At 33.1% G+C, this 115,343-nt stretch carries 110 protein-coding genes, 2 tRNA genes and 1 riboswitch (1 of these 113 running past the window's edge); of the genes, 43 read left to right on the plus strand and 69 right to left on the minus strand.

Going from position 1 to position 115,343, the window contains the following annotated elements:
• The first annotated feature begins 178 nt into the window (after positions 1-178).
• Together E0I61_RS05560 and E0I61_RS05565 are read left to right on the plus strand one after the other, a co-directional pair.
• Positions 179-1,231 carry a DUF4917 family protein gene (locus E0I61_RS05560; RefSeq protein ID WP_126564142.1) on the plus strand — a complete coding sequence of 351 codons (1,053 nt, stop codon included), beginning with the start codon at positions 179-181 and terminating at the stop codon, positions 1,229-1,231.
• Positions 1,232-1,423: 192 nt separating this feature from the next.
• The gene (locus E0I61_RS05565) at positions 1,424-2,383 is read left to right on the plus strand and encodes a hypothetical protein (RefSeq protein WP_126564141.1); all 960 of its coding nucleotides are present in this window, start codon (positions 1,424-1,426) and stop codon (positions 2,381-2,383) included.
• A gap of 128 nt (positions 2,384-2,511) precedes the next feature.
• On the opposite strand, the gene E0I61_RS16525 is transcribed toward E0I61_RS05565, so the two are convergent.
• The 7 genes from E0I61_RS16525 to E0I61_RS05595 form a co-directional block, all read right to left on the minus strand.
• Positions 2,512-2,637: a hypothetical protein gene (locus tag E0I61_RS16525; RefSeq protein ID WP_262708568.1), complete on the minus strand. Its 126-nt coding sequence runs from the start codon at positions 2,635-2,637 to the stop codon at positions 2,512-2,514.
• Positions 2,638-2,876: 239 nt separating this feature from the next.
• The gene (locus E0I61_RS05570; RefSeq protein ID WP_394346061.1) at positions 2,877-3,155 is read right to left on the minus strand and encodes a tyrosine-type recombinase/integrase; all 279 of its coding nucleotides are present in this window, start codon (positions 3,153-3,155) and stop codon (positions 2,877-2,879) included.
• 190 nt (positions 3,156-3,345) lie between these two features.
• Positions 3,346-5,517: a TonB-dependent receptor family protein gene (locus E0I61_RS05575; RefSeq protein ID WP_132069982.1), complete on the minus strand. Its 2,172-nt coding sequence runs from the start codon at positions 5,515-5,517 to the stop codon at positions 3,346-3,348.
• Positions 5,518-5,542: 25 nt separating this feature from the next.
• Complete coding sequence (locus E0I61_RS05580) at positions 5,543-6,640, minus strand: cytochrome-c peroxidase (protein WP_132069984.1); 1,098 nt, start codon at positions 6,638-6,640, stop codon at positions 5,543-5,545.
• A 402-nt stretch (positions 6,641-7,042) separates the two neighbouring features.
• The gene (locus tag E0I61_RS05585) at positions 7,043-9,271 is read right to left on the minus strand and encodes a TonB-dependent receptor (RefSeq protein WP_132069986.1); all 2,229 of its coding nucleotides are present in this window, start codon (positions 9,269-9,271) and stop codon (positions 7,043-7,045) included.
• 60 nt (positions 9,272-9,331) lie between these two features.
• Entirely contained in the window at positions 9,332-9,670 is a 339-nt protein-coding gene (locus tag E0I61_RS05590) for a heavy-metal-associated domain-containing protein (RefSeq protein WP_132069988.1), read from the minus strand.
• A gap of 77 nt (positions 9,671-9,747) precedes the next feature.
• Positions 9,748-10,098, minus strand: coding sequence for a hypothetical protein (locus E0I61_RS05595; RefSeq protein WP_132069990.1), 351 nt, complete (start codon positions 10,096-10,098; stop codon positions 9,748-9,750).
• A 522-nt stretch (positions 10,099-10,620) separates the two neighbouring features.
• Here E0I61_RS05595 and E0I61_RS05600 point away from each other — a divergent pair.
• The 17 genes from E0I61_RS05600 (at position 10,621) to E0I61_RS05685 (ending at position 29,694) form a co-directional block, all read left to right on the plus strand.
• Entirely contained in the window at positions 10,621-11,712 is a 1,092-nt protein-coding gene (locus tag E0I61_RS05600; protein WP_132069992.1) for a phosphatase PAP2 family protein, read from the plus strand.
• 12 nt (positions 11,713-11,724) lie between these two features.
• Positions 11,725-12,501 carry a phosphatase PAP2 family protein gene (locus E0I61_RS05605; RefSeq protein WP_126564127.1) on the plus strand — a complete coding sequence of 259 codons (777 nt, stop codon included), beginning with the start codon at positions 11,725-11,727 and terminating at the stop codon, positions 12,499-12,501.
• Between the two features lie 8 nt (positions 12,502-12,509).
• The gene (locus E0I61_RS05610) at positions 12,510-14,696 is read left to right on the plus strand and encodes a TonB-dependent receptor (protein ID WP_132069994.1); all 2,187 of its coding nucleotides are present in this window, start codon (positions 12,510-12,512) and stop codon (positions 14,694-14,696) included.
• 8 nt (positions 14,697-14,704) lie between these two features.
• The gene (locus tag E0I61_RS05615) at positions 14,705-15,880 is read left to right on the plus strand and encodes an MFS transporter (protein ID WP_205728740.1); all 1,176 of its coding nucleotides are present in this window, start codon (positions 14,705-14,707) and stop codon (positions 15,878-15,880) included.
• A gap of 329 nt (positions 15,881-16,209) precedes the next feature.
• Positions 16,210-16,276: riboswitch (Fluoride riboswitch) on the plus strand.
• A gap of 30 nt (positions 16,277-16,306) precedes the next feature.
• Positions 16,307-17,617, plus strand: coding sequence for a voltage-gated chloride channel family protein (locus E0I61_RS05620; RefSeq protein WP_205728741.1), 1,311 nt, complete (start codon positions 16,307-16,309; stop codon positions 17,615-17,617).
• Positions 17,618-17,620: 3 nt separating this feature from the next.
• A complete protein-coding gene (locus E0I61_RS05625) occupies positions 17,621-17,953 on the plus strand; it encodes a hypothetical protein (RefSeq protein WP_132069998.1) in 333 nt (110 codons plus the stop codon).
• A 1-nt stretch (position 17,954) separates the two neighbouring features.
• A complete protein-coding gene (locus E0I61_RS05630) occupies positions 17,955-18,533 on the plus strand; it encodes a phosphatase PAP2 family protein (RefSeq protein ID WP_132070000.1) in 579 nt (192 codons plus the stop codon).
• 100 nt (positions 18,534-18,633) lie between these two features.
• Positions 18,634-18,804, plus strand: coding sequence for an MFS transporter (locus E0I61_RS05635; protein WP_165930181.1), 171 nt, complete (start codon positions 18,634-18,636; stop codon positions 18,802-18,804).
• Positions 18,805-19,184: 380 nt separating this feature from the next.
• Positions 19,185-19,550 carry a metal-sensing transcriptional repressor gene (locus E0I61_RS05645; protein ID WP_235832070.1) on the plus strand — a complete coding sequence of 122 codons (366 nt, stop codon included), beginning with the start codon at positions 19,185-19,187 and terminating at the stop codon, positions 19,548-19,550.
• A gap of 64 nt (positions 19,551-19,614) precedes the next feature.
• Positions 19,615-20,295 (plus strand): response regulator transcription factor, encoded by a 681-nt coding sequence (locus E0I61_RS05650; RefSeq protein ID WP_132070004.1) that lies wholly within the window; start codon positions 19,615-19,617, stop codon positions 20,293-20,295.
• Positions 20,292-21,578 carry a sensor histidine kinase gene (porY, locus tag E0I61_RS05655; protein WP_132070006.1) on the plus strand — a complete coding sequence of 429 codons (1,287 nt, stop codon included), beginning with the start codon at positions 20,292-20,294 and terminating at the stop codon, positions 21,576-21,578. Before E0I61_RS05650 ends, porY begins: the two co-directional genes overlap by 4 nt.
• A 15-nt stretch (positions 21,579-21,593) precedes the next feature.
• Positions 21,594-22,739 (plus strand): serine hydrolase domain-containing protein, encoded by a 1,146-nt coding sequence (locus E0I61_RS05660; protein WP_126740588.1) that lies wholly within the window; start codon positions 21,594-21,596, stop codon positions 22,737-22,739.
• 126 nt (positions 22,740-22,865) lie between these two features.
• Positions 22,866-23,282: a PepSY-like domain-containing protein gene (locus tag E0I61_RS05665; protein WP_126562561.1), complete on the plus strand. Its 417-nt coding sequence runs from the start codon at positions 22,866-22,868 to the stop codon at positions 23,280-23,282.
• A 151-nt stretch (positions 23,283-23,433) separates the two neighbouring features.
• Positions 23,434-24,456 (plus strand): YncE family protein, encoded by a 1,023-nt coding sequence (locus E0I61_RS05670; RefSeq protein WP_126740589.1) that lies wholly within the window; start codon positions 23,434-23,436, stop codon positions 24,454-24,456.
• 28 nt (positions 24,457-24,484) lie between these two features.
• Positions 24,485-25,720 (plus strand): TolC family protein, encoded by a 1,236-nt coding sequence (locus E0I61_RS05675; RefSeq protein WP_126740590.1) that lies wholly within the window; start codon positions 24,485-24,487, stop codon positions 25,718-25,720.
• A complete protein-coding gene (locus E0I61_RS05680; RefSeq protein ID WP_132070008.1) occupies positions 25,689-26,642 on the plus strand; it encodes an efflux RND transporter periplasmic adaptor subunit in 954 nt (317 codons plus the stop codon). The genes E0I61_RS05675 and E0I61_RS05680 overlap by 32 nt, the downstream gene beginning before the upstream one ends.
• A 1-nt stretch (position 26,643) precedes the next feature.
• Entirely contained in the window at positions 26,644-29,694 is a 3,051-nt protein-coding gene (locus E0I61_RS05685) for an efflux RND transporter permease subunit (RefSeq protein WP_132070010.1), read from the plus strand.
• Positions 29,695-29,901: 207 nt separating this feature from the next.
• Here E0I61_RS05685 and E0I61_RS16425 read toward each other — a convergent pair whose 3' ends face one another.
• From E0I61_RS16425 to E0I61_RS05760, 16 genes are all read right to left on the minus strand, one after another.
• Complete coding sequence (locus E0I61_RS16425) at positions 29,902-30,069, minus strand: hypothetical protein (protein ID WP_235832071.1); 168 nt, start codon at positions 30,067-30,069, stop codon at positions 29,902-29,904.
• A 35-nt stretch (positions 30,070-30,104) separates the two neighbouring features.
• A complete protein-coding gene (locus E0I61_RS16430) occupies positions 30,105-30,200 on the minus strand; it encodes a transposase (RefSeq protein WP_233588605.1) in 96 nt (31 codons plus the stop codon).
• Positions 30,201-30,342: 142 nt separating this feature from the next.
• Entirely contained in the window at positions 30,343-31,599 is a 1,257-nt protein-coding gene (locus E0I61_RS05695; protein WP_132070012.1) for a site-specific integrase, read from the minus strand.
• Positions 31,600-31,861: 262 nt separating this feature from the next.
• Positions 31,862-31,946 (minus strand) — tRNA-Ser (locus E0I61_RS05700).
• A gap of 167 nt (positions 31,947-32,113) precedes the next feature.
• Positions 32,114-33,247, minus strand: a complete 1,134-nt coding sequence (gene ribB, locus E0I61_RS05705) for a 3,4-dihydroxy-2-butanone-4-phosphate synthase (protein ID WP_131996629.1) — start codon at positions 33,245-33,247, stop codon at positions 32,114-32,116.
• 8 nt (positions 33,248-33,255) lie between these two features.
• The gene (locus tag E0I61_RS05710; protein WP_131996632.1) at positions 33,256-34,689 is read right to left on the minus strand and encodes an LptF/LptG family permease; all 1,434 of its coding nucleotides are present in this window, start codon (positions 34,687-34,689) and stop codon (positions 33,256-33,258) included.
• Positions 34,690-34,697: 8 nt separating this feature from the next.
• Entirely contained in the window at positions 34,698-35,387 is a 690-nt protein-coding gene (locus tag E0I61_RS05715) for a LolA family protein (RefSeq protein WP_132070014.1), read from the minus strand.
• A 4-nt stretch (positions 35,388-35,391) separates the two neighbouring features.
• The gene (locus E0I61_RS05720) at positions 35,392-37,839 is read right to left on the minus strand and encodes a DNA translocase FtsK (protein WP_132070016.1); all 2,448 of its coding nucleotides are present in this window, start codon (positions 37,837-37,839) and stop codon (positions 35,392-35,394) included.
• Between the two features lie 18 nt (positions 37,840-37,857).
• Positions 37,858-38,232, minus strand: a complete 375-nt coding sequence (locus E0I61_RS05725) for a diacylglycerol kinase family protein (protein WP_132070018.1) — start codon at positions 38,230-38,232, stop codon at positions 37,858-37,860.
• A gap of 9 nt (positions 38,233-38,241) precedes the next feature.
• Positions 38,242-38,739, minus strand: coding sequence for a thiol peroxidase (gene tpx, locus E0I61_RS05730; RefSeq protein WP_131996644.1), 498 nt, complete (start codon positions 38,737-38,739; stop codon positions 38,242-38,244).
• Positions 38,740-38,926: 187 nt separating this feature from the next.
• Positions 38,927-39,184: a DUF6952 family protein gene (locus tag E0I61_RS05735; protein WP_091172168.1), complete on the minus strand. Its 258-nt coding sequence runs from the start codon at positions 39,182-39,184 to the stop codon at positions 38,927-38,929.
• A gap of 132 nt (positions 39,185-39,316) precedes the next feature.
• Positions 39,317-39,625 (minus strand): thioredoxin family protein, encoded by a 309-nt coding sequence (locus tag E0I61_RS05740; RefSeq protein WP_132070020.1) that lies wholly within the window; start codon positions 39,623-39,625, stop codon positions 39,317-39,319.
• A gap of 121 nt (positions 39,626-39,746) precedes the next feature.
• The gene (locus E0I61_RS05745; RefSeq protein ID WP_131996647.1) at positions 39,747-40,385 is read right to left on the minus strand and encodes a peroxiredoxin; all 639 of its coding nucleotides are present in this window, start codon (positions 40,383-40,385) and stop codon (positions 39,747-39,749) included.
• Positions 40,386-40,526: 141 nt separating this feature from the next.
• Positions 40,527-42,137: a glycoside hydrolase family 3 protein gene (locus E0I61_RS05750; protein WP_132070022.1), complete on the minus strand. Its 1,611-nt coding sequence runs from the start codon at positions 42,135-42,137 to the stop codon at positions 40,527-40,529.
• Positions 42,138-42,162: 25 nt separating this feature from the next.
• Positions 42,163-43,485 carry an MFS transporter gene (locus E0I61_RS05755; RefSeq protein ID WP_132070024.1) on the minus strand — a complete coding sequence of 441 codons (1,323 nt, stop codon included), beginning with the start codon at positions 43,483-43,485 and terminating at the stop codon, positions 42,163-42,165.
• A 27-nt stretch (positions 43,486-43,512) separates the two neighbouring features.
• A complete protein-coding gene (locus E0I61_RS05760) occupies positions 43,513-45,045 on the minus strand; it encodes a glycoside hydrolase family 10 protein (protein WP_131996656.1) in 1,533 nt (510 codons plus the stop codon).
• 248 nt (positions 45,046-45,293) lie between these two features.
• On the opposite strand from E0I61_RS05760, the gene E0I61_RS05765 reads away from it, so the two are divergent.
• Together E0I61_RS05765 and E0I61_RS05770 are read left to right on the plus strand one after the other, a co-directional pair.
• Complete coding sequence (locus E0I61_RS05765; protein WP_132070026.1) at positions 45,294-48,209, plus strand: FAD-binding and (Fe-S)-binding domain-containing protein; 2,916 nt, start codon at positions 45,294-45,296, stop codon at positions 48,207-48,209.
• Between the two features lie 274 nt (positions 48,210-48,483).
• On the plus strand, positions 48,484-50,415 hold the full coding sequence (locus tag E0I61_RS05770; protein WP_132070028.1) for an amino acid permease: 1,932 nt from the start codon (positions 48,484-48,486) through the stop codon (positions 50,413-50,415).
• 198 nt (positions 50,416-50,613) lie between these two features.
• Here E0I61_RS05770 and E0I61_RS05775 read toward each other — a convergent pair whose 3' ends face one another.
• Both E0I61_RS05775 and E0I61_RS05780 read right to left on the minus strand, forming a co-directional pair.
• On the minus strand, positions 50,614-51,465 hold the full coding sequence (locus tag E0I61_RS05775) for an EamA family transporter (RefSeq protein WP_132070030.1): 852 nt from the start codon (positions 51,463-51,465) through the stop codon (positions 50,614-50,616).
• A gap of 93 nt (positions 51,466-51,558) precedes the next feature.
• Positions 51,559-51,632 (minus strand) — tRNA-Arg (locus E0I61_RS05780).
• A gap of 104 nt (positions 51,633-51,736) precedes the next feature.
• On the opposite strand from E0I61_RS05780, the gene E0I61_RS05785 reads away from it, so the two are divergent.
• Positions 51,737-52,249, plus strand: a complete 513-nt coding sequence (locus E0I61_RS05785; RefSeq protein ID WP_132070032.1) for an adenine phosphoribosyltransferase — start codon at positions 51,737-51,739, stop codon at positions 52,247-52,249.
• Here E0I61_RS05785 and E0I61_RS05790 read toward each other — a convergent pair.
• From E0I61_RS05790 to E0I61_RS05805, 4 genes are all read right to left on the minus strand, one after another.
• Positions 52,246-52,386, minus strand: a complete 141-nt coding sequence (locus E0I61_RS05790) for an SsrA-binding protein (RefSeq protein WP_091170625.1) — start codon at positions 52,384-52,386, stop codon at positions 52,246-52,248. The genes E0I61_RS05785 and E0I61_RS05790 overlap by 4 nt on opposite strands.
• A gap of 76 nt (positions 52,387-52,462) precedes the next feature.
• Positions 52,463-54,250: a M56 family metallopeptidase gene (locus E0I61_RS05795; RefSeq protein ID WP_132070034.1), complete on the minus strand. Its 1,788-nt coding sequence runs from the start codon at positions 54,248-54,250 to the stop codon at positions 52,463-52,465.
• 43 nt (positions 54,251-54,293) lie between these two features.
• On the minus strand, positions 54,294-54,662 hold the full coding sequence (locus E0I61_RS05800) for a BlaI/MecI/CopY family transcriptional regulator (protein WP_131994276.1): 369 nt from the start codon (positions 54,660-54,662) through the stop codon (positions 54,294-54,296).
• A 298-nt stretch (positions 54,663-54,960) separates the two neighbouring features.
• Positions 54,961-56,178, minus strand: a complete 1,218-nt coding sequence (locus tag E0I61_RS05805) for an MDR family MFS transporter (RefSeq protein WP_132070036.1) — start codon at positions 56,176-56,178, stop codon at positions 54,961-54,963.
• 96 nt (positions 56,179-56,274) lie between these two features.
• On the opposite strand from E0I61_RS05805, the gene E0I61_RS05810 reads away from it, so the two are divergent.
• The 5 genes from E0I61_RS05810 to E0I61_RS05830 all read left to right on the plus strand — a co-directional run bounded on the left by E0I61_RS05810 (position 56,275) and on the right by E0I61_RS05830 (position 59,906).
• Positions 56,275-56,877, plus strand: a complete 603-nt coding sequence (locus tag E0I61_RS05810) for a DUF1684 domain-containing protein (RefSeq protein WP_132070038.1) — start codon at positions 56,275-56,277, stop codon at positions 56,875-56,877.
• The gene (locus E0I61_RS05815; RefSeq protein WP_132070040.1) at positions 56,877-57,533 is read left to right on the plus strand and encodes a TatD family hydrolase; all 657 of its coding nucleotides are present in this window, start codon (positions 56,877-56,879) and stop codon (positions 57,531-57,533) included. The genes E0I61_RS05810 and E0I61_RS05815 overlap by 1 nt, the downstream gene beginning before the upstream one ends.
• Before the next feature lie 25 nt (positions 57,534-57,558).
• On the plus strand, positions 57,559-58,272 hold the full coding sequence (locus E0I61_RS05820) for a tRNA threonylcarbamoyladenosine dehydratase (RefSeq protein ID WP_131994264.1): 714 nt from the start codon (positions 57,559-57,561) through the stop codon (positions 58,270-58,272).
• 62 nt (positions 58,273-58,334) lie between these two features.
• A complete protein-coding gene (locus E0I61_RS05825; RefSeq protein WP_132070042.1) occupies positions 58,335-59,009 on the plus strand; it encodes an HAD family hydrolase in 675 nt (224 codons plus the stop codon).
• A gap of 51 nt (positions 59,010-59,060) precedes the next feature.
• Positions 59,061-59,906, plus strand: a complete 846-nt coding sequence (locus tag E0I61_RS05830) for a DUF2911 domain-containing protein (RefSeq protein WP_132070044.1) — start codon at positions 59,061-59,063, stop codon at positions 59,904-59,906.
• 325 nt (positions 59,907-60,231) lie between these two features.
• Here the strand turns inward: E0I61_RS05830 and E0I61_RS05835 are convergent, their stop codons facing one another.
• The 11 genes from E0I61_RS05835 to E0I61_RS05885 all read right to left on the minus strand — a co-directional run bounded on the left by E0I61_RS05835 (position 60,232) and on the right by E0I61_RS05885 (position 73,179).
• Complete coding sequence (locus E0I61_RS05835; protein ID WP_132070046.1) at positions 60,232-61,956, minus strand: sodium:solute symporter; 1,725 nt, start codon at positions 61,954-61,956, stop codon at positions 60,232-60,234.
• Between the two features lie 122 nt (positions 61,957-62,078).
• Complete coding sequence (locus tag E0I61_RS05840) at positions 62,079-64,610, minus strand: PIG-L family deacetylase (RefSeq protein ID WP_132070048.1); 2,532 nt, start codon at positions 64,608-64,610, stop codon at positions 62,079-62,081.
• Positions 64,611-64,751: 141 nt separating this feature from the next.
• Positions 64,752-65,297: a hypothetical protein gene (locus E0I61_RS05845; protein WP_132070050.1), complete on the minus strand. Its 546-nt coding sequence runs from the start codon at positions 65,295-65,297 to the stop codon at positions 64,752-64,754.
• A 181-nt stretch (positions 65,298-65,478) separates the two neighbouring features.
• Positions 65,479-65,961, minus strand: coding sequence for a hypothetical protein (locus tag E0I61_RS05850; RefSeq protein ID WP_131994246.1), 483 nt, complete (start codon positions 65,959-65,961; stop codon positions 65,479-65,481).
• A 534-nt stretch (positions 65,962-66,495) separates the two neighbouring features.
• Entirely contained in the window at positions 66,496-68,316 is a 1,821-nt protein-coding gene (locus E0I61_RS05855; RefSeq protein WP_132070052.1) for a BamA/TamA family outer membrane protein, read from the minus strand.
• 114 nt (positions 68,317-68,430) lie between these two features.
• A complete protein-coding gene (locus E0I61_RS05860; RefSeq protein ID WP_131994240.1) occupies positions 68,431-69,630 on the minus strand; it encodes an AI-2E family transporter in 1,200 nt (399 codons plus the stop codon).
• A gap of 190 nt (positions 69,631-69,820) precedes the next feature.
• Complete coding sequence (locus tag E0I61_RS05865) at positions 69,821-70,351, minus strand: mechanosensitive ion channel domain-containing protein (protein WP_131994338.1); 531 nt, start codon at positions 70,349-70,351, stop codon at positions 69,821-69,823.
• A gap of 13 nt (positions 70,352-70,364) precedes the next feature.
• On the minus strand, positions 70,365-70,949 hold the full coding sequence (locus tag E0I61_RS05870; RefSeq protein WP_132070054.1) for a Maf-like protein: 585 nt from the start codon (positions 70,947-70,949) through the stop codon (positions 70,365-70,367).
• Entirely contained in the window at positions 70,942-71,865 is a 924-nt protein-coding gene (locus E0I61_RS05875; protein WP_132070056.1) for a geranylgeranylglycerol-phosphate geranylgeranyltransferase, read from the minus strand. The genes E0I61_RS05870 and E0I61_RS05875 overlap by 8 nt, the downstream gene beginning before the upstream one ends.
• 29 nt (positions 71,866-71,894) lie before the next feature.
• Complete coding sequence (locus E0I61_RS05880) at positions 71,895-72,422, minus strand: KdsC family phosphatase (protein ID WP_131994231.1); 528 nt, start codon at positions 72,420-72,422, stop codon at positions 71,895-71,897.
• The gene (locus E0I61_RS05885; RefSeq protein ID WP_132070058.1) at positions 72,406-73,179 is read right to left on the minus strand and encodes a Rossmann-like and DUF2520 domain-containing protein; all 774 of its coding nucleotides are present in this window, start codon (positions 73,177-73,179) and stop codon (positions 72,406-72,408) included. Before E0I61_RS05885 ends, E0I61_RS05880 begins: the two co-directional genes overlap by 17 nt.
• Before the next feature lie 199 nt (positions 73,180-73,378).
• Between E0I61_RS05885 and ccsA the strand changes: the two genes are divergently transcribed.
• Complete coding sequence (gene ccsA, locus E0I61_RS05890; RefSeq protein WP_132070060.1) at positions 73,379-76,585, plus strand: cytochrome c biogenesis protein; 3,207 nt, start codon at positions 73,379-73,381, stop codon at positions 76,583-76,585.
• Positions 76,586-76,661: 76 nt separating this feature from the next.
• Here the strand turns inward: ccsA and E0I61_RS05895 are convergent, their stop codons facing one another.
• Both E0I61_RS05895 and E0I61_RS05900 read right to left on the minus strand, forming a co-directional pair.
• Positions 76,662-77,447, minus strand: a complete 786-nt coding sequence (locus E0I61_RS05895) for an anti-sigma factor (RefSeq protein ID WP_132070062.1) — start codon at positions 77,445-77,447, stop codon at positions 76,662-76,664.
• On the minus strand, positions 77,447-77,977 hold the full coding sequence (locus E0I61_RS05900; RefSeq protein WP_131994219.1) for an RNA polymerase sigma factor: 531 nt from the start codon (positions 77,975-77,977) through the stop codon (positions 77,447-77,449). The genes E0I61_RS05895 and E0I61_RS05900 overlap by 1 nt, the downstream gene beginning before the upstream one ends.
• Positions 77,978-78,206: 229 nt before the next feature.
• Here E0I61_RS05900 and E0I61_RS05905 point away from each other — a divergent pair, with 229 nt between their 5' ends.
• The 5 genes from E0I61_RS05905 to E0I61_RS05925 all read left to right on the plus strand — a co-directional run bounded on the left by E0I61_RS05905 (position 78,207) and on the right by E0I61_RS05925 (position 83,839).
• Positions 78,207-78,860, plus strand: coding sequence for a DUF4331 family protein (locus tag E0I61_RS05905; RefSeq protein ID WP_132070063.1), 654 nt, complete (start codon positions 78,207-78,209; stop codon positions 78,858-78,860).
• Positions 78,861-78,933: 73 nt separating this feature from the next.
• Positions 78,934-79,488, plus strand: a complete 555-nt coding sequence (locus E0I61_RS05910; RefSeq protein WP_131994213.1) for a DUF4331 family protein — start codon at positions 78,934-78,936, stop codon at positions 79,486-79,488.
• Positions 79,489-79,638: 150 nt separating this feature from the next.
• On the plus strand, positions 79,639-80,934 hold the full coding sequence (locus tag E0I61_RS05915; protein WP_132070065.1) for a tetratricopeptide repeat protein: 1,296 nt from the start codon (positions 79,639-79,641) through the stop codon (positions 80,932-80,934).
• A gap of 3 nt (positions 80,935-80,937) precedes the next feature.
• Positions 80,938-83,151, plus strand: coding sequence for a TonB-dependent receptor (locus E0I61_RS05920; protein WP_132070067.1), 2,214 nt, complete (start codon positions 80,938-80,940; stop codon positions 83,149-83,151).
• Between the two features lie 142 nt (positions 83,152-83,293).
• Positions 83,294-83,839: a glutathione peroxidase gene (locus E0I61_RS05925; RefSeq protein ID WP_131994204.1), complete on the plus strand. Its 546-nt coding sequence runs from the start codon at positions 83,294-83,296 to the stop codon at positions 83,837-83,839.
• A gap of 74 nt (positions 83,840-83,913) precedes the next feature.
• On the opposite strand, the gene E0I61_RS05930 is transcribed toward E0I61_RS05925, so the two are convergent.
• Both E0I61_RS05930 and E0I61_RS05935 read right to left on the minus strand, forming a co-directional pair.
• Positions 83,914-84,864, minus strand: a complete 951-nt coding sequence (locus E0I61_RS05930; protein WP_131994201.1) for a tRNA dihydrouridine synthase — start codon at positions 84,862-84,864, stop codon at positions 83,914-83,916.
• A 107-nt stretch (positions 84,865-84,971) separates the two neighbouring features.
• A complete protein-coding gene (locus tag E0I61_RS05935) occupies positions 84,972-85,469 on the minus strand; it encodes a GNAT family N-acetyltransferase (protein ID WP_131994198.1) in 498 nt (165 codons plus the stop codon).
• A gap of 94 nt (positions 85,470-85,563) precedes the next feature.
• On the opposite strand from E0I61_RS05935, the gene menD reads away from it, so the two are divergent.
• A complete protein-coding gene (gene menD / locus E0I61_RS05940) occupies positions 85,564-87,225 on the plus strand; it encodes a 2-succinyl-5-enolpyruvyl-6-hydroxy-3-cyclohexene-1-carboxylic-acid synthase (protein ID WP_132070069.1) in 1,662 nt (553 codons plus the stop codon).
• Positions 87,226-87,313: 88 nt separating this feature from the next.
• Positions 87,314-87,655 (plus strand): DUF2853 family protein, encoded by a 342-nt coding sequence (locus E0I61_RS05945; protein WP_132070071.1) that lies wholly within the window; start codon positions 87,314-87,316, stop codon positions 87,653-87,655.
• 78 nt (positions 87,656-87,733) lie between these two features.
• On the opposite strand, the gene E0I61_RS05950 is transcribed toward E0I61_RS05945, so the two are convergent.
• Complete coding sequence (locus E0I61_RS05950) at positions 87,734-89,086, minus strand: M20/M25/M40 family metallo-hydrolase (RefSeq protein WP_131994190.1); 1,353 nt, start codon at positions 89,084-89,086, stop codon at positions 87,734-87,736.
• Positions 89,087-89,461: 375 nt separating this feature from the next.
• Here E0I61_RS05950 and E0I61_RS05955 point away from each other — a divergent pair, with 375 nt between their 5' ends.
• On the plus strand, positions 89,462-90,316 hold the full coding sequence (locus E0I61_RS05955; protein WP_114754132.1) for a CvfB family protein: 855 nt from the start codon (positions 89,462-89,464) through the stop codon (positions 90,314-90,316).
• 347 nt (positions 90,317-90,663) lie between these two features.
• Here the strand turns inward: E0I61_RS05955 and E0I61_RS16530 are convergent, their stop codons facing one another.
• Positions 90,664-90,789: a hypothetical protein gene (locus E0I61_RS16530; protein WP_262708569.1), complete on the minus strand. Its 126-nt coding sequence runs from the start codon at positions 90,787-90,789 to the stop codon at positions 90,664-90,666.
• A gap of 257 nt (positions 90,790-91,046) precedes the next feature.
• On the opposite strand from E0I61_RS16530, the gene E0I61_RS05960 reads away from it, so the two are divergent.
• The 7 genes from E0I61_RS05960 to E0I61_RS05990 all read left to right on the plus strand — a co-directional run bounded on the left by E0I61_RS05960 (position 91,047) and on the right by E0I61_RS05990 (position 98,323).
• Positions 91,047-91,877 (plus strand): 1,4-dihydroxy-2-naphthoyl-CoA synthase, encoded by an 831-nt coding sequence (locus E0I61_RS05960; protein WP_132070073.1) that lies wholly within the window; start codon positions 91,047-91,049, stop codon positions 91,875-91,877.
• A gap of 110 nt (positions 91,878-91,987) precedes the next feature.
• Complete coding sequence (locus E0I61_RS05965) at positions 91,988-92,509, plus strand: PH domain-containing protein (RefSeq protein ID WP_132070075.1); 522 nt, start codon at positions 91,988-91,990, stop codon at positions 92,507-92,509.
• Positions 92,509-94,023, plus strand: a complete 1,515-nt coding sequence (locus E0I61_RS05970; RefSeq protein ID WP_132070077.1) for a PH domain-containing protein — start codon at positions 92,509-92,511, stop codon at positions 94,021-94,023. Before E0I61_RS05965 ends, E0I61_RS05970 begins: the two co-directional genes overlap by 1 nt.
• A 95-nt stretch (positions 94,024-94,118) precedes the next feature.
• Positions 94,119-95,069 (plus strand): 1,4-dihydroxy-2-naphthoate octaprenyltransferase, encoded by a 951-nt coding sequence (gene menA / locus E0I61_RS05975; RefSeq protein ID WP_132070079.1) that lies wholly within the window; start codon positions 94,119-94,121, stop codon positions 95,067-95,069.
• Between the two features lie 84 nt (positions 95,070-95,153).
• Complete coding sequence (locus E0I61_RS05980; RefSeq protein WP_132070081.1) at positions 95,154-95,831, plus strand: metal-dependent hydrolase; 678 nt, start codon at positions 95,154-95,156, stop codon at positions 95,829-95,831.
• 169 nt (positions 95,832-96,000) lie between these two features.
• On the plus strand, positions 96,001-97,206 hold the full coding sequence (locus E0I61_RS05985) for a tetratricopeptide repeat protein (RefSeq protein ID WP_132070083.1): 1,206 nt from the start codon (positions 96,001-96,003) through the stop codon (positions 97,204-97,206).
• A gap of 70 nt (positions 97,207-97,276) precedes the next feature.
• The gene (locus E0I61_RS05990; protein WP_132070085.1) at positions 97,277-98,323 is read left to right on the plus strand and encodes an o-succinylbenzoate synthase; all 1,047 of its coding nucleotides are present in this window, start codon (positions 97,277-97,279) and stop codon (positions 98,321-98,323) included.
• A 1-nt stretch (position 98,324) separates the two neighbouring features.
• Here E0I61_RS05990 and E0I61_RS05995 read toward each other — a convergent pair whose 3' ends face one another.
• The 23 genes from E0I61_RS05995 to E0I61_RS06105 form a co-directional block, all read right to left on the minus strand.
• Positions 98,325-99,413 carry an AI-2E family transporter gene (locus tag E0I61_RS05995; protein WP_131994165.1) on the minus strand — a complete coding sequence of 363 codons (1,089 nt, stop codon included), beginning with the start codon at positions 99,411-99,413 and terminating at the stop codon, positions 98,325-98,327.
• A 114-nt stretch (positions 99,414-99,527) separates the two neighbouring features.
• Positions 99,528-99,974, minus strand: coding sequence for a DUF1572 family protein (locus E0I61_RS06000; protein ID WP_132070087.1), 447 nt, complete (start codon positions 99,972-99,974; stop codon positions 99,528-99,530).
• Positions 99,964-100,443 carry a nuclear transport factor 2 family protein gene (locus E0I61_RS06005; protein WP_132070088.1) on the minus strand — a complete coding sequence of 160 codons (480 nt, stop codon included), beginning with the start codon at positions 100,441-100,443 and terminating at the stop codon, positions 99,964-99,966. The genes E0I61_RS06000 and E0I61_RS06005 overlap by 11 nt, the downstream gene beginning before the upstream one ends.
• 239 nt (positions 100,444-100,682) lie before the next feature.
• Positions 100,683-102,716 carry an OmpA family protein gene (locus E0I61_RS06010; protein ID WP_132070090.1) on the minus strand — a complete coding sequence of 678 codons (2,034 nt, stop codon included), beginning with the start codon at positions 102,714-102,716 and terminating at the stop codon, positions 100,683-100,685.
• 4 nt (positions 102,717-102,720) lie between these two features.
• Positions 102,721-104,412 carry an Ig-like domain-containing protein gene (locus tag E0I61_RS06015; RefSeq protein ID WP_132070092.1) on the minus strand — a complete coding sequence of 564 codons (1,692 nt, stop codon included), beginning with the start codon at positions 104,410-104,412 and terminating at the stop codon, positions 102,721-102,723.
• 396 nt (positions 104,413-104,808) lie between these two features.
• Entirely contained in the window at positions 104,809-105,690 is an 882-nt protein-coding gene (locus tag E0I61_RS06020) for a diguanylate cyclase (RefSeq protein ID WP_132070094.1), read from the minus strand.
• A 189-nt stretch (positions 105,691-105,879) separates the two neighbouring features.
• Positions 105,880-106,218 (minus strand): hypothetical protein, encoded by a 339-nt coding sequence (locus E0I61_RS06025; protein ID WP_131994150.1) that lies wholly within the window; start codon positions 106,216-106,218, stop codon positions 105,880-105,882.
• On the minus strand, positions 106,205-106,567 hold the full coding sequence (locus E0I61_RS06030) for a hypothetical protein (protein ID WP_132070096.1): 363 nt from the start codon (positions 106,565-106,567) through the stop codon (positions 106,205-106,207). The genes E0I61_RS06025 and E0I61_RS06030 overlap by 14 nt, the downstream gene beginning before the upstream one ends.
• 53 nt (positions 106,568-106,620) lie before the next feature.
• Positions 106,621-106,953: a YtxH domain-containing protein gene (locus E0I61_RS06035; protein WP_131994144.1), complete on the minus strand. Its 333-nt coding sequence runs from the start codon at positions 106,951-106,953 to the stop codon at positions 106,621-106,623.
• Between the two features lie 30 nt (positions 106,954-106,983).
• A complete protein-coding gene (locus tag E0I61_RS06040) occupies positions 106,984-107,136 on the minus strand; it encodes a lmo0937 family membrane protein (protein WP_131994141.1) in 153 nt (50 codons plus the stop codon).
• Between the two features lie 66 nt (positions 107,137-107,202).
• The gene (locus E0I61_RS06045) at positions 107,203-107,355 is read right to left on the minus strand and encodes a lmo0937 family membrane protein (protein WP_131994138.1); all 153 of its coding nucleotides are present in this window, start codon (positions 107,353-107,355) and stop codon (positions 107,203-107,205) included.
• A 132-nt stretch (positions 107,356-107,487) separates the two neighbouring features.
• Positions 107,488-108,123 carry a porin family protein gene (locus E0I61_RS06050; protein WP_132070098.1) on the minus strand — a complete coding sequence of 212 codons (636 nt, stop codon included), beginning with the start codon at positions 108,121-108,123 and terminating at the stop codon, positions 107,488-107,490.
• Positions 108,124-108,321: 198 nt separating this feature from the next.
• Positions 108,322-108,783, minus strand: a complete 462-nt coding sequence (locus tag E0I61_RS06055) for a sll1863 family stress response protein (protein WP_132070100.1) — start codon at positions 108,781-108,783, stop codon at positions 108,322-108,324.
• 62 nt (positions 108,784-108,845) lie between these two features.
• Positions 108,846-109,031, minus strand: a complete 186-nt coding sequence (locus E0I61_RS06060) for a CsbD family protein (protein ID WP_132070102.1) — start codon at positions 109,029-109,031, stop codon at positions 108,846-108,848.
• A gap of 199 nt (positions 109,032-109,230) precedes the next feature.
• Positions 109,231-109,446: a hypothetical protein gene (locus E0I61_RS06065; protein ID WP_131994126.1), complete on the minus strand. Its 216-nt coding sequence runs from the start codon at positions 109,444-109,446 to the stop codon at positions 109,231-109,233.
• Between the two features lie 172 nt (positions 109,447-109,618).
• Complete coding sequence (locus E0I61_RS06070) at positions 109,619-110,386, minus strand: DUF4382 domain-containing protein (protein WP_165930182.1); 768 nt, start codon at positions 110,384-110,386, stop codon at positions 109,619-109,621.
• A gap of 204 nt (positions 110,387-110,590) precedes the next feature.
• Positions 110,591-111,475, minus strand: a complete 885-nt coding sequence (locus E0I61_RS06075) for an MlaD family protein (RefSeq protein WP_131994120.1) — start codon at positions 111,473-111,475, stop codon at positions 110,591-110,593.
• 18 nt (positions 111,476-111,493) lie between these two features.
• A complete protein-coding gene (locus E0I61_RS06080) occupies positions 111,494-112,270 on the minus strand; it encodes an ABC transporter ATP-binding protein (RefSeq protein WP_131994117.1) in 777 nt (258 codons plus the stop codon).
• 1 nt (position 112,271) lies between these two features.
• A complete protein-coding gene (locus tag E0I61_RS06085; RefSeq protein WP_131994332.1) occupies positions 112,272-113,030 on the minus strand; it encodes an MlaE family ABC transporter permease in 759 nt (252 codons plus the stop codon).
• A gap of 104 nt (positions 113,031-113,134) precedes the next feature.
• Positions 113,135-113,590: a PA2169 family four-helix-bundle protein gene (locus tag E0I61_RS06090; protein ID WP_131994114.1), complete on the minus strand. Its 456-nt coding sequence runs from the start codon at positions 113,588-113,590 to the stop codon at positions 113,135-113,137.
• Between the two features lie 167 nt (positions 113,591-113,757).
• Positions 113,758-113,979, minus strand: a complete 222-nt coding sequence (locus tag E0I61_RS06095; RefSeq protein ID WP_131994111.1) for a YidH family protein — start codon at positions 113,977-113,979, stop codon at positions 113,758-113,760.
• Between the two features lie 44 nt (positions 113,980-114,023).
• On the minus strand, positions 114,024-114,407 hold the full coding sequence (locus E0I61_RS06100) for a hypothetical protein (RefSeq protein WP_131994108.1): 384 nt from the start codon (positions 114,405-114,407) through the stop codon (positions 114,024-114,026).
• A 353-nt stretch (positions 114,408-114,760) separates the two neighbouring features.
• Positions 114,761-115,343, minus strand: the final stretch of a protein-coding gene (locus E0I61_RS06105; protein WP_132070104.1) for an OmpA family protein. 791 nt of this gene lie beyond the right edge of the window; the window shows 583 of its 1,374 coding nt (coding positions 792-1,374); the start codon falls outside the window, past its right edge; it ends in the stop codon at positions 114,761-114,763.

Raw genomic sequence — 115,343 nt, forward strand, 5'->3', positions numbered from 1 at the left:
TTTAAGTCAAAATATCACTAAATGTGGGTATTGTAACAATAGTTAAAAATGATTTTATTTACGAACTAGAATATATAGCGTGAAATACGGTAAAACTTTAAAAAAAAGCTTTACCTGTTGATGTTATATAAAAGTTAGTATCCATTTTGCGAAAACGACAGAAAAACAGAGAAAATTTATGGAAGTAAAAGATTTAATGACCTATAAAGAAGTTATCGATTCGCTAAATGCAAAGAAACGACAAAAACATTTATTATTTGGTAATGGATTTAGTATTGCTTATGACCCAACTATATTTTCATATAATGCTTTAAGTAAGTTTATTGATGATATTGATAACGATCTTTTGAAAAAACTTTTTGAAGTAATAAATACAAAGAACTTTGAATTAGTAATGCAGCAATTAGATAATTTCATTGAAATTGCAAAAACGTTTAGTACAGACCAAAACTTAATTAAAAAAATAATTGAAGCTAATGAAATTTTAAAGACAAGCTTAATTGAAGCAGTTCAAAAACTTCATCCAGAACACGTTTTTAAAGTTCCCGAAGAAAAAAGCAAATGTTGTCATTTGTTCCTTAACGAATACCTTTCCAAAGAGGGTAAAGTTTTTTCTACAAATTATGACTTACTACCTTATTGGATTTTAATGCGTAATGAATCGAAATTTGCAATAGATGGATTTGGTAGAGAAGTTGAAAACCCTGATGAAGTATTGAGAAAACAAGACCCTATTTTTTCCGAACTTCAATGGGGTAAACATAAAAAAGAGCAAACTATTTTTTACCTTCACGGTGCATTATTAATATTTGACACAGGCATTGAAATTGAAAAAGAAACTTACGATATCGAACATTATCTATTACAAAAGATAAATGAAAGAATGGCTGATAAATCTTACCCAATTTTTGTCACAGCCGGAAGTGCTCAAGAAAAACTTAATCACATTTCTCACAATAAATATTTATCATACTGTTACGATGAATTAACTGAAATAGAAGGTTCTCTTGTCACTTTTGGCTTTAATTTTGGAGAATATGACACTCATATTATTGATGCCATTAACAAGGCTGCAAAACAAGGACAAAGAGCAGGAAACAAATTACACAGCGTTTATATTGGTGTTTATTCAGAAGAGAATCTTAACTATATAAAAGAAATTGAACACAAATTTAGATGTAAAGTAAACATTTACAACGCTGCAACAGTACCAATTTGGGAAGATAAGTAAAAACGGCTACTAACAGCTTTGAGCTAGCTGAATTTTAGTTGAATTATCGTTTCGCATCAAGTTTTCGTTAAGTAGGAAATTGAGCGGTTACGAATTTCCAGTCAACTTAAAGTGGCAAAACGTTAACTACAAGTTTACCGTAGATTACGAAAATTAAACAACTTAACATAAATACTTTTAAATTTATAATTAATGGATAAAGCAAGAATTAAGGATACTGATGAAATTGTTATGGCAGACACTATACTTGATCTTTATCCAAATTATAGTGAGCTAGAATTTGTATGTATTGATGAAATATGTTCTGTTCGTATGTCTCCAACTTGTATTAAAAAGACAGAACGTAAAAAACCACATTTTAAAAAATACAGAAATAGAGAACATATAGAAACCTGTGAATACGCCACTTTAAGTAAATTATACCAAAAAGGAGGAGATCAAAAATTAAATAAAATAGAAATTAATAAAATTGGTTACCCATCTGTTTTTATTTTAAATGATGATGAAGAAGATTTTAAAAAAATCACTAAAGCCAGACTTGATAGTAAAGACGAAGGAGTTTCTGGCCGTGGTAATGCAATTTCAAAAGTTTATGAATTTGATGATGAAAATGTCAAGTTTGATAGAAAAAATAGAGTTCAAAGTATTGATAGAATTGTAAATTGGTATTTAGGTTTTCCACACAATAGAGATGTTGAGATAGAAATAAATTCTATAAAAATCGCATATAGATACTTTTTCAAACAAATAAAATATTTCACAGATCCTATAAAATTGCAAAATGAGAGAATATTTTATGGTAAGCTTATATTATCAAAAACAAACAAAAATGTATTTGATAAATATACTGATTGCGTTTATTTTAATTTATTGGCTTATAAAGATGAATTCAAAAAAAAATCTAATTATTCTGTTAAAATTGATAAAAAGTTAATATCAAAACATAGTTTATCTAGGTTGAAAAATAAGTATGACAAATTATTTGACAAAGCATTTACGGAATTAGAAGAAGGAACAAACGAACCTAATTTCGGTCTGTATGTTTTCGTTTATGGGACGATTGACGAGAATAATGATACCATTATGAATGTCAAACAAAATCATATTACTTTTAGATATGATGAAGTTAGAAAAACAATTATTGAAGTTTAAAATAATTACTAAACAGTTTTATGAATATTTAATACATTGAAAATAGAACCTGTAGTAAACAGCTAGAGCTTTGTTGGGCTTGAAAAGTCAACAATGAAGCCTGTGTTGAACGGAAGCGCTTATAAGTTTTATTTCTCTGATTTGATCTCTTTTATCATACGCTCGAGTTTTTCTCGCTGTTGTTTTGCTTTTTCATCATATGCCTTTTGCCTTCTTTCGAACGTGGTTTGATTCAATTGGAGCTCTTTTTCCAAAGACAAAGTTTTATTATAACTATAAATCAAGAGAGCCAATAACAATGCAATACTGCAGAAATAAAAACGATATTCCAATAAAAAAAATTTTAGTGATTCAATTGTTTTTGTTAGCATGTTATAAGATTTAAAATGTTCTTTTTAAAAAATTTCCAGACTAAGATAAATGTACTACAAATTACCTGATTTGAACTATCTATTCTAAACTCGTTATGTGTTATATTAGGAAAGTAGAAATTCTAATTGGCATTTTTGATAATTTTATCATTGTTGCAGTTTAACATTTTGTTCCTTAAAATCATCATATCTTCACTAACTTTTTTATCCAATATCTTAGCATAGTGCTGTGTAGTTCTGATGTTTTTGTGTCCTAACATTTTGCTCACGCTTTCAATGGGAACACCATTTGTGAGTGTTACAGTCGTCGCAAAAGTATGTCGTGCAATATGGAAAGTTAATTCTTTTTCGATTTCACAAACAGACATACCGGCTTTATACAAGTATATGCACCACTTCACGGACGAGTTTTTAACGCACCTACCAAGTCAGAAAAGATAAAAATGAGCAAGTAAACGAAAGTTTCAAGACAACGAACTTTGGGGAAACATGGTACATCAAAGTATATCGATACCTTTTTTAAATAAAAAACACACATATCAAAAAAAAGAAATGCGTGTTTAAAAATTGAAATATAAGTACTTTTTTTTACTAAAATTTAGCTGTAAATCCAAGATAGAAACTTCGTCCCACGGCAGGTATAATGCCTGGCCCAGGATATTCATCAGTTCTACGAGTGAAATAGGATTTATCTGCTAAATTATTAGCGCCTAACTTGATTGCAAAATTATTTAATTTGTAGGAAGCACTCCAGTCCAAAACCGTGTAGGCAGGAATATAACCCGCAACCGGATCTTCGCTAGTCATGACATTGGAAGCATCTCCAAAAGCATCTCCAACATAATTATACTGTAAAGTTGTCGATAATTTACTAGTGCTAAAAATTAAACCTACACGGTTTATAATTTCGGCGGCAGCTTCGACTCTTTTTCCTTTAAATTCACCTGTTGTATATTTGGCATCTATATACGAAAAGGAATTGAAAATGCTTAAACCAAAATCGGATTGCGAATTAAAGTATTTTATAATATTAAACTCGATATAACTTTCGATTCCTTGGTGTACACTATTGGCAATATTTTTTCTAACAGAATAATAATCTCCTGTAATTGGATTGGTTGCTAATGTTACCCCGATACGGTTGTTGTACGCCATATAAAAAGCTCCAATATCAAAATTAAGGTAGTTTCTGATGGTTCCTCTGTAACCTATATCACTATTAAATCCTTTTGAATCTTTCAGGTTAGGGTCTATTTTTGAACTAGTTCCAAAAGGTTCTAATTGGCTGTAATCTATCGGACGGTATGCCTGAGAAATATTGGCATAGAGACTGGTGTTTTTTCCTGGTTTTAACTCCAATCCAAGTCCTGCTAATGCAAAAGTTCTATTTCTAACTTCATCTGTAAGCTGTATGTCGCCTTCTACTTCTTTATGTCCCTTGGCGGTACTTCTTAAATATTCAAATCGGAAACCGGGAGTGACGGTAAAATTTTTGGAAACTTTAAAAATATTTTCTACAAACGGAGCTAGATTAGTGGTGGTGAAATCTAAATCATATCCCCAATCGCCTGTTATGGATAAATCAAAATCACTATTTGTGGTTCCTTCTCCTCCTCCTTGGCGATTGAACCAAGCATAACTTTGACGAACACCGCCTGCAAAAGTTGACTTCTGATTCCCTAAAGAATAATTTTGTGAAAAACGTATTTCGGTTGTGGTATTGTTCATTTTTTCAATACCCACTTCTCTTGGTACATATGCTCCCGTTATTGGGTCTATATCATCTGTGGCTCCAGCTCCGCCGTCTTCATTTCTCCAAACCAACGAACGACCGCTAAATAAATAGGTAGATTTAACACTCAAAGTGCTGTTTTCCGTAGGCGTATAATTGGCATAAGCCGTAATTATATTCCAAGGGCTTTTTAGCCAGTTTCTTGCCCTTGTAGAAGTTTTTGGATTAGCATAAAATAAACTGTCGGTCAATCCACCTGGCATTTTTATTTTATTTCGAAGCAAAGAATATTCAACACCAAAATTTAATTTTTCAGAATGGTTGTATTGTATTTTTCCAAATCCAGAAACTTGCGATTGCTGACTGTTGGGTCTGTAGCCTTCCATATTTCGGTATTGTAAAAAGCCGTAGTAACTTATTTTTTTATAGTTTCCACCAACAGAATTAAAGGAATTAAACAACCCATAGCTTCCTATTGTTTGTGAAGTAATAAATTCAAATGGTTTGTTTTTTGGGGCATCTTTGGTGACATAATTGACTAAACCGCCAAATTGTGAACCAAATTGCAACGATGCAGCACCTCGAACCAATTCGATGCGATTGACAGCTTCCATTGGTGGAATGTAATACGATTCATTATAACCATAAATATCAGCACTGATGTTGTACCCATTCTGTCTGGTATTCATCTCTACACTTTGTGACGGATTAAGTCCACGTGTTGCAATTCCGTTGGCAGTAAACCCGCTACTCTCTGTTTCTACAATATTTAAACCCGGGATTCTTCCTAGTATTTGTCTGGTATTATTGACTGCTTTATTGGCATCGAGACTGTCAACAAGAATAATTTCACTTTTTTTACCAGCATAAATGATTCCGTCTTTACTATCGGGCAAGTGACCTATCCCATTTACGGTTTTAAAGCCTTTGACAATAACTTCTTTCAGCGAGTTTTCGGTATTTTCTTGTGCTTTTATGGTTTGTAATCCCGCTAAAGTAAGAAGGGTAAACATTATTTTATTGAAATTCATATTGTGGTTTTTGTAGTATTAAAAATTATTTTCGGTAATGATCGGTAAGCGTTCCAAGAAATGCTTCTAGTTGACTTTCTTCCTGGGCAGTCATCTTTAAATTACCTAATTCGTCTCTATTTACGTTTTCAAGTACTTCGGGAGTAGCAAATTCGTTTGGGTTTACATCTCGAACATTATAGAAATGGATGACTTCTTTTAAGGTTTTAAAGGATCCGTTATGAAAGTAGGGGGCTGAAATAGTAATGTTTCGTAAAGTTGGAACTCTAAATTTTCCGTTGTGCTCGGGTTGCGAAACAATAGCTCCAATACCCAGATCAATAAAGTTGGCTCCAGCAGGATTTACGGCTGTTGATTGGTTGTAAAATGGATTTTTTTCGTTTCTGGGCACTCCTATATTATCATAGCTAAAATCAGTAAACAAAATTTTTCCCGTTCTTTCGTCAGGTTCTAAAACGTGACATTGTGCACATTTTCCTTTTCCTTTAAAAACGGATAATCCTTTCTTTTCATCATCCGTAAATTTGATCAACTGTTTGTTGAAATAATCAAATTTTGAGGTAAAAGAATTCACTTCTTTTGATGTCTCAAAAGATGCTAATGCATCGGCGATGTAGGACATTAATTCTTCGTCGGTCTTTGCTACCCCGTATTCTTTTTCTATTTCGGAATAATAGGATGTCTTTTTTATTTTTGAAATAACATCTGCAATATCCGCATTGTTCATTTCTACTGGATTAATAAAAGGGTGCCTGAGTTGCTCTTGTAAATTTGGGGATCGTCCATCAAGAAATAATCCGCCAATATAGGTTTCATCCGTAGTATTATAGGTACGCTCCGGAGAAAAAACGTTGTAGGCTAAATTTGGAGAATTTCTATTTGCAAAAGCACCAGTTATGGCACCTTCAGATACATCTCTGAGCAAAGGATCACTAAAGCCAGTTTCTGGTGCGTGACAAGAAGCACAAGCTTGACCGATAGGATTGGAGAGGTTTTTATCGAAGAAAATTAATTTCCCGATTGCTATTTTATTACTAACAACAGGTACATATTCGAAATCATCAGCACAACTGGATAGCGTTATCATTACTACTAAGCCAATTAAAAAGTATTTTTTGCTCATTTATTTAGAATAGTTAAAAATAACGGTGCAAATATAAAATTCATTTCCGTTTTGACAAACTTATTTAGACTAAATATTAATAATATTTTAAATTAATTTTAACAGTTTTGAATTTCAATGTTTTACAAAAAAAAAAATTTTTTTTGGATAAGATTTTGTTTTGTTGTGCTGGACAAAAATATACAAAACCTATCGTTGCCGAAGATCCCTTTGTGCTGAATAGTTTAGCAGAAAGGCAATTATGCAAAACTCGACTTTTGCTTAAGCATATCTTTTTCAGGACAAAAGAAAGAGTAGAATATCTTATTCTTCTACTCTTCTAATGAAATCTAATTCTTTAAGGACTTTTTCAGTACCCTCTCAGTATGATAAGGCTTTTTTTGTTTAATTCAACGTTTTCGTTCATTCATTTGTAAGTTTGAAACGAATGCCAACATAAACCTCTCTTCCCCTTGTTGGCCCCCAAACAGATGAAGTGTCAAAGTATTGACCAAATGGGTCTTGCCAACTAATAATTGGTTGTTTCTGTCTGAAATCAAATACATTTTCACATCCTGTGTAAACTTCAATCTTTTTAAAAATATAAGTAAATTGAGCGTTTACCAAAGTATATGGTTGTGAAAAATCAGGTCGTTGAAATTCTACTGGATTTGATTGTGTGTCTGGTAATCGTTGTTCACCATACCAATGCACATTTACATCAAAATGGAATTTGTTTGTTAAGGGTTTATAACTGTAAGTCGTCAAAACTTTATGTGCAGGATTGAAAGGTAATAATTGTTTTGTTCCATCTATTTCTCTGTAAACATCTAAAAAGTTGTAGCCCACTTTAAATTCAAAGCGCTTCCAAATTTTAAAATAAAGCTCTGTTTGAAAAGCATTACTTATGCTTGTTCCAGTAAAGTTTTTAATGATTGCTTTTGTTGGGTCGGTGTCATAGTCAGGAAAAATTTGATTTTGAAAATCAGTTCTATAAAAATCTGCACTAATATAACCCGAAAGATTATTGCTTTCAAATTTTTGAGTAAAGTTAATTCCAAAATTTGTTGCTCTTTCTGGTCTTAATTGCTCTGCAAAAACGATGTCCCTTGAACTAACCAATAAGCCTATATTTTCACTGAATAAATTAACTGTTCTCCAGCCTGTTCCGATACTGGCACGAAAAATAGTTGTTGGCGTAACGTCATATTTCAATAAAGTTCTTGGAGTAAGAGCAAAGCCAAATTGGTTATGTTGGTCGCCACGAATACCAGCAATCCAAGTTAATTTACTATTTAAAAAACTCATTGAATTTTCAGCAAATACACCTGGAATATTCTCCACTTTATTGTAATTCCCTGCGTAAGTTCTTTGCAAAGATGTGTCAGTGAAAGCAATGTCTTCATTGAGATCTAAGAGACGGTAACTAATACCTGTTTTTAATGAATGCCTTTGGGAATAGACCAATTCATATTGCAGATTACCATAAAAATTTGTTTGCTGTGCGTTGTATTTTACCGTTCCAAAAAAAGATTTTTGGTCTTGATGAAATGAAGAAACAAATAAAGTTATTCTATGATTGTCATTAAATCGATAAACAGTTTTTGTCCAAATTTCAGGCTGATTAATATTAACCGTTTGCCCGTAAATAGAAGTGCTGCCTTGGTCGTTATCTGGATTATAGAATCTTTGACCTCCAATTCGTTTTTCATTCAAAAATCGTAAACCAACTCTACTGCTCCAGCCCCAGTCTTTGTCGTTTCCGTATTTCCATTTATTTGAAATCATATAGCGTGTCAATAGGGGTAAATCGAGAAAATTATCATTGTCACGGTCAATTTTATTTGCAGGTTGTACTGTATGAAATGCAGTAAGATTACTCCACTTGGCTTTTTTAAAAGCATAGTTGGCATTAAAATGTTTTTCTTCAAAATTATTCATATACACATTAAGCAATAATTTATCAGTGTTATCAGGATCTTTGGTTTCAACATTAATTTGTCCGCTTATGCTTTCATATCCTTGCAAAACGCTATTAGCACCTTTTGATACATAGATGTTGTCAACCAATGTTCCGGGTATTCCACTAATCCCATACGTGTATGACAAACCTTGTATCATTGGGAAACCGTCAATCAAAACTTGATTGTAAATGCCAGATAATCCCAAAATGCGAAGTTCTTTTGAGTTGGTAATTACATTGGTTGTTTGTGGTTGCACAGTCGTTTGTGTTTCAAAACAACCTGCTAAATCACAACAAGCAGCTTTACCCAATTCTTTTTGAGTAATGATTTCTGTTTTAATAGCAATCAAATTAGATAATGTACCCTTATCTCTGTTTTTTTTAATAACAACCTCATTTAATATGTTTTCGTTTTTCAACTTGAATACTACAAAGGTTTGATCGGTGATTTCAATTGTATCTGATACGTGACCTTCAAAACTTGCAATTAATTTTTTATTGCTGATGTCTTTGCTTGTAATTTCAAATTCTCCTTTGTCGGCTGTGGATGTTCCTGTTGTTTGGCCAAGCCAATATACATTTGCGCCAATAAGCGGTTCCTTTTTATCGTTGGTAACTTTTCCTAAAATGGTTTGAGCAAATAAACCACACGGGAACAGTAAACCAACAATGAAGATATATTTTTTCATTGTGATTTTTTTAAAATAAGGCAAGGTTTATTAGAAAATAAATCTTGCCATATTCTTTGTTTACTGTTTTATTTTGTATATTTTTTCTTCAGGATTCTCACAACTACCTGTATTTTCGATAGTTTTATGGATTTCAATTTCAGTAACTATTGCAGGGTTGAATGTTATTTGAAACGAAGATGTTGTTCCCATTTTGCCTGATTTGCAACTGCTAACGCCTTTCAGTTTTTCAACATTGGCAGCAATCATTTTCAAGTCCATAGAACAGGTAATTCCCTTTACTTTGATGGTAACCGTTTTTGAACTGTCGGTATTTTGTGTTATTTTTTGAGCAAACGCAATGCTTGTTGAGGTAATCAATACAATGAATACCAAAACTAATGATTTTATAAATTTCATTTTTTTTATTTTTAAATTGTTGACAATAAAGAAATATTGCTTCGAAGTTGTCGGAGCAAAAGTTCAATTTAATATTGTTAAACAATTTTAGGAGGTTGCCAAAAGTCAGGTGCGAATTGAGAAGTAAAAACTGATTGGTAAGTAAAATTTTGGTTAGTTGAAATTTCAGGTTTAGATATTTCAGTAAGTTGATTTTTAAAACATTGCAACACACAAGAACTGCAAACTTGAAAAGGATTACAAGATTTTCCCGAACGGTCGTCTTTTTGTTTTTGTTGGCTGGATGATTTTTCGTTGTCAGCAATCGATTTGCTTTGTCCGTCACAACAAGTTTGTTCATTGTTATTTTGCAATGAAATCAGATCTATTCCTGGCTTAATAGCGAGGAATAAAATTATTGTTGATAATATGAGTGTTGATAATTTCATTGCTTTGCAAATATACGACGTTTATATATTAGTTGTGTGAAATGATTCGAAACCGTATAAAAAATAGATAAACCGACAAAAGAGCACATCAATTGCCAACAAAATAATATTATTATTTGTACATTTGCAACGATGAAAAGATACATTAAAATAGTACTTCTTATTCTGATATCGTGTTGCTATGTCAACACCGTATTTGAATTTTCAGATATTGAAGAAAAGCAAAATTTTGACAAAGAAAGTCATTGTTATATTTCTCAAAATACTTTGAAGTTAAATATACCCGAAACTACAACTCAAAGCAAGGTAACTATTTTTAAATCTGATGATCAACCTCGAATTGTCCTATTTCCTGTAATTATTTCCAAAATAACTACAAACAATTACCTGAATGAATTCTTTCTACCTCCACAAAAGCGTTATATTATTCACGCTTCACTATTAATTTGAATTTTATTTATTGAAATTTTAGTTGCATAATATTATGTGACTAATTTTTTTATTTAATTAAAATTATAAAAAATGCAAAACACATCACTTTTGGTGCTTTCCTTTTTTGAAGGATTAGTGCTGCACCTTAATAATTATTTAAAATCGAGAGTATTTAACAAATATACCCGACAACGAAATATCCTAATTTTAGCTACAATTGTTTTTAATTTTGCTTCGCTGCACGCACAAGAAAAAGATAGTTCAAATACTACAATCCCAAAAATTGAAAAATTAGATACTCAGGAGTTCAAGATTAATAACAATTTATCCTATCAATATAAAAAGCCAAAGCTCTTTGAGTTCATAACCAAAATACCAAATAGCTTTAGTATTATGGGAAATATGTTTATGCAAAAAAAGAATCTAATTTGGTTTGGTGCATCAGTAGGAAGTACATTAGCTACCATCCCTTTTGACCAAAAAATAACCGATTACTCACGAAATTTTGGTGATCAAATTGGCTTTCAAACAGGACATAATTATTCGGGACCAATAAAAATGTTTCCCAAAAACATTAACTCTGGAATCTATCGAGTTGGAAATGGATTTACATCACTTCTAGTTGGGGGTGGATTGTTAACTTTTGGTTTAATAAATAAAAACTACAGAGCAATTCACACATCTAGTGAAATAATGGAAGGCTTAATCGCATCAGGAATATTAGTTCAATCTTTTAAAAGAATATCTGGTCGAGAAAGTCCATCTGTTGCAGAGGAGAACGGTAATCCTGGTGGAGCGTGGAGGCCATTTCCTTCCTTTAGTGCTTACCAAAAACACACACCTTATTATGATGCTATGCCATCGGGTCATATTACTACTTTGATGACAACAGTTATGATATTTTCTGAAAATTATAAAGAAATTAAATGGATAAAGCCTGTAGGTTTTGGTTTGATGGGATTGATGGGTTTTGAAATGTTGCAAAGCAAAGTGCATTGGGCTTCTGATTATCCCATCGCAATTTTTATGGGTTATATAATTGGGAAAAGTATTGTAAAGGGAAGAATAGTTGAAAAAATAAATTCAAATGTTGGAATGATAAAAAATTTCAAACCAAAATTTAATTATTCATTTTCATCAAATCAAAATTACAATTTAGCAACAGTAAACTTAACATTTTAATTAAACTAAAAAATGAAAGCATTGATACAAAACTTAATTTTATTTGCTATTCTTTTAATTACAATTTCTATAAACGCACAGGAAGCAATTAAAAAGGATAGTATTATTATAAAAGGAAATTCTTCTTTAAAATTCAATTACAAACAACTTATTATTCCGACTCTTTTAATAACCTACGGAGCTATAGGTACTGAAAAAATTGACTACCTGAAAGAATTAAATTTTGAAATCAGGAGAGAAGTTATTGATGATATAGACCAAAAAACTTCTATTGATGATTTCTCGCAGTATGCTCCAGCTTTAACTGTTTACGTATTAAATAATTTAGGAATACAAGGAAAAAATAACTTAAAAGATAGAAGTGTTATTTTAGGAACCTCTTTTTTATTGGTTTTTACTTCCGTGACAGCATTAAAACGCATTACAAACATCGAACGTCCAGATGGTTCTTCATACTCTTTTCCATCAGGACATACTGCAACTGCTTTTGCTGGTGCTGAATTTCTTTGGCAAGAATACAAAGACAAATCTATCTGGTACGGAATTTCAGGTTATGCTGTCGCAACTGCAACTGGTATTTTTAGAATAACAAACAATAAACATTGGCTAACAGATGTTGCCGCAGGTGCAGGCATAGGGATACTAAGTACTAAAATTGCTTATTGGTTAAATCCATACATTAATGAAAAAATATTCAAATCGACTAGAGAAAAAAAAACAGTGTCAATGATAGCACCTTTTTATAATGGTAAAGAAATCGGATTAGGGCTGATAGTAAATTTAAAATAAACATACAAATGAAAAACGCAACAAGTAGTAAACATAAAATTCTATTTATAATATTCTTTCTTTTAAATCTAAATTTAATTTTTGCACAGAACACTTTAAAGGCAATCATCAAAAATGAAAAAACAAAAGAAGCCCTTAATAGCGTTTCTGTATTCCTAAATGGAACTCAATACGGCTCAACTTCTGACGAAAAAGGATTTGTAGTCCTTGAAAACATCCCCAACGGTAAACAAACCATTGTGTTCAGTTCTTTTGGTTACCGAAAAATTGAAAGAAACATTTTATTTCCTCAAAATGAAACCATTGAAATATTTCTTGAACCAACATCGGAAGATTTAGAAGAAGTTAAAGTTACCTCAACAAGAAGTAGCCGAACAATAAAAAACACTCCGACTCGAATCGAAGCGATCGCAGCGGGCGAATTAGAAGAAAAATCTTCAATGCAACCCGGAAATATCAAAATGTTACTTACCGAAAGTACAGGAATTCAAACCCAACAAACTTCCCAAGTCTCAGGAAGTGCAAGTATTCGCATTCAAGGATTAGACGGAAAATATACGCAACTTTTACAAGACGGATTTCCATTGTATTCAGGTTTTGCAAGTGGTTTGAGTATTTTGCAAATTCCACCATTGAATTTAAAACGTGTAGAAGTTATCAAAGGTTCCACTTCAACACTTTATGGCGGCGGAGCCATTGCGGGATTGATAAACTTGATTACAAAAGAACCAACCGAGACAAGAGAAATTTCGTTTTTGACAAACATAAATCAAACACAAGCGTTAGATTTAAGCGCTTTTTATGCTGATAAATACAAAAAATCAGGACTTACAATGTATGTTTCGAGCAATTCTCAAAATGCTTATGATGTGAATCATGACGGATTTTCAGATATTCCAAAATTTGACAGATATACCATAAGTCCAAAATTTTTCTATTATCCAAACGAAAAAACAACATTTAGTTTAGGTGTAAATGCAGGATTTGAAAAACGAATTGGAGGAGATATGCAAGTGATTGATAACAAATCAGATGTTACGCATACGTTCTTTGAGCGAAATAACAGTAATCGATATTCGACACAAGTAAAATTTGAAAAAACATTTGACAATAAAAATATATTGACAATTAAAAATAGCGTTGGATATTTTAACCGAAAAATAGATAAACAAACTTATAATTTTGAAGGGCAACAAGTAGCTACTTTTACAGAAGCCAATTATTTAATCCCTAACGAAAAATCAGAATGGAATTTGGGAGCGAATTTAGTTTCGGATAATTTTAAACAAATGAATTTAGTGGCTGACAAGTTAGATTATTACAATGCTGCCTTTGGTGTTTTTGCTCAAAACAATCTGAACATAACCGAAAAATTCATTTTGGAAAGCGGATTGCGTTTAGACATTACAAACAGAAGCAATGTTTTTGTTTTGCCTCGTCTGTCATTATTATATAAAATCAACGAAAAATTATCTTCACGATTTGGCGGTGGTTTAGGTTACAAATCACCTACCATTTTCTCGGAAGAAACCGAAGAAAAAGCGTTTCAAAATATAAATTCACTTGACTTTTCAAAAGTAAATCCTGAAAAATCGTATGGATTAAATGCTGATATTAATTACAAAACTACCATTTTTGACGAAGTAAGTTTTGCCATTAATCAAATGTTTTTTTACACCATTATCAAAAATCCGTTGGTTCTTAATCCAGTTCCCCTGACGGTAAATTATGCCTTTGAAAATGCCAACGGAAATATAGAAACCAAAGGTTTTGAAACAAACGTAAAGCTTCGTTTTGAAGACATTTCCTGTTACATTGGTTATACCTATATTGATGCAAACAGAAATTTTAATAATACTACAACTATAAATCCATTAACGGCTAAACATAGAATAAATGCAAATTTGATGTATGAATGGGAAGAGAAATTGCGAATTGCATACGAAGTTTTTTATGTTGGAAATCAGTATTTGACAACTAATGAAAAAGTTAGGGATTATTGGGTTATGGGAGTTTCAGGAGAATACAAATTCAAGTATTTTAGTTTATTTTTGAACCTTGAGAACTTTTTGGACAGTCGACAATCGAGAAATGAAAACATGTATTCTGGGACAATTCAGAATCCACAATTTAGAGAAGTTTATACGCCAACAGACGGATTTATTTTAAATGGTGGGATAAAAATTAGACTGTAAAAATGCAAATGAAAACAAAAATAATCACACGAACCGTCTGGATATTATCCATAGTCAGTTTGTTTACTGATACAGCAAGTGAAATGCTTTACCCAATTATGCCGATTTACTTAAGAACAATCGGATTTTCTATTGTTTTGATTGGTGTTTTGGAAGGTTTTGCAGAAGCTTTGGCAGGTTTAAGCAAAGGATATTTCGGGAAATTATCGGACAATTCCGGAAAACGAGTTCCGTTTGTGCAATTGGGTTATGCATTAAGCACTATTTCAAAACCAATGATGGCAGTTTTTACTTTTCCGCTTTGGATTTTCTTTGCACGAGCTATTGACCGCTTCGGGAAAGGAATTCGCACAGGTGCAAGAGATGCTATTTTATCGGATGAGGCAACTCCGGAAACAAAAGGAAAAGTTTTTGGTTTTCATCGATCAGTGGATACTTTTGGAGCAGTTATCGGGCCAGCATTGGCATTAGTGTATCTATACTTTTATCCACAGGATTACAAAACACTTTTTTATGTCGCTTTTATTCCTGGGCTACTTGCTGTATTGGCTTCCTTTTTTTTGAAAGATAAAACTAAAGCCCATCCAATAGAAAGTAAACCGACACCTTTTTTCTCCTTTCTAAATTATTGGAAAACAAGTCCATCACAGTATCGAAAATTAGTAATCGGATTATTGGCATTTACATTATTCAATAGTTCCGATATTTTTTTATTGCTAAAGGCAAAACAGGCAGGATTAAATGACACGGCAGTGATTGGAGTTTATATTTTTTACAATTTGGTTTATGCACTTTGCGCATTTCCAGTAGGAATTTTTGCAGACAGAATAGGATTAAAGAAAATATTTGTTTTTGGGCTTTCTTTGTTTGCAATCGTATATTTTGGGATGGCCTTTAGTACGAATATTTATGCTATTGCAATGCTGTTCTTTATTTATGGCGTTTATGCAGCAGCAACTGAGGGGATTTCCAAAGCTTGGATTAGCAATATTTCCGACAGAAAAGATACGGCAACAGCAATCGGAACCTATTCAGGTTTTCAAAGTATTTGTACCATGTTAGCGAGTTCATTAGCAGGCTTAATTTGGTATCAGTTTGGTGCGAATGCTACATTTATAATTACTGGAATAGCAACAGTTTTTATTATTATTTACTTCTCTTTTTTTGTGGAAAATCAAACATAGACAAATTTAGGAGTGGTTAGACTTTTTTTTACATTTCTATTTTTACCTTCTTATTTCCCTTTATTTACCTACACAGGATCAACGCTTGGAATCGGAAGTTTTGAAATCTTTGGAGGTTGGACAATTGAAATGAGAAAACATGTGTTTAGGAACAAATACAAAAACCGCAATTTAGAGAAGTTTACAAACTAACAGATAGATTTATTTTAAATAGTGGGATAAAAGTGAGATTATTATTTTGTTTCAAATGTTGCTCAACAAGGAAATAATTTGACTTTTAATTAATCAGTTAAAAAATTTGCTAAAAATAAATTTAGCATTACTTTTACGGTTCTATAGGAAATGGTGTTCTTCCTAATCCAACCGCCCTAAAAAGCTGATGACGCCTGATTAATAAATTATTTAACTAATTTAATCAGGATATTTGTGTCTTACAATAAGCAAAAAAAGTCAAATAGTAAAACAACTCAATTTAAATTAATTTTTAGAAAATATCCTGCAATACCCTATCTAATCAAATGGTTTTTAATTAGCTCCATAATAGGTATTTGTGTGGGTTCTGTTTCCGCAGGTTTTCTTGTTTCTTTAGATTGGGCAACCTCTTTTAGAGAAAGCCATCTTTGGCTTATTGCCCTTTTACCAATTAGTGGATTACTTATCGGTTTGCTTTATACTTATTTTGGCAAGGACATTGAAGCAGGTAATAATCTATTGCTTGACAGTATACACAACCCAAAAGAAACTATTCCTTTCAGAATGGCTGCATTTGTTTATCTCGGCACTATTGCAACTCATTTTTTTGGAGGGTCAGCAGGTCGAGAGGGGACGGCATTACAAATGGCTGCAGCGATTGTAGACCAATTTACTAAGCCTTTAAAACTCAATGTGAGTGAACGTAAAATATTGCTTATTGCCGGTATTTCTGCGGGCTTTGGTTCTGTTTTCGGGACCCCATTAGCTGGAGCAATATTTGGGTTAGAAGTTTTTTTAATTGGGCGAATACGTTATAATGCAATCTTTCCCGCATTTGCTTCGGCAATTCTAGCTGATTTAGTTACTAATTTGTGGCAGGTAAAACACATACACTATCATATTGGTTTTATACCCCAAATTTCATTACTTCTCATTCTTTACAGTATAATGGCAGGAATAGCTTTTGGCTTATGTGCGGCTTTATTCAGTAAAATTATCCATGCAACTACCACTTTATTTAAAACTAGAATCGTTTACCCTCCACTTCGTCCATTTATGGGCGGAATCATTGTTGCATTAGCTGTTTTAATAATTGGGACTACAAGGTACATAGGTTTGGGAATTCCAACAATCGTGCAGGCATTTGATGAGCAATTACCGATGTATGATTTTGCCCTGAAAATGGCTTTCACTATTATAACGCTTTCAGCAGGTTTTAAAGGAGGTGAGGTAACACCATTGTTTTTTATAGGTGCAACTTTAGGGAGTGCATTGTCCTTATTTATCCCACTGCCAACAGGACTTTTAGCAGGCATGGGATTTGTCGCTGTTTTTGCAGGAGCAACAAATACCCCTTTGGCTTGTATGCTAATGGCAATAGAGATTTTTGGTGTCGAATGCAGTATTTATGCAGCAATAGCTTGTGTGGTTTCTTATCTATTGTCAGGACATAACAGTATTTACAATAGTCAAGTGATCGGTGAAGTAAAACATTCTCAATTTGAAAATCATTCTGGAAAAACAATTAATGAAGCTAAAAATTAAAATATGGAAAATAACAGAACTATATTAAGAATAGACTTTGATTATAGTCATACGGTAGAAGAACAATCTTTTTGGAAACGCCTTTGGAGTAGTATCTTGAGTTACGTATTTTTCAAAAAATTCAATATGAAACAATCTAATCTGTTTACTTCTAAATCAGGGTATTTGAATTGCAAAACAATTAAAATTTATAATTCTGAATTACGCTCCTCGAAAAATCCGATGTGTTTAGATCTGATTGACAATGATAAGAATATCAAAATGTTTATTCAGCAAAGTAAAGAGTTGTTAGAATCCGTAATAATTGTTTTAGTAAACCCAAACTCCAAAATATAAAATGCTAGAGAAGATAAATCAAATAGACACAAAACTGTTTCTCTTTTTAAATGGAAAACACAATTCCTTTTTTGACCCCATTATGTATTGGGCGAGCCACAAATGGTTTTGGTTGCCATTCTATGTATTTTTAGTATTTATAATTATTAGAGAATTTCATAAAAAAAGTGTTTACATTCTTATTGGTATAGGAATATTAATTACTCTTTGCGATCAGACTGCCTCTAATCTTATAAAAAGTTCAGTAAAGAGATTAAGACCATCTCATGAGCTGGCATTACAAAATCTGGTCTATTTAAGTAAGGCTGGACCTGGAGGAAAGTATGGTTTTATTTCTTCACATTCTGCAAATGTTTTTGGTTTGGCCACCTTTTTAATTTTACTGTTACCTGCAAAGTATAATTGGTTAAAGATAATTTTATTGTTTTGGGCAATCCTTGTCGCTTACAGCCGAATTTACAATGGAGTGCATTATCCTCTCGATGTAATAGTAGCTATGTTTTTAGGAATATTTTATGCTATTATAATACATTTTTTCTTGAATAAAATTTTAATTAAAAAATCAAATGAAGCTGTTTAATTATATTTCTAAAACCTTTTAGGTACTTTCTTTACTCAATATATTAACTGATACAGCAAGTGAAATGCTTTCCCCAATTATGCCAATTTACTTTAAAACAATGGGATTTTCTATTGGTTTTTTGAAAGGCTTTGTAGAAGCTTTGGCAGGTTTATGTAAAGGATATTTTGGGAAAATATCGAACAATTCCGGAAAACGAGTTCCGTTTGTGCAATTGGGTTATGCATTAAGCACTATTTCAAAACCAAAAGTGCTTGAAAAAATAAATTGAAAAAAGTTTGGAGACCCCCGCCCCGCCCCGATGCATCTTTGTAAAATAATTAATTTTAATTATAAAGATCGAAATACAATGAAACGACAAATTGAAGTATTTACAGCTGGAAGTCTAGTATGTGAGCCTGTAATGAAAGCAGTACAATAAATGGCTTGTGATTCTTGTGAAGTAACTGTTTACAATCTTGTTGAACAATGCAATTCAAAAGTTTGTGTTGACAAGATGAAAGAGTACAACTTTACTTCCCTGCGTGCTGTAGATGTAGATGAAAAGTTGCTTGCTTGTTGCTAAAATAAAGGCGTGAGTAAAGAATAATTAGCAGCAGCCGTTTTGGTAAAGCCATTTAATTTATTAACTATACAATACAACTTCTAATTTTGGGAGTTGTATTGTATTTAATTGAATCATTATGTTACCAAAAAGATTTAACAAAAGACTTTAAAGACCATTTAAGCATTATAAAAGGTCAAGTTGAAGGAGTAATAAAAATGCCAGATAAGAGTGATGACCCTGCTCAAATATTAAATCAATTTAAAGCAGTCAACAAAGGGTTTGAAAAAGCTCAACACCTGCTATTGGACGAAGTGTTCAGAAAAGCATTGGCAATGAAGATTACCGAGGCATTAGATACTTGCCAAGGGAATTGTGGACAAGAAGAAAAAATCGCAATTATTAGAAATCAATTTCCTGATTCAGAACTTTATGAATTAACAGACAAGATGAAGAAAACAAATCTTATCTAAGATTTCTTACTTAAAATTAAAAAACAGAATTTGAATAGATTTTAGCTTTATTTTTACATAACCTATGAAAATACTACTAATAGAAGACGAGACAGAATTACAAAAAAGCATTGAACAATATCTTGAAATGGAAGGGAATATTGTTGAGGTTTCCCCTGATTTCCATCATGCGCAACAGAAAATTGCGATTTACGATTATGATTGTATTTTGATAGATATTACTTTGCCAAACGGCTCTGGTTTAGATTTACTCAAAGAAATTAAACTAAAAAAATCTAAAGCGGGTATTATAATAATTTCTGCAAAAAATTCTCTTGATGATAAAGTAAATGGTTTAGATCTTGGAGCAGATGATTATCTGCCAAAGCCCTTTCATTTGTCGGAACTTAATTCACGAATTAAAGCTTTAATTAGAAGAAAAAGTTTTGATGGAAATGTAGAAATTAGTATCAACGAAATAAAAATTTTGCCTAACGAAAGGCGCGTTTTAGTTCATAATCAAGATGTAATTTTGACGTCAAAAGAATATGATTTATTGCTTTATTTCATATCTAATAAAAATAGAGTAGTGAGTAAAAGTGCGCTGGCAGAACATCTTTGGGGTGATAATTCGGATAGATTAGATAACTTCGATTTTATATATAATCACGTGAAAAATTTGCGTAAAAAATTATTAGAAAAAAAATGTGAAGATTATTTGACAACAATTTACGGCATAGGGTACAATTTTAAAACTCAAGAATGAAACTATTAGCTAAAACAAGTTTGTATTATTTGATTTTTAGTATCCCGATATTAATCCTATCAGGATACATTTGTTTTCATATCATTACTAGAGAGGTTAGGCAAAGTAATAACGAACTCTTGGTAAATCGCAAGGAACTAATTGAGAATTATTTAAAGGAAAATGACACGATTTCTTTGAGAATAATCACTAAAAGCAGCGAAGCTACAATTAAAAAAATAGCGAAAACAAATGCTAAAGAAATTTCTATACCTATTTTTTCGGACACTTTAATTTATGATAAAAAAGAAAATGAACTGGCAGAAAATAGATTGCTTTCTTCTGTTTTTGAAGTTGGAAATACTAATTATTCCATTAAAATATGGAGAAGCACATTGGAGTATAACGAATTGTTTAGAGGTATTTTTACTTCGTTAGTTATTTTATTGATTTTGCTTTTTGTGACTTATTTAATTATAAATTTTTGGATTTCAAAAACAGTGTGGAAACCTTTTTATCAAACAGTATCCAATTTAAAGAAATTTCGTGCTAGTGATAATGTAATTCCACGTTTAGCAAGTACATCGGTAACTGAATTTGATGAATTGAATCTTTCTTTAAACGTTATGATGCAAAAAATGATAGTTGATTTTAATAGCCAAAAGAAATTCACTGAAAATGCTTCACATGAAATTCAAACGCCATTAGCTGTTATAAAATCTAAGATTGATTTACTTATTCAATCTGAAAATTTGAAAGAGAATGAAATGAAATTAATAGTAGCAATTGATTATGCTTGCTCTAAAATAATTCGATTGAACAAAACATTTCTATTACTTACCAAAATTGAAAACAGACAATTTAATACCACAGAAAAAGTATCTTTTGAAAATACAGTTAATAATTCCTTAGTCTTTTTTGAAGAGCATATTCAAGCCAATAAAATTGAGATAATAAAAAATATTGAAAACGATTTTTGTGTTTTGATGAATGCTGATTTGTGTTTAGTATTGGTTAATAATTTATTACAAAATGCAATTAGGCATAATATTAATAGTGGAAATATTGAAATTTTTATAGAGAAAAATAAAATTACAATCTCAAATTTGGGGGTTAATAACCCAATTGATAATCAGTTATTTGAACGCTTTCATAAGAACTCTACTTCCCAAGAATCACTAGGCCTTGGATTATCTATCGTAAAAGAAATTGTGGAGGTAAGCGGATTGGTGTTTTATTATAAATTTACTAATGGGAAACATTGTTTTATTTTGACAAAAGACAATATTAATGAATTAAAATAAAAAAGAGTTAGCGTAATGAAATCAAAAAAGCTTTTTAAATATTTTTTTCTTGTTGTTTTATTTAGCACGTTAAGTTCTTGTGACGTATTGCGATCCTTGCGATATGGTGGGATTCCTAGTCAAAGTGATTATAAACATTTTCCGCAAAGGGTAGTTAATAATGAAGGTCCCGTTTATAATTTCTTTAAATCCAGTAAAGATTCTCATTTAGGAACAAAAATAGGAGTAATCAATAGGGATTTTAATTCTACAAATGTCAGCTTGGATAGTTTTACGACATTACATAAAACGGTAACATTTTTAATTATTCGCAATGATTCAATTGTTTACGAAAAATATAACAAAGGGTATACATCAAATTCGTTAGTTTCTTCCTTCTCGATGGCCAAACCATTTGTTTCAACATTAATAGGAATAGCAATTGATGAAGGAAAAATAAAAAGTGAGAATGATTTCATTGTTGATTATTTATCTGAATTTAAAAATAAAACAGGTTGGGAACAAATCACCATAAAGAATTTATTGCAACATACATCAGGGATTCGCTTTACAGATAGCGAATTAGATCCTGCATCTGATAATGCAGCGTTTTACTGGGGTGATAATTTAAGAGCGAGAATGCTCAATTTAACGCTTGAATGTCCACCCAATACTAAATTTAGATATAGCAGCGAGAACACATTACTTTTAGGATATATCATAGAGAAGGTGACTGGAGGTACGATTTCAAAATACTTAGAAGATAAAATTTGGAAACCATTGGGAATGGAAGCACCGGCGTCATGGAGTTTAGATCGAAAAGATGATAAAGCAATTGAAAAATCTTTTTGTTGTTTACAAGCACGAGCGATTGACTTTGCTAAATTAGGCAGACTTTATCTGAATGGAGGAAACTGGATTGGAAATCAAATTGTATCCAAAAAATGGATTGAATATTCGACACATTCTGATCCGTCCGGAAATAACAAACACTTTTACAATAATAATTGGGGAATAGGACCTTTGAAATATGGAAGTTATTTTGCTGTTGGTTTGTTTGGTCAATATCTGTATGTGTACCCAGAAAAGAATATTATTATAGTCCGTTTTGGAGACACAGAAACGTCCAATCACCCTAATTATTGGCAGGAAGTTTTTTTGCAAATAATTGACCAGATGTAGTTTTAGTTAATTGATATTTTAAATTAACATTATGATTTACAAAATATTAGCATAGAATTAAAATAGAATTGCGTTTAATATTTGTAGTGTAAAATTATTAGAAATTAACTTTTAAATCAAAAAAAAATGAAAAAATTATTAATTATGTCGATTGTTTTTATATGCAGTTGTGCATTTGCGGGAACTCCACCTGATGTAGTAAAAAAAGCCTTCGTTAAAAAATTTCCTACTGCAACAAAGGTTAGTTGGGGAGTTGAAGGGCCAAAAGAATGGGAAGCAGAATTCACATTAGAAGGAAGTAGGATTTCTGCTAATTTTTCAGAAGATGGAACCTGGCTGGAAACGGAAGGAGAAATTAAAGCAATCAATTTACCAAAAGCGGTTTTAGCCGCTGTAAAATCGAAATATAGCGATTGGAAAATTGCAGAAGCGGACAAAACAGAAAGTTCGAAACATGGCACTATCTATGAAGTGGATTTAAAAAAAGGGATGAAGAGTAAAAGCCTCGCTTTTAAAGAAAATGGGATGCCGATAAAAGAGTAATTTTTGCTTTTTTTAATAAACTTATACCATAAAGAGTTGGGTGTTACATCCAACTCTTTTTAATTATGTAAAGAGTTGTGGTTTCCATAGAATTAAAATAGAATTACAGCTGAAATTTGTTTCATAAAATTAACTTTAAAAGTTCTTTCAAATGAAAAAAATACTACTATTATTTATCATTATTGCTTCTATTTCTAATAGTTACAGCCAAACCTATAAATTATCCAAAAAGATCAGCACTTCTGGCAATGATGGATGGGATTATCTCGCTGTTGATGATGTGGCCCAACATTTATTTGTTTCACACGGAAATATGGTCAATGTGATTGATTTAAAATCAGATAAAACTATAGCAACTATTCGAGATACAAAAGGAGTTCACGGCATTGCAGTTGCAAATGATTTAAACAAAGCATTTATCAGTAACGGAAAAGACAATTCTATTACAGTAGTCCATTTGAAAACATTTGAATTACTTGAAAAAGTAAAAATTACAGGAATTAAACCAGATGCCATTTTATACGATCAATTTTCTCGAAAAGTGTTTGTTTACAATGCAGAAAGTAATGATGCTACAGTTATTGATGCCAATACAAATAAAATAGTGAAAACAATTCCATTGGGTGGAAAACCAGAGTTTTCAGTAAGCAATACAAAAGGGTTAATTTATGTGAATATTGAAGATAAAAACGAAATAAAAACGATAAACGCTTCGACATTAAAAGTTACAAATACCTGGAGTATTGCTCCCGGAGATGAACCATCAGGATTGGCAATAGATTTAGTTACGAATCGATTATTTTCTGTTTGCGGTAATAATTTGATGATTGTTGTTAATGCTACAAATGGAAAAATAATAAAGACTTTACCAATTGGTGATGGTTGCGATGGCGTTGCTTTTGATGCCAAAAAGAATCTTATTTTCACATCCAATGGCGAGGGAACGATTACCGTAATAAAAGAGCGTAACGCAAATACTTTTTCAGTTATTGAAACTGTAAAGACTCAAAAAGGGGCCAGAACTATTGCACTAAACAAAACTACAAATCAACTGTATTTGCCTACGGCAGATTTTGATGTAAAACCAGAGCTAACAGCAGAAAACCCAAAACCACGAGCAGGAATAGTACCTAATTCGTTCGTTATTCTAGTTGTTGAGCCAATTTCTAAATAGTGTCATTCTTTTTATCTAAATTTATCCAATGAAATGGAAGCTTTTACTATTAATTTTTATATGTTTAAAATCTTTTTCGCAAGAAAAAGATTTGAATTACTTTATTACTAAAGCACAAAATAATTCTCCTTTACTTAAAGATTACAGCAACCAAATAAAATCCGCGACACTGGATAGTTTATTGAATCGAGCAGTTTATAAACCACAAGTTACCGGAAATCTTAATGCTAATTATTCCCCTATAATTAATGGTTTTGGTTATGATTTGGCTTTAAGTAACGGGCAATCTGTTGCGGGTTTAATAGGTGTCAACCAAAAAATAATTGGAAAAAATGGAATCAATTCGCAATCAGCTTCTTTTCAATTAATAAAAGAAGCTTTGGTTTTGAATCAAAAAATTACTTTAAAAGATTTAAATAAAACCATTGTTGCGCAATACATTTCGGCTTCGGCAAGTTCAGAACAAATTGGTTTCAACCAGAAAATTGCAACTCTTTTAAAACAGGAAATAAGCATCCTGAAAAAATTAACCCAAAATGCCATTTACAAACAAACAGATTATTTAATTTTTATTGCAACTGTAAAGCAACAAGATTTAGTATTGTTACAATTAAAACAACAATATCAAAATGATTTGGCTTTGTTGAATTACCTTTCTGGAGAAACCGATACTACTTTTGTCTATTTAAAAAAGCCTGAAATCATCTTGAAAAGTATTCAACCTTCGGATAAAATAGTTTTTTTGAAGCAATTTGAAGTAGATAGTCTCAAACTTCAAAATCAAAATAAATTTATTGATTACAATTATAAACCGTCTTTATCTCTATTAGGTGATGCCGGTTATAATTCTAGTTTTGCCTACCAGGCTTATAAAAATTTTGGATTTAGTTTGGGTTTAGGACTGTCAATTCCTATTTATGATGGAAACCAACGTGTTTTGCTGCATCAAAAAAATGATGCGGCATTAGCTACTAATTTAGCCTATAAAAACAATTTCAATAAACAATACAAACAACAATTATTGATGTTAAATTTGAAACTGAAACAATCAGCAGCTGTAGAAAATCAGTTGCAATTGCAGCTTCTTATCGCTGACGCATTAATTGAAGCCAATAAAAAATTATTGCTTACCGGAGATGCACAAATTACAGAATATAGTATTGCTGTTGGCAATTTAATAGCCATCAAAAATGCCATTTCCCAAAATAATAGCAACAAACTCCAAATTATAAATGAAATTAATTATTGGAGTTTTAATGACTAATTCTATGAAGAAACCAATTCTATTTTTTATCCTGATAGCGCTTTTTTTTATTTCCTGTAAAAATAACAACGAATCAGAAAAAGCAATTGACGCGAGTGTGCCTGTGACTTTAACGAGCATTGATACCAATTCAGTTGAAAGCTATATTGATTTGAATGCTACAGCCGCTTATTTAGTCAAAAATGTTATAAAAGCAAATGCTACGGGGTATCTGAATTCAGTTAATGTGGCTTCCAGTGATTATGTTTCTAACGGGGCGGTATTATTTTCGATAAAAACCCGTGAGGCAAAAGTGTTAGGGAATACGATTAATAAAATTGACCCCAGTTTAAACTTTGGCGGAGCCATAAAAGTTAGAGCCAATACAAATGGCTTTGTAACTTCAGTAAATGTGCAACAAGGTGATTATGTTCAGGATGGGGATGCTTTAGTGACGATTAATGACACCAATAGTTTTGCTATCGTTTTGAGTTTGCCTTATGAGTTCAAAAAATATGTTTCAATCAGTGAAGAACTAACGGTAATATTACCCGACAGTACTTTGGTTAAAGCGAAAGTGCAAAATTACATGCCCACTGTCGATGCCACTTCGCAAACGCAAAGTGTGATTCTAAAAGTAATTGGCAAACATGATATTCCAGAGAATTTAATAGTAAAAGTCAGAATTAATAAAAGTTCAAATTCAAAAACTGTTTCGTTGCCAAAAGCAGCTGTTTTAAGTAATGAAACGGAAACGGATTTTTGGATTATGAAAATGATTAATAACAATACAGCCATAAAAATCCCAATTAAAAAAGGAGTAGAAACTCAAGATAAAGTAGAGATTCTGTCGCCGATTTTAACTCCTGAAGATAAAATTTTACTTTCAGGAAATTATGGTGTTGCAGATACGATTAAGGTAAAAGTGATAAAAGCGGATTGAAATGAACAACTTTTTTGTCAAACATAAAAACGGACTGAGTGCCATCATTTTTCTAATAATTCTGGGAGGTTTTTTCGCATATTCTAAAATGCAAACCAGTTTATTTCCCGAAATTACTTTCCCGAAAATAAAAATCATTGCTGATGCGGGACAACAACCCATCGATAAAATGATGATTACGGTTACAAAACCGTTGGAAAATGCCATCAAAAAAGTACAGGATTTAAAAACAATCAGGAGTACAACCAGTAGAGGAAGTTGTGAGATTTCGGCATTCATGGATTGGAAGTCCGATATCGATTTGAGTAAAACCCGGATAGAAGAGCAAATCAATCAGATAAAAAGTAATCTTCCGCCTGATACACAAATTTCAGTCGAAAAAATGAATCCTTCGATTCTTCCGGTAATTGGATATGCTATAGAAGGAAAAGGACTCTCCGCTATTGAACTCAAAAAAATAGCCAATTATACCATAAAACCGTTCCTTTCTCAAATTGATGGTGTTTCTGAGATTAGGATTATTGGCGGAAAAGAAAAAGAATATTGGTTGTCACTTGATTTTACTAAAATGACAGCATTAGGAATTACTCCGGATGCTATCACACAAGTATTAAGTCAAACTAATTTTATTAAATCCAATGGGTATTTGTCGGATTACCGGTATTTATATCTTACAATTACAGATGCTCAGGTTGATAAAAAGGAGGAACTGGAAAATCTGGTTATTCGTAATAACGGAAAAGGAATTGTAACCTTAAAAAATATTGCTTCGGTGGAAATTAGGGAAGCTAAAGAATACATAAAAGTTAATGCCAATGGTAAAGAAAGTATTCTTATAGCAGTTCTCAAGCAACCCAATTCAAATTTGATTACGCTATCAGAGGCGATGCATGATAAACTGGAATCATTAAAAAAAATCCTTCCTAAAAACATAATAATAACGCCATTTTATGAGCAGGCCAGTTTTGTAAATGATGCTGTAAAAAGTGTAACGGATAGTTTGTTAATAGGACTTTTGTTGGCCATAATTGTTGCTGTTTTATTTTTGAAATCGGTGAAAGCCAGTGCCACTATTTTGATTGTTATTCCTGTTACTTTAGGACTCACACTAATTGTTTTGTACCTAACCGGACAAACATTCAATATTATGACTTTAGGTGCTATTGCAGCGGCTTTAGGATTAATTATTGACGATGCAATTGTAGTTGTAGAACAAATTCATAGAACGCACGAGGAACATCCTGATGAGCCTACTGTATCTCTTTTGCAAAAAGCGATACAGTATTTATTCCCGGCAATGGTGGGTTCATCCATAAGTACGATAGTGATTTTTATTCCTTTTGTTTTAATGAGCGGTGTTGCCGGTTCGTATTTTAAAGTGTTAACGGATACCATGATAATCACTTTAGTTTGTTCCTTTTTTGTGACATGGTTGCTACTTCCTGTAGTTTATTTATTGCTTTCCAAAAAAGAAAATAGTCCTCAATCGAAAAACGAAACTGAAATACATGATGTGAAAAAGCAGACATGGGTCGCTTATTTTATTGGAAAACCGATAATTAGTATTTCATTTTGTATCGTTCTGGTACTTTCTATTTTTATTATACTGCCTAATTTAGAAACCGGTTTTTTACCAGAAATGGATGAAGGGAGTATCATTTTGGATTATGAAAGCCCGCCAGGAACTTCACTTGAAGAGACTGATAGAATGCTCAAAGAAGTGGAAAAAATAATTATAAAAATCCCTGAAGTAGAAGCGTACAGTCGCCGCACAGGAACACAAATGGGATTTTTTATAACGGAACCCAATCGCGGGGATTATTTGATTCAATTAAAAAAGGACAGAAGTAAAACTAGCAATGCTATTATTGATGAAATTAGACAAAAAGTTGAAGCGACTCAACCCGCTTTGCGCATTGATTTTGGTCAGGTAATTGGGGATATGTTGGGCGATTTAATGAGCTCTGTTTCACCAATTGAAGTGAAGATATTTGGCAGTAATCAAGCAGAATTACAAAAAATAGCCAAAAAAGTAAATGTAATAGTCGAAAAAGTAAAAGGAACAGCTGATGTATTTGATGGTATTATTTTGGCGGGACCATCCATAAATATTGTGCCCAATTATAGTCAGTTAGCACAATATGGAATCACTCCAGCCGACTTGCAATTTCAGTTACAAACTGCGCTTGAAGGGAATGTTATTGGAAATTTATTAGACAATGAACGCATAATTCCCATTCGATTAATCTATAAAAATTCAGAAAAAAGAAGTTTAGAAGACATCAAAAAATTGCAGTTATTTTTACCGAATGGTCAATCAATTCCTATTTCGAGTTTAGTTGCTATTTCAGCTCAAAAAGGAGTAGCTGAAATAGAACGTGAAAATCTCCAAATGATAAGTGTTGTAACTGGAAGATTGGATAATAGAGATTTAGGGAGTGTGATGAAGGATATTCAAACACAAGTTAAAAGCAATATTCATTTACCAAGTGGCTATTATATTGAATACGCAGGTGCTTATAAAGAGCAACAGCAATCTTTCAAGGAGTTATTAATGATATTAATCGCTTCATCTTTATTAGTTTTTGGTGTTATTTTATTTCTATTTAGAGATTTTAGAGTAGCATTGGTAATTTTAATAATTTCTGTTTTGGGAATTGCAGGAAGTTATATTTTGCTTTTTATGACAGGAACGCCATTAAACGTGGGGAGTTACACAGGAATTATTATGATCGTAGGAATAATAAGTGAGAATGCTATTTTTACTTTTTTACAATTCAGAGAAACTTTTAAATTGACCCGGAATGTAAATGAATCTATAATTTATTCAATTTCCACTCGTTTGCGCCCTAAATTAATGACCGCGCTTGGAGCAATCATAGCCCTATTTCCACTAGCAATAGGAATTGGAACGGGTTCAGAATTGCATCAGCCACTTGCGATTGCTGTGATTGGAGGATTTATTATTGCAATGCCTTTACTTTTGATTGTATTGCCTACTTTATTGTGTTTAGTTTTCAAGAATGAAAAACATTTTACTCACTTTAATTGATTTAATTTTTTGTTGAGATTATTCATTTTTAAATAAATATAAATCATATTTTAAATAAAATATCATTGTTGTCCGATAAAAAAATTTGGAAGTTCATTTTTTCTATATATTTAGGCACTTAACGAGGTTTTGGCTTGGCTTGTTTTTCTTCACTATGTTGAGAATTCAATAAATTGAAAAATATTTTTTTTAGTTTCATTTATCAAATTATCCATTCGCCAAATAATGATCAAATAGTCCTAATTGTCCATCGTTTTCTATGTCTAATTCCCAGTCGTTTTCGGGACTTTCTAAAAATTTAGTCAGATGAATATAGTTGAACAAATGAATTCTGCAAAAACTAACTAAATTAGAGAAAGACCATTGTCTCTTCAAACTTTTCTTTAAAACTTCTATCAAAAGATTTACTATCAGCACGCAATAAATTTGAATAATAATTCGATTTGCCATCTTATTTTATAAAGTACAGCTATCGTGTCTGCTCTAAACTCAAATAGATTGCTGATAAACTCAAAGGTTCTTTTATTTTCTCTGTCATAGTATTATATTTTTCTTAATTTTAATTTGCTTTTCACACTTCCTTTATCAACTTCAATAACTTCATCCGTCAGTTCTCTATCAATATATTGCACAAATAGTTACAGATGTTTAATTGGAGTTTACTTTCACTATTTCATTTGTGGGATTTTTTGCGAGATTGAATTTGTTTCTTAAAATCATCATATCCTCACTCACTTTTTTATCCAATATCTTAGCATAGTGTTGTGTGGTTCTTATGTTTTTATGTCCTAACATTTTGCTCACACTTTCTATTGGAACGCCATTTGTGAGTGTTACTGTCGTTGCAAAAGTGTGTCGGGCAATGTGGAAAGTTAGTTCTTTTTCGATTTCACAAACGCCTGCTATTTCTTTTAAATAGGCATTCATTTTTTGATTGCTCAAAATAGGAAGTAGTTTGTTTTGGTTGTTGCATTCCGGATGGTCCTCATATTTATCAATAATCATTTGTGTAATTGGAAGGATTGGAATTTTTGAAGCGGATTCTGTTTTCTGGCGGTGGGTGAATATCCATTTCTCTCCGTCGATTCCAAAGCTTATATGCGACTTTGTTAGGTTTTTGACATCAATGTAGGCTAAGCCTGTGAAACAGCTGAAAAGGAAGATATCGCGCACTAGCGATAATCGTTCTGTTTTGAAATCTTTGTTGAGTATATTTTGGATTTCGTCCTCGGATAAATAGACTCTTTCTACTTCTTTGACTTTTGACTTGTAGTTGGCAAACGGATTTCTTTCTATCCAATGGTTAGCTATGCAAATCTTGATTATTTTGTTGAAGTTCTTGATGTATTTTACGGCAGTGTTATTGGCGCAATTACGAACGCTTCTCAAGTAGAATTCATATTCGGTGATAAACGCATGATCTATTTTGTTAATGTCTATATCTGAAGTCTTGTATTTCCATTGCAGGAAGTCGATAGTATGCTTTAGAGAGGTGGTATAGCGCTCTAATGTTCCTGGTGCATATTCTTTACCAACCAATTCTTTGATTTTGTTGTTGTGATCATTGAAAATGGGGATAAGCATTCTTTGGTTGTCTTGGAGATCAAAAATTTCATTCTTTAGATTTTCAGAAGATATAATGATATCCTTTTTGTATAATTTTTTTTCAGCTTCTAAAACTTTAGATTTTAAATATTCAAGGTGACTGTTTATTGAACGAGTCTCTTCATTGTTTCCCTTAACTTTAGATCCTTCATTTGACCATTTCTCAGGATTAACAAATTTGTTGCTGCTAAATTCAAATCGTTTAGATTGTACTGTGACACGAACGTAAATAGGGCAGATACCATCATTATTGACTTTTGATCGCTTTATATAAAAGAGAACGGATACGGCTGTGTTCATGGTTGGTGACCTTTTAGTTATTATTAAATTTAAACTTTGTAATACTTCCAAACAAGATGTTCAAATAGTGAAAAGGTATTTGGACAAATGTTGAACTGGTAACTTTTGAGATAGGTGTCACTTAAAAAAATAGATTTTCAGTGACACCTCAAAAGACACCTAAGTTTTGAGATTTAATGAATAATTTGATTTACCGCAAATGAAAAAACCCCCCTAAATCATAAGATTTAGAGGGGTTTGCTTCGTTTTGTATTTCTACCAGCGGAGAAAGAGGGATTCGAACCCCCGGACCTGTTACAGTCAACAGTTTTCAAGACTGCCGCATTCGACCGCTCTGCCATTTCTCCAGTATGTCGCTTTCATTATCTGATTGCGAGTGCAAATATAAGAACCTTTTTTGGTTATGCAAATCTATTTTTAGAAAAAAATCATCTATTTTTTAGGCTAATTTTTAAAGGTTTCATTTTCTTTACTTTAGATGATACTTATTTTTATAAAATAGTAATGAATGGGTTTAATACTTTACATATTCGGTTATTTCTAACCCATATCCAATCATCCCTACACGTTTTGTTCCCTCAGTATTGGATACTAATCTAATTTTTGAGATGTCAATATCATGTAATATTTGCGCTCCAATACCAAAATCTTTACTGTCAATGATGATTTTTGGTGCTTTCATCACTCCTTCACTTTGTAATAATTTGAGTTCAGCTATACGACTCAATAAGTTTACGGATTGCATATCCTGATTGATGAAAATAACAGCACCTTTTCCTTCTTCATTAATAACTCGGAACATGTCATCCAGTTGTTGATCTGCGTTATTGGTCAACGTGCCTAATAAATCATTGTTGACCTGTGATGAATTGATTCTGGTTAAAATTGATTCCCCCAAATTCCACGTTCCTTTAGTCAGAGCAATGTGTATTTGTTTATTGGTCGTTTGTTGATACGCTCGTAGTCTAAAAGTACCAAAACGGGTCTCAATATCAAAATCTTCTTTTTTAACAATCAAACTATCGTGTTGCATTCTATAGGCCACTAAAGCTTCAATGGAAACTAATTTCAAATTGAATTTTTTTGCCACTTTGACTAATTGCGGTAAACGAGCCATTGAACCATCTTCGTTCATGATTTCTACAATCACACCTGCTGATTTAAATCCAGCTAATCTCGCAAAATCTATAGCAGCTTCTGTATGCCCTGTTCTTCTCAATACACCACCTTGTTTTGCAATAAGAGGGAATATATGTCCTGGACGGGCTAAATCATGTGGTTTAGTTTTAGAATCAACCAACGATAAAATAGTTTTTGCTCTGTCTGCGGCTGAAATTCCTGTAGTTACTCCATTGCCTCTTAAATCTACCGAAACGGTAAAAGCGGTTTCCATTGGATCGGTATTGTTACTTACCATTACATGCAATCCTAGTTCTTTACATCGACTTTCTGTCAGTGGAGCACAAATCAATCCTCTACCGTGTGTAGCCATGAAATTAATCATTTCAGGGGTTACTTTCTCGGCTGCAGCCAAAAAATCTCCTTCATTTTCACGATCCTCATCGTCAACAACAATGATTATTTTCCCTTGGCGAATATCTTCTATCGCTTCTTCAATTGTGTTGAGTTGTATGTTATTTGTAACCATTTGTGTTGTTAATTTTGTGATGGTAATATTTTTTTAATTACTTTTTGGAATGGAGCTAAAATAACATCCATATTTATTAATCCTATGTCGTTTGTGGCTCTGTACGTTAATAGAATTGCTAATGGAGTCAGGATAAAAGAGGATAACCAAGCTCCCATAAAAGGAGTCATTCCGTTTTCCTGTGCAATTCTTTTTCCAAAAGTATTTATAAAGTGAAATGTTATAAAGATTAAAATAGCAAAAACAATTGGAAGGCCCAAACCGCCTTTTCTGATAATTGCTCCCAATGGTGCTCCAATGAAAAACATTAGAAAACAAGCAAATACAATTACAAATTTATCGTAAAATGCCAATAAATGTTTATTGATATTCTTTTGTTTATTGTCTAATTCGGTTTTAGTAGTATCGATGGAGTAGGTGGTACTGGTAAGATTACTAACTGCTATTTTTAAAATATCCGATTTTTGTTCTACAGTATATAATGACAAAATATCTTTAGGAAGAGGTTTTCTTTTTGTTGCTTTCTCCAGTTTTTTATTTAAAGGAATGCCAACTCTCATATTGCTGTTTTCAGAAAATGAAATAATGTCATTTTTCATGTTCTTTTTTAATGAATCCAAAGTGTAATTTAACTCATTAACGGTTAGCATTGTGTTCGTATTAGCAACACTTTCATCGGTAACATCGGTCTTATTTAATTCAGATAAATCGATATTAATGATGTGTTTTTTAAAGGAACTTTTAGCAAAAGGCATTTTACTGCGATCTTCATATTTTTTTGGAACAATATCCTCGTAGTAATAGCCATCGTTTAGAACTAATTGTAAAATACTGGATTGTTCACTGCTGATTAACTCACCGTCTTTTGCTTTAATTACCGTTTTACTTCCGTCACCAATGTTCGATTTTTTATGAATTGTCACACCGGTAAGAATATTACCTTGTTCACCGGATTTTTTATTCACCTTAATGTTGTAAAACCCCACATCGTTAAACTGACCTTCGGCTATTGCCAATGCCGGTTTTACCTGTGCAATGTTTTTTCTGAAATTGATGAATTTGTATTCAGCATACGGGATTACATTATTCGAAAAGAAAAAGGCAACAATACTTAATAAAACGATAAATACAGTCAAACTTCTCATTGCTCTTTGCAACGAAATCCCGGAAGATTTCATAGCTGCAAATTCATAATTTTCAGCCAAGTTACCAAAGGTCATTATGGAGGCCAATAGTATAGAAAGAGGCAATACCAATGGAACTATTCTTGGCATAGAAAATGCCAGGAATTTAATAATCATTAGTAAGTCTAAGTCTTTACCGGCCAATTCAGATATGAATAACCAGACTGTTTGAAGTATAAAAATAAAAAATAGGATTACAAATACCGTAGTAAATGTAGTCAAGAATGTTTTTAATAAGTATTTGTCAAGAATTTTCACCTAATAGATTAATCTAATTTGTTGATGTAGTAATTTGGATATTTACTTTCCGCAAATGTAAATTGATTTTTTGACAAAGGTTGGTTGGTTTTGAAAGAATTAACCGTTAAAGTAGTTTTTGTACCTTTTTTACCTATTTCGATTAAGTTATAGATGTGTTTTGTTTGGATATCAATTCCCAGTAATACTTCTTTTCTTTGATCTTTTGAACTGGTGGGAACCAATTTTATATACTGAATTTTTCGACCTTTTACGTTTTGTAAAATATCCATATTGTATTTATAACCCGTATTGAAAAAAGTTAGCATTTTTGAAGGTGTAATGGCATTATCGTCTTTCTCGTTGACTTTAGAAATAGTAATTTCCTCATCTTCCGGAACAATAGTGTATGTTTTTTTACCATCAAAAATTTTAGTCACTCCCATGAAATTCAAAACATATTGATTTCCTTTCATGGTTACATTGCCTTTACTGTCTTGATTGATGTTTTCTTTAGCATTAGTCAAAGAATACTTGAAATCGATTATGATTGTATTATAGCTTTGAACTTTAGCGGTAACTTGATCTAAAAGTTCTTTTGCTTTTTTGTCTTGTGCTTGTATTGAGAAACTAAAAAATAATAATGCTGCAATTAAAAGAAATTTTTTCCCCATAGTTTCGGTATTGTTTTTTTTAGATTCTTGAATTTTTGATTTCATGGTATTAATTGTTTTGTTCATTGTTGAAAAATTGATCAAGAGAACTCATATCCAGAATGTTTACACTGCGTGCTTTACTTCCTTCAAACGGGCCTACAATTCCTGCAGCTTCAAGTTGATCAATCAATCGACCTGCTCTGTTGTAGCCTAATTTTAGTTTTCTTTGTAACAATGAAGCCGAACCTTGTTGTGCATTTACAATGATTTCGGCGGCTTCTCTAAACAAAGTATCTCTATCGGAGATATCCATATCAAGATTAATGCCACTTTCCTCCCCAATAAATTCAGGAAGTAAATAAGCCGTTGCATACGCTTTTTGAGAACCTATAAAATCAGTAATTTTCTCCACTTCGGGAGTATCTATAAAGGCACATTGTACCCGTACCACATCATTTCCGTTTGTATAAAGCATATCACCACGTCCTATTAATTGATCCGCACCCTGAGTATCCAGAATAGTTCTTGAATCAATTTTTGAGGTAACTCTAAAAGCTATTCTCGCAGGGAAATTGGCTTTTATCAAACCTGTAATTACATTCACGGATGGTCTTTGAGTAGCTATAATTAAGTGAATTCCAATGGCTCGCGCCAGTTGGGCTAAACGGGCTATAGGAACTTCAACTTCTTTTCCAGCGGTCATAATCAAATCGGCAAACTCATCAACAACAAGAACAATATAAGGTAAAAATCGGTGTCCGTTTTCTGGATTCAATTTTCGAGCCTTAAATTTATCGTTGTATTCTTTTATATTTCGAACCATCGCATCTTTTAATAAAGAATAACGGTTGTCCATTTCCACACAAAGGGAATTTAACGTATTGACCACTTTAGCATTATCCGTAATAATAGCGTCATCCATATCTGGAAGCTTGGCTAAATAATGTCTTTCAATTTTATTGAACAGTGTAAGCTCTACTTTTTTAGGATCGACCAATACAAACTTAACTTCGGCTGGATGTTTTTTGTACAAAAGAGAAGTCAGAACGGCATTCAATCCAACAGACTTTCCTTGTCCGGTAGCACCCGCCATCAATAAGTGAGGCATTTTGGCTAAATCAACCACAAAAGTTTCATTAGAAATTGTTTTTCCAAGAGCGATTGGTAATTCCATTTCGGCTTCCTGAAATTTGGCTGAGCCAATAACACTTTTCATAGAAACCATCGTTGGATTCTTATTAGGAACCTCGATTCCGATCGTCCCTTTTCCAGGAATAGGGGCAATGATACGAATTCCTAAAGCCGAAAGTGACAATGCGATATCGTCTTCTAAACTTTTGATTTTTGAAATACGAATTCCCGCTTCCGGTACAATTTCATATAAAGTAACCGATGGTCCAACGGTAGCTTTTATTTGTGCAATTTCAATTTTATAATTGCGAAGCGTATCTACAATTCTGTTTTTATTCTCTTCTAATTCTTCCTGATTGATGGTAATTCCTCCAGTCGAATATTCTTTTAATAAATCAATCGTAGGGAATTTATAATTGGATAAATCCAAAGTTGGGTCAAATAATCCAAAATCAGCGACCAATCGAGACGCTAAATTTTCTTCAATAATATCTTCTTCCGGAGCTGTTTCTATTACAAAAGAATCGTCAGCATTCGAAATAACTTCGGGAGTTGCAACAGGTGTAACTTCCATGGCAAGCGGTTTTACAACCGGATTTCTATTGATATCAGATGAATTACTTATGGTTGGTTTCAACGCTTCTTTGTTAATTTCAAATTGTGAACCATTCGTTTTTAAATGAATATCATCTAGATTTTCCTCAACAACGGCAAATTCTTCCAGATTATAACCACTTGTTCCATTATTTAGCGGATTGGTGATTGTAACCGCTTTCATTTCTTTTTTGGTAGTATCAAAAAAGGACTGAATACTTTCCGGCGAAAGTTTGATTTTGAAAATTATATAGATGATAAGTCCGAATAACAAAATCAATAATGTTCCTGTTTTTCCAATGTAATCCTGCAGGAATAAATTCAATTCATATCCAATAGTTCCTCCTAATTCTGGGGCTGAAGTGGCAAAAAATCCAAACAAAACGGATAAGATAATAATCACGAATAAATCCCAAAACCAAATGCTTTTTAGTTTTACTAAAGAAATACCAAGAATCATGTATATTCCGGTTAGGAAAAATAAACGCACGAATATAAATGCAGCAATTCCAAAACCTTTATAAACCAGTAAATCAGCTAAAAATGCGCCAAATTTCCCCAACCAATTCTGAACTATTTCAGCCCTGTCAGTTAATTCTCTAACAGCGCTTTGATCTTGTTGTCCGTAAATAAAAAAGGAAATAAACGCAAATAATAAGGCTATTGAAAACAATACCAAAAGAGATCCAAAAACAATTTTGTGTTGTTTGGTGATTTTTAATGGATTATTCTCCTCAGCTCTAGCGCCGTTTTTTTTATCTAAAGGTGCTGTTTTTTTTATTTTTGCCATTCTTGATTATACTATTATCTAAAGTAATATTGGGATATATATGATTAAACCGATTGCTATTGCTGTTAAAGCAGCAAAAAATACTGCTCCTGCAGCAATATCTTTGATGAATCCAATTCTTTCATGATAATTAGGATGAATAAAATCAGCTATTTTTTCAATTGCTGTATTTAAACCTTCGACACTCATGATTAAACCAATGGCTAAAGTTTGAAAAAGCCATTCGGTTTTAGAAATGCCAAAATAAAACCCGGCAATAGTCATCAATATTCCTATCGAAAATTGTACTATAATGCTGTGTTCTGTTGTAATTAACTTTACGGCACCCTTAAATGCATAAGTGACGCTTTTTAATCTTCCGGTAAAAAAAGTATTATCTTTTTGAAATTCCATTCGAGGCTGTTAAAGTACTGCTAATGCAGCTTCGTAGTTTGGTTCATCTACAATTTCACCTACTTGCTCCGTATGAGTAATTGTTCCGTTTTCATCAACAACAATAATAACTCTTGAATGTAATCCAGCCAAAGGTCCGTCAGTAATTTCTAATCCATTTGTTTTACCAAAACTTCCTTCTGAGAAATCAGATAAATTAACTACATTTTCAAGCCCTTCTGCACCACAAAAACGTTTTTGAGCAAATGGTAAATCTCTTGAAATACATAAAACAGTAGTGTTCTCTAAAGTACTGGCATTTTCGTTAAATTTTCGAACTGACGTTGCACAAGTTCCTGTGTCAATACTTGGAAAAATATTCAACACTAATTTTTTCCCAGCAAAGTCGCTTAATGTAGCAATGGAAAGATCGCTTTTAACTAATTTAAAATCAGCGATTTTTGCACCTATTTTTGGTAATTCCCCTGAAGTGTTTATTGGATTTCCTCCTAATGTTATTGAAGCCATAGTGTATGTTTTTTAATGAGGTTCAAAAGTATGAAAATTATTTAAGAATTTGTCCTCAAATGTCGCGATAAGTTTACCATTTTGGCTTAAATTATCAACCATAAGATTCCAAAGTGTTTTTGGTTTATTGAATAAAAAACGCACCCGTTGCGGAGTGCGTTTTAGAAATATTGAATTAAAAATCTTTTTATTTATCGATAGAACCCAAAACACGTTTCATGAAAGTGTTTAAAGCTTCTTTTTTATCGGTTCCGGTTTTTACCAGCTTATTAACTTCTAAAGCTCCGTACATATTAGAAATTAATTCCCCAATAACATCTAATTCTTCATCTTTCAAGGATGAAATTTCAGTCATTGCTTCCAGAACTTCGATTGTCTCTATGATGTAATCTTCATCATTTTCTTCTATAAACTGCGTTAAATGCTTAATTACGGGTAATTTCATATTTAGACTTCTTAGATTTTTAGACATTTTAGATTTTTAGACTTCTTAAATTTTTTAAAATTTTAGATAAAGAGATTCGAGGAATCTATCAAACTAAGAAGTCTAAAAATCTAAGCTAGTCTAGTGATCTAATTAAACTATTTCGTTTACTAATTCAATCAGCACTTCTTGTTTATTGGTTTGTGTTTCGTTTACCAGTTTGCCATTTACAAAAGTGGCAAAAGTTGGCAAATTACTCACATTAGCTAATTTTCTTGATTCAGGAAAATTTTCAGCATCAACAAAAGCAAAGGTGATTGTTTCGTTTTCTGAAGCTAATTTTTTGAATTTTGGCTTCATAATCCGGCAATTTCCGCACCATGATGCCGAAAATTGAACGACTACTTTTTCGTCTTTTGCAATTAAATCCTGTAACGTATCTTCGGTTAATTCGATTAACATATTTTTATTTTTTAAAGGTACAAAGTGGCAAAGGTTTAAAGTTTTAGAGTTTTGGAAAGTCAAAAAGCAAAGCAGCAAAATAACTTTGCTACTTTGTACGTTTCAACTTCTGTAACTTTATTTAGTTTAAACTCAAGTATTCTGCAGTACTTTTTCTATCAGCGCTCATTGCTTCTTTTCCAGCTTCCCAGTTGGCTGGACAAACTTCACCTTTTTCTTGAATGTGCGTGTAAGCATCAACCATACGTAAATATTCATTTACATTACGACCTAATGGCATATCGTTTACACTTTCGTGGAAAATTTTTCCAGTTTCATCGATAAGGTACGTAGCTCTGTAAGTAACATTTGAACCTTCAATAATGATAGAATCTGTTTCTTCACTATAACCAGTTTCTTCAATATCAAGGATTCCTAAAATGTTAGATAAGTTTCTGTTAGTATCAGCAAGAATTGGATACGTAACTCCTTCGATTCCACCATTATTTTTTGGAGTATTTAACCATGCAAAATGCACTTCATTTGTATCACAAGAAGCACCTATAACAATTGTATTTCTTTTTCCGAATTCTGGTAGAGCTGCTTGAAAAGCATGTAATTCAGTTGGGCAAACGAATGTGAAATCTTTAGGGTACCAAAACAAAAGTACTTTTTTGTTGTTTTTTGTTGCTTCTTCGAAAATATTGATTTTTAAATTATCACCCATTTCAGAAATAGCGTCTACTGCAATACTTGGAAATTTTTTACCTACTAATGACATTTTATTTACTTTTTTAGTTATTTTTTGATAGTGCAAAAGTAGTCTATACAATAGCTCAATTAAAATAGTATTTGATTATAAATATTTATTTATAAATAGAAAATTGCTATGATGTGGTTTTTTAAAGATTTAAGTTATTAATTACAAGAAGTTAACCTCCACGGGTAGAGTTCCTTTGCATTTTGAGTTTTCTAAAAATTGCTCAGCAGCGGTTTCTTGAAATTCTGTAAAATCTTGATACATTTCTACAATTCCTAAAGCATGTTCTAGATGTGGGATAACTTGTAGGGCATACGGATTCCCAAAAACATACAACACACATTTTTTGGTCGTAAATAAGGTACCTAAAAATTGAAGTACGGATTCTTCAATATCAAAATTATTTAAAGGTTTTGCCTTTGGAACAAATAAAGAAATGACTAAAGTGTCAAATTTATTCAGTTTTTTTTCTAATTCACTTAGAACGGAATCACCTCCAGTTTCATAACTAAATTCAGGGGAAGGCAAAGCAGCAGATAGATTTTTGAAAAATACATTATCGGTACTTTTATAGATGCTGATTTTAGCAAGATCTTCTCTGTTTTTAGCATCAAAAACGGTTACGGTATTGTGATTGTCTTTTATTTTTGTAATGCAGTTTTGAGCAATTTTTAGATTTAATTTCGAAGTAGTTTCAAAATCAAAGTCATTCCCTAAAAGGTTTGGCAACCTTAGTTTTCCATCCACAATTCCTGCTTTTTCTTTACATTTCCAGATGCGTTGAAAACTGGCTTCAATCCGTTTGGATGTTGCTTTTTTTAAGATTTCCTGGATTCCGTCGGGAACATTTTCGGCAAAGCATAAAACATCATTTCCGGCATTGAAAGCTTCCCATTCCAGTTGTCCTTTTTTATCATATAATTTAGAAACGCTGTGCATATTCAACGCATCCGAAATCACTAAACCATCATATCCCAATTGCTTTCGCAAAAGAGTTTCGATAACCGATTTTGATAATGTCGCCGAAGTATCTTTTCCTTCATTTAAAGCGGGAACGGCTAAATGACCAATCATAATCGAATCGACATTATTCTCGATTCCTTTTATAAAAGGAACTAATTCATGGGCTAATAATTCTTCCAGTGTTTCTTCTAAAACGGGTAATCCTAAGTGCGAATCGACATTGGTATTTCCGTGTCCGGGAAAATGTTTGAGGCAGCCTAAAATACCGACATCATTCATTCCTCTGAGATATTCAAGAGCAAAATCAGCTACTTTTTCTTTGTTTTGACCAAAAGAACGATACCCAATTACAGGATTATTCGGGTTGTTATTGACGTCTGCCAACGGCGCTAAATTATAATGAATTCCAACGGATTTTAAGTCTAAACCTATTTGCTTCCCAACTTCGTAAACCAAATGTTTTTCACTATTCGGTAAAGCGCCAAGGGTAATCGCATACGGATATTGAGGTGTTTTTTCGACGCGCATGGCTAATCCCCATTCGGCATCAATACTCATTAATAAAGGAGTCGTAGCACAGTTTTGATACCTGACGATGAGTTCTTTTAGACGTTTAAAACTATCATCATTCAGGACTATTTTTTTCTTGGTTTCATAATTGGTTGCGGCACTGGCTCGACTATGAAAAAAGGTCAATCCGCCTATATTGTACTCTTTAATTAATCGTTCGGTTGCCTGAATGTTTTCTTCGGTATCATTGATGAAAACTGCAGGAAAGAAAAATTGTCCTATTTTTTGTTCTAATGTCATTTTGAAACAACTTTAAATGGTAAAATTAGATATCTGATTTCTTTCCGAAATCGGCAGGAAAAATCAAAAATCGTGATAAAATTAATCCTGGTATGGTTGCCAAAAACACCCAAATGAAGAAATTTCCATACCCCAGATATTCCTGAATATAACCGCTCAACATTCCCGGAAGCATCATTCCTAAAGCCATAAATCCGGTTGCAATGGAGTAGTGGGACGTTTTTGATTCTCCATCGGCCACATAAATCAAATACATCATGAAAGCCGCAAAACCAAATCCGTAACCAAATTGCTCAATAATTACTACTGAAGTTATATAAGGATTTAAAACATAATCAAAAGTATAATGGAACATTTCTACATGTAAATTGAAAGCAGAAACAGGGTGAAAATTTGCCAATAAAACAAATCCAATGATAGGTAAATGCATTATTAAAATCATAGGTAGCATCCACTTTCCTAATCCATCTCTAGAAATCACGATACCGCCCAAAACACCACCAATAACAAGTGCGCTTACTCCAAATGTTCCGTAAATAACTCCAACATCCTGTGTGGTTAAACCCATTCCGCCAGCTGATATCGGATCTATTAAAAAAGGAGTAAGCATTTTTAATAATTGGGATTCACCTAATCTGAATAATAGAATGAAAGCCAAAATCAAACCAATTTGTTTCTTTTGAAAAAAAGTAGCGAAAACGGCTCCGAAACTTTTACTTGGTACCGAATCCGTTTTTGTTTCTACTATTTTTGTTTCAATTTTTGGAGTTGAAAAATAATTGTAAATGGTAATTACAGCCATAATAAACCCGACAACAACCATCGTGTACGACCATGCTTTTTGTTTATCGCCATATTCGTGTTCCAGATAGCCGGCAATAACCACGATTAATCCGTTTCCGGTAAGCATGGAAAGTCTATAAAAAGTACTTCGAATTCCAAGGAAAAAGGATTGTTGCTCTTTCTCTAAAGCCAACATATAGAATCCATCACTGGCCACATCATTAGATGCCGAAGCAAATGCAGCAACCCAAAAAACGGCTAAACTGATAACGAAAAAATTACTCAAAGGAATCGTTAAACCCACAATCAAAAAAGCAACAGAAATTAGCAATTGCATGCTTAAAAACCACTTTCTCTTAGTGGAATAGAGATCAATAAACGGACTCCACAACGGTTTAATTACCCATGGTAAATACAGTAAGCTGGTATAAATTCCAATATCTTCGTTGTTGATTCCGAGATTTTTATACATAATTACCGATACCGAAATTATGATGGCATACGGTAAGCCGGAAGCAAAGTTTAAAACTGGAATCCAATACCAAGGTCTATTGTCTATTTTCATTTTTAGCGTATTATATTCGATTAAATTTTATAGCGTAAAGTTCACTAAGGTTGCTTCACTTTCATTACCATAAAAATCAATGAATGTAATGGCGCAGGTTGTATTTTTGTCTAATTTATAAGTTGGTATAACAACTTCAACAGTATCAATATTATCTTTAAATGCTATTTTATCAATAATTTGGCTTGGATCGTTGACATCAATTTTTGAATTAAATTTAGCTCCATAAACCATAACGTAACGCACTTTACTATACAAAGGATAGGTGACATTAAATCTTGATGAAATTGGATCTATCAAAATGTTATTTGCTGAGGGTACAATAGCCATTTTTTTTACGGAACTGGGTACTACAGTAGGAAGTGCCGGATATTTGTATTGGTTTTCTGTTAGTAATTTAGTCACACTTTGATTTTTGTTCAAGAATGATTTGGCACTAAAAAAAGCATTTCCCTGAATGTTTTTGTAGGATCTTGTAATGTCTATTTGATTTGGGATTTCATTTGGATTATTCCATCTTTTATCAGAGTCGGTGTTGATTTTATAAGTTCCGTTTCCTATGTAGATTGCGGTATTAGTTGAATTTTCAGACCACCAACGCAATAATTTAGAATAGGAAGCTTTAGGATGATCCATACTCCAGTACAATTGCGGAACAAGGTAATCAATCCATTTGTTTTCCATCCAAGCCAATGGATCAGCGAATAAATCATCGTAATTAGTTTGTCCCGCTTCTGTTTCTGAACCTTTTGGATCCACTGATTTATTTCTCCAAACTCCAAACGGGCTGATACCAAATTGTACCCACGGTTTTATATTTTTAATCGAAACCGAGACATCTTTTACAAAAGTATTTACATTCGAACGTCTCCAATCCTCTAAACTCATTCCGTTTCCATATTTTTTAAAAGAATCAGTATCGTTAAATACTTCTCCTTTTATTCTGTACGGATAAAAATAGTCATCAAAATGAATAGCATCAATGTCATAATTTTGGACAACTTCTTCGACAACGGTCAATAAGTGTTTTTGAACTTCGGGTAATGCCGGATTGTAATAATATTTTCCACCATATTTGATCATCCATTCCGGATACTTAAAATAGTCATGTTCCGGACTTAAAAGCGAGGTATTGTAATCCATTGTAGCACGATATGGATTTAACCAGGCATGAAATTCAAATCCACGTGCATGCGTCTCAGCGATCATCCATGCTAATGTGTCAAAATAAGGTTTTGGAGCCTGTCCTTCTTTTCCAGTCAAGAAACGGGACCAAGGCGCTAATTTTGTTGGATAAAAAGCATCACCAACGCTTCTAATTTGAACAATTACTGCATTATAATTTAGTTTTTTATACGCATCTAAAATCTCAATATAATCTGCTTTTTGTTTTGCAACATTATCGGTACTGGTTTTTGGCCAGTCAATGTTTACCACGGTAGCTATCCAAACGGCTCTAAATTCATTTTTTGGATTTGTGGCCATGATTTGCGCTTTTACATTCGAAAACGAAAGTAAAAGAAACATAATAAGAAATCCTATATACTTGTAATTCTTCATTATTGTTGTGTTTATAAAGTATTCAAAAATAGTTTTTTTAGAGAAATTTACCAGTTAAAATCCTGATAAAATTTGACTTATTTCATTAGTGCAATTTCTTTGCCAATTTTTTCTAAATCCGTTTGAATGCCCTTTCTGACAAATAATAAAAGGATTTTAAATATTTTAAATTTTTCTTATTTGATTTTTCAACTTATAATAGGGTATATATTTATATTTGTGAAAATAATAGCAATTTACTCCACTAAATGTCAATCACGCCTCAATTACAGCAATTATCCCAATCATTAGAAGGAACACTTTTATATGATGATCTCCATAAAACATTGTATGCCACGGATGCTTCTGCGTATAGAATTATACCTCTTGCTGTAGCTATTCCAAAATCAGAGGAAGATATTGTAAAAATTATTCGCTTTGCAGCAAAAAATAAGATTTCAATTACGCCCAGAACTGCCGGAACTTCCTTAGCAGGTCAAACAGTAGGTAATGGAATTATTGTCGATGTTTCGAAACATTTCACAAAGATTGTTGCTTTTGATCCCATAAAAAAAACTGTTACAGTACAGCCAGGAGTGATTCGGGATGAACTGAATTTATATTTAAAAGAACACGGATTGTTTTTTGGTCCCAATACTTCAACCTCAAATCGATGTATGATGGGAGGAATGGTAGGAAATAATTCATCGGGAACTACGTCGATTCGTTATGGTGTGACCCGAGATAAAATAGTAGCTATTAAAGCGGTTTTGAGTGATGGAACTTCGGCAGTATTTAAAGAAATAACTTCGGCTGAATTCATTGAAAAAACAAAAGGAAACACGCTCGAAAGCTCCATTTATAAGACTATTTATGAGGAACTTTCGAATACAGAAAACCAAAAAGAGATTATAAAGGAATTTCCAAAACCTGAAATTCACAGACGAAATACCGGATACGCGATCGATTTATTATTAAAATCTGAACTTTTTGGAGGAACAGAAAATACTATAAATCTAGGGAAACTCCTTTGCGGAAGCGAAGGAACGCTGGCCTTTACCACCGAGATTACGCTCAAAGCGGATCATGTACCACCTACGTATAATGTTATGGTAGTGGCCCATTTTCATACCATTCAGGAAAGTTTAGAAGCCGTAGTTACAGCGATGAAACATCATTTGTATACCTGTGAGATGATGGATGACACGATATTAGATTGTACCAAAACCAACAGGGAACAAGCTAAAAACAGATTTTTTATTCAAGGGGAGCCAAAAGCGGTTATCATGCTCGAAGTAGCGTCGCATAACAGTATAGAAGATGCCGAAAGGCAAGCTGATGATTTGATTGCAGATTTGAAAAGAAATAATTTCGGGTATGCTTTGCCAAAAATTTATGGAGCTGATATTGATAAAATAAATGAGTTGCGAAAAGCAGGTCTCGGGCTTTTAGGAAGTATTGTAGGCGATAATAAAGCTGCGGATTCTATTGAAGATACCGCTGTTGAGTTGAGTGATTTACCCAATTATATTGCCGAGTTCTCCGCCATGATGGAACGTCATGGGCAGAGCGCCATTTATTATGCACATGCCGGAGCTGGAGAAATTCACTTGCGACCGGTTTTAAATTTGAAAACAAAAGAAGGAGTACATCAATTTAGAAACATTGCTACCGAAGTGGCTATTTTGGTAAAAAAATATAGAGGTTCATTGAGCGGGGAGCATGGAGACGGAATTGTTCGTGGTGAGTTTTTGCCTTTTATGATAGGAAACCAGAATTATGAATTGTTGAAAAGAATTAAACATGCTTTTGATCCCAACACCATTTTGAATGTGGGAAAAATTGTAAATGCTTTCAAAATGGACGAAAACCTTCGGGTGGAAGCGGGCAGAGCAGAACCGGATATACAAACAATTCAGGATTTTTCGGATAGTATGGGGATTTTGCGCGCCGCAGAGAAATGCAATGGTTCCGGCGATTGCAGAAAATTACCTTCGGCTGGCGGAACTTTGTGTCCCAGTTATCGCGCTACCCGAAATGAAAAAGATACGACTCGTGCCAGGGCCAATGCGCTTAGAGAATATTTGACGCATTCAGAGAAAGACAATAAATTCGATCATGAAGAATTATATAAGGTATTTGACTTGTGTGTAAGTTGTAAAGCATGTGCCAGCGAATGTCCCAGTAATGTGGATGTAGCGGCTTTAAAATCAGAGTTTTTGTACCAATATCAAAAAGCAAATGGATTTTCTTGGCGAAATAAATTTTTTGCGTTCAATGCGAAACTGAATGGACTGGGAAGCATTACTCCAAGATTTACTAATTTCATGGTGAATTTGTCCTTAGTCAAGAAAAGCATGGGAATTGCTCCAAAAAGAGAAGTGCCGCTTTTGGCTCCAAAGACGTTTAGAAAATGGTACGAAAAAAATTGGAATCAGGCACCAAGTGATTCTTTTGTAAACGGAAAAGTATGTTTGTTTTGTGATGAATTTACTAATTACTATGATGTTTCGGTTGGAATCGACGCCTATGAGTTATTGACAACATTAGGCTATGAAGTGATTCTGGTGGATCACGAAGAAAGTGGAAGAGCTTTTATTTCTAAAGGTTTTCTCGAAGAAGCAAAAGCAATTGCGAATATAAATGTTGCCGTTTTTTCGGATTATATTACTGCTGATTGTCCGTTGATAGGAATCGAACCATCAGCGATATTGACATTTAGAGACGAATACATTCGATTGGCAGACGATAAAGAAAGTGCCGAAAAATTAGCCAAAAATGTATTTACCATTGAAGAGTTTTTTAAAAATGAGATTACTTCGGGTAAAATTCATTCGGAGCAATTTTCTGATGAGGAGAAAACAATAAAAATTCACGGACATTGCCACCAAAAGTCTTTAAGTTCTATTGAAGCGACTTTTGCGATGTTGAATGTGCCCAAAAACAGTTTGGTTACCATTTATAATTCAGGATGTTGCGGCATGGCAGGTTCTTTTGGATATGAAAAAGAACATTATGAGATCAGCATGCAAATGGGTGAAGATACGTTGTTTCCTAAAATTAGAGCTACAGATCCTAATGTAGCCATTGCTGCTGCAGGAACCAGTTGTCGTCACCAAATTTTTGACGGAACCAGTAGAAAGGCCTTGCATCCGATTACTATTCTAAGAAGTTGTGTAAAATAATTTTCAGCTTGAAATGAATTCTAAAAGGAATAGTGATTCTCTGTCTATTTAAATGATTTTTCTTTTATTGGTTTAATTGTATTCGATTTGACTTTTTATATTGACAATAAAAATCATTTTGTCTTTTTTGAAAAATAATATAAAAAAAAAGCTCGAGAAACTTTATTAGTTCAATTTGTTTTATACTTTTGATTTTTCAAGATAATCTGCATTATTTTTAAGATAAGAGCATATAATTTACAGTATATTAATTTTTAATGATAAAATTTGCAATATGGCATTAAAGGGTTTATTCAGAAAGAAAACAGTACAAGATATTTTAAAACAGGTTGAAAAAAGGGATGCCGATGGACATAATGCTTTAGGTAAGCACCTGACAGCTCGTGATTTGACAGCCTTTGGTATTGCGGCAATTGTAGGAGCAGGTATTTTTAGTACCATTGGAAAAGCGAGTGCTGATGGAGGTCCTGCAGTTATCTTTCTTTTCTTGTTTACTGCTATAGCGTGTAGTTTTGCTGCTTTTGCTTATGCTGAATTTGCCTCGATGGTTCCCGTTTCAGGAAGTGCTTACACGTATTCCTATGTTGCTTTTGGTGAAATTATAGCCTGGATTATTGGTTGGGCATTGATTATGGAATACTCAGTTGGTAATATAACGGTCGCCATATCGTGGAGTGATTATTTTACAAGTTTACTTGAAAGTGGTGGCCTTCATTTGCCAAAATGGGTTCAAATGGATTTTTTATCCGCCTCCAGAGGATTCGATGACGCTACTGCATTGATGCAAGGTGGAAAAGAATTTGCGAACTTGAGTCCTGCTTTGCAAGATGCTTATACGGCTTGGACGACTTCACCAGTTATTGGTTCGTTTCATTTTGTAGCTGATCTTCCTGCATTATTAATTATCGTTTTAATTACAGCATTGATTTACCGTGGAATGAAAGAATCCCGAAATGCGAGTAATATCATGGTTGTGGTAAAATTATGTATCGTTCTTTTGGTTATTGCTGTTGGTGTTTTCTACGTAGATACTGCTAATTGGGATCCTTTTGCGCCTAACGGAGTTACAGGAGTTTTAAAAGGAGTTTCTGCAGTGTTTTTTGCCTATATTGGGTTTGATGCTATTTCAACAACAGCCGAAGAGTGTAAAGACCCACAACGTGATTTGCCAAGAGGGATGATGTGGGCTATTATTATATGTACCATTTTATATATTGCTATAGCATTGGTATTAACAGGAATGGTGAGTTATGACCTATTGAATGTAGGCGATCCATTAGCTTTTGTATTTGAAAAATTAGACCTGAAATGGATGTCAGGAATTATTGCGGTTAGTGCGGTTGTGGCTATGGCAAGTGTTTTATTGGTTTTCCAAATGGGGCAACCACGTATCTGGATGAGTATGAGTCGTGACGGTTTGTTGCCAAAACGTTTCTCAAAAGTACATCCAAAATATAAAACTCCTTCTTATGCGACAATTGTTACTGGTTTTGTAGTAGCGGTTCCGGCTTTGTTTTTGAACTTAACATTGGTTACAGATTTGTGTAGTATAGGAACGCTATTTGCTTTTGTATTGGTTTGTGCGGGAGTTCTGGTATTACAAAATAAAAAAGATATTCCTCGAGGTAAATTTAAAACCCCTTATGTTAATTCCAAATTCATCTTTCCAGTTTTAATGATTATTGGGCTTGTGTTTGCTTTTGGCTATAACAAAAAAGCGACTATGGATTTTATTACCAATGAAACCCAAATCAATAATTCAGCGGATATTATTACTTCATTGAATAAAGAAGAAACTCAAAAAGTATACGGTTATTTAGTAACTATTGATGCTAAAAACAGTACGACTGAAACACCGGATTTAGAACATTTATTGAGTCAATACCAACAAGATGATGCAAAATATGCTTCAGTAATTGCAGGTTTGCCAATTGCGGATTCTGTTAAATACGAGAGCGGCTTTGACTTGTTTAAGCATAAAATCCCGATGTGGATTTTTCTTCTTACTCTAGTTGGATTGTCAGTTTGGTCTTTCAAAGAAAATTTGTCTTTAATTCCTCTTCTAGGCCTAATTTGTTGTTTGTATTTGATGGCAGAACTAAGTGTTTGGAACTGGATTTATTTTGGGATTTGGCTTTTAATTGGATTGGTAGTCTATTTTAGCTTTAGCCGTAAAAACAGTAAGTTGAATAGTATAGAAATTTAGAAAATAAATCCATTTATATAAAAACCGTCTCGTTAAACAACTTGACGGTTTTTTTGTGCTGTTTAGTCAGTCTTCAAAAAGAGGTAGTAGGCCCAAAATTATCTTATTAGACTCAAGAGATGTATTGGTTTTTCTACTGTTTAAAAAAGATTTAATGACTGTGATTACAGTTTAGTAGTAAGGTTTGTAAATCTTATTTTAGTGCTGTGAGAGCACGATTAAAACAATTGCTATTAAAGCTAAAAACAGCCCTAGAAGATTCATTTTACTCAGTTTTTCTTTAAAAATTAAAATACCCACAAGACTGCCTATAATAATCACTCCCATATTCATGCCAGCAAAAACGGTAGAAGGGTTTTTTGAAAATTCCTTATGTGCTTTAAGGTAAAAAAGAATATTTCCAAAGTTGAAAATACCGACTAAACCGCCAAAAAGAATGTTATGGATATTTAATGTTGCTTTTTTAAAAATCACTTCATAAGCAACCACAGTAATCATTATACTCATTGCTATTCCTAAGATGACAAATAATGAAGTGGTATATGGCAGACTGGTATAAGTGGCAATTTGTTTGAAGAGAATGTCTATCACTCCAAAGCCTATCAAAACTACTGCTGGATAACCCCATTTATTTTTAGTGTTTTCGCTGTTTTTTGTGAGAATAAGCAACAATGCCGGGATTGCCAATACGAAAGCCGAAATTTTCAGCATACTGAATTGTTCTTTGAATAGTAGCCAGGCCGCAAGAATAGGTATAAATAATGAGAGTCGTTGGGCAGCATCGGTTTTTACAATTCCCATGTGTTTAATGGATGCCGCCAAAAAAAGGAATATAGAAGGTAATAAAATACCAATAGTTATATAAAGCCACCATGGCGCTTTAGTTTCAACGGTATTTAAATCTGGGCTGTATGACAGGTAGCAAAGTGTGCATGCAAACACATAATTCCAAGTAACTATTTGTGTGTGGCTGATGGTATATTTACGGGCGACTTTAAATATCACGCCCACGGTTACACTGCAAATAATACTTAAGATTAGAAATAACATAGTTTTATTTATATTGTGGGGAACATGTGGGGATTTTATTTAATAAAAAAACGGTAAACGCTTATTTTATAGTCGTTTACCGTTTTTATTTTGTGACCTTGACTGGATTCAAACCAGTAACCTCTTGAGCCGTAATCAAGTGCGCTATTCAGTTGCGCCACAAGGCCATTTTTTTGCTTTTTAAGAGCTTATTAAAGCGCCTTATTGCGGGTGCAAATATAGGTATAATTGTGTAATTTGCAAGTCTAAATTTATAAAAAAATAAAAAAACATGCCACTTAAGAATTATATACGTGATATTCAGGGATTTCCCAAAGAAGGAATTTTGTTTAAAGACATTACTCCCTTGCTAATTGATCCCGAAGCAAGGAAAAAATGCTTGAATATATTGGTTTCATCCCTTGCAGATAAAAAAATAGACAAGGTAATAGGAGTGGAGAGTCGAGGGTTTTTCTTTGGAATGTTGATTGCTCAGGAATTAAATGTGGGTTTTATTCCGGTTCGAAAACCTAGCAAGTTGCCTTACGAAACGATTTCGGCAACGTATGATTTGGAATATGGAACGGATACATTAGAAATTCATACCGATGCGATTCAAAAAGGAGACCGAATTCTGATCCATGATGATGTTTTAGCAACCGGAGGAACGGCAAAAGCGGTTTGTGAATTGGTGGAAAGATTGGGTGGCGAAATCGTGCAATGCAATTTCCTGATGGAATTAGCTTTCTTGAATGGAAGAGCAAAAATCAAAGAAAATGAAATTTTTGCCGCAATTACATATTAATCTAATGCACGTGTGGTTACGTAATATCTAAAACCAATAATTGCCATTTGCCATTTCTTGGCTTTTGCCAAATCCAATCGTTGTTTGGTGAAACTAGGTAAAATGACTTTGTTGATTTGTGCCAGAATTTTATACATATCGTTTTGTTTTTGACAAAGATATAAAAAAAGACGGTCTTGTTTGGGGACCGTCTTTTTTGGTTTTATGATGATATTATTTTTTTCTTTTGCGTTCTAAGTTAGAATGATATTCTTCCATTTGTTGTTCGTACACTTTCATTTTTTTCTCAAAAGCAGCCATTTCTTTATTGAATGGCTTCATTTTCTTTTCAAATTCTTCCATTTGTTTATCGAAAGCTTCCATTTGAGGCTCCAGTTTTTTCATTTTAGCCTCGTAGTCTTCCATTTTCTTTTCAAACTCTTTCCAAGCTTTTTTATCTCCTTTAATTGGGTCACCTTTTGGTGCTTTTGGCGCTTTGGGAAAAAGGGGTGCTTTAGGGGCTTTAAATTTAAAATTTGGAGCAATAGGTGGAGTTGGTGGCTCTGGTTTCATTTCTTTACCATCTAAATAGCTTTTAGTAATAATACGGATTGAATTCTTAGTTGAAGTACCATCTTTTTGTACATTTACTGAGCTTATATGATTTGGATTCATGCTTTCTGCCTCTAGCGGACTTACTTTTGTTCCGTCAATAAAATATTCTGCATCTCCAGGAATGCCATTTTTTTCTGTCGTTACCTTTGTAACCGTATAGGTGCTTTTTGGTTTTTGAAGAATATTTAAACTATTAGAATCCACATTTTCTAATTCCAAATCCACTGTTTGTACATCAGAATTAAATATACTTTTACTTTCTGCGGTTTTACCTTTTGTTGCAATTCTTATTATAGATTTGTTATTATCCTTAGTGACATTCATTGTAGTTATGTCATCCGGATTGGTTCTATCTAATTCTTCTTTACTCACTTTTTTTCCATCAATAAAAATTTCTGTATTTGGATCAATACCCTCATTTTTACTATTATTAACTATTAGAGCTTTAATTTTTTTGATACTGTCTTTTTCTTGTTGTATTTCAATAGCAGCAGTAACCGGATGTTTTGATTGCACTTTGTTGGTTTCTTCTTTTACTTTTTCCTGAGCAATTACCTCAATTTGAAATAAAAACATAAAAGCAACTAATACGGGAAGTACCAAGGCATACTTCCAGGAATTCCATTTTTTTGATTGATTTTTGTTTAACATAACGATTCGTTTTTTGATTAATGATTGATAAAAATGATTGGTAATGGCAACACAATTCTCCTGTGTTGTTATTTTTAAAAGCGTGAACTGATACGCTTTTTTGTCGGATATTTTTTTTGTAGCTTCACTGTCAGCAATGAATTCTAAGTTTTGTAAGATGGCTTTTTTGTACAACCAAACTAACGGATTGAACCAAAAAAGAATACAAAACAGTCTTGAAATTAATACGTCAACAGTGTGATTTTGATCGCTATGCACTTTTTCGTGTTCCAAAATATTTTCTAATTCGGAGTTGCTGTATAAGGACGAATTGTAAACTATAGTATTAAAATAGGAAAATGGAGCAATGTTTTCAGTAGTATCAATAAATTTAAAATCAGCTTGATTTTGAATCGTTTTTCCTTTCAAAACGGTATTTAAACTATAAAAATCGAAAGCAAATTTTCCCAGAAATAAAATTATTCCAATTGCGTAAACAATTCCAGATATTAAATACCAATTGATTTCAAAAGGTTCATTTTCGATACTATTTGTTATTGGAATTCTTGACCAATCAATATTCTTAGAGCTTGATTCTACCATTATTATTTTGGTATAAACAACTAACGGCAAAACAACAGAAGTGAATAAACCAAATAAAAGAAACCAACGATTACTCGTGAAAAAGGTTTCTTTTCGCAACATAAAATAATAAGCCAAATAAAACAGTGCGATTAATCCACTGGATTTAATGAGGTAAATGTATAGTGCTTCCATAACGATTTTTGATTTTATTCTGGAGTTGTTTTTTTAAGAAGGATTATTTTTCTTCTTTTTGAGTTTCAATCATTGCCAAAATCTCCCGTAATTCGGCTGCAGAAATTTTCTCTTCTTTGGCAAAATGTGAGACCATATTTTTATAGGAACTGTTAAAATAATTATCGATAGCCGTGTTCATGAAGCGTTTTCTATATTCTTCTAAACTCACGATAGGATAGTATTGGTGTGTGTTTCCAAAAGCATTGTGCGATACAAAGCCTTTTTCTTCCAGATTACGCACAATAGTAGAAAGTGTGTTATAATGGGGTTGCTCTTCTGTTATTTCTGCCATAACTTCTTTTACGAATGCTTTTTTGAGCTTCCATAAAATGTGCATGATTTCTTCTTCTTTATTGGTCAGTTTTTGCATGATTTTTTTATTTGAATCAAACCTACAACTATATTTTTAGTTATGCAACTAAAAATATAGTTAATTAACTAAAAAAACAGGTTTAGTGCTGAAATCAAATTTATTTTAGCACAAAAACATCAAAATCAAACAAGAATAAAGGGAACTTAGTATTACATGTAATTTAATGTTGTATTTTAAAATCTACAAAAAAACAATATTAATTTAAAGTATCTTATTGGAAACAAAGGTGTTATTTGTATTTTATAGTGATTTTTTTACCACAATAAGACTTTTGACTTTAAAACTTTCGACTTACTTATTTGTTTTCCAGTTTAATTAATTTTTGCAGCCAAATACAACCGCCTACCGAAAGAACTCCTAAACTTCCCATGACAAACCAATTGGTTTGGTAGCCAAATGCAGCAATGATTTCCAGTCCGGTTTTGGAACTTGCAATATGTGCCAAGCTGAAACTCATCGTAAACAAAGCCATGTAGCGACCTTCATGCCCTTTTGGCGCTCGGCTTAAAGCGAAAGAATTGGAAAAAGGGAAGATAAACATTTCTCCAAAAGTGATAAAAAGAATACTGACAATTAATATTCCAGCCCACATATTGAGCATTAAAACGTAGAAACTAATTGACATTAGCAGTGAACCCCAAAGAATAATTTTGAGTTTATCGATATTTTTCCTTTGGCTGATGCTCACAATTGGCATTTCCAGAAAGAAAATCAAGAGTCCATTTAAGGATAATAAAAGTCCGCTTTGAAATTCAGTCAGACCAAATTTTTCATTGTGATACAACGGCAAAGTGGTGAAAAGTTGAAAGAAAAGCATTGCTGTTATAAAACAGATAAAGAGAAAAATCCAGAATATTTTATCTTTAAAAACTGAAGCTGGTATTTCGGTTTCACTATTCGCTGTGTCTAAATCGGCTGGTTTTTTGCGTTCTTTTACTAATAATGTAAAAATCAAAATAGATACTATGCAAGAGCTTCCATCTACCCAAAATAATCCGCTGTAGCCTAAATTCATGATTATCAAACCTCCCAAAGCCGGCCCTGCAGTAAATCCTAAATTCACCGCTAATCGAACTAAAGTCAATGCTCTGGTGCGATTTTCAGGTTTTGCATACGTTCCCAGAGATACAAACATAGCTGGACGAAACATATCAGCAACGGTCATTATGAAGAACATTGCAAAACACAATCCCCAAAAAGTGCGTATGTATTGTACTAAAAACAGTAATATTCCGCTGGTGAATAAACTGAAAACCATGATTCTGTAAAAACCTATTTTATCGGATAATTTCCCGCCAAGCCAAGATCCTAACATAGAACCAAAACCAAAAGCAACCATAATCCATCCTACTTGAGCATAGGAAAAACTCAAATCTTCTTTTAAATATTTGGATAAGAAAGGTAAAACCATCGTGCCGGCACGGTTGATAAATGTAATCAGAGTAAGAATCCAAACTTCTCTTGTAAATCCTCTGAAATTATTTATGTAGCGTTGAAAAGCAGTTTTGAGCATATCTAAAATTATAATTTTGCAAAGGTAGAAAACTTTGTACCGATGCGTCTTTGTGTCCTAGTAACTTTTAAACTATTTTTGCATAAAAATAAGAACATGAGAACGCTATTCATTTTGTTGCTTTTAATACAATTGAATTTTGGCTTTGGCCAAAATAAATTTGACGTTTCGGCTGTAGCCAAATTTCAAAAGGAATTAAACACAGAATATGCGGATGCAAAGACAAGTCCTTTGACTACAGAAGATTTAGCAGAATTTAAAACACTTGATTTTTATCCTATTGACGAAAAGTTTTTTGTGACAGCAACATTTGTCAGAACAGAAAATGAGCGGCCTTTTGAAATGAAAACATCAACGGACAGGAAACCATTGTATGTAAAATATGGTGAACTTTCTTTTACAATTGATGGTCGGGATTTTAAACTGAATGCGTATAAAAATATTGAGCTTTCAAAAAAAGAAGAATATAAAGACTATTTATTTTTACCGTTTTCAGATTTGACTTCAGGTACCGAAAGTTACATTGGCGGTAAATATATCGATTTAAGAATCCCAAAAGGAGATACGATTGTCATTGATTTTAATACATCATACAATCCGTATTGCGCTTATAACCCTAAATATTCCTGTCCAAAAGTCCCTTTGGAAAATGATTTGAATATCGAGATAAAAGCTGGGGTTAAAAAGTTTCACGACTAATGGAATTCTTTAATCTGCATACGCATAAATATACCAATCAACCTAATGTGTTGGAACTAGTGAATCAATATCCACAGGAATTTGATGCCACAATTCCGTATTATTCCATCGGGATTCATCCGTGGTTTATTGTTGCAGAGCGCATAGAAGCTGACTTGACGATAATCGAAAGTAAATTACAAGAGGCAAATTGTCTCGCTGTTGGCGAATGCGGATTGGATAAACGTATCGATATTCCAATGGAATTGCAACAAATGGTTTTCGAAAAGCAATTGCTTTTGGCACAGCAATATCAAAAAACAGTTGTGATACATTGCGTTGCGGCTTTTCAGGAACTGATTGCGATTAAGAAAAAATTGAATATTTCAGTTCCAATGTTGATGCATGGGTTTTCAAAAAATATGCAAGTTGCCAAACAATTAATGGACAATGGATTTTATATTTCGTTTGGAAAATATTTATTGCTAAATAAGGAACTAGAAGCTGTTTTTAAAAGCGTTCCCAATAATCGATTTTTTCTGGAAACAGATACTGTTGAAGAAGGAATTGGGGTTGTTTATGAATTGGCAGCAAAATACAAAGGAGTTTCAGTCAAAGAAATACAGGAACTGGTGAATAATAATTTTAATACTGTTTTTAATCAAATAAACAGATAACCAAATTAACAAATAAACTTTTATTATGGCAGAGTGGACAGAAAGAGCCGAACTTTTATTCAAAAAAGAAGGTTTAGATAATTTGAAAAATGCAAATGTTTTGGTCGTAGGACTTGGGGGTGTTGGTTCTTTCGCTGCCGAATTTTTGGCAAGAGCAGGAGTGGGTACCATGACTATTGTTGATGGCGATGTAGTTGATATTACAAACATAAACCGACAATTACCCGCTTTACATTCTACCGTGGGACAACCCAAAGTTACTATTGTTGGGGATCGATTGATGGATATCAATCCAGAATTGAAATTGACTCGTGTGCAAGAATTTCTTTCGCCGGAGCGTGCTTTCGAAATTGTTTCGGAGGAATTTGATTATGTTTTGGATTGCATCGACAGTGTGACTCCAAAGTTGAATTTGATTATTGGCGCAAAGCGAAAAAGAGTAAAAATCATAAGCAGTATGGGTGCTGGCGGAAAAATGGAAGCTTCTAAAGTGAAAGTGACGGATATTACCAATACCGTGAATTGCTTCTTTGCTAAAACCATCCGAAGACGATTGAAAGAAGTAAAAATTGATAAACTGAAAGTGGTGTTCTCTTCTGAAATTCAAGACGAAACGAGTTTAAAAATGACCGACGGATCCAATTTTAAAAAATCATTTTACGGGACAAACAGTTATATGCCAGGATTATTTGGTTTGTATGCTGCAGAAACCGTGATTCGCTATTTACTTAAGAAATAGTGTTCAGTGTTCAGTCTCCGTTTCAGAAATTAGAACTCATAATTAATAATTTATAATTACAAATGATACAAACCGTAATTTTTGACATGGATGGTGTAATTGTCGATACAGAACCCGTTCACCGTTATGCTTATTTCAAACAATTTGATGAGTTAAATATAGCTGTTACAGAAGAAATGTATACTTCATTTACAGGAAATTCTACTCGGAATATATTTCAGAAATTGAAAGAAATTTTCGTAATAGAACAGGAAGTAGAAGATTTAATTCAAAGAAAACGCAATATTTTTAATGATGCTTTTGATAGTAAAGCAGATTTGGAATTATTGGAAGGTGTGGAAAATCTGATTAAAGAATTACACGAAAACGGGATGCAATTGATTCTGGCTTCTTCGGCTTCAAAAGTTACTATTGAACGTGTGTTTAGCAGGTTTAAGTTGCATGACTATTTTACGCATGTAGTAAGCGGGGAAGATTTCCCTAAATCGAAACCACACCCTGCTATTTTTGAACATGCAGCAAGTTTATCAATTGCACCAAAAGAAAGCTGTATCGTCATTGAAGACAGCACGAATGGAATAAAAGCGGCGAAAGCTGCCGGAATTTTGTGTGTGGGGTACAACAGTATTCATTCTGAAGCACAAGATTTATCGGAAGCAGATGTTGTGATTAATCATTTTAACGAATTGGGTTTTGATGCCGTTAAGAATATTGATTCTAAATTAAGGAATAATTAACATTTGAGAGCCACTGAATTTGTAAATTTGGAAAACATAAAAATTTATAACATGAAAAAAATAATTATTGTATTTGCCATTATTATAGCAAATTTCACCATTGAGGCACAAGTAAAAACACCTCAATCAAGTCCGAAATCTACACTTATGCAAGCAGTAGGTTTGACAGATGTAGAGATTAATTATTCAAGACCAAGTGCCAGAGGAAGAGCTGTTTTTGGTAATTTGATTCCTTTTGGAAAAGTATGGAGAACTGGAGCTAATGAAAATACAACAGTATCTTTTAGCGACGATGTTGTTATTGATGGTAAAACGTTGAAAAAAGGAAAATATTCGTTGTATACGATTCCGAAAATAGAAAGCTGGGAAATAATATTTTATAAAACTACTGATAACTGGGGTAATCCAGAAGAGTGGAAAGAAGAAAATGTAGCACTTAGAGCTACTGTTAAAACGGAAACGTTAAATAGAAGTGTAGAAACATTTACTATTGGAGTTAGTGGTTTAGACAATAACTTTGCATTTTTAGAAATGTACTGGGAGAATTCGTATGCAGCTATAAAATTTGAAGTCCCTACACAACAAAAAGCAACTGCTAATATTGAGAAAGCATTAGCAGGACCAACTGCTGGAGATTATTTTTCTGCAGCTCAATTTTTATTTCAATCGAACGGTGACAATGCAAAAGCATTGGTTTATGTAAACAAAGCGTTGGATATGACTAAAGACAAACCGTTTTGGTACAACAGACTGAAGTCATTGATTCAGGCAAAACTTGGAGATAAAAAAGGAGCGATCGAAACTGCAAAATTATCTCTTGCAGCAGCTGAAATTGCTAAAAACCAAGACTACGTAAAAATGAATAAAGAAAGTATCGCAGAGTGGAGTAAGAACTAATTATTCCAACTGTTTTACAAAAACCCCCGTCTCGGTAATTATCGAGACGGGATTTTTTTGTTTGAAAAATAAGAAATTATGATTTTAAATGTAGAACATAATACCATTTTGCTTTTAAAAATGCTACAATATTTATTAGTGATATTGTCACATCGAGTGCAGTCGCGAACCATTACAGATTTCGACTGCGCTCGATTTGACAAAAAATATTGGACTAAAAAATATTGACAAATGGTATTATAATCTGCGAATCTTCGGTCTATAAATTTTAGAAACTAAAACACAATCATTTAGTTTTAAAATAAAAGATGAATCTTAATTTTATTTAGGCTGTAATAGCTTTCTGTTTCCTGAAAATGGTCCATTGCAACAGCAACGAAATAACAATCGTTAACATGGCTCCTATGAAATTAAGCCATAAATAGCCCAGTTTTTCTTCTCCGCTTGGAAAAATATAAATGGCGTAATAGTAAATGATAAAAATGGTAATCTGACTTACTACGGCGCTATAAAAAATAGCTTTGGATTGTACTTTGTGTATATAAAACCCAACCAGAAAAATTCCCAATACAGTACCGTAAAAGATGGATCCAATGATATTTACCAATTGAATTAAATTTTCAAATAGCGTTCCGATACAAGCAAATAGTATTGCAATAACTCCCCAAAGTAATGTAAAGAATTTCGTTGCATTGAGGTAATGTTTTTCTGATTTTTCTTCTTTCAGATTGCGTTTGTAAATATCAATTGCGGTTGTAGATGCCAGTGCATTCAGTCCCGAAGCGGTAGATGACATTGCTGCTGAAATGATTACGGCTAACAATAAACCAATAAGTCCTTTAGGTAAATAATTAAGGATAAAGTGAAAAAACACATAATCTTTATCGTTGGTTTCACTGTTACTATCGGCTTTTAAGATTATTTCTTTAGCACGATCTCTTAAATCTTTTTCTTTATTGGACAAAGCCACTAATTCTTTTCGAAGGATTGGATTGTCATAATCTTGATTGAGCTGATCGATGTACAGCAGATTAATTACTTTTTTATCTTCGGATAGATCATCTAATTTTTTCTCCAAAGCATTGTATTCGCCTTTGTAAGCCGATTTTTCAATCATGGCTTTGTTGTTTGGATTAAAATTTAACGGAACAGGATTGAATTGAAAAAAAACAAAAACCATAACTCCGGTCAGTAAAATAAAGAACTGCATCGGTACTTTTAAAAGACCATTCATAATCAGTCCCATTTGACTTTCGCGAACTGATTTTCCTGATAAATAGCGTCCTACCTGAGATTGATCGGTTCCAAAATAAGCCAATGCAAGGAAAAACCCTCCTGTGATTCCGCTCCAAAAAGTATATTTTTCTTCCAGATCAAAAGAAAAATTGACAATGTCCATTTTGTCATTTGCACCAGCAATATGCAATGCACTGGTAAATGTCATATCATTAGGTAAATAATGCAATATCAGAAAAAAGGTGATTAGCATTCCGGACATAATCACAAACATTTGCTGTTTTTGAGTTACATTCACTGCTTTTGTTCCGCCCGAAAAGGTATAAATGATGACTAAAACACCAATAATAATATTCATGTAGGTAAGATTCCAACCCAATATAGCCGACAAAATGATGGCTGGTGCATAAATGGTCAATCCGGTTCCTAAACCTCTTTGGAACAAGAAAAGGATTGCTGCAAGTGAACGGGTCTTTAAATCAAATCTATTTTCCAGATATTCATAAGCAGTATATACTTTATATTTGTGGTATAAAGGAATGAAAGTGACGCAGATTACCACCATGGCAATAGGCAATCCAAAGTAGAATTGTACAAATCCCATTCCGTCATGATAGGCTTGCCCTGGTGTAGAGAGAAACGTAATTGCACTGGCTTGTGTGGCCATAACAGAAAGTCCCACAATATGCCAAGGCGTTTCATTACTACCCAGAATAAAATCTTCAACATTTTTACTTCCTTTGGTTTTCCAAGCACCGTAAATTACAATGAACAATAAAGTAACTATGAGTATAACCCAATCAAATAATTGCATAATTTAAGAGTATAATTTCATGATGAGACAAAAGATCAAGATATATATAGCATTGGCTACAAGTACCCAGGTATAATTCTTCTTCCAGGTTTTTACTTTTTTTGTTTCCATTTTAGATTGGGTTAGGGCTTGATTTTTTGAATAGGAATTTTTTCGGATGATTGTAACGAAATGATATTGGAAATTAATTTATAAGCACCGGTAACGCCCTCGGGTAATTCTCTAAAAAAGCTTAAGCCCGTATAAATATAGTGTCCTTTTCCGTAGGGAGCAATCAGTAAAGCACCATTTTTAGGGCTTTCCCCTTTATCATTTGAAGATAGAATAGGAGTGAAGGCTTTGTCGTATTCACTTGGGTAATACAATCCTTGCTCTTGTTTCCAACCTTGAAAATCTTTAGAAGTGATTTTGTTTGGGAAATTCAAAACGGGATGGTTTGGCGCTAAAAATCGAACTTCAGCATCTTCTTCGGTTACACGGTCGCGGGACAGTTTCAATGGATAAGGTGCGATATTTTCGGTTACAAGATCACCAGCTGTATTGTACTGAACGAGCATTGTTTTTCCTCCTTTTACAAAGTCAAAAAGTATCGTTTGTTTATTTGCTAATGCTGCAACAGTATTGTAGGCACGAACACCTGTCATAATTACATCAAAATTTTCTAATTTTTCGGGTGTTATTTCTTCGGGTTTAAGCAGTGTAACATTGTATCCCAATTGGGTCAGGCTGCTAGGAACTTCATCTCCAGCACCCATAATGTATGCAATTCTCTCTTCATTTGTTTTTAAATCCGTTTTGATGCATTTGGCTTCAGCCGATTTTAAAACTTGCTGTTTAGTGATATGGTCATAATTAATGATGATCTGTTCTTTGTCAAATCGTTTATTGTCAATAATTGCAACACTTTTGGCTACAGCTTCTTCGGATTTATTTGGTGCAGTTACCTCAAAATAAACAATTTGTTCCGTTCCCTTTTTTTCGATGTTAAAAGGAATTGATTTTGGAGAAACACCCCAGTTTTTTGGGAGTTCAAGTTGTAGATTTCCTTTTACGGCATCTTTACCCGTTTTAATTTTTACACCTACGTATTTAATTTTTGTGTCTTTAAAAAGTAATACTTTGTCCAAAATTGAAGTGGTAACCTCAGGAACGATGTCGAGATAATTGTACACTTCGCCTTTTACATCATCATTGTATTTATAAATAACGGTTCGCTCAAATGGGATTTCTATTCCGTTAATTTGAATATTAAAAACCACTTTAATTTCCCGAATAACATCTGGAATCCCTATGTTTTGTTGTTGATTTACGGAGTACATTCCAACGGTTCCATTTTCTCTTAACCAATACGGTTGTGTGTAGTCAATAGATTCGGGTAATTTTAAATCTAAGTTTATGTTATTTAAAATATTATTTTTTAATTCGCGATTTTGAGCGGTATTTATTTGTTCCGGTAAAGTGGTTACGCTCATTAATTGTATTGACGCTGAACTTCTGTTAATGGCTTCGAGTTTCAATTTGATAACGCTTCCGGGAGTAGCTTCCTGATTTTGGGCTACGGCTTCAAGATACAAACCTGAACAAGCTGCTATAATTTCTTTTATGGCTGCCGATTTCAGGGGTGCCCAGTGATTTTCATCTAATGCTTCCATCATGGAGTAGGCTTTCGCCAAATTTGGAATACTTGCCGAAGGATTATTGTGGTCGAATTCAGCTGTAATAGTTGTCAATAACACTCCGATGGCTTTTCCTCCTTTCACCCGGTTCCAAGAAGTATCAATTCCTTCAAAAAGCGATTTTTTTTCTTTTAAAGCGTCTCCATTTATAAACTCTAAATACTCTGTTTCTTCGCCACGCGCGCCAGTGCTTCCAAAGCCTTGCGATTGATGGCGACTGCGGCTTAATGCTGCTATTTCCTGATTTGATTTTCCTAATCCAGCATAATAAGCCCCAGTTTGCAGAGCAATTAAATTCTTTTTATCAGCGGCATTAAATTTTTCTATAGTTCCATAAAACCACCAAGAAGTATTAAAAAACTGGCGTTTGGTTTGCCAAGGTTTTACAAATTGTAATTGTTCGGGAAAAATAACAGGATTATTGGCCAGTTCAAAACTTTCTACGCTTAACATTGCCGATGAAGTGTGATGACCGTGGGTAGTTCCGGATGATCTATGGTCAAACCTGTTGACAATTACATCGGGTTGAAATTTTCTAATTGCCCAAATAACGTCGGCCAATACTTTTTCTTTATCCCAAATTTCTAAAGTTTCTGTCGGATTTTTGGAAAAACCAAAATCATTGGCACGAGAAAAAAATTGTTCCCCTCCATCAATTTTTCGGGCTTCGATAAGTTCTTGGGTTCTTATAACACCTAATAATTCCCGTAATTGTGTACCTATTAAATTTTGGCCACCATCACCACGTGTCAAAGACAAATATCCCGTTCTTGCTTTTTGTTCATTGGATAAATAAGAAATTAATCGGGTATTTTCATCATCAGGATGTGCTGCTATATAAAGTACCGAACCTAAAAAATTAAGCTTTTGAATTTGATTGTAAATTTCAACAGAATTTAGTTTTTGGGGTTGTTGCGCAATTGTTATATGGCAACATAAAAGAAATGTTAGAATAGTTGGTACGTATTTTTTTTGCATTTTTTTAAATTTAATTTGCAGTAACTTCAAATGTAGGAATTAAATAATTTTTTCTGAAATATTTTGGGTTTTCTTTAATAATAAAAAAAAGAGAGAAAAACCCATTAAGGTTCTCTCTCTCTCTTTTAAATAAAATTGGGATTAATCTCTATCACGCCCATGTCCATTTCCGCGCCCGTTTCCGTTTCCATGTCCATTATTTCCTTTATTTCGGTTATCATGTTTTCTATATTCTCTGCGGTTATCATTATCATATCTTCTATGATTATCATTCCCTCTTTGGCTTACATATACTCTACGGTTATTGTTATACCCTATATTTCTTTGTTCTCTTCCATGATATCCTCTGTAATATTTTACTTTATGATTATTAAAGTGGCTATACGGTCTTGAACCATGATAATCGTTTAATACTACTTTGTATCCATCATATAGATCATAGTTTCTATATTGATTTGGTAGATATCTTGAACGTATCCATCTTCCGCCTCCAAAATAAATGAATTGAGTGGCTCTTACATCGTAATACGCTTCAACATCTGGCAAATAATAATATTCAGCTTCTGCATATCCTACAGGTCCCCAAGATGGAGCCGTACCTATGTTTACACTTACTGAGACTTGTGCATGTATTGAACTTGATGCAAAAAGGATAATTCCTACGGCGAGTAATTTTAATGTTCTCATTTTTTCAAATATTTAATTAGTAATAGCTTTTTATAATAACTCTTTATTACGGTGCTTTTTTCATTAAGCCAACAACTGTGCCAAAACAAAAAAAACACCATTTAATTATATCTTTGTGCTTAAAAAAAAAGAGAGTCCCAATTTTTTTGGAACTCTCTTTTTAAATTATATGAAATCAGTATTAATTTTTCCCATTTCCATGGCCATTATTTCCTTTTCCTCCTTTATTCCCATTTCCTTTATTCCCATTATCTTTATATACTTTGTTTTTATTACTACGATTGGAACCTATTGATTTTTGAGGTTTACCTTTGTATCCTTTGTAATATTTTACTTTATGACTATTAAAGTTACTGTATGGTCTTGAACCATGATAATCGGTTAGTACTACTTTGTAACCATTATATAAATTATAGTTTCGGTATTGATACGGCAAGTTTCTCGAACGAATCCATTTTCCTCCACCAAAATAAATAAACTGAGTAGCTCTTATATCATAATACGCTTGAACATCCGGTAAATAATAATAATCTACAGCTGAGTAACCAACTGGACCCCATGCTGGAGGACTACCTATATTTACATTTACTGAAACTTGTGCTTGCATCGTATTACTGGATACTAAAAGTATCATTCCTGCGATGATTAATTTTAATGTTTTCATTTTTCAAAATTTTAATTAGTAATCAATTTATAGTAACTTTTCAATTACTATTTTTATTCCATTTTATAGTAAAGTCAACAATTGTACCAATAGGAACTCATTAACATTTAATTGGGTTCGGTAAGATTTCATAAAAAAATAAACAATGATTCATTTCCTTTTTCTACAGCTATAAATTTATTTGCAATAAAAGTCTAAGACGATTAAGCAAAACCTTAACTTTTGCAGGAACTTCTTTTGGAGTGTTTAAAACCGAAGTTGGTTTTTTTCAGCAGCTAACATTTGAGTTGGAACAACACTTAATGACAATACCAACATCATTAAGTAAAAGGTGCCTTTTTCATTTCTTTATAGGTTTTTAGTTGTTAATTTCTGTACTATAAAAGTAAGCTATATTACTTAATGTAATCTTATATAATTATGATATTAAATTACATAATTTTCACTTTTGGAATATTAAGAGTATTTAATGTTTTTAAAATCAGATTTTTAAATTGATTTGCACAAAATGGTGACTGCTAAAAGGAACTTTTGTTATTTAAAAATTACGGTACGTGGCTTGCCTAATTCAAAATCCTGAAAGCCAAAATCAGTAGTTTCAAAAGCGTTGGTTTTGAAAATATTTTCACCATTCCCCGGTATTGATGGATAGTACGAAAGTGAAATTTGGAAAGAACTAAATACTAAAAAATCATTATTTATTATTAATCCAATCCCAATTTTAGAATAGGCTTTATTTTCCAATAATCCTTTTTCGGGATTTCCCAGCATCGCAATTGAATAGTTAAAATAGGGGTTTAATCGAAATCCCCAAAGATTCCAAGGTGCATAAGCTTGAGTTTGCAAAGTCAGTATTGCTTTTTCGGTTCCGTAATCAGCACTATTAAATCCGTGAATACCGTAATTTTCATTAATATTAAGTTGATCGCCAATAATATCCACGCGATTGGAACCAATAATTAATTGAGGTTTAATGAACTGCCGCAATTTCCATTTTCCAAAACTCATTAAATTAGTAAAATAATTAGCCTGAAAAGAAAAAGCATTCTGTTTAGTATTTGATTTTTCAAAAAAAGTACCCAACTCCAAATTAGCACTTAGAAATCCCCATTTATAAAAATTCCCAAAAGCTGCCCGAGCTCCTAAATAATAACGGCCCAGATTGTTTTTATATTGATAGCCCGAAGTTATACCAAATATTTTTCCAATAGGTACATCTTCAATAATTCCATTTTTGAAAATATAACTGTCTTGAACGAATTTACGGGAAGTGATACCAATTCCTATAAGTGAAAATTTTTCATCAGAATAAAAATCATTAGGATCATAATCAATTATTGGACTTTCCAGATATTTTACATTCAAAAATCGACCAGCAACTACTAAATTCGTAGTTCTATCATTCTCCGTATTTTTTTTGAAAATCCTAAAAGCACGACCAAACCATAAATCTTGTGAATTGTATTTGAAATTTTGGAAAGCAAATACGGCATTAGTATCAGGAATTGTATCTTTTCTAAACTGTTTGTCAAAATAGATTCCACCAGCCCATTTTGTGAATGGAGAATAAAATGGTCGTTCGATGTTTATACTTTTACTATAATAATCATCTAAATCGATATGATAATTCACGGTGGTTTTAATGAATGTATTCTTGAAGTTGGGAATGGTGTACTGTATACGATAAGCATTTTTGCCATCGCTGAATCTGTTTGTGAATTCAGTATTAAATTCATGACCTGAACCCAAAATATTACGATCATTTAGTTCAAAACTGCTTCTCGAACTTGATATGGAACCCTTTGGAATAATACTCCACGTATCTAAAACCCGAATGTAAACATCTACTGAATCCTTATTATTGCTAATCAATTGCGGGGTTACATCAACCCGACTGATATATCTTTGAGTTCTTATTAAACGTTCAGATTCTTTTACTAATAAGGAATCTAAGGGTTTGTTTTTTTTGATAAGCAATAAGTTCCTAATGGCAAGCCTGTTTGTTTTGATGTGAATTCTGTTTCCAGTTCGCTCAGCCCAGTTTTTAGGTTGTTTTGTAGTATCAATTTCAGAATAGCCAAATGGATCTAATGTAACAATATTGATTTTCCTGATAATTTTTCCTTCAAAGTTTTTGAATTTTTTTGGCACTATTTTTTCCTTATTGTTTTTTGCATTAACAGGTCTGAAAACTAATTTATGAAAGAGTTTGGTAAATTTATTTTTTTTGGAATAGGTTTGAATTTGCTTATACACTACTGAAGAATCTTTTTCCTTCTTGTCTACTTGAGCAAAAGAAATCTGATAGCAGCAGAAAATCAAAATAGTTAGAATCAGTTTTTGTTTTTTAAACATGATAAAAAAAATAATTTTAAACATTGTTAACAAAACAAAAGAAAAAATCTTTTAAGTACTAGTTCGAATTAACAAAATTCAGAATTTGAATATTCGAATTTACTATTTTAGAAACTATTCATTGGTTTTATTAGCATCTTTTTCTGTTGTAGTTTCAGTAAACACCGGAACTATAATATCTGTTTTAATGATGGTTTTTTTTGGTGTAGATTCTGAATCAAACAGCGGTAATTTAATATTACGCCAAGTATACGTTTTTGGTAAATGATCTCCCATCAGGTATCCCCAGGGTTCTAAGGGTTCTATCCTGTCAAAAATTACTTTAAGTACTGCCAGAACTGGAAGTGCTAAAAACATACCGGAAACTCCTGCAATTGCGCCACCTATAATAATCCCAATAATCGATACAAACGCATTTATCTCTACTTTAGAACTTACAATCATAGGGACCAAAATGTTATTGTCAATTAACTGAACAATTATGGTAATAATAATTATCCCAACTATTATGGATAAATCCGGTGAACCTGTAAGCGAAGCCACAATACTCAGCACTCCTGCAAAAAGTATTCCTATGTAAGGAATTAGATTTAAAATCCCTGTAATTATGCCTAGTAAAATAGCATACTTAACACCAATAAGCATGAATCCGAGCGTAGTCATTACTGAAACTAAAATCATTTCTATAATTAATCCAACAATATAACTGTTGATGGCTATTTTAATATTAGTTAAAATATTTTTTAACTGTTCATGATTCTCTTTCTTGAAAAGTTTAGATAAAAACAGCATGAAATGTGTTCTGTACAGTAGTATTAAAAAAGTATAAATGGGTATTAAAGTCAAATTGACTAAGGTGTCCGTAAATGACATTATAGTCGTACCAATCATTTCTTTTCCTTTTTCCATGGAATCTTCGGTGGCAGTATCCAAATATTGTTTTTGTTCCCTAGAACTTAAATGAAAATTATCTTTGATAAACCCTTGAATATTTCTAATATGAATATTTATATTTCTTTCAATTTTATCAAAATCATTGGCAATATCACTAATCTGAAAGGAGAGGAATACAAAAAGAGCAATAAAAACTAATACAAAAAGAAGTACTGAAATCATTACTGCCAATACATGTGGGAAATGGAGTTTTGATTTTAAAAATTGAACGATAGGATACAATAATATTGCAAATAAAAACGACATCATTATGGGAACCAATATATCCTGACCAATATAAAAAACAAAAAGAAGAGCCATCAATCCCAATAAAATCAGGGTTAATTTAGCATAAAATGGAAGTTTTAAGATCTCATTCATATTCTCTTATTTTTTAAATAACGAATTTATTATTCAATTATGAATCGCATTGTTTCTAATTGACAAATATGAAGTGTTAAAGAAATTAAAGTATTATATATTTCTCATTAATAGTTGTAAAATTATCACTTTTAATCAATTGATTTGCAAAATAGAATGAATTGATAATTAACTTTTTGTAAAATTACAATTAATCCATGAATTCTCTATGCTCAAAATGGTCTTTCAGTATTGAAATCCCTTTTTGCAAAAGCAGGTTATTTGGATAAATAATTTTTTCTCCATCAATGGTTTTTAAGTAGACATGAAAAGCACCAATATCCTCAATCTCTGCTTCAATGGGGAAATCTTTATCATGGATTTTTATGACATCCCCAATTTTAAATGGAAAAGAAAAAAACAAAATAACACCTGATGTGATGTTGCTCAAAATAGACCATTGGGCAAACATAGCAACACCCACAACGGTTGTAACAGAGGTAAGTCCAATAAAAATGTCTTTGGTCTGAACTCCCCAAATTATTATTAAGGCAATAATTACCAAAATATTGATAAATAAGTGAAGGTATTTAATCACTAAATTGGTTCTATGCTCAAGAGTTTGGTTTGATTTAGCGTAGCGTCGTACCAGCTTTGTTGAAATAATACGGAATAAAATCAGTAAAATTCCCAGAATTCCTGTTGCAATTAGTTCTCTTGTATATTCTTGAAAAAAGGCCATATTCATAATTTAATTACGCTAATTTACTCAAATATTCATACACTTTGTCCGTAGGCATTCCCATTACATTCGCATACGAACCTTCAATTTTTGAAACACCTATAAAACCGATCCATTCCTGGATGCCATAAGCACCCGCTTTATCATACGGTTTGTAGTTTTCTAAATAATAACGAATCGATTCGTCGCTTAATTGGTTGAAAGTAACTTTGGTCACTTCGTGTAATAAATCAATTTTTTCATTGGTTTTAAAACAAACGGAAGTTATTACTTCATGCGTCGCATTTGATAATGATTTCAAAATTTCAAAGGCATCTTGTTCGTCTTTTGGTTTGCCCAATGCTTTATTGTTATGCCAAACGATGGTGTCGCTGGTTACCAGAATTTCATTCGATTTTAACTCTCCTTCAAAAGCGCTGGCTTTCAATTCAGCCAGATAATTAGTGATTTGCTCCGCTTTTAATTCCGGAGGATAAACTTCCTCAATTTCTTTCAATCGAATTTCAAAATCCAAGTCTAAATCCTTGAAGAATTGCTGTCGTCTCGGTGAACCCGAAGCCAGAATTAAAGTGTACTTTTTTAATTTATTTTTAAGCATTGTATTTTATATTTAAACTTATAACAATAACGGATAGAATTCCAAATAGCAGAACCCATTTTAACAGCAGACTCAGCGTATGGAACTCTTTTTTAGATTTTGCAGTCCAAATTTTTACGGCAAAATAAAACAATGGTCCCACAACAAAAAGCAATAGATATACAGTTGTAAATATTAACTCAAGGAGGTATTTATTGATGTAATAAAGCATAAAAAGAATAGGGATAAAGCTCAATCCAAAAACTATTTTTGCGGCTCTCGATTTGCCTATTGTAATTGGTAAAGTATTCATTCCTTGGTTATAATCACCATCAACATCTTCTATATCTTTAATTATTTCCCTCATGAAATTAAGAAAGAAAGTAAATAACGCGTAATCTAAAAGAATTGAAAAAAGAACGCCCATTTGTTGTTGATTTCCTTCATGAATCGTCGGGAATAAATCAAAAATCCCAATGATAATCACACTAAAAGAAAGCAACAATGCCACAATAATATTACCAATAACCACCATTTGTTTCAGGCTTGTTGCATACAAATAAAGCGTGGCTGCAATCAGAATAAAAATAGACGCAAAACCAGGTTTTACTATAACATTTGACAGATAAAAGCCAATAGCGACACCGGCAACAGTAAGTCCAATGTATAAATTATACGCATTGGTTTCAGAAATGGTTTTGCCTACTATTACGTTGTTCGGTTTATTGATAGTATCCGTATTTTGATCAAAAATATTATTGATAACATACCCTCCCGCAGCGATTAAAATGGTTGATAAAACCAATAATCCATATTGCCAATCGGCTAATGCCAAATGAATATCCTGAAATTTAAAAAAAACAAACCTGAAAATAAGCTGCATAAAAGCAAGCATCAGTAGGTTTTGATAACGGATTAGTTTTAGAAATGGCAGCATTTATTTCATTTAAAATTTATAAATAATAACTAATCGTGTTTCCCATCAAAATATGTCATCCATTTCCCTTGTGCTTTCATAACTTGTTCAATAACATCTCGTACAGCTCCTCTTCCTCCGTTTTTATGTGAAATATATCTGGAAATAGCTTTGATTTCAGGACTTGCATCCTGCGGACAAGCTGGTAATCCCACTAATTTCATAACGTGATAATCTGGAATATCATCGCCCATGTACAAAACGTGTTCTGGATTTATTTGGTATACATCAGTATATTCATCAAATGTTTCTACTTTATTTGGTGTACCCAAATGAATATCAGTAATTCCCAGATTTCGTAATCTAACGCGAACACCTTCGTTGCTTCCTCCCGAAATAATACAAACATTATAACCGCTTTCTACCGCAGCTTTCATGGCGTAACCATCACGAATATTCATGGTGCGAAGAATTTCTCCTTCATTGGTTACAAAAACAGAACTGTCAGTAAGTACGCCGTCTACGTCAAATATAAACGTAGTAATATCATTCATTATTTCTTTATAACTTTTTGCCATTCTCTTGTATTGATTGTGTTAGTGTTTTATAAATTTTAAGGTGATTTTCATTGGATAAAAAAGCTTCATGTGCTTCGATAGTTGCATTGTCATTGCGTTTTGCCGGTCCAGTTTGAGCTTCTGACGGCGAAAGTAACATTATTTTTTGAGCTGTTTCTGTAATTAAAGGGTTTAAAATTTCAAAAGGAACCTGATGTTCCTGACAAATTTCCTGGCCTATTTGGTACAAATGATTGGTGAAATTATTGACAAAAACCGCTGCAACATGCAATGCTTTTCTCTGTTCGGAGTTGATAGCGAAGATTTTATCAGAAATTGATTTGGCCACTTTATCCAATAATTGATAATCTGTTGCATTTTCGCTTTCTAAACATATTGGAATTGTTCTGAAATCAACCGCCTTGTTTTTGGTAAAAGTCTGCAAAGGATAGAAAACTCCTTTTCGATTATTGTCATCCAAAACTTTCAAAGGAACGCTTCCGGAGGTATGAACCACCAAACGATTTTTGAAAGGAAGTTGCGAAGAAATGACCTCAATGGCATCATCAGAAACGGCAATAATATACAAGTCGGCTTCAGCTAAAGTATCCAAATCATTTGTAATCTGACTTAAATCGAGTAGGTGAGAGACGCTTCCTGTTTGTCTTGAAAAAACTTGAACCAATTCGATTTCAGCTCCCAGATTTTGAGAATTTTGAAATGCCGCAATCAGATGTTGCGCTACATTTCCTGAACCAATAATTATAACTTTAGTCATATGACAAAATTAGCAAAAAAATATTAAGAGTTTTATTCAATTTTCGATTGGGTAACAAACTGTAACATCAATTAAAATATACTTTTATCCCAGAAAACAGAGCAACTTAATTTTGGATTAAATTAACAAATGCGCGAATATAGAAGTCAACATTTTTAAGTACTTTTGTGGCACTTTTACAAAACATAATCCCATAAAAATGGATAAAAAAATATTTTCTTTTTTGTTTTCTACTCGATTAATGGCCCTTTTATTTATTTCTTATGCCGCTGCAATGGCTACCGGAACTTTTATCGAAAGCAAGTACAATACCGACACAGCAAAAATTTTAATTTATAACGCCTGGTGGTTTGAGGCCATACATGTATTTTTCATGATTAATTTCATTGGAAATATCAAGCGTTATCAGTTATTAAAAAAAGAAAAATGGGCCACTTTATTACTCCATTTGTCTTTTATCTTCATTATTGCTGGTGCTTTTGTAACACGTTACATCAGTTATGAAGGGATGATGCCTATTCGCGAAGGCGCAACTGAAAATCAAATTTTTTCAGATAAAACGTTCCTGACTGTTTTTGCAGACGGGGAATATAATGGGGAAATGAAACGCAGGGTTTTTGAAAAACAAGTACTGCTTTCTCCTGCTACCAACAATGATTTCAGTATTTCAGGTAAGTTTGCGGATACACCATTTGAAGTAGAATATGAAAATTTCATCATGGGAGCCAAAGAATACATCAAACCCGATCCTAAAGGAACTGTGTTTTTGAAAATTGTAGAAGCCGGAGACGGCGGTCGTCACGAGCATTTTTTGAAAGACGGTGAAGTTCAAAATATTCATAATGTATTATTTGCTTTAAATAAACATACTGACGGAGCCATAAACATTAATACGACAGGAAGTGCTTATACGATTCTAACGCCTTTTGAAGGAAACTTCATGAGAATGGCTGATAAACTACAAGGCAAAGTGACTAAGGATACTGCACAGCCATTGATGATGCGTTCGTTATACAGTATTGGCGAAATGCGATTTGTATTTCCAGATCCTGCAGTAAAAGGTGTTGTTGATTATGAATCTGAGAATGATTTTAAAGCAAAGAACCATGAAGATGCATTATCCATAAAAATTACTGCCGATGGCCAAGAAAAAACGGTTACTGTTCTAGGTTCCAAAGGTAAATTAGGAGATTCTAAAACAGTGAAAATAGGTAAAATCGATTATACTTTTTTTTACGGAAGTAAAGCGTATGTATTGCCTTTCAAGATAAAATTGAATGATTTCATTGCACAGAAATATCCGGGAACAGAGAAAAGTTATTCCTCATTTGAGAGTAAAGTTACCGTTGAGGACAAAGAACCTTTTGATGCCAGAATATATATGAATAATGTGTTGGATCATGATGGATATCGCTTTTTTCAATCGGGGTTTGATCCTGATGAAAAGGGAACAATATTATCCGTAAACCACGATTTCTGGGGAACTACAATTACCTATATTGGTTATTTTATGCTGTATTTTGCGATGATGGCGATTATGTTTACTAAATATTCCCGTTTTGCAGATGTAAAAAGAAAATTGGAAGTTGTAAAAATGAAGAAAGCGAAGCTCTTGACAATTTTGCTTTTGTTGTTCAGTTTCAATAGTTTCGCACAGGAGCAAGAACACAATCACGCGGATCATGAAGGGCAAGCTCATACTGAAGCCGAAGCAACGCCGGCAGCACATGCAAATCATACTAAAAAAGTATTGAGTCAAGACGAACTAAATGCTTTGATTACTAAATATAAAGTTCCAGAAGTGCATGCTGCAAAATTCGGAAGATTAGTTATTCAGGATGCTGGTGGAAGGATGAAACCTATCAATACGTTTTCTTCTGAATTGTTGCGAAAAGTAAGTCATGATGATTCTTATAAAGGAATGAATTCTGATCAAGTATTTTTGTCCATGACACAATATGCGAGTTATTGGATTGAAATTCCAATTATCTACATCAAACCGGAAAACGATAGTATCCGAAAAATTATTGGTATCGATAAAAAAGCAAAATACGCTCCTTTTGTCGCTTTTTTTGATGAAAAAGGGAATTACAAACTTTCTAAATATCTTGAAGAGTCATTCAAATCAGCAAATCCAAACCAGTTCGAGAAAGGTTTTATCGAAACTGATAAAAAAGTAAACTTGATGGAATCTGCGCTAAGCGGACGAATATTGAAAATTTTCCCCATTCCAGAGGATAAAAACAACAAATGGATTTCTTATTTAGAATTGAATGAATCCGGTCTGAAAGGAATGGAAGCTACCTATACTAAGAGTGTATTGCCATTGTATTTTGGTTCGTTGGCTAATGCTTCCGTTTCCAATGATTATAAAACAGCCGATGAATTACTGGAAAGCATGAACGGTTTCCAAAAAAGATTTGGCAGCAAAGTGAGACCAAGTGAAGAAAAAATCACGACCGAAATATTGTATAATACATATGATGTTTTCAAGAAACTTCCTTATTGGTATATTTTAGCGGCGATTTTGATGTTGTTTTTTACGATTTTGCAAATCTTCAAAGAGCGCAAAGTATTAGCTATAGCAGTAAATACAATGCATATTATTATAGGATTATTATTTGTATTGCATACTGCAGGTTTAATTGCCCGTTGGTATATTTCCGGTCACGCACCTTGGAGTAATGCATATGAATCGATCATATATATAGCTTGGGCAACCATGTTTTTTGGTTTGGCATTTGATATAAAATCAAAATTGACTGTTGCTTCATCAGCCTTTGTAACCGCAATGATTCTTTGGGCTGCTTATCAAAACTGGATTGATCCGGAAATTGCAAATTTACAACCCGTTCTGAACTCCTATTGGTTGATGATTCACGTTGCAGTAATTGTGGCGAGTTATGGACCTTTTGCGCTAGGAATGATTTTAGGATCTGTTTCACTGTTACTGATTTTGTTTACCAATGAAAAAAACAAAGCCAAAATGGATTTGAATATTAAGGAAATCACGTATATCAATGAAATGGCATTGACAATAGGTTTGATTATGCTTTCTATTGGAAACTTTCTTGGTGGACAATGGGCTAATGAAAGTTGGGGACGTTATTGGGGTTGGGATCCAAAAGAGACTTGGGCTTTAATTAGTATTATGGTATATGCTTTTGTAATTCATGCTCGATTTGTACCTTCTTTACGTGGAAAATGGATTTTTAATTTGATGAGCATGTTTGCCTTTATATCTATTTTGTTTACGTATTATGGTGTGAATTTTCACTTGGTAGGATTGCATTCCTATGCGAGCGGAGAAGCCCATTCCTTAAATTGGATATGGTATTCATTAGGAGGAATAGCTTTATTTGGTGCTGTTTCGTATCCAAAATATAAGAAGTATTACAAGAAATAAAATTTGATAATTCTCATAAAAAAAGGTTCAACTTTATAGTTGAACCTTTTTTAGTTTTATCTGAAAATGATGTTTTTTACACTTTTCCTAACGTATATAATTGTTGCATTGTAGGAGTCAAACTTCCACCGGCAGGCTCAAGTGTAATTCCAAAAGCTTCTGCTTCATTAGCATTATTGACCGCAAATAATTTTTGTTCATTTACATCAAAGTTTTCCAATAATCCAATGCTTGTTGGAGTCAACGGGCTTAATTTCAATGCCCAAACCTGATATACCATTCCTTTAGGTGGTTCCGGCAAACCGGCAGCATCAATATAAACTACTTTAGTTTCTTGATTCCAGTACACTTTTGCAAAAGATTCTGGAGCAACTGCTTGTCCTCCAAGAGCAACAACAGTATTTTTTGTGTCTCTTACAACCGCTAAACTGGTTTCGTTTGTTGTATTTTTTAATTTTAAGACGTTAAATTCTTTTTCTAATTTGGCTTTCTCAATTTCAGTATTGACTACTTGTGTATTGGTTTGATCCAATTGATTATATTGGTAACCAATTCCCACTAATAATAGTATTGCCGCTGCCCAACCAATGTATTGAGACCAATTTTTGGATGGCTCTAATTGAATTACCGCTGCATGTTTAAGCTCTAATTTTTCTTTTATTTTTTCAAAATTAGCCACAGAATGGAACGGCGAAAAGCTGGAAGACAAAGCAATAATGGCTTTTTCAATCGCTATAATTTCGTCGTTAATTTCCGGATTATTTTTTGCCATGATGTTTACCTCTTCGTTTTCAGGCTCACTGAGTAAACCATAAACATAGAGTTCTAGTATGCCTGATCCTATATATTCTTTTGTTTCCATTATACTTTCAAATAATTTCTTAAGTCATTAATACAATTTCTATTTTGTGTTTTTACCGTTCCTAAAGGAATTACCAATTCGTCCGAAGCTTCCTGTTGGGTGTAACCTTTAAAAAACAGTAAATCGATTATTTGAATACATTTCGGTTTTAGTCTTTTTACAAATTCCTGCATACCTATAGCATCCATTTTGTCGGCAAGTTTAGAACTGTCTTCAAAATGATTTACGAAATTATCAGTGGAAAGGTTTTTTTGACTGTTATTAAAGTTTTTAGAACGCAGCTTATCAATAGAAGTATTTCTGGCAATGTTCAGAATCCAAGTATAGAATCTTCCTTTACTTTCATGATAGGAATCTATGTTTTTCCAAATTTTTACAAATACATCCTGAAGGACATCTTCTGCTTCTTCTCTATTTTTTACAAGAACATTAATAACCGAAAATAAACTTTTGGAATACATATCGTAAAGATGTGTAAATGCCCTTTCGTCTTTCTTATAAATTAATACTAATAACTCTTCTTGACTCATATCTTATATTTTACTATTACAAACTTATACATTCTTATTCACAAATGACTGATTTTGTGATTGACTACATAAAAAAATAATTAAAAGTAAAATAGTTATGATTTTTTTAAGTATTTAAGGTACTGATTATCAATTATTTGAAAAATAAATTAATTTTTTATTAAGATTTTTAAAACCAAAATAAATACAATCCCGTAAATGCTTTTATAAACTTTTAACTTATAACAAAATGAAAAAAACAAAAATGATTTTAGGTCTATCGCTAGTGGCGATTTCGGGCTTAATATTAGTAGCTGCGGATCACATCGATGCTCCGGCAACAATGTCTGGTGACGCAGGTGACATTACTGATGTGTATGCTTTTCAAGGGCAAAACACAAGTAATTTAGTATTTACAGTGAACACACAAGGATTGTTAAGTCCTAATGCTACAGGTGCTGCTACATTTAAAGAAAATGTAATGGTCGAAATCAACATTGATAACACAGGTGACAATGTTGAAGACTTAGTGATTCAAGCAATCAAGAGAGGTGACAAGATGTATTTCTTTGGACCGGTTGCTCCAGGAACTACAGGAACATCGAGTACGGTTAAAACGGCTGCTGCTTCAGGCAGTGTTACAATATCTTCTTATGGTGCTGCTGCTTTAACTGCTGAACAAAACGGAATGAAATTTTTTGCAGGACCAAGAGACGATCCATTCTTTTTTGATTTAGGTCAATTTAAAGCGATACTTGGAGGAACAGCAACTGGATTTAAAAATCCGGGAACAGATACATTTGCAGGAACTAATGTAATGTCAATAGTAGTAGAAGTTCCAAAAGCAATGTTAGGCTCTTCAAGTACAGTTAATGTTTGGGCTGAAACTAAGAAAAAGCAATAATTAATTTTATTTAAAAAAGTAAAAACATGAAATCGAGATTCACGATTTCCAAAAAAACTTAAATATAAAGATCATGAGTAAAACAAATAAATTCAAAATTATAACAATCGCACTAGTAGCTGCAGTTGTTTCAGTAAATTGTGATAATGACGATTCTAACGGTGATTCTACTGTAAGCCTTGATTTTACAGGAACTTATGTTCAGCAAGATCAAATGGCAAGACCGGCAATCAACACTGTATTCATCGCTGCAGGGCAACCTAAAGATGATTTTAATGCTGCAATTCCTTCAGCAATGGGAGCTAAATACCAATCTATTTTTCAATCTAGATTATTGGCTCTAAACCCAGCGTATTCTACAAATGCTTTAGGGCAAACAGCTGCTCAGTTTACAGGTCTTTTGGCTACAGATGTATTAGGAGTTTCTAAAACAGCAAAAACGACTTTCTTTGATGGAACTAATGTCTTGACAGGAAGAGCTTTGGCCGATGATGTAATTGATGTGGAATTATTATTGATTTTTGGAGGATCAGCAGGTACTTCAAATCCTACTCTTACTAAAGATAATGTAAATGCAAATGATAAAGCATTTGGAACAACTTTCCCTTACTTAGCTTCAGCTTGGTAGTATTTCTATAAAAAAAGACAGAGTGTATGTAATAATCTTCGCTCTGTTTTTTTACAAAACAAACAAACAAACAAACAAACAAACAAACAAACAAACAAACAAACAAACAAACAAACAAACAAACAAACAAACAAACAAAACAATTAGAGTATGAAAGCTTTAAAAACAATATCATTTTTAGTTTTCACAATCCTATTCATTTTCGGTTGCGAGACTAAATCAGAACAAATTACAAATACGGAAGACTACAATAAATATTTGACTTTAAAAGACAATAAATCAGTGACTTTTGCACATAAAGAAATTGACTTTTGGCAGAAAAAATTTGATGAAGCTCCAAATCAAATCAGTTATTTAAGTCAATTAGCATCAAATTACAACATGCTTTTCGAATATACAGGCGATATTAAAAACCTATATAAAACAGAAGAATTATTGACAAAATCAAACGAAGCGTATGATTACTCCAGAGTTTCTACTGTTCGATCTTTGGCAAGAAATTATATTTCACAACACCGTTTTAAAGAAGCATTGGTGTTAGCTAATAAAGCATTAGCAATAGGCGAAGGAAAAAAAGAAACTCAAAAATTACTTTTCGACGTTCAAATGGAGTTGGGAAATTATCCCGAAGCAGTTAAAAATCTGAATGCTATTAGAGACATGAATAGTTTTGATTATTTGATTCGCTTGGCAAAATGGAACGATCACAAAGGTGACTTGAATACTGCAATAACTTTAATGGAAAAAGCAAGAGATATTGCTGAAAAAGACGACAATAAAGGACTTAAAATTTGGTCCTATTCTAACCTTGGGGATTTTTATGGTCATGCCGGAAGAATTCAGGAATCGTATGACAGTTTTCTTAAAACATTAGCATTAGACCCTAATTATTCCTATGCTTTAAAAGGAATTGCTTGGATAGTTTTCTCCAAAGAAAGAAATACAAAGGAGGCAAATAGAATTATTGATGCTATAGCTGTAACCCATAATACGCCTGATTTTTATTTATTGAAATCTCAAATTGCTCAATTTGAAGGAAATAAAAACAAGGAGATAAAAAACAGAAACGCTTATTTTTCTATGATGAAAAATAATAATTATGGCGCGATGTACAACAAATACAATGCTTTGATTTATGCCGATGACAAAAAAACAGCTTCAAAAGCATTAGAAATTGCCAAAATTGAAGTGGAGCACAGACCTACAGCTGATTCCTATGATTTATTGGCTTGGGCATACTTAAATGTAGGCGAAAATAAAAAAGCATTGGAAGTTGCTCAGAACCATGTGGTTGGAAAATCCTTTGAACCAAAGGTACAATATCACTTGGCAATGATTTACAAATCGAATAATTTAGCGCTTAAAGCGAAACCTATTAAGGAAGAATTACTATCCAGTTTGTATGAATTAGGACCCAATTTTGACAAAAAGGTAAACCAATTGTAGCGTATGAAAAATATTATTTTAGTGATGATTACCCTTTTTGGGTTGTCTTCCTATGGCCAAATTCAAAAGGGAAAAGTGTTGGATAGTGATGGAAATCCTGTTGAAAACGCTTATTTAGTGAATATAAATTCTGAAAGTCATGCCCATACGAATGAATTCGGATTGTTTAGCTTGGATAAAACAGTTTTGGGAGATGTGATCAAGATAACTGCTTTAGGATATAAAAAGTCAAATTTCACCATTGTTTCTTCAGATGATACAATTATTTTAGAAGATGATATTTTTAGATTAAATGAGATCGTAATCCAACCGAAACTTTCGGCTATGAATGTAATTTCGAAGATAGATTTGCAAACGACTCCGGTAAATTCTTCGCAGGAAATTCTTCGAAAAGTACCCGGATTATTCATCGGGCAACATGCCGGTGGAGGAAAAGCGGAGCAAATATTTCTTAGAGGTTTTGATATTGATCACGGAACAGACATTGCTATTTCAGTAGATGGAATGCCAGTAAATATGGTTTCTCATGCACATGGTCAGGGGTATGCCGATTTGCATTTTGTAATTCCGGAAATAGTAGAAAAAATAGATTTTGGAAAAGGAACGTATTATGCCAACAAAGGGGATTTTGCAACGGCAGGATACGTTGCTTTTCAAACTAAAGATAAAATCGAAAAAAGTAGTATCGGTCTCGAGATAGGACAATTCAACACGATGAGAACAGTAGGATTGTTTAATCTTTTGGGCAACCAAAAAACACAAAGCGCCTATATTGCAACAGAATATATTCTAACGGATGGTCCATTTGATTCTCCCCAAAATTTTAATCGAATCAATCTGTTAGGTAAATATTCAGCTATTTTGAATGATAACAGTAAGTTTTCAATCTTGGCTTCTCGCTTTTCCAGCAAATGGGATGCTTCTGGACAAATTCCGCAACGTTTGATTGACAATGGAACGATTTCAAGATTTGGTTCTGTTGATGATACTGAAGGCGGAAATACGTCCCGAACGAACTTCAATGCGAGTTTGATCAAGCCAATTGATGAAAATACATTCTTGAAGGCCAATGCTTTTTATTCGAAATATCAATTTGAATTGTATTCTAATTTTACTTTCTTTTTGGAAGATCCAATAAACGGAGACCAAATTAAACAGAAAGAAAACAGGGACATTTACGGAATGAATGCGGAATTGAACAAGAAAACGAAATTAAATGATGTAGATGTTTTGTTACAATTTGGTGGAGGTTTTCGTGCGGATGCTACAAAAGACACGGAGCTTTCACACACTTTGAACAGAAGAACGGTTTTAGAAAATATAAAATTAGGAGATATTGATGAGTCTAATTTGTTTACCTATTTGAATTCTGAATTTACTTTTGGAAAACTAATGATTAATCCAGCCATTCGATTGGATTATTTCAAATTCAATTATCAAGATAAGTTGACTACGGATTACAAAACACAATCGGAATCCAAAGTCAAGTTTTCTCCAAAGCTGAATTTCATTTATTCGCAAAATAACAATTTGCAGTTTTTTATAAAATCAGGAATGGGTTTCCATTCGAATGATGCCCGAGTGGTGGTTCAAAACAGTGGAAAACAAATCTTACCAACCGCTATCGGAACCGATATTGGTACCATTTGGAAACCATTTCCAAAGTTGATCGTTAATTCAGCTTTATGGTATTTATTTTTGGAACAGGAGTTTGTTTATGTGGGAGATGCCGGAATTATTGAGCCAAGCGGAAAATCAAAACGTATGGGAGCTGAGTTCGGTTTGCGTTATCAGTTGAACGATTGGTTGTATTTTGATGCTGATGCCAATTATACGTACGCGAGAAGTATAGATGAACCAAAAGGTCAGGACTACATTCCGCTAGCACCGGACTTCACCACTACCGGAGGATTAAGTTTCCAAAAAGTGAATGGTTTTTCAGGAGGAATCCGGTATCGTTATTTAAAAAATCGTCCGGCAAATGAAGATAATTCTATTGTTGCCAAAGGCTATTTTATTTCGGATTTGAATATTAATTATCAATATAAGAATGTGAATTTTGGAATTTCAGTAGAGAATATTTTTGATACAGCATGGAATGAAACACAATTTGCAACAGAATCAAGGTTGCAAAATGAACCAGAGAGTGTAGAAGAGATTCATTTTACTCCCGGAACACCTTTTTTTATGAAAGGCAAAATTATCTATACCTTTTAATACACATTGAAGATTTGTTGTTTATTTGTTTGGAAGTCTGACATTTTCATAATGTTAGACTTCTTTTTTTTTTTAACTTGTGTTTAACCAAAATAAATTTTCAAAAGACAATTTATTACTTAATTTTATAAAAAAAATAATTATGAAAAAAATAGTATTAGCCAGTTGTGCTATATTTCTTTTTAGCATTCAAAGCGAAGCTCAGACAAAGCAGAATATTTATCAGTACAAAGTAGAAGATTTATCAGGAAATAGTTTTGATTTTGCTTCTTTGAAAGGTAAAAAAATCATGATTGTGAATACTGCTTCAAAATGTGGCTTGACGCCACAATACAAAGATTTGGAAGCATTGTACAAAGAATACAAAGACAAAGGATTGGTGATTGTTGGATTTCCAGCTAATAATTTTGCTTCACAAGAGCCAGGAACGAATGAAGAAATTGCTACTTTCTGCCAGCTGAATTATGGAGTAACGTTTCCTATGATGGATAAAGTTTCTGTAAAAGGCGATGATATGGCTGCTATTTATCAGTTTTTGACTCAAAAATCTAAAAATGGACTACAAGATTCAACTGTGGAATGGAATTTTCAAAAATACCTAATCAACGAAAAAGGAGAATTAGAAAAAGTGATTTCTCCAAAAACGTTACCAACAGATGCTTCAATTGTAAATTGGATTAAAGGATAATCAAGAAATAATAAAATAAAAAAGCGATTTTCAATTTCCCGAAAATCGCTTTTTTATTTTAAAACAGTTACAAATTAAAACTTTTCATTTTTGAAGATTTCTGCAACAGCTGCTTCGTAATTTCGGATACTTTGCGCTTTTTTTATTTTTTTCAAAACCTTATGCGGATTAGAAAATGTAGCCGAAAAGTATTCCCATAAATGGTACATTTTTAATAAAATATGTGTCGAACCAGAAAGGGATTCACTATAAATAGCATATAAAGTATCGTGAAACGCACTGAACAGTTCCATTTTGTCTGCAGGATATTCAGAAGTATTGTTTTTTATCATACTTGGTAAAAATGGATCAGAAATTAATCCTCGGCCTATCATCCAATGGTCAATGGTAGGAAAACGTTCTTGCATTTCATGAAATTTAGCCAGTGAAGTGATATCCCCATTGTAATACAGTTTATGTATTGTGTTATCAATACATTGCTGAAACGCATCTAGATTCACGCCACCTTTATAAAGTTGTTTCCCAATGCGTGCATGTATTGCAATATTCTTAATAGGGTAGGTATCTAAAATAGGCAAAACATCAAGAATTTCTTCACTGTTATCATAACCCAAACGCATTTTCATAGACACAATAATGTCAGATTCAGTGTGTGCTCTGTGAAGGATGTTGTTGATTTTCTCTGGATTACTGATCAACCCGGAACCCATACCAGATTTGGTAACCATAGGATAAGGACATCCTAAATTCCAGTTTAATTCCTTATAACCCAATTCTCGAACATATTTAGCCACGAATAAAAATTCATCGGCATCGTTCGTTATAACTTGCGGAATTACCTCTAAACCAATATTGTTTTCAGGGAGCAGGTCTCTTTCGTATGACGGTTTGATAACCATTTTTCCGTTCAAGCGAATGTAAGGCGAGTAAAACGTGTCAATTCCTCCAAAAATTTTGTTTTGGGCATTTCTAAAACGAAAGTCAGTAAATCCCTGTAAAGGTGATGAAAGTAAGGTATAGTCCATGAAATTTTTAGTTGTGCAAATATACTATAAAGTCTCAGGTCTTAAAGTCATAAAGTTTTTAAAGTCAAACATATTAGAAAATGAAGCAAATTGTGGTACAAATTGATTTACTTTAAAATCAATTGCATAAAAACCGAACTGAGCCAACGATCAAATTTATAGCCAGATTCTTTAATAACGCCAACTGTTTCAAAACCATATTTTTTATGAAAAGCGATACTGCCTTTGTTTTCGGAGTCAATAACGCCAATCATAGTGTGATATCCTTGTTTTTTTGCCAATTGGATAAGTTCAGCCAATAATAATTTTCCAATACCTTTTCCTAAAAATTCTTCTGCAACATAAACAGAATGTTCCACCGTAAAGCGGTAGCCTATTTTATGACGAAAAGAGCCATAAGTAGCGTATCCAATCGTTCCATTTTCAGTTTCAGCTACAATTACAGGTAAATCATGAGCCAATTTTTCTTCAAACCACAATTTATGGGTTTCAAAATCACGTGGCTCATAATCATAAATCGAAGTACTGTGAAGTATTTGGTGATTGATGATTTCCAATATTGTATCTAAATCGGTAAAAACAGCCGGTCTTATCTTGATTTCCATATAGAATCTATTTTCCTTCAAATTTAAGAAAACTATTTAAGATAAGAGAAAAACCTTTGCAACTTTGTATCTTTGTTCTTTTGAAACTAAAACAATGATTTACCCCAAAATACCTTTAGCACAAAGCATTATTGAAATTTGTTTGGCCAAAGGAATCACCACCATAATTATTTCTCCGGGTTCTAGAAATGCACCGTTAACAATAGGTTTTGTGAGTAATCCTGACTTTCAATGTTACAGTATTGCTGACGAACGTGCAGCTGCTTTTTTTGCATTGGGAATTGCACAACAAACGAAACAGCCAGTGGCTTTGGTGTGTACTTCCGGTTCTGCTTTATTGAATTATTATCCGGCTTTTGCGGAAGCATTTTACAGCCAGATTCCTTTGATAGTGATTTCGGCAGACAGACCGCAAAGCAAAATTGATATTGGTGACGGACAAACGATTCGACAGGAAAATGTATTTGAAAACCATTCATTGTACAATGCTAATTTACACGAAGTGGCTTCGACCGAAAATGATTTAAAAATCAACGAAGCCATCAATACGGCAATCACTCAAAAAGGTCCCGTTCACATCAATGCGCCTTTTGAAGAACCTTTGTATGAAACCGTTTCGGAACTTTCAGTAGAAGTGAATATCATCGCTTCCGCAAATGCTACTCAGACGATTTCCATTGAAGAAGTTTCGGAATTTGCAACGATTTGGAACAATTCTACTAAAAAAATGATTTTAGTTGGCGTGAATGAACCCAATGCCATCAACGAAAAAATAATAGATGCTTTTGCCAAAGAGGAGTCAGTTGTAGTTTTGACCGAAACAACTTCTAACTTGCATCACGATACTTTTATAAAAAATATAGATACGATAATTACGCCTTTCACAAACGACGATTTTGAGGATTTCCGTCCAGAAATTTTAGTTACTTTTGGCGGAATGGTCGTTTCGAAACGAATCAAGGCATTCTTAAGAAAATACAAACCAAAATACCATTGGCATATTGATTCTTTGAGAGCGTATGATACTTTTGGCGCTTTAACCAAACATTTTGAAGTAGATCCAAATATGTTTTTTGATACTTTCTTGCCACTTACAAATTCAATAGAAAGTAATTATTTTCAGCAATTGGATGCTGTAAAAGTGTTGCGAAAGCTAAAAAGTGATTGGTATCTTTCTAAAATTTCTTTTTCGGATTTTAAAGTTTTCGAAAAAGTGATTCACTGTTTGCCTACGAACAGTCAATTGCAAATCAGCAATAGTTCAGCAATCCGTTACGCGCAATTAATAGATATTGATCCTTCGATTGAAGTGTATTGCAATCGCGGTACCAGCGGAATCGACGGAAGTACTTCTACCGCAATTGGTGCGGCTGTTGCCAATGAAAAACAAACCATTTTCATAACGGGGGATGTTGGATTTTTGTACGACAGCAATGCGTTATGGAATAATTACATTCCAAAAAACTTCAAGATTATTCTAATCAATAACGGTGGTGGAGGAATTTTTAGGATTTTACCCGGACATGAAGAAACTCCTGTTTTTAATACATTCTTTGAAACTTCTCATTGTTTGACAGCAGAGTATTTGGCTAAAATGTATGGATTTGAATATAGTATTGCGAGTGATGAAATGAGTTTAGAAACAAGTTTGACCGCTTTGTATGCTCAAAATGAAAAACCAAGTATTTTGGAGATTTTCACACCCACTTTAGAAAACAACAGCATTTTACTGCAATATTTTAAAGAATTGGTCTAATTATTTTCGGGTGTTCGTTAAAAGGCATGATTAAATGTTTAAATTTGAGAGTGTAAAAATCTATTAATCAAATATTAAACTTTTATTTATGAGTGCAAGAGACGAATTAATTGTAAAGTATGCTGCCGATTTGAAAGACAAATGTGGTGTAAATCCAGACATGGATTTGTTGACAAAAGTAACTATTGGTTGTGGTCCGTCCATTTATAATGCGGATTCAGCGACTGTCGCCGGAAGCCAACAATCAGAATTGGATACGGTGAAAAACAACTTTCTAATCAAAAAATTAGAGCTAGTTGACGGAGCTCATTTAGATGCCGGAATAGAAGCTGTTATGGAAATATACGGCCGTTCCAATAAAAATAAATATAGAGCAGTGCTCTATTATTTATTGGCTGTTCATTTCAAAAAAGAGAGTGTTTACAATTAATACTTAATTTGAGAATGTTACCCATAAAAAAAGCGTTTGCCTCGGCAAACGCTTTTTTGTTTATTATTTGTCCTGGTTTTAACGAATTGGCATTGGAAAAACCGGTAAACTAGAATGTCCAAATGCATCTACAGCTTGTACAGCAAAGAAAAAATTATCTTTAGAATAGGGAATTTCAGCTTTAGTATCTTTTACGAATATTGCTTTTTCCCAATGTTGCGATGCCGTTTCTCTGATAAGAATGTTGTATCCATAAACCGATTTTCCTTCAGGAGCGGTCCAAATTAAAGTAGAAAAATTAGTCAGGTCCTTCACTTCAATTCCTACGTTTGTTGGTGTTTTTGGAGACCAAGCCAAATTACTGAAAGTAGCCAAGTTAGAACAGGTTACTTTCTTCAGGTATTCAAAGTCCATAAATTCAGTAAGATCACCATACTGGATGTTATTTTCTTTTCTCACATTTTGATGCTGATGATCGTAGTTTTCATTCATTTCACAAAAACGAATGGCTGTAAACCCATTTTGACTGAAAGGCGTATGGTCGCCTCCACGTAAAAATCGGTCGTTGCGATATACTAAATTAATGTCCAGTTGTTCCACATATTGATTGGTAACCGTTTTGATGTATCGGGCTAATTGTCTGGATGGACTGTCATTATCACGATTGGTCGATTTACGCATTTTTGATTCGGCTTCCGTTTCTAAGAACGGAATTGTTTCGCTGAAAACGCGAACTTTAGTGTTGTCTCTCAATAAAGTACCACTGGATAAACTGTTTCCAATCATATCATTATTGATCATGGCAATAACATTCCATTTTCCTTCTTTGGCAACATCGGCTAAATGTTTGGCTCCGTACAATCCTTGCTCTTCACCAACTACAGCCACAAAAATCAGCGTAAAAGGGAATTCTCTTTGACTCATTATTCGGGCCAATTCCATCATGGCGGCTACTCCGGAAGCATCATCATTAGCACCGGGCGCATCTGATTTAGCATCCATTACATCCGAAGCACGTGAATCCAAATGGCCGCTTATAATTAATACACGATTATCTGTAGGATCAGTTCCTTTTAAGGTTGCCATCACATTACCCAATTGGCTGTCGGTTGCAATACGTTTTCCATCGGCTTTGATGGTGAAAAAATCAATAACGGAAGTCAGTCTTCCGCCAGATGCCAAAGCATATTTATCAAATTCTGATTTTACCCAGCGTTGCGCCGCGCCAATGCCGCGCGTGTTACTTTTGGTGTCGCTCAAAGTATGACGGGTTCCAAAAGACACGAGTTTTCGAACCGTAGCCTCCATGTTTTCCGATTTTACTTCGGCGACCATTTTTTTTATTTCCGGGTCATCGACTGTGGTTTGTGCGTAATTAGTTTGAGAAATGAATAGTAGTAGCAATAAACAGAGAATTGAGGTTGGTTTCATTAATAGTTTTTTTAGTTTTCTCAAAGTTAGGGAAAAAGAAAAAGAAATTGCGAGGAAATTGGATTTTAGCGATTGTTCATCCTTAAGTATGTTCAAGATTTTTAAGAATTAATCATTTTGAAAAACAAAACGTTCTAATTTAGCCCTGATGGAAGCAAGTATCCTTTCCAGTCGTGAACTTGTTTCAGGATTCTGAAACAAGTTCACGACTGGAAAGATACTGTGTACAGCGGGACAACTCCTTATGAAAAAACGGAAAGTTATGCTACTGGAAAATAAAAAAATTGGCGGATTCAGGCTTTATTTTTTTGTAGACAGTTTCTTAATTTACTATTTTCAAACTTCGTACCTTTGCACTTTAGAAATTGAAAGAAAATGATTGAAATAGGAAAATACAATACGCTAACCATTTTACGCGATACCAAAGTGGGTTTGTTTCTGGGAAATCCAGAAGAAGACCCTGAAGGAATTCATGATATTCTGTTGCCTAACAAATACGTGCCAAACGAATTTGAAATAGGTGAGGAGTTGATTGTTTTTGTGTATCTAGACCACGAAGAAAGACCCGTTGCCACGACATTAGAGCCGTATATATTGTTGAATGAGTTTGCACTTTTGCGTGTGAATTATACCAATCAGATTGGTGCTTTTATGGATTGGGGAATGGAAAAGGATATTTTGGTTCCGTTCAAAGAGCAGGCACGTCCTATGGAAAAAGGGAAACGCTACTTGGTTTACCTTTATATGGATGAAAAAACCAATCGTTTGGTAGCTTCTAGTAAATTGAATCAGTTTTTAAAAAATGACCACCTTACAGTTGAAAAAGGAGAAGAGGTAGATTTAATCGTTTCCCATATCACGGAATTAGGAATTAACGTGATCATCAACGAAAAGTACAAAGGTTTGTTGTATAAAGATGAAGTCTATGATGATGCGATTCGTACGGGTGACCGCATGCGTGGTTACATTAAAACGATTCGTCCTGATAATAAAATAGATGTGGCATTGCAAGTTCAAGGATATCAAAGTATAGAGCCGAATGCGGAGAAAATTCTTGATGAATTAAGAGCCAGCAGAGGGTTCTTGCGTTTGACTGATAATTCACATCCGGAAGACATTAAAACGGTTTTGAAAATGAGTAAAAAGACTTTCAAGAAAGCCATTGGTGCTTTGTACCGAGAGAAATTAATCGAAATCAAGGAAGACGGAATTTACTTGGTTAAGGAATAAAAAAAAGAAAGACTAATCGTAACGGTTAGTCTTTCTCTTTTTAATGCTGTTTTAGAATATTAAATTCTAGCAGCACTAAAATAAATTTGAAGTTTAAAGTAGCTTTATCCGCCTTTAAGAATAATAGTATGCTCTATACTATTTTAAAAATATTAACTTAAGCGTAAGTACTCTAAAGAATAGTTTGTCTTTAAATGTCCAATCACTTGCTTAGGAGTTAAGAAATAATTTCACGATAAAGCCGTTGGTTTTGTATATATTGGAAGATAATTTTCTAAAACAATTGTTTATTAATGTCTCACTTTCGCAAGGAACAAGAAAAATAAATCTTTATTTAACCGTAGGTGTTACTTTTTATTTTTTACTGCTGGGGCAAATGGTTGTAACATTAACTCGTTAATCGGGGCTTTAAAAATATTTTTATAAGCTATTACCGTAGAAAAAGGAGCGACAACATTTTTAATTGTATTCAATGCATTCTTTTTTTAGGTTAATAAATCAGTGAAGAATCAATAATTAATCAAGATAAAGAATTTGTATCCATCTGATTAGCATTATTTAAATTTAGAAATAATTTGAATTACCGACTGTTAAAATGGTGCTTTTTTATTGTTTTTTAACATTTTAGAGCCTTTAATCAGAGAAGGATTACCATAAGCTTGTCTAAATAGAATAGATAAAATGTAAAAAATGATTTATTTTTACACTAAAATAATTTAAATCAATTGTAATGGATTGGATCACTGCCAAAGAATACGAAGATATCACTTATAAGAAATGCAATGGCGTTGCCAGAATTGCTTTCAACAGACCGGATGTGCGCAATGCGTTCCGTCCAAAAACGACTGCCGAATTGTACAATGCATTCTATGACGCTCAGGAAGATACGTCTATTGGTGTCGTTTTACTTTCTGCCGAAGGGCCTTCATCTAAAGATGGCGTGTATTCTTTTTGCAGCGGTGGCGATCAAAACGCACGCGGACATCAAGGATATGTGGGCGATGACGGGCAGCACCGTTTGAATATATTAGAAGTTCAACGTTTAATCCGATTTATGCCAAAAGTAGTTATCGCTGTAGTTCCCGGTTGGGCCGTGGGTGGAGGACACAGTTTGCATGTAGTTTGCGATTTGACCTTGGCAAGTAAAGAGCACGCAATTTTCAAACAAACTGATGCCGATGTAACCAGTTTTGACGGTGGATATGGTTCAGCGTATTTAGCCAAAATGGTGGGACAGAAAAAAGCGCGCGAGATTTTCTTCTTGGGACGCAATTATTCGGCTCAGGACGCTATGGATATGGGAATGGTTAATGCGGTAATTCCGCACGATGAATTAGAAGATACGGCTTACGAATGGGCACAGGAAATATTGCAAAAATCACCGATGGCTATTAAAATGTTGAAATTCGCCATGAACCTTACGGATGATGGAATGGTAGGACAACAGGTTTTTGCCGGTGAAGCAACTCGCTTGGCGTATATGACCGAAGAAGCCAAAGAAGGAAGAAATGCTTTTCTGGAAAAAAGAAAACCAAATTTTGAGAAAAAATGGTTGCCGTAATGGAGTAATCAGTGTTCAGTTCAGACACTTCTGGATTAGTGTTAAGACACAAAACAATGCATAAAAAAACTTAGCGCCTTAGCGTCTTTGTGGTAAAAAAAATAGTTTAAATGGAAAATTTCACAAACGAAATAATTGATATCAATCAACTTCCTAAATTTGAGGAAGTCACTTTTACGAATTTACATCCTAAATATATAAGAGTAGTATTAATCAATGTCGCCATAATAATAGGAATACTTATTCTTGTTCCGGTACTAATTTCTGTTTTCAAGCCAGAGCTGTTCTCAGGAAGGGTCTGGTTAGTTTTAGGAGCTTTTATTCCGATAATTTCACTTTTGATTATTGTGTTTTCTTATATTGGATTCCAGAAAAAAGGATTTGCATTTAGGAAACACGACGTGCTTTTTAGACACGGGATTATTGCTGTGAATACCGTCGTAATTCCTTATAATCGAGTACAACATGTAGCGTTGCATGAAGGATTAGTTTCACGTTTTTTTGGTCTGGCCAAAATAGAAATTTTCACAGCCGGTGGAAGTTCCAGTGATATTGAAATTCCGGGAATCGAAAAAGAACAAGCCGAAAATATCAAGCACTTGTTGATGGGTAAAATACAAAAGCAATTGTAATGGGAGTCGATTTTAGTCAGCCACAAAGACAATCTGTAATAGGAATTTTGGTGATGTTTTTTTACACGCTTCAGCAATATTCCAGAGCGTTGTGGCCTATGATTGTGATTTGGATTTTCAAGTTTGATGAGATTAACAAATTGTATCTTTTCCTTGGAATGATTGCCGTCTTTGTGAGTATTGGAGTTGTTTCTTATTTGAAATATCTGAATTTTACTTTTTTCTTAGATTCAGAAAACGAAGAATTTATCATTACAGACGGAGTTTTCAATAAAACAAAAACCGCTATTCAGCTGCGTAAAATCCAACAGGTAAATATCAATCAGTCTTTTATTCAAAAGTTAATTGGTGTTTATGAATTGGATGTAGATACTGCAGGAAGCAATAAAAAAGAAGGCGCCATCAAAGCGATTTCGCATGAATTGGCTTTGGAGTTGAAATTCCGTTTGTTGGAAAATGAAGAAAAAAAGAGTACAATTGGAATTGAAGAGACTTCATTGGAGGAAACTGAACAAAAACTATTTGAAGCTGCGCATCCTTTCATAAAAATACCTTTTTTGAGTTTGCTGAAAGTTGGAATTACGTCTAATTATGGCAGAAGTATCGCTTTACTGGTGATTTTCTTTAGTACGATTTACGAGAATTTTCAAAATTTTGGAGATGCGAACAATGTTTACAAAGAAAAAGTGGGGTCTTACATCGATAAAAACTTAGTGTTGCAAACTATTTTAATATCGATTGCATTGTTGTTCGGTATTGTTTTGGTTGTAAATATAATACGTACTGTTTTTAAGTATTATGATTATAAAATAACCCGACAAAAAGGGTCTTTATTGTTATCTTTTGGATTGTTGAATACGAAAAGTACGATTATTAAACCCGAAAAGGTTCAGATTACGACCGTCACCAGAAATTATTTCCAAAAGAAAATGGGAATTTTAGAACTAAAAATCAAACAAGCGACCAGCGGTGAAAAAGAGGAACGCAAGTCGGTAATAGAAATTCCGGGATGCAGTGAGACCGAGAGAGATTCGATATTGAAATTATTGTTCCATAAAATTCCGGAAAAAGGATTAATGCTTCAGCCTAATTTTCGTAAACTTGTCTTTTCTGTTTTTCTTTCATTAGGATTACCTTTGTTGGGATTTATGGCGATTGGGAATTGGCTTGAGCCTCTATTTTTTGAATACAGTTATGTCGTGCCGATTTATGTTGTTTTTATTGGATTGATCCAGTATTTTAAATTTATAAATAACCGATTATTCATTAACGAGAATTTTATAATAAAACAAAGTGGAGCTTGGGATGTCAGCAATGATATTATTGAGCCCAGTAAAATACAAGCGATTACAACTTCGCAGCTTTTCTGGCATAAAAGGTTGAATATTGGTTCAATAACATTGCATACTGCAGGAGGAAATATAGCTTTTCAGTTAGGAAATTATTCAATACTAAAACAACAAGTCAACCTTTGGTTGTACGAAATAGAAACTTCCGATAGTAATTGGATGTAGTTTAAAGAGGTTATTTGAGTATTTGTTTATTCGGCAAACGATTAAACAAATACTCAAATAACCGAATGAACAATTAAATTTTTAAACAGAAAAATATGAAACATTGGATTGAAGCCGCACGTTTACGCACATTACCCTTATCGGTTTCTGGAATAATAGTTGGGAGTATGTATGCTTTGGCGCACCCAACAGATACTATATTGACGCCTACTGAAGTTTTTAACTGGAGACTGTTTGGCTTTGCCATATTGACAACATTAGGATTGCAAATACTCTCCAATTTTGCCAATGATTATGGCGATGGTATGAAAGGAACGGATAACGAAGACAGAGTAGGGCCAAAACGCGCCATACAAAGCGGTGTGATTACTCCCCAAGCTATGAAGCGCGCAATTATAATTACTTCGGCATTGACGTTGCTTTCGGCGATGTTGTTGATTTATTATGCGTTTACCGATACTAATTTATGGTATTCCTTGTTTTATTTAGTGTTAGGGATTCTTTCAATTGTATCTGCGATTCGGTATACGGTTGGAAATACAGCGTATGGCTACCGTGGATTTGGCGATGTATTTGTCTTTGTGTTTTTTGGATTGGTAAGTACTTTAGGTGTGAATTTTTTATACTCCAAACAATTGGATTTTGAATTGGTTTTACCTGCAATTGCCATTGGATTATTGAGCGTCGGCGTTTTGAATCTGAATAATATGCGTGACGAAGCATCAGATAGAAAATCAAATAAAAACACGATTGTCGTAAAAATTGGTGGAGCCAAAGCTAAAATATACCATTACTGTCTGATTGTAACAGCGATGGTTTTGGTATTGATTTTTGCAATTATTGACGATTTTCATTTTGATCAATACTTGTTCCTACTTGCCTACATCCCTTTAACGAAACATTTACTCACTGTTTATAAAAATCAAAATCCTAAGGAGTTAGATCCTGAATTAAAAAAACTGGCACTTAGTACTTTTGCACTTTCGGTGTTATTGGCTTTGTGTATGATTTTCTTCTTTTCGGATTTAATCGTGAATAGTTATTAAAAACAAAGGTCAATTGCAATGATAATTTTAAAAATCAATTTCAATTACAATCTTTAAGTTTTTCAAATTTTAAATTTAATTCAAATGAAAATAACATTTTACGGTCACGCCTCATTGGGTATAGAAGTTGGCGGCAAACACATCATTGTAGATCCTTATATTTCTGCTAATCCAAAAGCTTCACATATTAACATTGGCACTTTAAAAGCAGATTATATTTTAATAACGCATGCACACGGAGATCATATTCTGGATGTGGAAGCAATTGCCAAAAGAACCAATGCGGTAATCGTTTCCAATGCTGAAATTGCCGGTTATTATTCCCAAAAAGGGTTTCAATCGCATCCCATGAATCACGGCGGAAGCTGGAATTTTGACTTTGGGAAACTAAAATACGTAAATGCCATTCATTCCAGTTCGTTTCCTGACGGCAGTTACGGAGGAAACCCGGGCGGTTTTGTCATCGAAGGCGAACATAAAAACGTATATATTGCAGGTGATACTGCGCTTACCATGGATATGCAACTTATACCCATGCGCACTAAACTTGACTTGGCAATTTTGCCGATAGGCGATAATTTCACCATGGATGTCGAAGAGGCTATTGTCGCTTCTGATTTCTTGGATTGCGATAAAATTCTGGGTTATCATTACGATACATTTGGTTATATCGAAATTGATCATGAAGATGCCATTCGTAAATTCTTCAATAAAGGAAAAGATTTGATGTTGCTGGAAATAGGAAATTCCATCGAATTGTAATGTCATTGCGAGTTTTTCGAAGCAATCTCCTGCTATCCGCTCGTATCTTTACTTGCTTTGTAGCAAGCAAGTAAAGGGAGGGGTGTCGTTGACGTAACGCTTTGTGAACTTTGCGAAAAACTTTGTGAACTTTGCGGTTAAATTTTTTATAAAGAATTCCAAATCAACCATGCATAATAAATATTTCATTGTTTTATTTCTGTTTCTAATTACAGCAAATACCGTTTTCTCTCAAAAAGACGGCTATTGGGATAAAACCCGCGCTACAACGGAAGAAATTACGATTTCAGCCAGAGACAGAATCATTATAAAAACCCAAGATTTTCCTGAAGGAACTACTGAAGTAGTATACAGAATTACACTTTTGGATAAAAATCAGCAGATGGCGGGTAGTTTGGTTTCGGTTTTAAAAGCCATTCCAGACCCAACAGGAATCAGTCAGGGTTCGGCAGGAGCGGTTTTTATTTTGTCTAAAATCTCTGGAGATGACAAATGCAAGTATGCGGTTTTTTCTAGCACGGATTTAGCGACAAAATACAAAGAAAACGGAAAAACCGATGACGCATGTTTGGTGCAAGATACGCCGGTTAGCAAAGATGCCAAGCGACTTTCTACTGAGAAATCAGCTTGTATGCAATCCAATTCTGGGAACTTATGGTTTGGTTTCGAAAGTAAAAACTGGATTATGAATCAAAAAATTATCCTTGAAGTCGTGCCGTGGGTTGATGATAAACTCAGCCGTGGCTGGACGCTTGAAAACAGAAAAGCAATCATCGATCAATGCAAAACATCTAATTTGGCTCAAAAAATGACCAATTCAGATGATTTTTGCGTTTGTATTCTCGATAAAATCCAATCCAAGTACAAGTTTAAGGAATTTCAAAAATTATTGGCTGTAGAGCGTGCTAAAGCGTTCAAGGATTTTGGGAACAGTTGTTTTGGTGAAACCAGTCTTTCTAAAAGTGTTTATGGCGATTTGCGCAAGCAAGCGACTTTATTGGCAAAACAAGGAAAGCAAGGCGAAGCCATCCTGAAATTGACAACGATCATCAATGACGGAAAAGCAACTGCTTTGGATTACAATGCCATAGGAAACAGTTATCTTTTGACGAAGCAATACGGGAAAGCAATCAAATTCCTGAAAGAAGGCGAGAAGCTTGATAGTACGGAGTTATTAATACAGCTGAATTTGGCGCACGCCTATTTGTTGAATGATAATTATGCCTCGGCAAAAGCCATTTATAAAGAATATCAATCTCAAAACGTTACGGATAGTTTGAGTTGGACCCAAAAAGTAAAACAAGATTTTGCAGCTTTCAAAAAGGCAGGAATAACTTCCGGTGATTTTGAAAGAATTTTGAAGTTGATGGATTAAGTTTTGATAAAATTAGTTAGATACAAGTTTACCAGATTAAAATAATTCATAACTCATAATTTATAATTTCTTGAAAGCAACTTACCACAAATACATTCTCAATTTCAAACGCCCGTCAGGAACTTCCCGTGGTGTTATGACCGAAAAAGAAACTTGGTTTATCGTCTTGGAACAAGATGGTAAAAAAGGAATTGGTGAATGCGGGATTCTTCGCGGATTGAGTATTGATGATCGACCGGATTATGAAGAAAAATTGCAATGGACTTGTGATAATATCCATTTGGGAAAAGACCAACTTTGGGAAGCGTTATTGGAGTTTCCTTCGATACAATTTGGAGTCGAAATGGCATTTCAATCTTTGGGGAGTGAAACTCCTTTTTTACTCTTTCCTTCGGACTTTACTAATGGTACAAAATCCATCCTGATAAACGGTTTAGTTTGGATGGGAGAGGAGTCGTTTATGAAACAGCAAATCGAGGAAAAATTAGCGAATGGTTTTCGTTGCATTAAACTAAAAATTGGAGCGATAGATTTCTATAAAGAACTGCAATTATTGCGGTTTATTAGGGAGCATTTCACTCCGGAACAAGTCGAAATACGAGTAGATGCGAACGGTGCTTTTACTGAAAATACAGCTTTAAATAAATTAATACAATTAACTGAATTTAAATTACATAGCATAGAACAGCCGATACAAAAAAATCACACTGACAGTATGGCAGAGCTGTGTAAAACCACTCCTTTTCCTATTGCTTTGGATGAAGAGTTAATTGGTGTGTTTTCTTTGGCAGAAAAAGAGCAATTATTGGTAAAAATCAAGCCGCAATACATCATTTTGAAGCCTAGTTTTATAGGCGGTTTTCGAGGCACACAAGAGTGGATTTCATTGGCTGAAAAGCATAAAATCGGGTGGTGGATTACCTCCGCTTTGGAGAGTAATATTGGACTGAATGCAATTGCACAATGGACCTTTTTGCAGCACAATTCTATGCCTCAGGGATTGGGAACCGGAGCATTGTACACTAATAATTTTGACTGTCCGCTGGAAGTTTCAGAAGGTCAATTGTGGTACAAAAAGGAGCTGGATTGGACGTTTGATTTTGCTCTTTTGAAATAGATTATTTCGTAGTTTTCTTTTTTTCGCCATCTCCCAATAAAACGGATAACGTCTTTAAGCTTGGTGTGCGGTCCGCAATCAGTTTTATGATGCTGATGAACGGAATGAATAGAATCATTCCTGCAGCACCCCAAATAATGCCTCCCACGATTACCACAATAATAATGACCAGTGTGTTTATTTTTAAACGGCTTCCTACCGCAAAAGGGAATATAATATAGGCTTCGAGTGCTTGAACGATAGAAAAAACTGCAACAACGGCTAATGGATACCAAATCGAATTGTACGTTATCCAGGAAACTGCAATGGGCAAGAGCGAGGATATCATAATACCCACATACGGAATAAAAGTCAGGATTGAGGCTATAAAACCAAACAGAAAAGGATGTGGCACTCCTATAATCAATAGCCCAATGCTGTTTAACAATCCAACTATTAAATAGACCACTAACATTCCTTTGATAAAATTGTAATACGCGTGAATAGTTTCAATAAGGATTTCGTGAATGGTTTTTTTTCGCTCCGGAGGGAAAAGTTCATACAAAGCATTCGATAACATCTGGCGATGGAAAAGTATCAATGCCGAGAAAACAGGAATCATTGATAAGAAAAATAAAGACTCTGAAACAGAATAAGCGGTATCTCGTATTATTGAAAAGGCTTGTGAACCGGAGTTGTTGATCGTATTGTTGATGAATTCCGTTTGTTTTTCAATACTGACACCAAATCTTTCGTAAAGAAAAATACTCAATTGCTTCGTGGTTTCGGTAAGTTTTGCGCTCAAAGATTGCCATTCCTGCAGAAATTCCGAGAACTGTGAGAATAATAGATAGATTATTGCTCCCGCCAAAAGCGTTACTCCTAAAATAGAAATAACAATTGCAATTCCTTTATTAATCCCTTTTGTTTCCATCCATTTACAGATTGGATACAGAATAAAACCAACGAGTAATGAAAAACTTAACGGAATAAATAATGTTTTGCCAAAGTACAGAATCAAAGAGGCCAATACTATAAACTGAAGAATTTCTAAAACAGAAAATCTCCTATTGGATTGAAATGGAACGGGTGTTTTAGAAGATTGTAACATGCAAATTTGTATTATAACCGTTATTTCTTATTCTTCCTTTACTTTTATTTGCGATTAAAGTATAAATTTAAAACGTGTAATAGGGCACTAAATTGTTTGTTATTTCGAATGTTTTTAAGATTCTAATAATCGCCTGTGGTAATTGATTTGTACCAAATGATAGGCTAAATGCGTGGTCAAATGAATGAGCATAAAGGCAGTTGTAGTCTTGTTTTTGAAAACTAAAAGCGGATATTCTATTTTTAATTCTTCTTCGGATATGTTATTAAGTGCATTGTCAACGACAATAATGGTTTCTTCGATTTTTTGTATTAATTCTGCTCTTGGAATATCTTTCAATGAAAATTCGAGTGCTCTGTTTCTAACGTAGTTTGTGTTTCCAAACTGGGCACCAATATACGTATTCAGATTTCCTACCAAATGCAAGCATAGATTCCCGGCTGAATTAGCTATTTCTTTTTGAATTTTCCAAATATCACTTTCATTTTGGTATGACTCAATTTCGGTTTTTAGCTTATTTAAATCTCGGTTGAACAGTGTTTTTAAACTTTCAATTAGCATTTTTAGTTTCTTTATATTTCTTCAATGACAACAGTGCTTGTTGTTGAATTTTTTTCTGAAAAAACCCAGTCCAGCCTAATAAATATCCTGTAATTCCAAAAGCTTGTTTGGACCATTTCCAAATGTCGAAATCATCCGTGTGTTTTATAATTAATCCATCTTTAAACTGAAATTGCGCTCGAATAACATTTTCTACTTTTCTATTGGTTTTACTGAAGTTGTAGGTAGCAATCCATTGCGCGGAACCAACGTATTCATCTGCTTTTATATCTGAGAATTCAATTTTTATATTTCCTTTGCTTTTTTCAATAAGCATTTTCCACATTTGGCAAACATCATTTTCTTTTAACAAACCAAAAGCCGGATCACGAAATTCAATTTTAGAATGATAGCATCCACACATTTTTGAAGCATCGGCATTGGCAAAAGCAGTGTAGAACTTAATAAGGGTTTTTTCGTTTGCAGTCATATCTACATAAAGTGATCAGTAAAAATAATGTTTTTTTGTTAAAATTAAGGTTTTAAAAGGGGAATATTAAAAATTAGAGATGTTTTATTCCTCATATAAACAACCAAGAATAATTCAAAATTGAGTAGCATTAGATTACATTCGGAAATGGTTTTTCAATTTTAGATAAAAAAAGAGGATAGACTTTTAAGTTTCTATCCTCTTTTATAATTTATTAAATTGTATTCTGTTATTTCGGTTTATTTAGCGGCAGGAATAATATCAATTATTACGGTACGATTATAAAAACGTTCTTCAGGAGTTTTGTTTTCAAATGGAGCATTGTTTTCATTTTCACCATAACCAGATACATCGAATTTAACATCATTTCTACCCGCTTTAGCTAAACTGCTCTGAAGGATGTTTTTCACATCATTTGCACGAGCTAATGACAAATCCTGATTGTAAACTTCTTCACCAATAATATCGGTATGACCTTTAATAATTACGGTTGCTCCAGCAGGAATTTTTGGCGTAACTACTTCAGTAAGATATTTTTCATACAATGAAATCGCTTTTGATTTATTAAATTCATAGATGATACTATATCTCATGCCTTCTTCCATTTTTGCAGGTGTCCAAAGTACCATGTGAACCGGAGTTTCCTTCTCTACAACTTTACCACTTTTAGTCTGGCCAATCATTTTTACTTTGTAATCTCCTTCAGGACGGCTACCTAAAATTGTTTTTCCAGGAATCTTTACCTCATCTTGAGTATAAGGCCCAAAAGACTGTACTTTTCCTTTTTCATCAGTTATTTGTAATGACCAAGAGGACAATGCTTCGTTAGCGCCTTTGTTATTAAAGGTAACATAACTTTCCAAAGGAGCTTCTTGTGAAGCTATAATCTGAACCGGTCTCAATGGCGTATCAGGACCACTTTGAAATTCCATCAATAGATCAGCAGAATTACTTTCGATAGAAACTCTGCGATCTCCTTCCCGTAGCAAAACTAATTCTAATGTTCCACCAGGTTGTTCCGATGGAATATTTGGTTTGTCTTGACCTTTAGTAGTAATTCTAGTTGGATTTATTGCAAATACATTTACCAAATACGTTTTGATTGATTCTGACATAATACGTCCATCTGCAGGACCTTTCTCTGATGAACCTACCAAAGTAATAGTTGAAGCTGGATTTTTTTGCATACGATCTCCAAGTATATTCAGCACATTATAGTAAACAGTCATTTGACGTTTAGAACGATCTGATAAATTTTTTGGAGCAAATGTTTCCAATTGATCTTCTTTGAAATCTTTTACTTGATTTTTCGTTAATAAAACATAACGATTTGGAATCTCCGTTGATTCGTCATTAAAGAAAATATAGTTTCTAAGTGGGAAAATCTCAGTCATTCTTCTTTCTCCGGGAACATTGCTAGGAGAATTTACTGAGAACTGCACTTCACGGTCTTTAGCCAAATCCGTTGCTTCTTGAATGTTTTTTCCTTGTCCAAATTTAAGTGCAACTCCCGCTCTAATTGTAGTTATGTTCCAAGTTTCTGTTGAACGTGGATTTTGGCCAAAATATGGTTGGAAAGAAACAAAAGGCGACAATACAAATTGTGTTTTGTTAGTATCAGAAGAAAGCGGAATATCATATCCTGCCCCAATTTGCATTGACAAAATAGTTTTCTCAATCTCATTAAATTCACCAGTTACTGCAGGAGTAGGGGCCTGATCAGGAAAAGCTGGATTAATGCCTAATTGATACGTAAATGATTTTTCCATATTGAAAGCCAATCGCGGACCACCATAAAGGTAAAAATTAGATTTGAAAGGAGCAAAACGTACGCTTGGTTCCACGGTGATGTAACTAAGATCAGCAGCTAAATCAGCAGGACAGTTGCATGCCGTTACTACTTGGTCAAAAGAACCTTTGCGGTTATCATATCCCGCTTGTAGCATTACACCCCATCTTGAATCAGCTGGACGATATTCTAAAAGTGGCGCAATAAAAAGTCCTGTGCCATTCCCATCATGGAATGCAGTTGGAGATTTAAAACCAGCATTTAATTGTTGAGTAGAGCCACGATAGAAATTAAAATTGGCTCCACCTGCTACTCCAAAGTACCAAGTAGGTTTCGCATATTTAATTACTTGTGCTTCCTGTGCTTGAACCGGAGTTTGATTGCTTAACCATGCTAAAGCTATTATTGCAACACTTTTGAAGCTCAGTTTACTTGTGGACCATGCAATGCAGGATCCACTTTTAAAATTAGTTTTAGTTTTCATTTTTTTAAGGCTTAATGATTATGTTAGTATGAGTCATTACTACAGCTCCATTTCTGGCAAGCATTCTACCTTGTGCAGTTGAATGTGATCCCATTGTTATAGATTGTAGGGCCAAAATATTACCTACAAATGAAGTATAATCTCCAATAGTTGCTGAACTTCCCGTTTGCCAAAAGACATTTTTAGCAAGTGCTCCTCCCGTAAGTTTTATATTTCCACCAGCTCCACCAACAGTTGTGAAGGCAGATGCTACTTGGAAAATCCAAACATCTGTTGCGCTACCGCTGAGAGTTAAATCTCCATTTTGTACTAAAAGTGTAGATGTTGATTTATAAATACCGGCAACAAGCGTTTTTCCACCTTGATCACCAGAAACAGTTATTGGTGCGCTATAAGAAGCTCCTTCGACAAAAAGATAAGCATTAGTAAGATCTAGTTTTGCTTGCGTTAGCATGGCAGCAATTCCTACAGGGGCAATGTCGTCAGAAGCGTAAATTGCACCATTGACTATAATTGCAGGAGGAAATCCTGTAATTGAAGAACGAACTCCTGGGCTTATACCAACATCCATATTATTTATTATACTGAAACCAGCATTATTGCTTACTCCAACACCTGCTATAATTCCAAATCTTTCAACTGATCCAAGATTTACGGTATTACCAACTACAGCTGGATTAGTATTGAAATCCCAAACGTAGTCATTTGCTAAAGAAATACCTGCCAAGTTTTTAGAACCGGTATTTATTGTAGCAGTATAAGTAGTTCCGGGTAATAAATCACTATTTGGATTAAATGTAGCCGTTGTTCCTAAGTAAGATACGGTTCCAGTAATTATTGCGGAACCATTTTTTAAAGTAAATGTCGTGGCGCTAATAGTCAAAGGATCCATTGCCATACTAAAATTAGCTGTAATGGTTTTATTAAGTGCAACTCCCGAGGCATTGTTAATAGGGTCAGTAATTGTTACGTTAGGAGCAGTAATAAATCCTGTAGTAAATGTCCATGTATAGTTACTTGCTATTGTTGTTCCTTGAACATTTTTTACTCCGGTTGTTATGGTAGCTGTATAAATGGTATTGGCAGCTAAAAGAGCCGTAGGGGCAAAATAAGCAGTTGTTCCATTGTATGCAACTGATCCTGCAACTGATGTTGTTCCTTGTTTTAATGTATAAGTTGTAGCGCTTATAGTTGCCTGATTCATTGGCATATTAAAATTAACAGCAACTATTTTATTAAGGAATACATTCGTAGCATTGTTAGCCGGATCTGTTGAAATCACCATAGGTGTTAAAGTTGAACCGGTACTAAATGTCCAAACATAATCCGCTTGTAAAGCATTACCCATTATATCCTTAACCGATGTTTTAATTACGCCAGTATAAGTAGTATTTGCCGCAAGTGGACTTGTTGGGTCAAACGAAGCAGTTGTTCCGCTAAAAGAAACTGTTCCTGCAACTGCCGTTGTCCCTTGTAAAGTAAAAGAGGATTGGTTAAAAGTTGCCGCATTCATTTCTTCATTGAAGATTACTGTAATAGTTTTGTCTAGTGGAACATTAATAGTACCATTGTCAGGATCTGTTGATAACACAACTGGACATACGCCTTCGATTTCTATAAAATCGTCTTCTGCACAGCCTGAAATTAATGCAATAAATAGTATTGCGAACGTTAATAGTAAATTTTTAGTTTTCATTTTATTGATTTTAGGGGATTAAGTATTTTGTACAGCAAAGATTGTTTAGTTATTGGCTGGAAGTGTTACATAATTAAAAATGGATGTTGTAAGATTCACTTATTAAAAATGTAAAATTCAATTTTGTAATTGATAGTCAATTAGTTGTAATTTAAAAGGTGTTAAAAACGGATCTTTCTATTTAAATTTTTTTCTTCCTAAAATCAGGAATGTCTAAAAAAAATAATCTGGAACATATTGTGTTAGAAATACTTTTGAAGAAAAAGATTCACATAGATATTGGAAAAAACATAAAAAAGGGTTCAACTTTAATGCAAAAGTTAAACCCTTTAATTTTTAAACGGACACACTTTTATGTGTCGTGTTTATTATTAAATTGTAATATCCGAAATGTTTTTATTTGAATACGATTTTTCCTTTTTCTCCCAAATTAAAAATAAATAAGGTAAGTTCTTTTGTGAAAGTATCAAGACTCAAAGCAGATTGTTTGATATAATCTAACGATTCTTTCAGCTCATCGGGTGAATTTACAGATTGATCATTTAGCAAATAAGATAAACCTAAAATATTAGCAATGGGCTGCCTCACTTTATGGGAAGTCATAAACATCATTTCTTCCAGTCCATTGATGTATTCTTTTTGATATTCTTGGGCTCTTTTAAGTTCTAAATTAGCTGTTATTAATTCTGCTGATCGTTTTTCTTTTTCTCCATTCTGTAAAAGGAGTTCTCTGTTAGCAATGTTTAGTTCCGCTGTTTGAATTCTTCTTTCTTGGTTTTTAAACGCAAGTCTTTTATTTGCAAGATCTAGTTCTCTTGCTCGCTCTTCTTTCTCCTGGTTTTGAAACGCAAGTTCTCGATTAGCGATAATTAATTCATTGGCTCGTTTTTCTTTTTCATCATTTTGAAACGCAAGCTCTTTGTTAGCGATAATCAATTCAGCGGCTCTTTTTTCTTTTTCTAAGTTTTGAAAGGCAAGTTCTTTATTGGCTATAATCAATTCAGAGGCACGATTTTCTTTTTCTTGATTTTGAAAGGCAAGTTCTTTATTGGCTATAATCAATTCAGCAGCTCGTTTTTCTTTTTCTAAGTTTTGAAAAACTAGTTCTTTATTGGCTATAATTAATTCAGCGGCACGTTTTTCTTTTTCTTGATTTTGAAAGGCAAGTTCTTTATTGGCTATAATCAATTCAGCAGCTCGTTTTTCTTTTTCTAAGTTTTGAAACGCAAGTTCTTTATTTAATAATATTAATGCTTCCTTTTTTAGTATTTTTCCCATCGTCTTTCAAATTAGTTTTGAAGCCATATATATCTTAAATTAAATAAATCAACAAGCTAAAAACCTTTGTTTATAAGCTTAGTTAAAAGAGAACAAATGAATGATTTATACTGATAATACTGGATTTATTGATTTATGGAAAACCTTGTATTTGAATAAATCAATTCAATACTAAAATTCTAATCGTAGTTATGATTTTGAAGTATCTGAATGTTTTGTGACAAGGTTAGTAATCACAAATTGGAGTAGTGTTCCTAATATTCTTTTGACGGGATTATGGGTTGATCCCAACAAAACTTTTTTAGTCAAATAACCTGTTGATATGCCAATAACATTACTAAGTATATTTCCTTTAAAATCAGATGAGGTAGCCATTTGTCCAAAAGCATTTTTGATTAAATTCAAAGGCTTTAAACTTTCATACGTATGATAGTACTGATCTTTAAGATATACTAATTCGTTAGCTTGTTTTATTTTAAGCAACTGTATCGTTTCCTTAAGAGTGTCTGTCTCGTTAATCGTTTTCATATTGACTTTTTTTAAGCATTTTGACAATGATAAAATTACTGATTGGTATTTTAAGCCATTGATCTTTATAAATGTATAACACTATTGAAATCAGAAGATAAGCACTGGATACTATAAAAAAGCCATAATATACTTTACCTAATAATTCGCCTATCCATAAGGAAAGACCAATATTAGCAAGGAAGGCAAACATAACAAAAACAATAGAAACAGTTAATCGAGAAAGAAGTGAGGACATGACATCAGCAGTTTTATCAACCGCATTTAACTTCACCAATTCTATCGTTGTTTTAGTATAATCCTCTGCTTTCTCAAAAAGCATTTCTATTGTTGTTGCGTTGTTTTCCATGATATAAATTGTAAACGTATTTACTTGAGAAATTTCAATATTGAAGCCTCTTTTTAGATACTTGTATTTTTAATTTCGTTTTTTGCATCATAAAATTTTGATTTCCCTTCAGCTATTAAAGTTTCACCTTCGTGTTTTGCATCACCAAATTTTGATTTTCCTTCAGCGATTAAATTTTCGCCTTCGCTCCAAATTTTCTCGTACTTTTTATTTATTGTCCCCAATAAAGTATCTAATTTGTCTTTTAATTCGTCAGCATAATCGTTACTCTTGTCCATGATTTTTTTTCTTGTTTTATCACCCTTTTCAGGTGCAAACAATACTCCTAATAATGCCCCAACGGCTACGCCTCCTAAAACTCCTAATATTATTTTATCTGCTTTCATAATTATATATTTTGATTATTTATTATTTGATTAGATACTTCGACCTTGTATAAGTCTAAATAGTATTGCAATAACTGCAATAACAAGAAGTACGTGAATAATTGACCCTACGTTGAATGCAAAGAATCCGATTGCCCAAAAAATGACTAAAATGACTGCGATTGTGTAAAGAAGATTGCTCATGATTTCTAGTTTTTAATGATTTATACTTTATTTGTTTTTTTGTAATTTAATTAATAGGAAGAAGCATTAGATTCTTCTTCCTTGTATAATTCTAAATATAACTGCAATAACTGCAATAACGAGAAGTATATGAATAATTGATCCTGCGCTGTATGCAAAGAATCCAATAGCCCAAAAAAGGACTAAAATTACTGCGATTGTGTAAAGAAGGTTGCTCATGATTTTTAGTTTTTAATGATTATTTTTAGATTAAATATAGTAAAGTTACATATAAAACAAATATGTATCGATTTGTTTTACAGTGTTTTATGTACATTTATGATAAAATTAAGACTATGTTTTTTCTGCTAATTAAAATGCAAAAGCAGCGTAGAAACTCAAGACACTATTTTTAGCATCTGGAGAGCTAAAGCTAGTTGATGAGTCTTCTTTTCCAATTTTAGTTAATCCATAGTTGTAACGTATTCCAAAACTAACTGGTTCTAAATCAATCCCAACACCACCGGCAAGACCTGCATCAAATTTGTTAAAATCATCCGTGTCAATATTATCTTCAAAATTATAGCTACCATCATCTGACTTATTTGTAGTTTTAGCACTAACCAGAAAAGCAGCATAAGGACCAGCGTGAATATTAAAATTCTCGGTAACATTTACTACCAATAAAAGTGGAACTTCAATATAATCTAATTTGAACTGAGCTGTTCCACTTACAAAAGCATTATTGTAAACTAGTTCTGCCCCTTTTCCAGTATAGGAAATCTCAGGTTGCAAAGCGATGTTATTCGCAATAGGTAATTTGGCAAAAAAACCAACATTAAATCCTGTTAAAATATTATTGTCATCAACATCTTCAGTATATAAGTTAGAGAAGTTTACACCTCCTTTTATACCAAATTTCGAAACGTTTTCTTGAGCGTTAGCATTAGTTAAAGTCATGAATGTTATGACTAATGAAGCAAAAATTAGTTTTTTTGAATTTTTCATTTTATTTGTTTTATATTGAATTTCTATACTACAAATATCAGCATCTTACGGTCTAACTTTGTTACAATACTTTTGGTTAAATTTACATTATTCACACTTTAATGATTTATTATCAAGCATTTTACAAGTATTTTTTGGATTGAAAAAAAATAATTAGACAAAAAAAAGACGAGTTGAAAAACTCGTCTTTTTAATTTGCTATTTGTTGTCTACTGTGAGGTTTTTCAAAGTCTTGCCAAGTTCGTCCATATCGCGATTGTATTCCTGTTTAAAAGATTCCCAATCACTATCGGTATCATTTTTATAAGTTTGAATCTTAGCTTTTATCTCATTATTTTTTCGTTCTAAATCATCAATTTTTTTAGTATATACCTCATCGATTGATTTACCCGTTTTTTTTATGCTAGCTTTCATTTCTGCTATTCGAATTTCATTTTGAGTAATTGTAGCATTAGTACTTGCTTTGAATGTTTCCCATTCTTCTTGGGTTGCTACTTTTCTAGCATCAGTCAATTCTTCTTTTGCATCATCAAGATTTTCTCTTGCGTCTTCTACATTATCCTGAGCTGCTTCTTCTTTTTTTGAAGAATTCTGACAACCAACTAAAACGGTTCCAGCCATAAAAGTTGTTATTGCAAGGGTATAAAGTGTCTTTCTCATTTTATATAATTTTAATATTAAATTTTTGGATGTGATTAAAAACTTTTTTTGAAATGAAATTATTAAATAGACTCAAGTATCTTAAGTATTTCTTCTTTTGTTAAGCCTAATTTGATTTGAAGTTTTCTAATCATTTCCTCTTTCTTACCTTCTGTAAAAAGTAAATCATTCTCGGTCAAAGCTGCAAATTTTTGTTTTAATTTTCCTTTTTGCTCTACCCAATTTCCTTTTAGTTCTATTGAATTCATTTTTTTATGTATTGTATGCGAAATAGTTTTCACATTACAAAGTTGATGCTTTCAAGCATTAAATCAGTTATATAACTTTTGGAATAACTTGTTTTATTCACTGATTTTATAAAAATTAACAGAATTCCTAGAAAGGATACCATTTGACTAAAAAAACATTTTCATGACATTGAAAATCAATAATTAATTTGCTGATTAATTAGGAGGTTTCGTTATGATTGGGAATATATTTTTTCAAAATATTTTCTAATGATTCGTAATAATCCGTTAGTATTTTATTGTTTATTTCAGGATTTGAAATGTCCGGGATTGTTAAAGGCATCTCTGATAAATATTTAGATAATTCAGGATACTCATTCCGTATTTTCATAGTAATTTTAAGAATTGCTTCATTGAGTTCTTTTTCTGTTTTCATGATGAATTAAATTTGAGATTATTTAAATTGGTATTTTTATTCGAATCCCAAAAAAAATAAAATCATTAAAAACATCGTAATATTGAATGATGTTTTTAATGATTTTAGATTTATCAGGTTATATATAAATGCTCTTTTTTTAATTAAAAAACAGCATTTTTAAACAATCATCTTATAATAAAATATAAGCTCCTATGTCAGTTGTAATACCAGCTGTAACCACGATATCAGTTTTTGTTACCGGTAATAACGGTAGAGCAGGAGTTATGGTAATTGTATACGTTCCGGGAGGAAGTCCCATTACTAAGAAATCTCCATTTTCATTTACATTACTTGTATAGCTCACAGCTGTTGATGAAGTTGCTGTAACTACCGCCGTTGTTCCTATTGGAGTAATTTTACCTTTTATAGAACCACTAATTGCTTTTTCTATAGTTCTGATAACTGGTTTCAATTGATACCCGCCATTTCCTAATTTAACAACTGATTTATTGGCATCAAAATCCAAAAGAACACTATACAATATACCTTCTTGAAGCGTTTGGTTAACTTGAAGTTTTAATCCGCTTTGTTCCGCACTTGGAGTACTCAAAGGGTAGCTTACACCATCAAGAACTACTGTATTATTGGGCCCTAGTATAAGTCTTATTTGTTTCACTTTAGCTGTTCCTAATGAATCAGTAGCAATTAGCGTATCGACACCATTAGAAAAATCGAGTAGGTTATAAACTCCTTTGTTTACATTCAGAGAAACACTTTCTCCTGATTCACCGGTAACTTCCACTCCTTGTATATCTACATTTACTTCATCATAAGGACCTGGAGCATCAGTCAATCTCACAGCATAGGGATAGCTCCCACCATTGGTATCATCATTGTTACAAGAATTTATTAAAAATCCAAGCATGATGAAAGACAGAATAATTTGCATTTTTTTCATTTCCATTTTAATTTAGGGGTTCAAAATATTTATATAGGTTTGTAAAGATACTATGCGCTTTAAAATCAAATGTTATGCAACTATGCTATAAAGTTGTAGGATTCTCACTTCTAAGTATTTTAAAAAAAGAAATGGTTTCTTAATTCGGTGTGCTTTTGAATGAATTTTTTAAGGTTTTGCTACCCAAAGTTACTAGTCAAAAAACTATTTTATGGTATCTGATTTTGCTCCTATGTTTAATTCCTTTTTCATTTCTATTTCTTCCTGATCTTCTAGATCTTCCAGTTTTTTATCTTCTGCTTTTTTCTTTTTATTGAAATAACCTCTTAACAGGAAATTATGTTTTGCAGCCTCGATCACTTCATTAAGTCCCACTGTTCCGGTCTTAACGTTTGTCAAGGTAGAATCAATCATCTGGCCCATTTTTTCATCACTCACTAATTTTGACAGTGCTCCTTTTCCATTATTCATTTTGACAGTAAATTTTTTAAATTCGCTTGAACTATTTTCCAGATTAGCAACCATGTTTTTTATACTATTTCCAAATTCCTCATCGGAGACTAATTTAGATAATGCCCCATTTCCATTATTCATACTATAACTGAATTGGGCAAGTTGAGCCGTAATTACACCAGCATTATCAACACTTTTTTTAACACTAACCATTAAATCATCCATTTCTATGGCTGGTTTTGAAGCTATGTTATCGTTATCTTCTACAATTATTTTAGAGTTTTTTCCTGAAGATATTGTGAGTACTTTATCGCCCATTAAACCATCTGAATTGATACTTGCAATAGCATCTTTTTTAATGTATTTGCGAACTTCCTCTTTTATGATTAATTTAATTACTACAGAAGTATCTGTAAGAAATTCAATTTCTTCTACTGTACCTATATTGATACCCGAAAAACGAACATTATTACCTACTTCAAGCCCGTTCACTGAATTAAATTTTGAATTTAATTCAAATGTAGCACCAAATAAATTTTTCTGTTTTCCAACAAAATAAATTGTTGTCACAAAAAGTATCAACCCTATAGTTACAAACATTCCTAATTTCCATTGGTATCCAGATTCTTTATTCATTTTTTCTTTCTTTATTGGTTATATGAAAAAAGAGCGAACCCATTCGTCATCGCTTTTTTCCAATTCTTCGTAAGTTCCTTCAGCATGTATCACCCCATCTTTTAAAATTACAAGCCGATCAGCAGTGTGTTTTGCACAAGCCATATCATGAGTAATAATAATGGAAGAAGTTTTATTTTTTTTTTGGATTTCTAACAATAATTCGCTGATTTCTCTCGAAGTTATTGTGTCTAATCCAGTGGTTGGTTCATCATATAATACGATTTCCGGGTTCAAAATTAGGGTTCTGGCAAGACCTATCCTTTTCCTCATTCCTCCTGATAATTCCGAAGGCATTTTATCAATTGCCTCACTCAAACCGACACTTTCCAAAACGTCTTTAATTTGATTTTCTACTTCCTCAGCTGATAAATCTTTAGCGTGTCGTTTCAAAGTAAATCCTAGATTTTCTCGAACACTCATGGAATCATACAACGCTGCATTTTGAAAAAGAAACCCAATTCGAACTCTAATTTTATTAAGCTCATTGTTATCTATTTTTGTGATATCTGTACCAAATACATGTATTTCGCCTTTATCAGCAACAACTAAACCAACTAAACATTTTATAGCTATTGATTTTCCAGAACCTGATTTTCCCAGTACCACTAAATTCTCACCTTTATTTACAGAAAATGTAACTCCTTTTAAGACCTCATTACTCCCGAAGGATTTATAAAGTTCTTTTATTTCTATAACTGGAGCATTAGTTTTAGAAATAGGAGCAGGAGCTATTATTGTTTTTTCTTGTATCATTTTAGAAAAATAAATCAGTTATTTGTACGGCAAGCATATCAATAATAAATATCGCAAGCGATGCAGTAACAACGGCAGAGTTAGCTGCTTTTCCAACACTTTCGGTCCCATTGGCAGCATTAAAACCTTTATAACAACCAATCATGCCAATAAAAAAACCAAAGAAAAAAGTTTTCATAGTCGCCGGAAAAATATCTAAAAATGTAATAGATTCTAAAACTTGTGAGATATAACGATACAAATTTACATCGCTATGAATATTTATACCTACATATCCTCCGATGATCCCAATACCATCAGCATAAATCACTAAAAGCGGAATCATAAACGTAGTGGCCAAAATCCTTGTAACGACTAAATATTTATACGGATTTATCGCCGAAACCTCCATCGCATCTATTTGTTCTGTCACTTTCATCGAACCTAACTCAGCACCTATACCGGACGAAACTTTACCGGCACAAATCAAAGCGGTAATTACGGGGGCTATTTCCCTGATTAGAGAAAGAGCAACCATACTTGGTAACCAAGATTCAGCACCAAACTTGGCCAATGTAGGTCTTGATTGCAGCGTAAGCACTAATCCCATTATAAAACCTGTGATGGTTACTAATGGTAAAGATTTGTATCCAATCACATAACATTGTTTAATGAATTCCTTGAATTCATAAGGAGGCTTAATCACTTCTTTAAAAAAACGCATTGAAAATAATGTAATATTGCCTACATCATTAAAAGTTTCTTTCAAATAGATGATTATACTTTCTTTTTTGGCTGTTACTATATTATTCATTTATTATTGTATTTTTTATGGATGCGAATTAATCATTTACTTAAAGTAAATTAGTGAAGAAAATATTTTGATTAAGACAACATTAAATCTCCTAACTTTTTGACTTTATCATGATGTGCAGTTAATAAAATTTGTTGTGATTTAAGCATAATAAGAAGTTCAGCGGTAAGATGATCAAAATTATCTGCTAAGGTGTCTTTGTAGTTTTTTATAGCTACAAATTCTTTGTATTCAAGAGTATTCAAAATATCTTCTCGGTCTTTATCGATAAGACTTGCTTTAAAATTAATCCATAGACTCACAAAAAAGCCATTTTTTTTAATTATATCGACAGGAATTCCGCCCATTTTTTGAACTTCTTCAGCCAGTTTTGATTTAAAATTTTCACTTGTCTTTTGGAACTCAGAAAACAAATTTTTTAAATCACTTTCTTCGGTAACTATTGTTGCAGTTTCATAAACCTGAATTCTATCATTATTGATTTCAATAAGATTATTTAATACTACAATTGATTTCTCTTTATTCATCTTATTCTATTTTAACAGTAACTAAACTTAGGTTATACTACACTACTCTTTATTTAAAATAATCTGCTTTACAAAGTTCATTATAATTGCTGATAAATGTGTTACATAACTACTATAAAATGTTTCATTATTCACACATTCAATAGGTTAAGGTGTATGTATCAGAATTAAGCTTCTTTTTTATTACTTACTACTATTAAAGCGATACCTCCCACAGCGAGTACAATTCCTATAGCTGGAGACCATTTTATGGGATGATTAACTTCTTTGTTGATTTGAATTGGGCCAATGTCAACCACTTTTTCGGTTGTTACATAATTAAAACTGGTATATAACAACATAATTATTCCTAAAATAATCATAACGATTCCTATGGTTTTTATTTTCATTTTTTAAAATTTTTAAGTTGATATGTAATTTTATACAGTTTAAATTAAGCTCTTGAAAAATATTCTTTAACAAAACTATGTTGCTGATTTTCGGTCATTTTATCAGTGTCTTTTATCTCGAATTTAATTTTTAAGAAACGTGTGTCTTCACTCAAAAAATTAAAGAGTTCTATTTTTGCATCCGTAGGCCCAAAGAGAATTACGCGTTTGTAATTTTTTATAGCTTCCCCAATTTTTTTATAGTAATCAAAAAGTTGTTTTTTTTCTTTACTAAAATTTGAGTTTTCGGATTTTGCTGAATTTGTATTTTTTTCCTGATTGTTAAGTTTTGATTCAATCGTTTCAATTTCAAAATGCTTAGAGGTGAATTCCATTAAATGTGCCATAGAATGATCCATCCAAATGCCTAATTTTTTTGTTGTTTTCATAGCTGTTTTTTTGTTGTTATGTGATGTAACAGTTATTATAATTAATAAAGTTACAACTATTTAAAGTTCAGTTATTTAATATTAAAAAATATTACATTACTTTAGGTAAATATTATATAATTTACATGTTTTTAAACTGGATAGTCAATTTATTATAAAGGATCCTATTTTAGAGAAATGGCCTCATAATACGATCTGAATTTAGAAGAGATATTGAAGTATAGATTCATTCAAATAACGAATTGAAAATGACATTTTCTTTAAATAAAACTATTGTTACACATAAATAAAAAGGGCTGTTGTTTCCAACAGCCCTTACCAAACCAAAAAAACCAAACCTAATCTTATTATCTTTAGTAGTTCATTTTCAACTCTACTCTTCTGTTTTTTGCACGACCTAAAGCGGTTTTGTTGCTAGCAATTGGTTTGCTTTCACCATACCCAACTGCTGTCAATCTAGACCCCGAAATACCTTTTTCCATTAAATAATTTTTAACTGATTCAGTACGCTTTTGAGATAATTCTAAATTGAATGCATCACTACCATTGCTATCTGCGTGTCCTTCGATAACTAAATTTGAAGCATCGTATTTATTAATCAAAATTACCAGTTCGTCCAATTGAACTAATGAAGCAACTTTCAATTTTTCACTATTATTTTCGAAGAAAATTTTACTTCCTAAATAGGTAATTCTTTGTATATCTTGTTTTGTAATTTCAGGACATCCTTTATTTTCTATGGTTCCTTTAACAGTAGGACAACGATCATCCATATCAGCAACACCATCTCCATCAGAATCTGGACAACCTTTTAAACTTAATGGACCAGCAACATCAGGACAACGGTCTAAATCATTAGCTACGCCATCTTTATCATTATCCATAGGACAACCAGTTGCATCAACTTTGGTACCCATTTTAGTATCTGGACATTTA

This window comes from Flavobacterium ranwuense (genome assembly GCF_004349315.1).
Lineage (GTDB): Bacteria > Bacteroidota > Bacteroidia > Flavobacteriales > Flavobacteriaceae > Flavobacterium > Flavobacterium ranwuense.

Excerpts from the sequence above, each read along its gene's own strand:
- E0I61_RS05835 (WP_132070046.1), bottom strand. The coding sequence starts at position 61,956 with ATGCAATTATTTGATTGGGTTATACTCATAGTTACTTTATTGTTCATT.
- E0I61_RS05660 (WP_126740588.1), top strand. The coding sequence starts at position 21,594 with ATGAAATCAAAAAAGCTTTTTAAATATTTTTTTCTTGTTGTTTTATTT.
- E0I61_RS06040 (WP_131994141.1), bottom strand. The coding sequence starts at position 107,136 with ATGAGCAATCTTCTTTACACAATCGCAGTCATTTTAGTCATTTTTTGG.
- E0I61_RS06000 (WP_132070087.1), bottom strand. The coding sequence starts at position 99,974 with ATGCTAATTGAAAGTTTAAAAACACTGTTCAACCGAGATTTAAATAAG.
- E0I61_RS05760 (WP_131996656.1), bottom strand. The coding sequence starts at position 45,045 with ATGAAGAATTACAAGTATATAGGATTTCTTATTATGTTTCTTTTACTT.
- E0I61_RS05765 (WP_132070026.1), top strand. The coding sequence starts at position 45,294 with ATGTCAATCACGCCTCAATTACAGCAATTATCCCAATCATTAGAAGGA.
- E0I61_RS05565 (WP_126564141.1), top strand. The coding sequence starts at position 1,424 with ATGGATAAAGCAAGAATTAAGGATACTGATGAAATTGTTATGGCAGAC.
- E0I61_RS05840 (WP_132070048.1), bottom strand. The coding sequence starts at position 64,610 with ATGCAAAAAAAATACGTACCAACTATTCTAACATTTCTTTTATGTTGC.
- E0I61_RS05575 (WP_132069982.1), bottom strand. The coding sequence starts at position 5,517 with ATGAATTTCAATAAAATAATGTTTACCCTTCTTACTTTAGCGGGATTA.
- E0I61_RS05985 (WP_132070083.1), top strand. The coding sequence starts at position 96,001 with ATGCATAATAAATATTTCATTGTTTTATTTCTGTTTCTAATTACAGCA.
- E0I61_RS06015 (WP_132070092.1), bottom strand. The coding sequence starts at position 104,412 with ATGAAAACTAAAAATTTACTATTAACGTTCGCAATACTATTTATTGCA.
- E0I61_RS06055 (WP_132070100.1), bottom strand. The coding sequence starts at position 108,783 with ATGAGAAAGACACTTTATACCCTTGCAATAACAACTTTTATGGCTGGA.
- E0I61_RS06100 (WP_131994108.1), bottom strand. The coding sequence starts at position 114,407 with ATGAAAACAACAAAAAAATTAGGCATTTGGATGGATCATTCTATGGCA.
- E0I61_RS05900 (WP_131994219.1), bottom strand. The coding sequence starts at position 77,977 with ATGAGTCAAGAAGAGTTATTAGTATTAATTTATAAGAAAGACGAAAGG.
- E0I61_RS05810 (WP_132070038.1), top strand. The coding sequence starts at position 56,275 with ATGAGAACGCTATTCATTTTGTTGCTTTTAATACAATTGAATTTTGGC.
- E0I61_RS05815 (WP_132070040.1), top strand. The coding sequence starts at position 56,877 with ATGGAATTCTTTAATCTGCATACGCATAAATATACCAATCAACCTAAT.
- E0I61_RS05750 (WP_132070022.1), bottom strand. The coding sequence starts at position 42,137 with ATGACATTAGAACAAAAAATAGGACAATTTTTCTTTCCTGCAGTTTTC.
- E0I61_RS05740 (WP_132070020.1), bottom strand. The coding sequence starts at position 39,625 with ATGTTAATCGAATTAACCGAAGATACGTTACAGGATTTAATTGCAAAA.
- E0I61_RS06020 (WP_132070094.1), bottom strand. The coding sequence starts at position 105,690 with ATGGGAAAAATACTAAAAAAGGAAGCATTAATATTATTAAATAAAGAA.
- E0I61_RS05800 (WP_131994276.1), bottom strand. The coding sequence starts at position 54,662 with ATGCAAAAACTGACCAATAAAGAAGAAGAAATCATGCACATTTTATGG.
- E0I61_RS05585 (WP_132069986.1), bottom strand. The coding sequence starts at position 9,271 with ATGAAAAAATATATCTTCATTGTTGGTTTACTGTTCCCGTGTGGTTTA.
- E0I61_RS05775 (WP_132070030.1), bottom strand. The coding sequence starts at position 51,465 with ATGTTATTTCTAATCTTAAGTATTATTTGCAGTGTAACCGTGGGCGTG.
- E0I61_RS05790 (WP_091170625.1), bottom strand. The coding sequence starts at position 52,386 with ATGTATAAAATTCTGGCACAAATCAACAAAGTCATTTTACCTAGTTTC.
- E0I61_RS05980 (WP_132070081.1), top strand. The coding sequence starts at position 95,154 with ATGAAAATAACATTTTACGGTCACGCCTCATTGGGTATAGAAGTTGGC.
- E0I61_RS05650 (WP_132070004.1), top strand. The coding sequence starts at position 19,615 with ATGAAAATACTACTAATAGAAGACGAGACAGAATTACAAAAAAGCATT.
- E0I61_RS05615 (WP_205728740.1), top strand. The coding sequence starts at position 14,705 with ATGAAAACAAAAATAATCACACGAACCGTCTGGATATTATCCATAGTC.
- E0I61_RS06025 (WP_131994150.1), bottom strand. The coding sequence starts at position 106,218 with ATGAAAACGATTAACGAGACAGACACTCTTAAGGAAACGATACAGTTG.
- E0I61_RS05825 (WP_132070042.1), top strand. The coding sequence starts at position 58,335 with ATGATACAAACCGTAATTTTTGACATGGATGGTGTAATTGTCGATACA.
- E0I61_RS06075 (WP_131994120.1), bottom strand. The coding sequence starts at position 111,475 with ATGAATAAAGAATCTGGATACCAATGGAAATTAGGAATGTTTGTAACT.
- E0I61_RS05860 (WP_131994240.1), bottom strand. The coding sequence starts at position 69,630 with ATGAATGAGATCTTAAAACTTCCATTTTATGCTAAATTAACCCTGATT.
- E0I61_RS05935 (WP_131994198.1), bottom strand. The coding sequence starts at position 85,469 with ATGGAAATCAAGATAAGACCGGCTGTTTTTACCGATTTAGATACAATA.
- E0I61_RS05590 (WP_132069988.1), bottom strand. The coding sequence starts at position 9,670 with ATGAAATTTATAAAATCATTAGTTTTGGTATTCATTGTATTGATTACC.
- E0I61_RS05635 (WP_165930181.1), top strand. The coding sequence starts at position 18,634 with ATGGGATTTTCTATTGGTTTTTTGAAAGGCTTTGTAGAAGCTTTGGCA.
- E0I61_RS06065 (WP_131994126.1), bottom strand. The coding sequence starts at position 109,446 with ATGAAAACAGAAAAAGAACTCAATGAAGCAATTCTTAAAATTACTATG.
- E0I61_RS06070 (WP_165930182.1), bottom strand. The coding sequence starts at position 110,386 with ATGAAAAAAATGCAAATTATTCTGTCTTTCATCATGCTTGGATTTTTA.
- E0I61_RS05830 (WP_132070044.1), top strand. The coding sequence starts at position 59,061 with ATGAAAAAAATAATTATTGTATTTGCCATTATTATAGCAAATTTCACC.
- E0I61_RS05735 (WP_091172168.1), bottom strand. The coding sequence starts at position 39,184 with ATGAAATTACCCGTAATTAAGCATTTAACGCAGTTTATAGAAGAAAAT.
- E0I61_RS05595 (WP_132069990.1), bottom strand. The coding sequence starts at position 10,098 with ATGAAATTATCAACACTCATATTATCAACAATAATTTTATTCCTCGCT.
- E0I61_RS05720 (WP_132070016.1), bottom strand. The coding sequence starts at position 37,839 with ATGGCAAAAATAAAAAAAACAGCACCTTTAGATAAAAAAAACGGCGCT.
- E0I61_RS05670 (WP_126740589.1), top strand. The coding sequence starts at position 23,434 with ATGAAAAAAATACTACTATTATTTATCATTATTGCTTCTATTTCTAAT.
- tpx (WP_131996644.1), bottom strand. The coding sequence starts at position 38,739 with ATGGCTTCAATAACATTAGGAGGAAATCCAATAAACACTTCAGGGGAA.
- E0I61_RS05950 (WP_131994190.1), bottom strand. The coding sequence starts at position 89,086 with ATGAAACCAACCTCAATTCTCTGTTTATTGCTACTACTATTCATTTCT.
- E0I61_RS05970 (WP_132070077.1), top strand. The coding sequence starts at position 92,509 with ATGGGAGTCGATTTTAGTCAGCCACAAAGACAATCTGTAATAGGAATT.
- E0I61_RS05580 (WP_132069984.1), bottom strand. The coding sequence starts at position 6,640 with ATGAGCAAAAAATACTTTTTAATTGGCTTAGTAGTAATGATAACGCTA.
- E0I61_RS06090 (WP_131994114.1), bottom strand. The coding sequence starts at position 113,590 with ATGAATAAAGAGAAATCAATTGTAGTATTAAATAATCTTATTGAAATC.
- E0I61_RS05680 (WP_132070008.1), top strand. The coding sequence starts at position 25,689 with ATGAAATTAATTATTGGAGTTTTAATGACTAATTCTATGAAGAAACCA.
- E0I61_RS05625 (WP_132069998.1), top strand. The coding sequence starts at position 17,621 with ATGGAAAATAACAGAACTATATTAAGAATAGACTTTGATTATAGTCAT.
- E0I61_RS05725 (WP_132070018.1), bottom strand. The coding sequence starts at position 38,232 with ATGGAATTTCAAAAAGATAATACTTTTTTTACCGGAAGATTAAAAAGC.
- E0I61_RS05895 (WP_132070062.1), bottom strand. The coding sequence starts at position 77,447 with ATGGAAACAAAAGAATATATAGGATCAGGCATACTAGAACTCTATGTT.
- menA (WP_132070079.1), top strand. The coding sequence starts at position 94,119 with ATGAAACATTGGATTGAAGCCGCACGTTTACGCACATTACCCTTATCG.
- E0I61_RS05960 (WP_132070073.1), top strand. The coding sequence starts at position 91,047 with ATGGATTGGATCACTGCCAAAGAATACGAAGATATCACTTATAAGAAA.
- E0I61_RS06080 (WP_131994117.1), bottom strand. The coding sequence starts at position 112,270 with ATGATACAAGAAAAAACAATAATAGCTCCTGCTCCTATTTCTAAAACT.
- porY (WP_132070006.1), top strand. The coding sequence starts at position 20,292 with ATGAAACTATTAGCTAAAACAAGTTTGTATTATTTGATTTTTAGTATC.
- E0I61_RS05675 (WP_126740590.1), top strand. The coding sequence starts at position 24,485 with ATGAAATGGAAGCTTTTACTATTAATTTTTATATGTTTAAAATCTTTT.
- E0I61_RS06060 (WP_132070102.1), bottom strand. The coding sequence starts at position 109,031 with ATGAATTCAATAGAACTAAAAGGAAATTGGGTAGAGCAAAAAGGAAAA.
- E0I61_RS05755 (WP_132070024.1), bottom strand. The coding sequence starts at position 43,485 with ATGAAAATAGACAATAGACCTTGGTATTGGATTCCAGTTTTAAACTTT.
- E0I61_RS05965 (WP_132070075.1), top strand. The coding sequence starts at position 91,988 with ATGGAAAATTTCACAAACGAAATAATTGATATCAATCAACTTCCTAAA.
- E0I61_RS05610 (WP_132069994.1), top strand. The coding sequence starts at position 12,510 with ATGAAAAACGCAACAAGTAGTAAACATAAAATTCTATTTATAATATTC.
- E0I61_RS05995 (WP_131994165.1), bottom strand. The coding sequence starts at position 99,413 with ATGTTACAATCTTCTAAAACACCCGTTCCATTTCAATCCAATAGGAGA.
- E0I61_RS05745 (WP_131996647.1), bottom strand. The coding sequence starts at position 40,385 with ATGTCATTAGTAGGTAAAAAATTTCCAAGTATTGCAGTAGACGCTATT.
- E0I61_RS05630 (WP_132070000.1), top strand. The coding sequence starts at position 17,955 with ATGCTAGAGAAGATAAATCAAATAGACACAAAACTGTTTCTCTTTTTA.
- E0I61_RS06045 (WP_131994138.1), bottom strand. The coding sequence starts at position 107,355 with ATGAGCAACCTTCTTTACACAATCGCAGTAATTTTAGTCCTTTTTTGG.
- menD (WP_132070069.1), top strand. The coding sequence starts at position 85,564 with ATGATTTACCCCAAAATACCTTTAGCACAAAGCATTATTGAAATTTGT.
- E0I61_RS05665 (WP_126562561.1), top strand. The coding sequence starts at position 22,866 with ATGAAAAAATTATTAATTATGTCGATTGTTTTTATATGCAGTTGTGCA.
- E0I61_RS05880 (WP_131994231.1), bottom strand. The coding sequence starts at position 72,422 with ATGGCAAAAAGTTATAAAGAAATAATGAATGATATTACTACGTTTATA.
- E0I61_RS05910 (WP_131994213.1), top strand. The coding sequence starts at position 78,934 with ATGAGTAAAACAAATAAATTCAAAATTATAACAATCGCACTAGTAGCT.
- ribB (WP_131996629.1), bottom strand. The coding sequence starts at position 33,247 with ATGGTTACAAATAACATACAACTCAACACAATTGAAGAAGCGATAGAA.
- E0I61_RS05955 (WP_114754132.1), top strand. The coding sequence starts at position 89,462 with ATGATTGAAATAGGAAAATACAATACGCTAACCATTTTACGCGATACC.
- E0I61_RS05845 (WP_132070050.1), bottom strand. The coding sequence starts at position 65,297 with ATGAGAACATTAAAATTACTCGCCGTAGGAATTATCCTTTTTGCATCA.
- E0I61_RS05925 (WP_131994204.1), top strand. The coding sequence starts at position 83,294 with ATGAAAAAAATAGTATTAGCCAGTTGTGCTATATTTCTTTTTAGCATT.
- E0I61_RS06010 (WP_132070090.1), bottom strand. The coding sequence starts at position 102,716 with ATGAAAACTAAAACTAATTTTAAAAGTGGATCCTGCATTGCATGGTCC.
- E0I61_RS05855 (WP_132070052.1), bottom strand. The coding sequence starts at position 68,316 with ATGTTTAAAAAACAAAAACTGATTCTAACTATTTTGATTTTCTGCTGC.
- E0I61_RS06035 (WP_131994144.1), bottom strand. The coding sequence starts at position 106,953 with ATGAAAGCAGATAAAATAATATTAGGAGTTTTAGGAGGCGTAGCCGTT.
- E0I61_RS05795 (WP_132070034.1), bottom strand. The coding sequence starts at position 54,250 with ATGGAAGCACTATACATTTACCTCATTAAATCCAGTGGATTAATCGCA.
- E0I61_RS05770 (WP_132070028.1), top strand. The coding sequence starts at position 48,484 with ATGGCATTAAAGGGTTTATTCAGAAAGAAAACAGTACAAGATATTTTA.
- E0I61_RS05885 (WP_132070058.1), bottom strand. The coding sequence starts at position 73,179 with ATGACTAAAGTTATAATTATTGGTTCAGGAAATGTAGCGCAACATCTG.
- E0I61_RS05850 (WP_131994246.1), bottom strand. The coding sequence starts at position 65,961 with ATGAAAACATTAAAATTAATCATCGCAGGAATGATACTTTTAGTATCC.
- E0I61_RS05805 (WP_132070036.1), bottom strand. The coding sequence starts at position 56,178 with ATGCTCAAAACTGCTTTTCAACGCTACATAAATAATTTCAGAGGATTT.
- E0I61_RS05605 (WP_126564127.1), top strand. The coding sequence starts at position 11,725 with ATGAAAGCATTGATACAAAACTTAATTTTATTTGCTATTCTTTTAATT.
- E0I61_RS05915 (WP_132070065.1), top strand. The coding sequence starts at position 79,639 with ATGAAAGCTTTAAAAACAATATCATTTTTAGTTTTCACAATCCTATTC.
- E0I61_RS06095 (WP_131994111.1), bottom strand. The coding sequence starts at position 113,979 with ATGAAAATAAAAACCATAGGAATCGTTATGATTATTTTAGGAATAATT.
- E0I61_RS05930 (WP_131994201.1), bottom strand. The coding sequence starts at position 84,864 with ATGGACTATACCTTACTTTCATCACCTTTACAGGGATTTACTGACTTT.
- E0I61_RS05865 (WP_131994338.1), bottom strand. The coding sequence starts at position 70,351 with ATGGCCTTTTTTCAAGAATATACAAGAGAACTAATTGCAACAGGAATT.
- E0I61_RS05945 (WP_132070071.1), top strand. The coding sequence starts at position 87,314 with ATGAGTGCAAGAGACGAATTAATTGTAAAGTATGCTGCCGATTTGAAA.
- E0I61_RS05920 (WP_132070067.1), top strand. The coding sequence starts at position 80,938 with ATGAAAAATATTATTTTAGTGATGATTACCCTTTTTGGGTTGTCTTCC.
- E0I61_RS05715 (WP_132070014.1), bottom strand. The coding sequence starts at position 35,387 with ATGAAATCAAAAATTCAAGAATCTAAAAAAAACAATACCGAAACTATG.
- E0I61_RS05870 (WP_132070054.1), bottom strand. The coding sequence starts at position 70,949 with ATGCTTAAAAATAAATTAAAAAAGTACACTTTAATTCTGGCTTCGGGT.
- E0I61_RS06005 (WP_132070088.1), bottom strand. The coding sequence starts at position 100,443 with ATGACTGCAAACGAAAAAACCCTTATTAAGTTCTACACTGCTTTTGCC.
- E0I61_RS05785 (WP_132070032.1), top strand. The coding sequence starts at position 51,737 with ATGCCACTTAAGAATTATATACGTGATATTCAGGGATTTCCCAAAGAA.
- E0I61_RS06050 (WP_132070098.1), bottom strand. The coding sequence starts at position 108,123 with ATGAAAAATTCAAAAAAACTAATTTTTGCTTCATTAGTCATAACATTC.
- E0I61_RS05820 (WP_131994264.1), top strand. The coding sequence starts at position 57,559 with ATGGCAGAGTGGACAGAAAGAGCCGAACTTTTATTCAAAAAAGAAGGT.
- ccsA (WP_132070060.1), top strand. The coding sequence starts at position 73,379 with ATGGATAAAAAAATATTTTCTTTTTTGTTTTCTACTCGATTAATGGCC.
- E0I61_RS05695 (WP_132070012.1), bottom strand. The coding sequence starts at position 31,599 with ATGAACACAGCCGTATCCGTTCTCTTTTATATAAAGCGATCAAAAGTC.
- E0I61_RS05600 (WP_132069992.1), top strand. The coding sequence starts at position 10,621 with ATGCAAAACACATCACTTTTGGTGCTTTCCTTTTTTGAAGGATTAGTG.
- E0I61_RS06030 (WP_132070096.1), bottom strand. The coding sequence starts at position 106,567 with ATGGAAAACAACGCAACAACAATAGAAATGCTTTTTGAGAAAGCAGAG.
- E0I61_RS05875 (WP_132070056.1), bottom strand. The coding sequence starts at position 71,865 with ATGCTGCCATTTCTAAAACTAATCCGTTATCAAAACCTACTGATGCTT.
- E0I61_RS05685 (WP_132070010.1), top strand. The coding sequence starts at position 26,644 with ATGAACAACTTTTTTGTCAAACATAAAAACGGACTGAGTGCCATCATT.
- E0I61_RS05560 (WP_126564142.1), top strand. The coding sequence starts at position 179 with ATGGAAGTAAAAGATTTAATGACCTATAAAGAAGTTATCGATTCGCTA.
- E0I61_RS05905 (WP_132070063.1), top strand. The coding sequence starts at position 78,207 with ATGAAAAAAACAAAAATGATTTTAGGTCTATCGCTAGTGGCGATTTCG.